The 115,343-nt window shown below is 29.7% G+C and carries 98 protein-coding genes, 11 tRNA genes, 1 pseudogene and 1 CRISPR repeat array (1 of these 111 running past the window's edge); of the genes and pseudogenes, 68 read left to right on the top strand and 42 right to left on the bottom strand.

Features of this window, described 5'->3' with window-relative positions; translation table 11 throughout:
- The 18 genes and pseudogenes from HNP65_RS06320 to HNP65_RS06230 form a co-directional block, all read left to right on the top strand.
- Positions 1–371, top strand: the 3' end of a protein-coding gene (locus tag HNP65_RS06320) for a glycosyltransferase (RefSeq protein ID WP_184619443.1). It extends 1,036 nt beyond the left edge of the window; the window shows 371 of its 1,407 coding nt (coding positions 1,037–1,407); the start codon falls outside the window, past its left edge; it ends in the stop codon at positions 369–371.
- Between the two features lie 4 nt (positions 372–375).
- Positions 376–1,518, top strand: coding sequence for a polysaccharide pyruvyl transferase family protein (locus tag HNP65_RS06315; RefSeq protein ID WP_184619442.1), 1,143 nt, complete (start codon positions 376–378; stop codon positions 1,516–1,518).
- Complete coding sequence (locus HNP65_RS06310) at positions 1,508–2,638, top strand: Coenzyme F420 hydrogenase/dehydrogenase, beta subunit C-terminal domain (protein ID WP_184619441.1); 1,131 nt, start codon at positions 1,508–1,510, stop codon at positions 2,636–2,638. Before HNP65_RS06315 ends, HNP65_RS06310 begins: the two co-directional genes overlap by 11 nt.
- Positions 2,639–2,642: 4 nt before the next feature.
- On the top strand, positions 2,643–4,058 hold the full coding sequence (locus tag HNP65_RS06305; protein ID WP_184619440.1) for an oligosaccharide flippase family protein: 1,416 nt from the start codon (positions 2,643–2,645) through the stop codon (positions 4,056–4,058).
- Positions 4,059–4,455: 397 nt separating this feature from the next.
- Positions 4,456–4,941: a metallophosphoesterase gene (locus tag HNP65_RS06300; RefSeq protein ID WP_246348209.1), complete on the top strand. Its 486-nt coding sequence runs from the start codon at positions 4,456–4,458 to the stop codon at positions 4,939–4,941.
- 26 nt (positions 4,942–4,967) lie between these two features.
- Positions 4,968–6,725 carry an ATP-dependent nuclease gene (locus tag HNP65_RS06295; protein WP_184619439.1) on the top strand — a complete coding sequence of 586 codons (1,758 nt, stop codon included), beginning with the start codon at positions 4,968–4,970 and terminating at the stop codon, positions 6,723–6,725.
- 269 nt (positions 6,726–6,994) lie between these two features.
- A pseudogene (locus HNP65_RS09960) lies at positions 6,995–7,450 on the top strand (DUF3644 domain-containing protein).
- On the top strand, positions 7,426–7,950 hold the full coding sequence (locus HNP65_RS06280; protein WP_184619436.1) for a hypothetical protein: 525 nt from the start codon (positions 7,426–7,428) through the stop codon (positions 7,948–7,950). The pseudogene HNP65_RS09960 and the gene HNP65_RS06280 overlap by 25 nt, the downstream one beginning before the upstream one ends.
- Positions 7,951–7,985: 35 nt before the next feature.
- Complete coding sequence (locus HNP65_RS06275) at positions 7,986–8,723, top strand: TIGR02391 family protein (RefSeq protein ID WP_184619435.1); 738 nt, start codon at positions 7,986–7,988, stop codon at positions 8,721–8,723.
- Positions 8,724–8,782: 59 nt separating this feature from the next.
- A complete protein-coding gene (locus HNP65_RS06270) occupies positions 8,783–9,415 on the top strand; it encodes a biosynthetic peptidoglycan transglycosylase (RefSeq protein WP_184619434.1) in 633 nt (210 codons plus the stop codon).
- Positions 9,402–10,121, top strand: a complete 720-nt coding sequence (locus tag HNP65_RS06265; RefSeq protein WP_184619433.1) for a hypothetical protein — start codon at positions 9,402–9,404, stop codon at positions 10,119–10,121. Before HNP65_RS06270 ends, HNP65_RS06265 begins: the two co-directional genes overlap by 14 nt.
- Positions 10,122–10,904: 783 nt before the next feature.
- The gene (locus HNP65_RS06260) at positions 10,905–15,029 is read left to right on the top strand and encodes a reverse transcriptase domain-containing protein (RefSeq protein WP_184619432.1); all 4,125 of its coding nucleotides are present in this window, start codon (positions 10,905–10,907) and stop codon (positions 15,027–15,029) included.
- Positions 15,030–15,308: 279 nt separating this feature from the next.
- Entirely contained in the window at positions 15,309–17,819 is a 2,511-nt protein-coding gene (locus HNP65_RS06255) for a polysaccharide biosynthesis/export family protein (RefSeq protein WP_184619431.1), read from the top strand.
- A gap of 23 nt (positions 17,820–17,842) precedes the next feature.
- On the top strand, positions 17,843–19,807 hold the full coding sequence (locus HNP65_RS06250; protein WP_184619430.1) for a GumC family protein: 1,965 nt from the start codon (positions 17,843–17,845) through the stop codon (positions 19,805–19,807).
- A 92-nt stretch (positions 19,808–19,899) separates the two neighbouring features.
- Positions 19,900–20,484 carry an acyltransferase gene (locus HNP65_RS06245; RefSeq protein WP_184619429.1) on the top strand — a complete coding sequence of 195 codons (585 nt, stop codon included), beginning with the start codon at positions 19,900–19,902 and terminating at the stop codon, positions 20,482–20,484.
- Positions 20,485–21,930, top strand: a complete 1,446-nt coding sequence (locus HNP65_RS09955) for an oligosaccharide flippase family protein (RefSeq protein ID WP_184619428.1) — start codon at positions 20,485–20,487, stop codon at positions 21,928–21,930.
- An 18-nt stretch (positions 21,931–21,948) separates the two neighbouring features.
- Positions 21,949–23,058 carry a glycosyltransferase gene (locus HNP65_RS06235; RefSeq protein ID WP_184619427.1) on the top strand — a complete coding sequence of 370 codons (1,110 nt, stop codon included), beginning with the start codon at positions 21,949–21,951 and terminating at the stop codon, positions 23,056–23,058.
- Positions 23,059–23,075: 17 nt separating this feature from the next.
- Positions 23,076–24,242: a glycosyltransferase gene (locus HNP65_RS06230; RefSeq protein WP_184619426.1), complete on the top strand. Its 1,167-nt coding sequence runs from the start codon at positions 23,076–23,078 to the stop codon at positions 24,240–24,242.
- Position 24,243: 1 nt separating this feature from the next.
- On the opposite strand, the gene HNP65_RS06225 is transcribed toward HNP65_RS06230, so the two are convergent.
- The gene (locus HNP65_RS06225) at positions 24,244–25,440 is read right to left on the bottom strand and encodes a glycosyltransferase family 4 protein (RefSeq protein ID WP_184619425.1); all 1,197 of its coding nucleotides are present in this window, start codon (positions 25,438–25,440) and stop codon (positions 24,244–24,246) included.
- A gap of 205 nt (positions 25,441–25,645) precedes the next feature.
- On the opposite strand from HNP65_RS06225, the gene wecB reads away from it, so the two are divergent.
- From wecB to HNP65_RS06170, 10 genes are all read left to right on the top strand, one after another.
- The gene (gene wecB, locus HNP65_RS06220; RefSeq protein ID WP_184619424.1) at positions 25,646–26,716 is read left to right on the top strand and encodes a non-hydrolyzing UDP-N-acetylglucosamine 2-epimerase; all 1,071 of its coding nucleotides are present in this window, start codon (positions 25,646–25,648) and stop codon (positions 26,714–26,716) included.
- A complete protein-coding gene (locus tag HNP65_RS06215; RefSeq protein WP_184619423.1) occupies positions 26,713–27,936 on the top strand; it encodes a glycosyltransferase family 4 protein in 1,224 nt (407 codons plus the stop codon). The genes wecB and HNP65_RS06215 overlap by 4 nt, the downstream gene beginning before the upstream one ends.
- Before the next feature lie 45 nt (positions 27,937–27,981).
- Positions 27,982–28,734, top strand: coding sequence for an acyltransferase (locus HNP65_RS06210; protein ID WP_184619422.1), 753 nt, complete (start codon positions 27,982–27,984; stop codon positions 28,732–28,734).
- A 937-nt stretch (positions 28,735–29,671) separates the two neighbouring features.
- Positions 29,672–30,241: direct repeats of the CRISPR family, unit length 30 nt; unit sequence GTTTGTACCTTACCTTGTAGGAATTGAAAC.
- 94 nt (positions 30,242–30,335) lie between these two features.
- Complete coding sequence (locus HNP65_RS06200) at positions 30,336–31,292, top strand: RAMP superfamily CRISPR-associated protein (protein WP_184619421.1); 957 nt, start codon at positions 30,336–30,338, stop codon at positions 31,290–31,292.
- Entirely contained in the window at positions 31,285–32,304 is a 1,020-nt protein-coding gene (locus HNP65_RS06195) for an RAMP superfamily CRISPR-associated protein (RefSeq protein WP_184619420.1), read from the top strand. The genes HNP65_RS06200 and HNP65_RS06195 overlap by 8 nt, the downstream gene beginning before the upstream one ends.
- 1 nt (position 32,305) lies before the next feature.
- Positions 32,306–35,494 carry a CRISPR-associated protein Csx11 gene (locus HNP65_RS06190; protein ID WP_184619419.1) on the top strand — a complete coding sequence of 1,063 codons (3,189 nt, stop codon included), beginning with the start codon at positions 32,306–32,308 and terminating at the stop codon, positions 35,492–35,494.
- A gap of 14 nt (positions 35,495–35,508) precedes the next feature.
- Entirely contained in the window at positions 35,509–36,609 is a 1,101-nt protein-coding gene (locus HNP65_RS06185) for an RAMP superfamily CRISPR-associated protein (RefSeq protein WP_184619418.1), read from the top strand.
- Positions 36,596–36,973, top strand: coding sequence for a hypothetical protein (locus tag HNP65_RS06180; RefSeq protein WP_184619417.1), 378 nt, complete (start codon positions 36,596–36,598; stop codon positions 36,971–36,973). The genes HNP65_RS06185 and HNP65_RS06180 overlap by 14 nt, the downstream gene beginning before the upstream one ends.
- Position 36,974: 1 nt before the next feature.
- Positions 36,975–37,802 carry a hypothetical protein gene (locus HNP65_RS06175; RefSeq protein ID WP_184619416.1) on the top strand — a complete coding sequence of 276 codons (828 nt, stop codon included), beginning with the start codon at positions 36,975–36,977 and terminating at the stop codon, positions 37,800–37,802.
- 655 nt (positions 37,803–38,457) lie between these two features.
- Positions 38,458–39,867 (top strand): AlbA family DNA-binding domain-containing protein, encoded by a 1,410-nt coding sequence (locus HNP65_RS06170; RefSeq protein ID WP_184619415.1) that lies wholly within the window; start codon positions 38,458–38,460, stop codon positions 39,865–39,867.
- A 134-nt stretch (positions 39,868–40,001) separates the two neighbouring features.
- Here HNP65_RS06170 and HNP65_RS06165 read toward each other — a convergent pair whose 3' ends face one another.
- Together HNP65_RS06165 and HNP65_RS06160 are read right to left on the bottom strand one after the other, a co-directional pair.
- The gene (locus HNP65_RS06165; RefSeq protein ID WP_184619414.1) at positions 40,002–41,165 is read right to left on the bottom strand and encodes a P-loop NTPase fold protein; all 1,164 of its coding nucleotides are present in this window, start codon (positions 41,163–41,165) and stop codon (positions 40,002–40,004) included.
- 220 nt (positions 41,166–41,385) lie between these two features.
- Positions 41,386–42,774 (bottom strand): ATP-binding protein, encoded by a 1,389-nt coding sequence (locus tag HNP65_RS06160; protein ID WP_184619413.1) that lies wholly within the window; start codon positions 42,772–42,774, stop codon positions 41,386–41,388.
- A 224-nt stretch (positions 42,775–42,998) separates the two neighbouring features.
- On the opposite strand from HNP65_RS06160, the gene HNP65_RS09795 reads away from it, so the two are divergent.
- Together HNP65_RS09795 and HNP65_RS09790 are read left to right on the top strand one after the other, a co-directional pair.
- Entirely contained in the window at positions 42,999–43,181 is a 183-nt protein-coding gene (locus tag HNP65_RS09795) for a hypothetical protein (protein WP_246348208.1), read from the top strand.
- A gap of 54 nt (positions 43,182–43,235) precedes the next feature.
- Positions 43,236–43,409, top strand: a complete 174-nt coding sequence (locus tag HNP65_RS09790) for a hypothetical protein (protein WP_246348207.1) — start codon at positions 43,236–43,238, stop codon at positions 43,407–43,409.
- Positions 43,410–43,447: 38 nt separating this feature from the next.
- Here HNP65_RS09790 and HNP65_RS06150 read toward each other — a convergent pair whose 3' ends face one another.
- Both HNP65_RS06150 and HNP65_RS06145 read right to left on the bottom strand, forming a co-directional pair.
- Positions 43,448–44,851: an ATP-binding protein gene (locus tag HNP65_RS06150; RefSeq protein WP_184619412.1), complete on the bottom strand. Its 1,404-nt coding sequence runs from the start codon at positions 44,849–44,851 to the stop codon at positions 43,448–43,450.
- Positions 44,852–44,952: 101 nt separating this feature from the next.
- The gene (locus tag HNP65_RS06145; RefSeq protein WP_184619411.1) at positions 44,953–46,329 is read right to left on the bottom strand and encodes an ATP-binding protein; all 1,377 of its coding nucleotides are present in this window, start codon (positions 46,327–46,329) and stop codon (positions 44,953–44,955) included.
- Between the two features lie 407 nt (positions 46,330–46,736).
- Between HNP65_RS06145 and HNP65_RS06140 the strand changes: the two genes are divergently transcribed.
- From HNP65_RS06140 to HNP65_RS06130, 3 genes are all read left to right on the top strand, one after another.
- Entirely contained in the window at positions 46,737–47,906 is a 1,170-nt protein-coding gene (locus tag HNP65_RS06140; protein WP_184619410.1) for an ATP-binding protein, read from the top strand.
- 384 nt (positions 47,907–48,290) lie between these two features.
- Positions 48,291–48,443 (top strand): hypothetical protein, encoded by a 153-nt coding sequence (locus tag HNP65_RS09785; protein WP_246348206.1) that lies wholly within the window; start codon positions 48,291–48,293, stop codon positions 48,441–48,443.
- 120 nt (positions 48,444–48,563) lie between these two features.
- Positions 48,564–48,725 carry a putative toxin-antitoxin system toxin component, PIN family gene (locus HNP65_RS06130; RefSeq protein ID WP_184619409.1) on the top strand — a complete coding sequence of 54 codons (162 nt, stop codon included), beginning with the start codon at positions 48,564–48,566 and terminating at the stop codon, positions 48,723–48,725.
- A 140-nt stretch (positions 48,726–48,865) separates the two neighbouring features.
- Here the strand turns inward: HNP65_RS06130 and HNP65_RS06125 are convergent, their stop codons facing one another.
- From HNP65_RS06125 to HNP65_RS06105, 5 genes are all read right to left on the bottom strand, one after another.
- Positions 48,866–50,248, bottom strand: a complete 1,383-nt coding sequence (locus HNP65_RS06125) for an ATP-binding protein (RefSeq protein WP_184619408.1) — start codon at positions 50,246–50,248, stop codon at positions 48,866–48,868.
- Between the two features lie 259 nt (positions 50,249–50,507).
- Positions 50,508–50,939 carry a DUF4855 domain-containing protein gene (locus HNP65_RS06120; RefSeq protein WP_184619407.1) on the bottom strand — a complete coding sequence of 144 codons (432 nt, stop codon included), beginning with the start codon at positions 50,937–50,939 and terminating at the stop codon, positions 50,508–50,510.
- 121 nt (positions 50,940–51,060) lie between these two features.
- The gene (locus HNP65_RS06115) at positions 51,061–51,369 is read right to left on the bottom strand and encodes a hypothetical protein (RefSeq protein ID WP_184619406.1); all 309 of its coding nucleotides are present in this window, start codon (positions 51,367–51,369) and stop codon (positions 51,061–51,063) included.
- Between the two features lie 18 nt (positions 51,370–51,387).
- Positions 51,388–52,608, bottom strand: a complete 1,221-nt coding sequence (locus tag HNP65_RS06110) for an RES family NAD+ phosphorylase (protein WP_184619405.1) — start codon at positions 52,606–52,608, stop codon at positions 51,388–51,390.
- Complete coding sequence (locus HNP65_RS06105; RefSeq protein WP_246348205.1) at positions 52,608–52,988, bottom strand: metallophosphoesterase; 381 nt, start codon at positions 52,986–52,988, stop codon at positions 52,608–52,610. The genes HNP65_RS06110 and HNP65_RS06105 overlap by 1 nt, the downstream gene beginning before the upstream one ends.
- A gap of 578 nt (positions 52,989–53,566) precedes the next feature.
- Here HNP65_RS06105 and HNP65_RS09695 point away from each other — a divergent pair.
- A complete protein-coding gene (locus tag HNP65_RS09695) occupies positions 53,567–53,992 on the top strand; it encodes an AAA family ATPase (RefSeq protein ID WP_221236869.1) in 426 nt (141 codons plus the stop codon).
- A 107-nt stretch (positions 53,993–54,099) separates the two neighbouring features.
- A complete protein-coding gene (locus HNP65_RS09690; RefSeq protein WP_221236868.1) occupies positions 54,100–54,831 on the top strand; it encodes an ATP-binding protein in 732 nt (243 codons plus the stop codon).
- Positions 54,832–54,993: 162 nt separating this feature from the next.
- On the opposite strand, the gene HNP65_RS06095 is transcribed toward HNP65_RS09690, so the two are convergent.
- From HNP65_RS06095 to HNP65_RS06055, 9 genes are all read right to left on the bottom strand, one after another.
- A complete protein-coding gene (locus tag HNP65_RS06095) occupies positions 54,994–56,376 on the bottom strand; it encodes an ATP-binding protein (protein ID WP_184619404.1) in 1,383 nt (460 codons plus the stop codon).
- 73 nt (positions 56,377–56,449) lie between these two features.
- Positions 56,450–56,881 carry a hypothetical protein gene (locus HNP65_RS06090; RefSeq protein WP_184619403.1) on the bottom strand — a complete coding sequence of 144 codons (432 nt, stop codon included), beginning with the start codon at positions 56,879–56,881 and terminating at the stop codon, positions 56,450–56,452.
- Between the two features lie 147 nt (positions 56,882–57,028).
- Positions 57,029–58,714: a carbon starvation CstA family protein gene (locus tag HNP65_RS06085; RefSeq protein ID WP_184619402.1), complete on the bottom strand. Its 1,686-nt coding sequence runs from the start codon at positions 58,712–58,714 to the stop codon at positions 57,029–57,031.
- Positions 58,715–58,851: 137 nt separating this feature from the next.
- Complete coding sequence (locus HNP65_RS06080; RefSeq protein ID WP_184619401.1) at positions 58,852–59,532, bottom strand: LytR/AlgR family response regulator transcription factor; 681 nt, start codon at positions 59,530–59,532, stop codon at positions 58,852–58,854.
- Positions 59,529–61,193 (bottom strand): LytS/YhcK type 5TM receptor domain-containing protein, encoded by a 1,665-nt coding sequence (locus HNP65_RS06075; protein WP_184619400.1) that lies wholly within the window; start codon positions 61,191–61,193, stop codon positions 59,529–59,531. Before HNP65_RS06075 ends, HNP65_RS06080 begins: the two co-directional genes overlap by 4 nt.
- The gene (locus HNP65_RS06070; protein ID WP_184619399.1) at positions 61,187–61,390 is read right to left on the bottom strand and encodes a hypothetical protein; all 204 of its coding nucleotides are present in this window, start codon (positions 61,388–61,390) and stop codon (positions 61,187–61,189) included. The genes HNP65_RS06075 and HNP65_RS06070 overlap by 7 nt, the downstream gene beginning before the upstream one ends.
- A 193-nt stretch (positions 61,391–61,583) precedes the next feature.
- Entirely contained in the window at positions 61,584–62,417 is an 834-nt protein-coding gene (locus tag HNP65_RS06065) for an ABC transporter permease subunit (RefSeq protein ID WP_184619398.1), read from the bottom strand.
- Positions 62,418–62,427: 10 nt separating this feature from the next.
- Positions 62,428–63,294: a carbohydrate ABC transporter permease gene (locus tag HNP65_RS06060; RefSeq protein WP_184619397.1), complete on the bottom strand. Its 867-nt coding sequence runs from the start codon at positions 63,292–63,294 to the stop codon at positions 62,428–62,430.
- Between the two features lie 71 nt (positions 63,295–63,365).
- Positions 63,366–64,679, bottom strand: coding sequence for an ABC transporter substrate-binding protein (locus tag HNP65_RS06055; protein ID WP_184619396.1), 1,314 nt, complete (start codon positions 64,677–64,679; stop codon positions 63,366–63,368).
- Positions 64,680–65,014: 335 nt separating this feature from the next.
- Here HNP65_RS06055 and HNP65_RS06050 point away from each other — a divergent pair, with 335 nt between their 5' ends.
- Genes HNP65_RS06050 through HNP65_RS06040 form a run of 3 tightly spaced genes read left to right on the top strand, consistent with a single transcriptional unit; the run spans position 65,015 to position 69,909 of the window.
- Positions 65,015–68,929, top strand: coding sequence for an MG2 domain-containing protein (locus HNP65_RS06050; RefSeq protein ID WP_184619395.1), 3,915 nt, complete (start codon positions 65,015–65,017; stop codon positions 68,927–68,929).
- A gap of 7 nt (positions 68,930–68,936) precedes the next feature.
- Positions 68,937–69,335: a hypothetical protein gene (locus HNP65_RS06045; protein WP_184619394.1), complete on the top strand. Its 399-nt coding sequence runs from the start codon at positions 68,937–68,939 to the stop codon at positions 69,333–69,335.
- Entirely contained in the window at positions 69,253–69,909 is a 657-nt protein-coding gene (locus HNP65_RS06040; protein WP_246348204.1) for a DUF1175 domain-containing protein, read from the top strand. Before HNP65_RS06045 ends, HNP65_RS06040 begins: the two co-directional genes overlap by 83 nt.
- A 25-nt stretch (positions 69,910–69,934) precedes the next feature.
- Here HNP65_RS06040 and HNP65_RS06035 read toward each other — a convergent pair whose 3' ends face one another.
- The 5 genes from HNP65_RS06035 to HNP65_RS06015 form a co-directional block, all read right to left on the bottom strand.
- Positions 69,935–71,875, bottom strand: a complete 1,941-nt coding sequence (locus HNP65_RS06035) for a S9 family peptidase (protein ID WP_184619393.1) — start codon at positions 71,873–71,875, stop codon at positions 69,935–69,937.
- Positions 71,876–71,983: 108 nt separating this feature from the next.
- Positions 71,984–72,085 carry a MetS family NSS transporter small subunit gene (locus tag HNP65_RS06030; RefSeq protein WP_126993638.1) on the bottom strand — a complete coding sequence of 34 codons (102 nt, stop codon included), beginning with the start codon at positions 72,083–72,085 and terminating at the stop codon, positions 71,984–71,986.
- A gap of 2 nt (positions 72,086–72,087) precedes the next feature.
- On the bottom strand, positions 72,088–73,608 hold the full coding sequence (locus tag HNP65_RS06025) for a sodium-dependent transporter (RefSeq protein ID WP_221236866.1): 1,521 nt from the start codon (positions 73,606–73,608) through the stop codon (positions 72,088–72,090).
- A 138-nt stretch (positions 73,609–73,746) separates the two neighbouring features.
- The gene (locus tag HNP65_RS06020; protein ID WP_184619391.1) at positions 73,747–75,198 is read right to left on the bottom strand and encodes a GGDEF domain-containing protein; all 1,452 of its coding nucleotides are present in this window, start codon (positions 75,196–75,198) and stop codon (positions 73,747–73,749) included.
- An 89-nt stretch (positions 75,199–75,287) separates the two neighbouring features.
- The gene (locus HNP65_RS06015; protein WP_184619390.1) at positions 75,288–75,773 is read right to left on the bottom strand and encodes a dihydrofolate reductase; all 486 of its coding nucleotides are present in this window, start codon (positions 75,771–75,773) and stop codon (positions 75,288–75,290) included.
- Positions 75,774–75,852: 79 nt separating this feature from the next.
- Here HNP65_RS06015 and HNP65_RS06010 point away from each other — a divergent pair, with 79 nt between their 5' ends.
- From HNP65_RS06010 to HNP65_RS05990, 5 genes are all read left to right on the top strand, one after another.
- On the top strand, positions 75,853–76,317 hold the full coding sequence (locus HNP65_RS06010) for a GNAT family N-acetyltransferase (RefSeq protein ID WP_184619389.1): 465 nt from the start codon (positions 75,853–75,855) through the stop codon (positions 76,315–76,317).
- 14 nt (positions 76,318–76,331) lie between these two features.
- A complete protein-coding gene (locus tag HNP65_RS06005) occupies positions 76,332–77,384 on the top strand; it encodes a sensor domain-containing diguanylate cyclase (protein ID WP_184619388.1) in 1,053 nt (350 codons plus the stop codon).
- A gap of 82 nt (positions 77,385–77,466) precedes the next feature.
- A tRNA-Lys gene (locus HNP65_RS06000) sits at positions 77,467–77,542 on the top strand.
- Positions 77,543–77,547: 5 nt separating this feature from the next.
- A tRNA-Leu gene (locus HNP65_RS05995) sits at positions 77,548–77,634 on the top strand.
- Between the two features lie 12 nt (positions 77,635–77,646).
- Positions 77,647–77,721, top strand: a tRNA-Gly gene (locus HNP65_RS05990).
- A 161-nt stretch (positions 77,722–77,882) separates the two neighbouring features.
- On the opposite strand, the gene rplA is transcribed toward HNP65_RS05990, so the two are convergent.
- The 13 genes from rplA to HNP65_RS05925 form a co-directional block, all read right to left on the bottom strand.
- Complete coding sequence (gene rplA / locus HNP65_RS05985) at positions 77,883–78,581, bottom strand: 50S ribosomal protein L1 (protein ID WP_126993626.1); 699 nt, start codon at positions 78,579–78,581, stop codon at positions 77,883–77,885.
- A 25-nt stretch (positions 78,582–78,606) separates the two neighbouring features.
- A complete protein-coding gene (gene rplK / locus HNP65_RS05980; RefSeq protein WP_184619387.1) occupies positions 78,607–79,032 on the bottom strand; it encodes a 50S ribosomal protein L11 in 426 nt (141 codons plus the stop codon).
- A gap of 57 nt (positions 79,033–79,089) precedes the next feature.
- The gene (locus HNP65_RS05975; RefSeq protein WP_184619386.1) at positions 79,090–80,154 is read right to left on the bottom strand and encodes a transcription termination/antitermination NusG family protein; all 1,065 of its coding nucleotides are present in this window, start codon (positions 80,152–80,154) and stop codon (positions 79,090–79,092) included.
- A 17-nt stretch (positions 80,155–80,171) separates the two neighbouring features.
- On the bottom strand, positions 80,172–80,360 hold the full coding sequence (secE, locus tag HNP65_RS05970; protein WP_126993620.1) for a preprotein translocase subunit SecE: 189 nt from the start codon (positions 80,358–80,360) through the stop codon (positions 80,172–80,174).
- Between the two features lie 25 nt (positions 80,361–80,385).
- Positions 80,386–80,461, bottom strand: a tRNA-Trp gene (locus HNP65_RS05965).
- A gap of 6 nt (positions 80,462–80,467) precedes the next feature.
- Positions 80,468–80,617, bottom strand: a complete 150-nt coding sequence (rpmG, locus tag HNP65_RS05960; RefSeq protein WP_004104464.1) for a 50S ribosomal protein L33 — start codon at positions 80,615–80,617, stop codon at positions 80,468–80,470.
- A 25-nt stretch (positions 80,618–80,642) separates the two neighbouring features.
- Positions 80,643–80,729: transfer RNA gene (locus HNP65_RS05955), tRNA-Tyr, on the bottom strand.
- 9 nt (positions 80,730–80,738) lie between these two features.
- Positions 80,739–80,814: transfer RNA gene (locus tag HNP65_RS05950), tRNA-Thr, on the bottom strand.
- A 39-nt stretch (positions 80,815–80,853) separates the two neighbouring features.
- Positions 80,854–81,078, bottom strand: a complete 225-nt coding sequence (gene rpsR / locus HNP65_RS05945) for a 30S ribosomal protein S18 (protein ID WP_114702926.1) — start codon at positions 81,076–81,078, stop codon at positions 80,854–80,856.
- Between the two features lie 25 nt (positions 81,079–81,103).
- Positions 81,104–81,508: a single-stranded DNA-binding protein gene (locus HNP65_RS05940; protein WP_184619385.1), complete on the bottom strand. Its 405-nt coding sequence runs from the start codon at positions 81,506–81,508 to the stop codon at positions 81,104–81,106.
- A complete protein-coding gene (gene rpsF / locus HNP65_RS05935) occupies positions 81,505–81,864 on the bottom strand; it encodes a 30S ribosomal protein S6 (RefSeq protein ID WP_126993616.1) in 360 nt (119 codons plus the stop codon). Before rpsF ends, HNP65_RS05940 begins: the two co-directional genes overlap by 4 nt.
- Before the next feature lie 88 nt (positions 81,865–81,952).
- Positions 81,953–82,028 (bottom strand) — tRNA-Met (locus HNP65_RS05930).
- A gap of 9 nt (positions 82,029–82,037) precedes the next feature.
- Positions 82,038–82,114 (bottom strand) — tRNA-Cys (locus HNP65_RS05925).
- Positions 82,115–82,226: 112 nt separating this feature from the next.
- On the opposite strand from HNP65_RS05925, the gene rodA reads away from it, so the two are divergent.
- From rodA to HNP65_RS05885, 8 genes are all read left to right on the top strand, one after another.
- The gene (rodA, locus tag HNP65_RS05920) at positions 82,227–83,294 is read left to right on the top strand and encodes a rod shape-determining protein RodA (RefSeq protein WP_184619384.1); all 1,068 of its coding nucleotides are present in this window, start codon (positions 82,227–82,229) and stop codon (positions 83,292–83,294) included.
- Positions 83,291–83,926 carry a hypothetical protein gene (locus HNP65_RS05915; RefSeq protein WP_184619383.1) on the top strand — a complete coding sequence of 212 codons (636 nt, stop codon included), beginning with the start codon at positions 83,291–83,293 and terminating at the stop codon, positions 83,924–83,926. Before rodA ends, HNP65_RS05915 begins: the two co-directional genes overlap by 4 nt.
- A gap of 15 nt (positions 83,927–83,941) precedes the next feature.
- The gene (locus HNP65_RS05910) at positions 83,942–84,793 is read left to right on the top strand and encodes a glycine--tRNA ligase subunit alpha (protein ID WP_184619382.1); all 852 of its coding nucleotides are present in this window, start codon (positions 83,942–83,944) and stop codon (positions 84,791–84,793) included.
- Positions 84,793–86,784: a glycine--tRNA ligase subunit beta gene (gene glyS / locus HNP65_RS05905; RefSeq protein WP_184619381.1), complete on the top strand. Its 1,992-nt coding sequence runs from the start codon at positions 84,793–84,795 to the stop codon at positions 86,782–86,784. The genes HNP65_RS05910 and glyS overlap by 1 nt, the downstream gene beginning before the upstream one ends.
- A 28-nt stretch (positions 86,785–86,812) precedes the next feature.
- Positions 86,813–87,319, top strand: a complete 507-nt coding sequence (locus HNP65_RS05900; protein ID WP_184619380.1) for a rubrerythrin family protein — start codon at positions 86,813–86,815, stop codon at positions 87,317–87,319.
- Between the two features lie 63 nt (positions 87,320–87,382).
- Entirely contained in the window at positions 87,383–88,312 is a 930-nt protein-coding gene (gene hflK, locus HNP65_RS05895; RefSeq protein WP_184619379.1) for an FtsH protease activity modulator HflK, read from the top strand.
- On the top strand, positions 88,309–89,163 hold the full coding sequence (gene hflC / locus HNP65_RS05890) for a protease modulator HflC (protein ID WP_184619378.1): 855 nt from the start codon (positions 88,309–88,311) through the stop codon (positions 89,161–89,163). Before hflK ends, hflC begins: the two co-directional genes overlap by 4 nt.
- Before the next feature lie 53 nt (positions 89,164–89,216).
- Positions 89,217–90,137 carry a CBS domain-containing protein gene (locus HNP65_RS05885; RefSeq protein WP_184619377.1) on the top strand — a complete coding sequence of 307 codons (921 nt, stop codon included), beginning with the start codon at positions 89,217–89,219 and terminating at the stop codon, positions 90,135–90,137.
- On the opposite strand, the gene tsaD is transcribed toward HNP65_RS05885, so the two are convergent.
- Both tsaD and clpX read right to left on the bottom strand, forming a co-directional pair.
- Positions 90,127–91,119, bottom strand: coding sequence for a tRNA (adenosine(37)-N6)-threonylcarbamoyltransferase complex transferase subunit TsaD (gene tsaD / locus HNP65_RS05880; RefSeq protein WP_184619376.1), 993 nt, complete (start codon positions 91,117–91,119; stop codon positions 90,127–90,129). The genes HNP65_RS05885 and tsaD overlap by 11 nt on opposite strands.
- Complete coding sequence (clpX, locus tag HNP65_RS05875; RefSeq protein ID WP_184619375.1) at positions 91,120–92,343, bottom strand: ATP-dependent Clp protease ATP-binding subunit ClpX; 1,224 nt, start codon at positions 92,341–92,343, stop codon at positions 91,120–91,122. It lies immediately after the preceding gene.
- Positions 92,344–92,499: 156 nt separating this feature from the next.
- On the opposite strand from clpX, the gene HNP65_RS05870 reads away from it, so the two are divergent.
- The 17 genes from HNP65_RS05870 to rbsK all read left to right on the top strand — a co-directional run bounded on the left by HNP65_RS05870 (position 92,500) and on the right by rbsK (position 109,990).
- Positions 92,500–92,588 (top strand) — tRNA-Leu (locus HNP65_RS05870).
- A 104-nt stretch (positions 92,589–92,692) separates the two neighbouring features.
- Positions 92,693–94,180 (top strand): GGDEF domain-containing protein, encoded by a 1,488-nt coding sequence (locus HNP65_RS05865; RefSeq protein ID WP_184619374.1) that lies wholly within the window; start codon positions 92,693–92,695, stop codon positions 94,178–94,180.
- Positions 94,181–94,309: 129 nt separating this feature from the next.
- Entirely contained in the window at positions 94,310–95,746 is a 1,437-nt protein-coding gene (locus HNP65_RS05860; RefSeq protein ID WP_184619373.1) for an NAD(P)/FAD-dependent oxidoreductase, read from the top strand.
- Positions 95,743–96,969: an NAD(P)/FAD-dependent oxidoreductase gene (locus HNP65_RS05855; RefSeq protein WP_184619372.1), complete on the top strand. Its 1,227-nt coding sequence runs from the start codon at positions 95,743–95,745 to the stop codon at positions 96,967–96,969. The genes HNP65_RS05860 and HNP65_RS05855 overlap by 4 nt, the downstream gene beginning before the upstream one ends.
- A complete protein-coding gene (locus tag HNP65_RS05850) occupies positions 96,962–97,321 on the top strand; it encodes a DUF1667 domain-containing protein (protein WP_184619371.1) in 360 nt (119 codons plus the stop codon). The genes HNP65_RS05855 and HNP65_RS05850 overlap by 8 nt, the downstream gene beginning before the upstream one ends.
- Positions 97,322–97,346: 25 nt before the next feature.
- Entirely contained in the window at positions 97,347–98,816 is a 1,470-nt protein-coding gene (gene glpK, locus HNP65_RS05845; RefSeq protein ID WP_425506711.1) for a glycerol kinase GlpK, read from the top strand.
- Positions 98,816–99,367, top strand: a complete 552-nt coding sequence (locus HNP65_RS05840; protein ID WP_184619369.1) for a glycerol-3-phosphate responsive antiterminator — start codon at positions 98,816–98,818, stop codon at positions 99,365–99,367. Before glpK ends, HNP65_RS05840 begins: the two co-directional genes overlap by 1 nt.
- A gap of 142 nt (positions 99,368–99,509) precedes the next feature.
- A complete protein-coding gene (locus HNP65_RS05835) occupies positions 99,510–100,232 on the top strand; it encodes a hypothetical protein (protein ID WP_184619368.1) in 723 nt (240 codons plus the stop codon).
- A 66-nt stretch (positions 100,233–100,298) separates the two neighbouring features.
- Positions 100,299–101,891 (top strand): DNA-binding protein, encoded by a 1,593-nt coding sequence (locus tag HNP65_RS05830; protein ID WP_184619367.1) that lies wholly within the window; start codon positions 100,299–100,301, stop codon positions 101,889–101,891.
- A gap of 56 nt (positions 101,892–101,947) precedes the next feature.
- Positions 101,948–102,781: a thermonuclease family protein gene (locus HNP65_RS05825; RefSeq protein ID WP_184619366.1), complete on the top strand. Its 834-nt coding sequence runs from the start codon at positions 101,948–101,950 to the stop codon at positions 102,779–102,781.
- Between the two features lie 133 nt (positions 102,782–102,914).
- Positions 102,915–104,825: a hypothetical protein gene (locus tag HNP65_RS05820; RefSeq protein ID WP_184619365.1), complete on the top strand. Its 1,911-nt coding sequence runs from the start codon at positions 102,915–102,917 to the stop codon at positions 104,823–104,825.
- A gap of 73 nt (positions 104,826–104,898) precedes the next feature.
- Positions 104,899–105,579 carry a hypothetical protein gene (locus tag HNP65_RS05815; protein WP_184619364.1) on the top strand — a complete coding sequence of 227 codons (681 nt, stop codon included), beginning with the start codon at positions 104,899–104,901 and terminating at the stop codon, positions 105,577–105,579.
- Positions 105,580–105,592: 13 nt separating this feature from the next.
- Positions 105,593–106,768 carry a hypothetical protein gene (locus HNP65_RS05810; RefSeq protein WP_184619363.1) on the top strand — a complete coding sequence of 392 codons (1,176 nt, stop codon included), beginning with the start codon at positions 105,593–105,595 and terminating at the stop codon, positions 106,766–106,768.
- Between the two features lie 15 nt (positions 106,769–106,783).
- Positions 106,784–108,682, top strand: a complete 1,899-nt coding sequence (locus HNP65_RS05805) for an isoamylase early set domain-containing protein (protein ID WP_184619362.1) — start codon at positions 106,784–106,786, stop codon at positions 108,680–108,682.
- A 99-nt stretch (positions 108,683–108,781) separates the two neighbouring features.
- A tRNA-Ser gene (locus HNP65_RS05800) sits at positions 108,782–108,871 on the top strand.
- A 42-nt stretch (positions 108,872–108,913) separates the two neighbouring features.
- A tRNA-Arg gene (locus HNP65_RS05795) sits at positions 108,914–108,990 on the top strand.
- Between the two features lie 91 nt (positions 108,991–109,081).
- Complete coding sequence (gene rbsK, locus HNP65_RS05790) at positions 109,082–109,990, top strand: ribokinase (protein WP_184619361.1); 909 nt, start codon at positions 109,082–109,084, stop codon at positions 109,988–109,990.
- A gap of 25 nt (positions 109,991–110,015) precedes the next feature.
- Here the strand turns inward: rbsK and HNP65_RS05785 are convergent, their stop codons facing one another.
- From HNP65_RS05785 to HNP65_RS05775, 3 genes are read right to left on the bottom strand one after another with little or no spacing between them, the layout of a single operon-like run.
- A complete protein-coding gene (locus tag HNP65_RS05785; protein ID WP_184619360.1) occupies positions 110,016–112,532 on the bottom strand; it encodes an adenosylcobalamin-dependent ribonucleoside-diphosphate reductase in 2,517 nt (838 codons plus the stop codon).
- 17 nt (positions 112,533–112,549) lie between these two features.
- Complete coding sequence (locus HNP65_RS05780; protein ID WP_184619359.1) at positions 112,550–113,068, bottom strand: 4Fe-4S cluster-binding domain-containing protein; 519 nt, start codon at positions 113,066–113,068, stop codon at positions 112,550–112,552.
- A gap of 1 nt (position 113,069) precedes the next feature.
- Positions 113,070–115,025, bottom strand: coding sequence for an anaerobic ribonucleoside-triphosphate reductase (locus tag HNP65_RS05775; protein WP_184619358.1), 1,956 nt, complete (start codon positions 115,023–115,025; stop codon positions 113,070–113,072).
- Positions 115,026–115,343: the final 318 nt, after the last annotated feature.

Below are 115,343 nucleotides of genomic sequence, written 5' to 3'. Positions count from 1 at the left end.
TTAAGTTTAAAGGTACGTATACTCATGAGGATTTAATGAATATTATGTTGAACTCCAGCATTGTATTATTACCAAGCAAATCTCACGAAACGTTTGGCTTTGTTGGATTAGAAGGTATTTCTTACGGAATTCCAGTATTAATATCTGACAAGGTTGGGTTAAAAGATATTATAATACATAATTATAATGGATTTATTGTGAAAGATACTAAAGATGATAAATACTTAAAAGATCAAATAATTAGGATTTTGGAAAATCCAAATATTTTAGAAAATATTCATAATAATATTTTAAAGATGAATTTTAATTTTGATATGGCAACACATGTAGATAGAATACTTAATGTTTATAAAAAGCTTTTGGAGGTATAATTTTATGAAAAAAATTGGGATTTTAACTTTTAATTGGGCTGTTAATTATGGAGCTATACTTCAAATGTTTGCAGAATACACATTTATAAAAAAACATTCTAATTCTGATGTAAGTATTATTAATTATGTACCTGATAAGTTAAAAAAAATTTATGAATTAAAAATTTTTAAAGGTTCTCTTCATCCTAAATCCATTATAAGAAATTTTCTCACTTTAATATCTAAAAAAGAAGTTGTGTTGAAATTTAGTGATTTTATAAACAACAATTTTAAATTAACAAAAGAATTAAAAAATACATCTGAATTAATAAAAGAACTCTATAATTTTGATATTGTTATTGTTGGGAGTGATCAAGTTTGGAATTATTATATAGTAGGTGAATATTTGAATGATTATTTATTAAATTTTGATATTCCAAATTTGATAAAAATATCTTATGCTGCTAGTTTGGGGAAAAACGAAGTTCCAGGAGAAGTAATTAATTTATTCGAAAATGCAGTACCAAAGTTTGATGCAATTTCTTTAAGAGAAGAGAAAAGTAAAGAACTCTTAAGCAATATTTCCAAAAGGAATGATATTTATGTTGTTTTAGATCCGGTTTTTTTACTTTCAAAAAATGAATGGTTAGAAGTTGCAGATCAATCTAAGTTTGAAACAAAACATAAAAACTATATTTTGATTTACATGTTAGAATATAATGAAAATCTAGTTCAATTTGCTTTAAATTTATCAAAGCGAACAAAACTTCCGGTTTATTCTATTGAAATTCCTTTTTTTAGAGTTTATAAAGATAAAAACAAATTCATTAATATTAATAATGCTGGTCCTGAAGATTTTGTTAAATTATTTTCGAATGCTTCATATGTTTTAACGAATTCTTTTCATGGAACTTCTTTTTCTTTAATTTTTGAAAGACCCTTTTTGACTTTTGCACATTCAAAATACAATTTGAGAATTGAAAATATTCTAAAATTTTATAATTTAGAAAATAACATTATTTATGATAAATATCATGAATACTTTAAATTGAACAAAATTCAGATGAATATAACTGGAAATAGCAAAAAGATCGAAACTTTGATTGGTCGTTCAAAAAGCTTTATATTAAATGCGATTAACAAAGAGGGTGCAAAAGATGAAAAATAATGTTATGGATAAAATAGGAATAAATTGTATTGGTTGTGGCTTATGCGAAAATGTGTGTCCTAAGAAATGCATAAATATTACTGAAAAATCAAATATTGGTATAATTCCAAAGGTTGATGAAAAGCTTTGTGTCAATTGTGGTGCTTGCTTGGATACATGTCCAACTAATGAAATCGCTAAGAGTGAGAATTTAAATTTAGTAAAAAAAGTCATAATTGCTTCATCAAAAAATAAAAATATATTAATGAACTCTTCTAGTGGAGGAATTGTATCAACAATTCTCTATAGTTTATTTGAAAATTCTAAAATTGACGCCGCGCTAGTAGCTCATTTTGATAAAAACTTGAATGTTTATGGTGATTTTATAACATCTAAGAATGAAATTCTACTTCATTCTGGTTCTTATTACCAAACTTCTAGAATGCTTGTAAATATTGATAGAATAAAAAAGTTTAAATCTGTTGCTTTTGTTGGACTTCCATGTCATAATGTTGCTTTGAAAAAATTTATAAAAAAATATAACTTGGAAAATATATATTTATCAATTTCTCTAGTTTGTACTATTGGAAGAATGAAAAATGGTTTAATAGATTTTATAAATAGAAAATATCCACACTTTGTAATTGATAATATTGTAAGTTATAGATCTAGATACGGGGAAAAAAGGCCTGGCGTTATCAAAATTAAAAATAATGTTGAGAGTATAGAGTTAGATGCAAACAACTTTTTTTTCGAAAATGATTATTTTTTTGTTCCAGAAGGATGTTTAAATTGTAAAAAACTATTTGGAATTGAGTATTCTGATATTTCAGTTGGGGACAATTGGGGAGTAAAATCTGAAAATAAAATTGCTATAGTTTCTATTAATTCACAAAAAGGATTAGAAATGTTTAGTGATATTAAAAAAGATATTCTTTTTAAAGAAGCAAAAATAGAAGATTTAGTTAAATCACAACCTATAGGATATGGCTTAAAGTATTCTAATCGAGAAATTTTTAATAAAAGAATAAGATTATTAAAGTTTTTCTATAGAATGTTGCCTAAAAATAAGTTTATAAAAAAGCTATTAATAAAAATAAGAGGATTTATTTTCTATATTTATTTGTCTAATAAAAGGTGATTGAATGAATAATAAATACAAACATCTTGCCAAAAACACGTTATGGATATCATTAGGTACATTTGGTTCAAAAACAATATCATTTTTTTTGCTTCCAATCTTTACAAGAGTTTTAAATAAAACTTCGTATGGAAAGATAGATTTTTTTTCTACTACGATTAGCTTGCTAACGATATTTCTTTCATTTGAAATCGCAGCAGCAGTTTTTAGATTTGCTGCAGAATCTAATTTAGAAAAGAATAAAAAAATACTTACCTCCGCTTATTCGGTGGTATTTTTTTCAGCCATATTTTTTCTTTTACTATTTCCACTGCTTGAAAGAATAAACAGCTTTTTTCAACAAACAAAATATTACCTATTTTTTTCAATAGTTTTTTCAATATTAAGTGTAATTAATAAAAATTACTTAAGAGCAAAAGAAAAAATGCTTGTATATGCAACAAGTGATATAATAAATACTTTTAGTTTTGCAACATTTGGAATACTTTTGGTTGCAGTTTATAAAAAAGATGTAATAGGATATATACAAGCTTATCTATTGGCCCAATTAATTACAAACATTTATTTGATAATAGCCGGGAATTTATACAAAGAAATTTCTTTTAAATATGTATCAAAAAGTATGCTGAAAGAAATGATAAAATATTCTTTGCCATTTGTACCAAACGATTTATCATGGTGGATAATGAATGTTTCAGACAGATATTTGCTAATTTATTTTCTAGGTTTTGCTGCATCTGGGTTGTATGCAGTATCGTACAAATTTATGGCATTGTTAAGTGTTTTAAATGGAATATTTTATCAAGCCTGGCAGGTATCTGCAGTAAAGCAGTATGACAAAGATGATAGAGATAAATTTTATTCTACAGTCTTTTATTATTTAAGTTCGAGTTTGATAATAGTATTATTGCTATTTTCAATAATTATGAGACCTTTTGTAAAAATAATGGTAGGAAATGAATTTGAAAAAGCATGGATGTTTTTACCATTTTTGATGCTTGGAGCATTATTTTCATCATTTTCATCATTTTATGGGGTTGGATATATTGCAAGCAAAGAATCAAAAGGAGCATTTACAACATCCGTATATGGAGCACTTACAAATATTGGAATTAACATAGCTTTTATACCAATGATAGGTGCACAAGCAGCGGCAATTTCAACGATGGTAGCATTTTTTGTAATGTGGGTTTTAAGATTGAGGCAAACAAGAAGGTATTTTAAAATAAAAGTTAATTGGAAAGTTTTGAATATCAACATATTGTTGGTTGTAGTAAGTCTTTTTTCAAATTATATTGAGAGCTATGGAATTTATATCCAAGTTTTGTCAATAATATTGTTTATACTTTTTAATATTGACTACATTAAAAGCATATTTAGAATGATTTTTAATTATTTAAAAAATGTGGGACTTAGATAACCTCCGATATGAAATAGCTTGTATTTTTCTATTTTTATCACAAGTTTTGAATATGTTATTTCTTTGTTACCCTATTTTTTTGTATATTCTGAAGTATTTTTTCTGTAATTGTATTACCTTTTGTATTATTGTAACTTGTAAAATTTGTCGTCTTTCTAATATTTTATATTCTTCCATGACTCTTCTCTTGTAAATTTTTCCTTGTTAGTATTTGCAAAGGTTACTCTTTTATAGAAAATTAATACTTTTTCTTTTTAATTTTTGTATATAAGCAAATATGAATAATCTTAAGAAAATATTAGTTAATAATGTGTGAAATTAAGGTTATGAGAACTTGACTTTCAAAACGTATTTGTGATAGTATTAAGCTGAGGTTATTTTTTATGGGGGGATAGGGATGAGTAAATCGGTTATTGTGAGCGATTTACACATCGGTGACATGTCTGATGCTGATGATTTTTATACCTCCGGTAATTTTGAAAAATTTATAGCCTTTCTTGAATATATTGAAAAAGATGAGGAAATGGAAAAGATAATTATAGCAGGCGATTTATTTGAACTATGGCAATGTAAAGTTGAAAAAATTCTACAAATGTATGTTGATTTATGGAAAGTTTTACTTAAATTAAAAGAAACAGGAAAAAAGATAATTTATATCCCCGGCAATCATGATTCCCTTCCTTTTGCAAAGTTAGTCTACAAAGCTGCTCCATTTCCTTTTGGCCCAATCCAATTAACAGATAAATACGACATTGATGAAAAAAGAAAATTAATATTTCCCTATTATTGTGAGGGTAATCTATGGGTTGAACATGGTCATAGATTTGATATATATAACAGAGATGTTTCCACACTTGCGGGAGGTTCAAAAGGTGTGCATTAGGTAATTAATAGGAAAAGGGGTTGAATATGAAAATAAGAAGGATCCATATTCATAACTTTCGTTCAATAAAAGATGTAAGTATAGAATTGAAGAATTATTCATTGCTTATAGGAGAAAACAATGTTGGAAAAACAAACATTATTAGTGCGTTAAGAATATTTTATGATGATTTTAAATATGATCCAAACAGGGATTTTCCTAAATTTGACACAGATGATCAAGAAAGTTGGATAGAGATAGAATATTTAACTACGAAAGAAGAACAGTCCATGTTGAAAGAGGAATACCAAAGTGATGATAGAATTTTAAAAGTAAGAAAGATTTTAAAAACTAAAGATAATAAGTTTAGTTCAAAAATAAAAACTAATCAAAGTAATATTTTCGCTTATGAAAATGGAATGTTATCATCTAATTTTTTCTATGGAGCGAGAAATATTTCTCAGGCAAAATTGGGTACAGTTATTTATATTCCAGCGATTAGCAAGATAGATGAATCTCTTAAAACAAGTGGACCTTCTCCTTTTAGAAAAGTTTTGAATTTTGTTATTAATAAAATAATTCAAAAAAGTCGTAGCTATGATACCTTAGGAGAAGCTTTTGAAAAGTTTAATAAAAACTTTAAAAATGAGACTGTTGATGGAATTTCTATTTCAAAATTAATTGAGGAAATTAATAAAGAAATTGATGGATGGGGAGTAAAATTTGGAATAAATGTTAAACCTATAGAAATAGACGAAATTGTCAAAACTTTAATTTCGCACTATATGGAAGACGAAAATTTAGGTGAAGAACTTAGTATTAATTTATTTGGTCAAGGATTACAAAGGCATTTAATTTATACAATAATAAAATTATCATCAAAATATACTTCAAAAACATTTGAAAAAACAAATAAAAAAGATTTTTCTCCAGATTTTACTTTGCTCCTTTTTGAAGAGCCAGAAGTATTTTTGCATCCTTCACAACAAGAGAGATTGAATGTAGAATTGGATAAACTTTCCGAATTGGAAGATACCCAGGTTATAATAACAACACATTCTCCAATATTTGTTAGCAAAAATATAAATAAATTATCTACTCTTATAAGAGTTAAGAAAGATAAAGAAACAAAAGTTTATCAAATCAATGAATCTAAAATAGAAACCTTGTTAGGTGAGAACACATCGATGTTCAAATTCTTTTCTAAGATATTGCATGATGATAAGACACCTGAATCTCTGAAAAGAAAAATAGAAAGTAGAAAACTTGCCCAGAAAGATGATGATATGGAATATAAGCTAAAAGAAGAATCCTTTAAATATTTTTTGTGGATTGACAGTGAAAGAGCAAAATTGTTTTTTGCTAAACACGTGATTATTTGTGAAGGCGCAACCGAGAAAGTATTTTTTGATTTTTTACTAAATACAAAATGGATTGATTTAAAGCAAAAACACATATATTTTTTGGATTCAATGGGAAAATATAACATTCATAGATATATGAATTTATTTAAATTATTAGGAATAGAACATTCTATAATAATGGACAAAGACAGAGATTCTGAAATTCATGAATTGATCAATTCTTTTATAGAAAAGAGTAAAAATGAATTTACCAATGAGATATATTATTTTGATCCTGATATAGAGGGATACTTAAGCATTGAAAAACCTAATGAAAATAGGCAAAAACCTTTGAATATAATGGTTAAATATTCGGAAAAAATGATAAATGGGGATAAAATAAATAAGTTACGCGATATTATAGAAAAGTTATTAAATAAGCAAGACGATTATGGAAGATAAAATCCTTCTATATCTTCAGTAATTAAAAAATAAGAAAGTCTTATACAGAGATATTTCATTGTTTACTAGTAAATCAATACTAATAAATTGAATAGAGCAAAATTTTTAGATGTTTTGGTTTTTGAAAAACATATGAAATGGTTATAAGTTAATTTATAGAAAGAAGGTGTCTAAAATTGGGAAAAAGGTTATCAAAAAAAGTAAAATTCTTACTTCAAAAGTCGAGAGAATCAGCACTTTTGGCAGTAGAAATATACAATAAACCGAATATGACTTTTCGTTCTGGTGGGTACATAGTTTTAATGATTATTGCCTGGACTTCTCTTTTTCATGCAATTTTTGAAAGACAAAAAGTAAAGTATTTTTACAAAAACAAAGGTGGAAGGTATATAAGAGTTGATAGTGAGAAAAAAGCATGGGAATTAAAAAAATGTTTAAATAAATATTTTAAAAATAACAATCCACCTGAACGCAAGAATTTATAGTTTTTTGTAAAATTAAGAAACAAAATAGAACATCGCTTTCTACCAGAGCTTGATATGGATATTTTCGGTGAATGTCAAGCTATGTTAATTAATTACGAAAATCTCATAGAAAAAGAATTTGGAGAAAAATATGCCTTAAAAGAAAATCTGGTATTTGCTTTACAATTTTCATCATATTACAAAGAAAAGCAAAAACAGGCCTTGAGAGAAAAAAAGTGGCAAAGGAATATGAAGGTGTAAAAAAATATATTGATAAATACCATAGCGCTTTGCCATCGAATATATTTTCAGATCCAAAATTTAGTTTTAGAGTTTTTTTAATACCTAAAGTTGGAAATAGAGAAAAAACATCAGATGTAGCTATAGAATTTATTAAATACGATCCATCCAAACCTAAAGAAATGAAACTGTACAAGAAATTCTTGATAGCAATTAAAGAAAAAAGAAGTAATGGTGAATTTAGGCCCAGTAAAGTTGCTAAAAAAGTCTATGAAGCACTTAAAAATAAAATGCCAAAAGATTGGAAATTTACAGCAAGCTATCATCATTCAAAATGTTGGAAATATTACAAGATAAGGCCTAAAAATGGAGCAAAGGACCCATTTAGAACCAATGAAAAATATTGCTACTATGATGAAGCTTTCGGGCAGTATGTTTATACACAAGAATGGATAGATTTTTTAATAGACAAATTAGCTAACAAAGAGGAATATAAAAAGATTTTTGGTAAAAATCTATAAATGTTTCCTGAATTTATGGAAAGTGAGGTGAAAATTTGAAATTAAATTACAAGATTATTGCTGTAGAAGTTGGTGACTTATTAAAGTATGATACAACTATAAATGAAATAAACAGAATAGCCGAAGCTATTTTTAACTTTGAACGTGAAGAATTTCCTAATGAAAATATTACTTCATCAAGAGCAAAACTTATTTATGATTGGATTATGACTTTAGGAAAGCAAAGTGGATTGTCTATAGATGCAAAAAACAAATTATTGGTTGATTTTTGTATGAAATTAGTTTCCAATGAACAACTTAAAGAAGGAGTAATAAGTATATTGAAAGAAAATGGTATTAGTGATTTTTCTTTAAAAGAGCAAGATTTAAACGAGTTTAATGCAAGAAATTTTCATTCAGAAGTGGTAAAACATGCTAGAAAACTTTTTTTACAAAAAAATTATTTTCATGCGGTTTTTGAAGCAAGTAAGGCATACAATAAAGCAGTTAAAGAAAAAGCATGTAGTAATAAAGAAGGGGCTAGTCTAATGATGGAAGTTTGGGGTTGTAAAGGAGTACTCAAAATAACTCGTTGTGAAACTGATACCGATGAAAACGTTCAGGATGGAGTGAAGTTTTTATCTAGTGGGTTAATGAGAGCTATTAGGAATCCAACTGCTCATGAACCAGCTTTGGATTGGCCTATAGATAAACAAGAATGTCTTGAGATTTTAAGTCTTATATCATTTTTATTTAGACAATTGGATAAAGCAGTTTATTATTCTGGAGAATAAAAAAGTTGTTTGTATAGGTGTTAAAAAATGCAAAAACAAAAATTAAAGAGGTAATTTTTATGCTGGAGAATAAATATTTGAATATATGTAATTTATGGATAGAAAATTTTTCAAAAAAATATCAAATAAGTAGTGATTTTCTAAGATTTGTTTTTCTTATCGAAGATAAGAGATTTTTGAGTCATAAAGGAATTGACTATTTAGGGTTTATAAGAGCTTTTCTCGTTAATGCTAGATATTTGAGTATAAAACAAGGAGCAAGTACTATTTCGCAGCAATTATTTGTACTTGAGAATAGTAATTTAAATTTATGCTTTGGAAAAGTGATAGACAAGTTAAAAAAAGTTTATGGTGCTATTGTATTTGAGAAAAAATATTCAAAAGAAGAAATTATGTATAGGTATTTAAATAAAGTATATTTTGGAAAATCATATTTTGGCGTTTATGAAGCTGCATTAGGATATTTTAATAAACAACCCATAACTCTTAGTAAAGCTCAAAGTTTCTTCTTAGTAGAAAGAATTGCGTTACCAAATAAAGTTAGGATTGATAGAATACAGAGAATATTAAAGCGACCTGAAATAAAAAAACTACTTACTCAAGAAGATTTAGAAGAACTATATAGTATATATAAGATGTTTTTTAGAGTGAAAATTCAAGTTATGGGGGGAAGGGTCTATGAATTTTTATGAAATTGAAAGAGAGTTATTGGATTTAAAACATCCATATCCAGAGCATAAATCTTTAAAAAATACTTTTGTGTGTATATTAAAAGATGAAAGTATAAAGCCGTATAAATTGAAAGAGTTTATACGCTTGTGGCTGACTGAAGGAGTCCCTTATGTTTTTAAAGATGTACCATACTTGTATGAGAGAATAAGGAGTTATTTAGCAAGCAAGCTAGGTATTTTTCCTAAAAACATGTTTATTATAGGAAGTGCGAGAATAGGTTATTCGTTAGACCCTAATTGTTTTCCAAAAAATTTTGGCAAGAATTCTGATATTGATTTTACTATAGTTGATGATAATCTTTTTAAAAAGTTATGTAAAGATTTTTGGGGGTGGAAAGATGATTTTGAAAATAAAAAATGTATTCCCAAAAACTATCGAGAAAAGACATATTGGAAGAAAAATGCTAAATGTGTCCCAAAAAATATAAAAAGAGGTTTCATAGATATTTATAAAATACCAGCATGTCCCTGCTACAAGAAAAGGTATGAATTTACACGGATTGTGCCAGGTTTGAGAGAATTAATAAAAAAGTATATTGGAAAAGAGTATTCTGACAAAGATTTAAGTTTTAGAATTTATAAAAATTGGGATTCATTCTTTAAACAAACGGAATTAAATTTAAGATATTTAGGGAATAAATTTATTGAAGTAAGTTCGAATGAATAGTTAGTAGGTAAATTTCGAAAGTAATATGTTGTCAATTAAGTTTTATTTAAAGTAATGACTGAAAGATAAATAAAGAGAAATCTAAATACTCTGGATTTTCAAAAAGACTAATTAAAGTGGTAAAAACTCCTTTTAGGAAGAAAACATAAAGTTGTTTTTGAAATAATTCTGTTAATGTTAATTGGGGAGAGTAAATATTTTGCAAAAAATAGAAAGATTTTATTATTAGTAATTCTAATTATAATAGGATCTTTTTTGGAATGTAATAATGTTTCCTAAGTATGCAGAAGTAGAATTTATTTATATCAAAATTGTTGTCTTTTTCTCAAGCTTTAAAAAGAGGTGAAAAGTTGATTTGAAAGCTTTTTTTATCTTGAGATTTGAAAGGGTTGAATTGTTTAAAATCACTACTTTAAATGAACTTTATAAAAGAAAGAGAGAATATATCCGTATTGTAATGTCTCCCAAGAAATTAGACAAAAATCAAGAAATTTTTGTATAACTTAGATATTTTTTGTATACCTCCCGGAGACTTCTGTGTTTCAACGCGCTGTGTGGATATTTTTTGTTGTAAAATTCTTCATTTTCTTTTTTGACGATCTTTCCAATCTATACAGTATTAAATAGTTTGAAGAGTATTTTTGTAGTAAAATAAAATTGAAGAGAACACTTTCATGGGTTACACCTTCATATTGATGTTTTATATATGTAACAGGTGTAGCCTTTTTTATTATTTTCCTATTGAAAGTTATTGATGATACTTTTAATTGGAGGGGTTGAAAAGTGGGTTTCTTAGAAGATTGGAAAAATGATTCAAACATACTAAGAGCATATTTAAAGGTAAGGAATGCACTTAACGGAAGTTTGGTTGAAAGTGAAGCATTTGAATGGGAATGGAATTTAGAAGGAAAAATTAAAGAAATTAAAAGCATGATTGATATTATTGCGGCTACTGATTCTAAAGAAGATTTTTTTATTCCACTCTATTACTATAAAATACCAAAATCATCTGGGAAAACTAGAGATTATTATTACATACCATTTGATTTTCAAGTCCTTTGGATAAGCTTTTTGAACATTTTTGGACCTCCAATAGACAAAATTATGCCAAGATATTCTTTTGGAAATAGAATGTGGAGATTTTTAGGGAAAAATTTAAAGACTGGAAAATGGGAATATAGTGATTACAATGTGCCAAGCAAAGAAATATATAGATCATTTAATATGTCATATAAACCATTTAGAAGATACCAAAAGATTTTTTTAGGAAATATTCTTAGACTAGAACTTACAGATATTGAAAAAGAATTACTGAATATGGAAGAAAATTTGGATGGAGAAGCTATTTGGGTTCATAAAAAGATTAAAAACAAAGAGAAGGACTTTGATGTATGGAAGAGTAAATTTCCACTATTTTGCTACAAAAATATTGATAATTGTACTTCTAAAATAGATAAATTATTCTATATGAAAATTGATATTAAAAGATTTTTTCCTTCCATAAATATCAAAAATTTATTGAACAATGTTAAAAAAATACTTGAGTTTACTAGTTTGAGTGAAGACAAAAATAAAATTAAGAATTACTTAGAAAAACTATTGAATTTTCAAATAAAAGGAGCTTTTGGAAACCACGACAGTCCAACAAACGTAGGTCTCCCAGTTGGATTGTTGGCATCTGGCTTTATGTCCAATATCTATCTTTTCAATCTCGATGTTAAGATGGATGAATTGATCAATGAGAAATTCGATAATAGAGAAATATTTGGCTATTTTAGATATGTAGACGATATTGTGCTTATTTCAAGTAATTTTCAAACCTTAATTAATACTGCAAAAGATATTGAAAAAGACTTGAAAGAGCTAGGGCTTAGTATAAATTTAGATAAACTAAAGCCTAGTATTTTGAACGATTACTACAAATATTGCAAAGCTTTTTTGGATAAGAATACAAATGATAATAATTCCTTTTTTAATCGAGTATTAAACTTACTAAAATTAAATGATTCAAATAAAATTAATGATGATGAGGAAAAATTTAACGAAAACTTCTTAAGAATAATTTTTAATGAAGATGATTTAGTAGAAATAGATAGTTTAAGAAAAATGTTTTTAGAAAATTTTACTTTAACTAGAGAAAATTATCAAGACTTTCAAACAACAGTTTTTAACGAAATGTCTATTCTGTCCGAAAAAATATTTGGTTTATCTACAATGAAAGAGCTTTTAGAAAGTTTTGATCGTACAAGAAATTTGATTAGATCATATTTTGATGAAGATAAAATCGCACCACAAACCCGTAGATCATTTTCTGCGCATTTAATTACAAAAATTGTTGAAAATGCATTAAAACACCCTTTAATCTTTAAGTCAGAACAATGGTGTAATTTAGAAAAAGAATTAAAATTGGAAGGTTTCTCAAATGTTATAAAATTAAATGAAGAAAGAGAAAACAAAGTAAAAATTAGAACTTTAATAGAGAACGCACTTTTAGACCTAGAATATGCTATTATCAATACTCCTTCTAAAACGAAACTTTATAAAAGATATATAGAACTTATATTTCTAATATATTCTAATGGAGATAAATTTTCAGATCCTTGTAAAAATAAAATTAAAAAAAATTACCTAGTCAAAATTTTAGATTTTATTGAGGAAAAGGTAATGATAGAAAATGATGGGAAGGCATATCTTTACTTGGAATTTTTAAAGTATATAAATCAAGTATTAAGAAAAAATTTGTACGAAAACGTTTATATTCCTGAAGAATTTATAAGGGATATTAATAATGTAATTAAAAAAATTTTAGATGGAAAAAAAATGAGTTTGTTTGAAAACAATCCTATGCTAGTATCTGAATTATTAGATTTAATAACACTATTGGATTTTAAAAATAAGAAGTTCAAGGAGAAAATTCTGAAAGGAGCAGAACGTATCAGCAACGAAAATGAATATAAAAAGATAATTAATTCAAAAGTTTCTGTCTATAATTTGTCAACTGAAACTAAAGATGATGAAAGTCTATGTTACAAATTACTGATTAACATGTTTCGAGCAAAACGAGATGATTTGGAATCTTCTAAGCTTATTCTTGAAAGTGTAGAAAATAATAAAAATATTTCAGAAAAATTAAAGGCTTACATGTTTTTTAGAATGTATTCATCTTTAGAAAATAAAAAACTAAAAGAAGAAATTTTAATAAAATCTTTAAAAGTGCTTGAAGAAATAAAAGATAATGATGGCATTAATAAATTAGTCCAATTATTAGTAAAAGGAACATATGACAATATTCTTCCCGACACAGCCAGTGTCAAGAAGACGCTTAAAGATTTAATTGATAAAACGAAGGAGGAACCAAATCGTGAATTAATTTTAAATAATATTAACGAATATCTGCAGGTAAAATGTCAAAGAGATAAGTCTGACATGGGAGAAATATCTTTGACAAATTTTGTGAAAATTGCTAAGTTATCCTATTTTCAAAAATTACTATTAATATATTTACTTTTTGAAATTCAAGATTTTTTAGAAGATGATTTGGATGGTATCTTTAAAATAAAAATTGATACAAAATCTTTCAACAAACTAAGCCAAGAAATTTTAGGTGGTAAAAAAGAATTAGATAAATTAGATAAAAAAGAAGAAGAAAAGGAAAAAGATGAAAAAGAGAGAGAAGAAGATATTAAAAAAGTTATTAAAGTTACTTCTCACGAAGATAGTTTAACTAAAAAAGATAAAAAACGTGGACTATATTGGATTATAATTCAAATTTTAAAACAAGAATTTTTATTAGAAAGTTTTTCTTCTCAAATTGAACTTGAAAAAAGAAATCTTTTCAGGGATGTATGGAAGGAACTTACAGAAAATCTTATTGCTAGCAGTTCTATAATAAACAAATTGTCAGATGCTATAGGTAAATATAGCTATGTTGATCTCAAACCTTATGAAAGTTCGAAGAAAGAATTAAAAGAAATAATACGTTTAGAATTGGAAAACATAATTTCTCAAAAGCAATATACTATGAATATTAGATTACCATTAATAATTTATGGGAAGGCTTCTTTAAAACCTTTTTTACGTATAGGAATTTTCCAACCTACTATAAATTATTTTGCAGGTAATTACAAATATATTAATAATGATATGTCTTACAAAGAACCAATTGTAAGTATGTTGAGAAAAGAAATTATAGTAGCATTAAAGGTTTTTCAAGAAAAAGATATAGATCTATTAATTGCACCAGAGCTTTCTATTCCAAAAGATATTGAAAAGGATATAATAGAATGGTCTAAAAAAACTGGTAAAATTGCCATATATGGTACGGAATATTATTTAAATAATGATGAAGTTAGTAATAGATATGTTTTACTTTGGCCTTACAATGACATATATCTTTTAAAAGTTCATGGTTTAAAAAAATATTTCAATAATGTAGAAAGAAAGTACTTCAAAGAAAGAAATATAACAATAGTTGAAGATGATAAAATTGTTATTTACTCGTCTGAAAACATTGGTGTATTTTCAATTTTGATATGTTATGATGCCCTTTCATTAGAAACCCTTTCATTCTTAAAAGGTTATGTCGATACTATATTTGTCCCTGCTTATAACAAAGATGTAAATACATACATAGGATTAGCGGATGCTATGAGTAAATTAGTATTTTGTAACTTTGTTATTGCCAACACTGGGGTGTATGGTGGTTCAGTTGTTAGAATTCCATATTATGATATTCACAAAAGAGAAGCATTAACACTTGAAGGAAATAGGATATTTGGTGCACAAGTAGTAGATATTCCAATAAAACATTTGCAAAATTACAGAAAAGAAATTTCAAAAATGGGCGAAGAGCCTAATGATAGAAAATTCAAAGCTTTTCCTCCGGGATATGAATATAGAGAAATTTAATGTTTTTAGTTTACTTTGATCAATGAGTTTTTTTACTTTTTAATATAAAATATTAAAATCCTATACTATTTTTTTAAAAAATGAAAAATTGGAATTGATAAAAAGTTATTATTTTGGATCATGTGGATTGATATACATACTAGTGTGAATTATTCAAAAATGAATTTTTTGCAAAAAAGCAAATATCTTCTATTATAGCATGCCATATGCTATAATAAAAGTTGGTTTAAGTAAGTTTTAAAATAATGAAAAATAGTATAGAACTGGGAGGTTTTTAGAATGAAAAAAGTTATTCTTTTATTCTTGGTTATCTTAGCTGTAAGTCTATTTTCATACACTGTAAGAGTAGGAGATACTTTAACAATTGAGGTTTTAAATCAACCACAGCTTTCAAGAACAGTTAAAGTAGCATTTGATGGAACTATTCCTTATCCATATGCTGGGAATATAATGGTTGTTGGAAAAACAGTTGAAGAAATAGCCCAAATACTAAAACCATACGCAGAGAAAGTTGTAAAAGATCCCCAAATTACAGTTTATGTCGTTGAATATGCACCAATGTTAGTCTTTATACAGGGCGCGGTTAACAAAGTATTTGATATTTCTGTTTATCCGAGCATAACTTTAACGAAGTTATTTTCTTTTGTTGGTATTTCAAAAGATTCAAACGTTGACTTTGAAAGTATTCAAATAAAACGTGGGAATAATATAATTTCAGTTAATCTTTTGCCATATTTTTATCAAGGAAAATTTGATAAAGATATAGTTTTAAAAGAGGGAGACATAATTTATATTCCACCACTTCTAGATAGTAAAACAATAAAGGTAATGGGTGCATATACTCTTGAAATTCCATATGAACCTGATATTAAATTGAGTAATGTCCTTTTAAAACTTGGACCACTAGATGAAAAATATGCAGATATTGAAAATGCAAAAGTATTTGTAGATGGAAAAGTTGTTGAAATCAATCTAAAAGAAGTTATTTCAAACAAAAAAGATATAGAACTTTCTGCTGGTTCAAGGATTTACATTCCAAAGTTCCCAGAATTCTATGTATACATTCAAGGATATGTAAAAAATAAGGGAGAGATAAAGTTTTTACCTGATGAGAAAAAGACTTTAAAAACGTTACTTGCTAAAGCGGGTCTTTTGGATGAAGAAGTTGAAAATGAAGGTATAGTAGTAATTAACAATGAGACAAAATTAAATGTTAAAGATGTAATCTTTGGAAGCCAAGATTACGATCTAAATAAAGGAGATATTGTTCAGGTATTATACGAACCATTCATTGTAAATGTAGTTGGTTTAAACGGCGGAAGTGTTACTTTGCTTCATAATGAACCAAGGACTTTATCATATTTGATTAAGAAGATAGGAATAAGTCAGCCTGAATCAATTGAATCTGTTCAAATAGTAAGAAATGGGAAGATACAAGATTTTGATATAGACAGCCTTATATATGAAAATCCTTCTATATCGCTTGAAAAGTATGACACAGTTGTAATTAAAAACTCTGAAGAAAATGCAGTTTATTTAACAGGAGATGTTGCTTCATATGTGAGTTTTTCTTTGAATGAAAAAATAACACTTCAAAGAATACTAGCAAAAGTTGGACTTTCAGACTATAGAAAAATTGATAGCATTACATTAAACGGAAAAATATTAGATTTTAATAAAGATATGGAAATAGAAAAAGGATCAATACTTAATGTAACTTTAAAAAAACCCATTTATGTAACTGCAATGGGTTATATAAAAAACACTGGAACAGTCGAATTTGATTATGATGAAAGCACTGACCTTAAAACGCTCTTTGGAAAACTTGGAGGATTAATTATTGGTCCAGATTTATATTATACTTCTGATAAGGTATATGTTATAAGAAACGGCCAGATTGTAAACACATTGGATGCAAAAAAGGTGTATGAAGGAAAAGAAAATGCAAAGCTTGAAAATAACGACTTTGTATTTGTGACTGAAAAGAATCCAAATTACGTTTATGTATTTGGAAAAGGTATGCCAAATTCAATGGTTGAATTTACAAATTCTGAACCATTTGATTTTAAAACACTTATTTCAAAAATTGGTGGAATACAGGAAGGAATAAGCAAAACTGTTACGATTTTAAATGGTTCTACAAAGACGACATTTACCTGGGATGAGCATTCAAATATTAAACTTGAAAATGGTAGCACCATTATATTTAATGTTGATACGGAAAACTATGTGTTTGTAGTAGATGAAACAGGAAAAGCTAATATGTTTTATCTTGATAAAGAAAACACAACACTTTATGAAATTATCAGTAAAACAGAGATTGACAAAGGGTATAAATTTGTGAAACTTACAAGAGATGCAACGGAAAAAATAATTGATATTTCAAATATCGAGTACACCCTATCTTTTAATGTAAAACCTGGAGATATTATTAAAGTGATTGATGCTCCACAAAATATAGCATATGTACTTGGCGAGGTTAATAATCCTGGAGTTATTTCAGTCAATGATGGGACAACCGTTCTTGAAGCGATAATTTCTGCTGGATACTTTAGCGAAAAAGCAGCACCTTCAGCAGTTTACCTGTACAAGGGTGGAATTGATGGAGAAGCAATAAAGGTTAACCTGAGTGGAGCAATTAAAGGTGGAAATATTGAAGAAAATCCAAGAGTTGAACCAGGAGACATAGTTTATGTACCAGCCGATGCATTTAAAACAGCACTTGACTGGATACCTATAATAAATAATTTAGTAACACTTTATAATAACATTTATCAAATAGGTAAATAATAAAGTTAAAGGAGGACAAAAATATGGATAACAACCAAATAGACGAATTAACATTATCAGATATTCTAAAAATTTTTAAAAAGAGAAAATTCTGGTTCTGGAGTATCTTTATACTAACAGTTCTTGCAACAGGAGTTTATTTATTCTTTTTTGCAACTCCTATATACGAGGTATCTACTAAAGTTAAAATACCTGCCAAAAGCAATGCGCCATCACTTTCAGGAGCGGCTTCATTAATATTGGGAGGAACAAGTCAGCCAGGACTTTCAGATGAGATAGAGATTATAAAGAGTAGAAAGACTCTTACCAAGGTTATTGAGCAATTAAATTTACTTGATTATTTTAAAAATAAAGCAAAGGATGAAGAAGCAAGGAAAAATATAACCATAAATTCTGTTATTTCAACTCTTCAGGAAAAGATAATATCAGTTCAACCATTAAAAGATACATCATTCATTGAGATAAAAGTTAGTATGGATGATAAAGAACTTGCTTACAAAATTTCCAAAGCACTTATAGACGCATATACTCAAGTTTCAAAAGAGTTAAATAAAGACGAAAATTCCTATATGATAGAGTTTATTCAAAAACAACTCCCTATAACAGAAAAAGAACTAACTGAGATAGAAGAAAAGATAACTAATTTTAAAAAGACAAAATCAGTTCTTCCTTCAAAAGAAGCAGAGATTTTACTGGACAGATTTTCTGATATTGATAAACAATATTTATCTGCTCAGATAGAATACAAGCAATTAAAAGCAAAACTTGAAGAATTAAAAAATAATGTCAGCTATGTAAAAGGTCTTATAGAAAAACTTGAGTATATTCCAAACAGTCCTATAATTTCAACTCTTAGAAGTAAATTAACTGATTATCAGATAGAGTATAATGCGCTTCTTCAAAAATACTCAGAAGATTCACCGGAAGTTGCTGAGTATAAAGCAAGAATAGAGGAGACTCAAAAAAAGATACAGGAAGAAATAAAAAATATTCTTTTAAGTCAATTAAACACAGATGACCCTATTTTGAGTTCTATTTCATCTGACCTTGTTTCTACTCAATCGTCTGTTGAAATTTATAAATCATACCTAAATGCTCTTTTAAGTGTAAGAGAAAACTTGGAAAAACAGATAAAGAATTTACCAGAGCTAGAACAAGAATATTTGTCTTTACAGAGAGATTATCAGTTAAAACAGAATGCGTATATTCTTTTAAAATCAAAGCTTGAAGAGGCAAAACTTACCAAGGCTGGTCTTAATTTAAATGTTCCTATAATTGTTGATGAGCCATTTATTCCTGAAAAGCCTGCAAAGCCTAACAAAAAACTTACTTTGGCAATTGGTGGAGTTCTTGGAATTTTCCTTGGAATTTTGGCTGTATTTTTGTCAGAAGCTAGTGATAAAAAGATTAGAGACTCATTTGATATAGAAAAACTTGTTGAAAAAGAACCAATAGTTCTTACAGGCAATAGTGATTTTACAAACTTGGAATTTTTAAACGAAATTAAAACTATTGCGTTGAACTTACTTAAAAATGAAACACCAAAAACTATTGGTGTTACAAGTGTTGGAAAAGTTGAAGAAAAAGATGATATTACTTTAAGGCTTGCAGAATTTTTCTCTTCAACAGGAAGAACTATTTTGATTGATTTTGAGGGGAAATATATTTCACGAGGCTTGAAGGGAACAGATAAAGGTAATATCTATAATTTTAAGGAAAATTTATATGTTTTTTCTATTGCTAAAACATCTGAAACATCTGAATTTTTGAAATTGATTAGTAATTTTGAAAAAGATTTTGAGAATATTATGCAAAATTATGACTATATAATCTTTAACTTGCCAAACTATGAAAATCCTGATGTTTTGGCATTTGTAAAATACTGTGAAAAGTTCGTTTTGATTGCAAAAAAAGATGTTAGCGAAAAAGAAAGTTTCTTAAAGGCATATACTGAATTAGTTGATTCGGTTGTAGTTTTGAAAGAGTAGTATTGTGTATTTAATTTGGTACAAAATATAATTGGGACAATTTATTGATTTTCTTTTTAAAGAAATTGTTGAATAAGGGTATTGGAGGGGTTATGAAAAAGATATTAAAAAAGCTTTTTGTTTTGTTTTCAAAAGCTATACTTTCTCTTTTTTTCGATAGGAAATATTTAAAAGGGAAATGGTTTGAAGATAAAATAGATGGATGGTTTTGGGCCTGGAGAAGTGTTTGGTTTCAGAAAATATTAGGATTTAATAGAAGAGTTCCTTGGCCGGTGTCTCATCAAATAATTGTTGGGAATCCTAATGATATTATTTTTGATGTGGACGATTTAAATAATTTTCAAGGATTTGGTAAATATTTTCAATCTGGTTATGGAAAAATAGTTATTGGTAAAGGGACGTTAATAGCTTCAAATGTAGGAATAATTACTGGCAATCATAATCCTTGTAAATTGGAAGAACATTTGCCCGGTAAAGATGTAATAATAGGTGAAAATTGCTGGATAGGTATGAATGTAGTAATACTTCCAGGCGTGATTTTAGGTCCTAGAACTATTATAGGTGCTGGAAGTGTTGTAACACATAGTTTTCCCGAAGGGAATTGTATAATTGCAGGTAATCCTGCAAGGATTATAAAAAAATTAGAATGTAAAGATAATAACCTTGGAGGCGAATAAGTGTCAATAAAAAAATCGGGTTCTATTTTATTTGCTTCAAAAGTTATAAAAACTATATTTGATATAGCATCCATAATGCTTTTATCAAGATTTTTGTTTATATCTGACTATGGTATATATAGACAAGTTTTGATATCTCAACAATTGGTAATAAGTATACTGACTTTGGGAATACCAAATTCAGCATTATTTTATTTGTCTACTGAAAGAAAAAAAGAGTATTTGACAAATTTATATGTTAGTCTGACTTCTTTTTCAGTTTTGGTATTGATTATTTCACCGTTTTTGGCAGATTTGTTTGATGCAAATTTTAAAGTAAATTTTTTTAAGAACAATGTTCTTATAATTTCTCTGATATATTCACTAGGTATTTTTTCCTCTGCAACAGAAAATATTTTAGTTGCTTTAAATAGAACAAAAAAACTAATTTCTTATACGTTAATTCCCACTTTTTTTTGGTTTTTAGGACTGTTGTTTTATTTAATTTTCGAAAAATATACTATATTGAATATTTTGGTTCTATTAATTTTAAGATATATTATTGGAATTTTACTTTTGATTAGCTTTACTCGTAAAGATATTAATTTTAGATATCTTAATTTAAAAATGGTAAGAGAAATTGTTATTTTTGGTGTTCCAATAGGTTTATCAACGATTTTAGGAATGTTGAATAAAAATGTGGATAAGTTGGTAGTTGGATATTTTGTTGACAGTGTTGATTTTGCAATTTTTTCAAATGGAGCATATGAAATACCATTTCTTTCTCTTTTAACATCTTCTCTTTTTACAGTTTTAATTCCCGAATTGAAAAAGTTAAAAGACTTAGATAATGTTCAAAAATTAAAGGAATTGTGGATTCGTTCTGGAAATATAATGGTTACATTAATGATTCCAATTGCTAGTTCACTAATATTTTTTGCAAAGCCATTTATAGTCTTTATTTTCTCAGAAAAATATTTAGCATCGATCCCTTATTTTAGAATTTATCAAATCATGTTGTACTTTAGAATTTATGTTTATGGCTCCATATTTGTGGCAACAAAAAACAACAGGCTTTTCTTAATTAATGCAGTCTATTCTTTAATATTTAATCTAATTTTGGACATTCTTTTAGTGATAAAATTAGGTCCTATTGGAGCAGTTATTGCTACTGTTTTAACTACAGTATTTTTAGTATTTTTACAATTGTTTAATATAAAAAATATTTTGAATATAAAATTTTCTGAAACCTTTCCATGGATAAATTGGTTTAAATCAATTGTTGTTACTGTCGGTATTAACTCTGGATTTTATATTTTTTATAGCTTGTTTTCTAGTAATTTATTGGGATTGTTATTTATGTTTTTATCTTTTGTTGTTTCATTTCTTGTTTTGTCAAAATTGGTGAATAATGAAATTTTAAAATACGTTTTTTCCGTTTTAAAAATAATTAATTTAAAGAAATAGATTCTGTGAGGTGCTTTTATGAAAATTCTTATAATTGGTCATATGCATACAAAAAGAGATAAAAGAGTTTTTAAAACGGTAGAAATGCTTTCTAGAGAACATAAAGTTATTTATCAATACTATTCAACAGAAGAACATAAAAGTTATCAAGAAGGTAATATAACATATATTCCTTTGAGATATTCAGATCCCATTTCTTTGCCAAATAAAATAAATTTTAAAGTGAAATTAAAAAATATAAAAAATTTGGCAAAAATAGAAGAAAAAATATTAATGTTAATTAAAGAAATGGATTATGACATTTTATACTTTCATTATTTTTTAACTAGATTTCCTTTAAAATCATTTAAAATAGCCAAAAAAAGGAATAAAAAAATAATTTATGATATTCATGAATACCATCCTGAGAATTACTATAAGCACTTAAGTGGAATAAAAAAAGCTTTAAAAGAGAAAATAATGTGGTATATCTTAAAAAAACAGTTTATTATGTCAGATAAATTGATTTTTGTTTCTAAAGAAATGAAAGAGGATATGTATAAGATATTAAAAATAAAAAAGCCTTATTTAATAGTTCCAAATTATGCTAATGTCACTTTGAAAACTAGTAAAAAAGAAAAGGAAATTGTATTTGTAGGAAAAACCCCAAGAAATATTGATTATGAAAAGGAGATTATAAATAAATTAATTTTGTTTGGTTTCAAATTTAAGATTATTGGTATGGATTCAGAATATTTCAAAGATATTCCTCATGAGTTTACTTCATTTTTACCGTATGAGGAAATGATGAAAGAATTATCAAAAGCTTCATTTTCACTTGTTTCATATGAATCATTTGGAAATGAACAAAAAAATTATTTTTATTCTTTTCCGCATAAATTTTTTGACTCGATTGCTGCTGGGACACCTGTTATTATTAATAAGAATTTTATTTCAATGGCAAATGAGGTAAAAAAACACAATATTGGGGTTGTAATAGATCCAAAAGATGTTAATGGTTCTGTTCAGCAAGTAATGAAAGCATATGAAAATTACAGCAGTATTTTGGAGAATATTGAAAAATTCAAAAATTTGTATGTATGGGACAAAGAAAAAGAAAAAGCATTTATAAATTTTATATTAAATTAACTTTTTAGGAGGTAAAGATGAATTTAATTTTTGTAGCTCTTGATAATCGCGATGATCCAACTTCAATAGGGCCTTCTTTAAAAATAAAACAGCAGTGTGAAGCCTTAGAATTTAATGGAATTAATGTATATGAGCTTATAGTGAAAAATAAGGCTATATATATTAGAAATGGAGAAGAAATAAAAAAAATTTATGATTTTAAAAATAAAAGTGTTATTGAAGGAAATGAAAGTATATTTTTGAGAAAATTGAAAATTTTACGCAGAATGAAAGAGATTTTTGACATTTTGATAGATTATATAAAAAGTGAAAAAATTGAAACTGCTTATGTTAGAAATTTACTACCTTGGAATTATTTTGCTGTAAAATTTATTAAAAAATTGAGAAAAATAGAAAAAGTTGTGATTTTAGATGTACCTACATACCCATACGATAAAGAACTATCTAAAATTAATTTAATTTTAGATAGTTTTTATAATAAACATCTAAAAGGGAAAATTGATTTTATTGTTACCACTTCCGATGAAAGTAAAATCTATGGAATAAAAGCTATAAAAATTACAAATGGCATTGATGTTAAAAGATATAAGCTTAAACGAAAAATAGAAAAAGAAGATGAAATTAATTTAATAGGTGTTGCCAATGTATCTCCCTGGCACGGGTATGATAGGGTAATTAGAGGGCTTAAGGAATATTACAAAGATAGTCCTAATGTAAAAGTATTCTTTCATATAGTTGGAGAAGGGAGGGGACTTAATAATTTAAAAGCTTTAACTAAAAATCTAGGCCTTACAGAATATGTTATATTTCATGGATATAAAACTGGTGAAAGATTAGACGAGATATTTGATATTAGCAATATTGCGATTGGCTCACTTGGTTTGCATAGAATAGGTCTTTTAAAATCAAGCACCTTAAAGTTAAGAGAATATTGTGCAAGAGGTATACCATTTATATTTTCTTCCACTGATGAAGATTTTGAAGAAAGTTTTGAATTTATGTTTAGGGTTCCTTCCGATGAAAGCCCAATAAACATAAAAGAAATATTAAATTTTTACAAACATATAAAAAATAAAAATTATCCTTCTCTGATGAGAAGTTATGCAGAAAGAAAATTAAGCTGGAATAATAAAATGAAAAAGATTGTGGATGAGCTCAAAAAAGTATTGGATAATATGAACTAGTTTATAGTCTTTGTAAAAACTCGTATTTTTCAGTGATGTTTTTTTCGAGTATATAATTGTTGAGATACAAATTTTCTGAATTTTCTTTCATTTCCTTGATTTTGTTTTCATCGAGCTTCAAAAACTCTTCAATAGCTTTACTTAAACTTTTTGGAGAAAGCTCTTTCGCTAAAATTGCGTTGAAATTTTCAATAGCAATTTCGCTGACCCCGCCGACGTTTGTTGCGACAATTGGAAGAGAAGCTGCAGTTGCTTCCATTAGAACTACTGGTAGGCCTTCACTTCTACTTGAAAGAACAAAACAATCACTTTTTAATAGTTCTACGATTAGCTTGTCTTTTTCAATCCACTGATTCAACTTAACATAGTTATTTAACTTATGTTTTTTTACAAAAGACATATATTTTCTATATAGCTTTCCACCGCCGAAAATTTCAAAGCGGATATTTTTAATGTTTTTGTTGTATACAAGATCATAAACAGCTTTTAGAAGAATGTCAACACCTTTCACTGGAATGTATCTAGATACACTTAAGAATCTTATAAAACTTTCTTTTTTGTTATTAACCAAGGATTTTTTAGCTTTTAATTTATTGTAAAACTCTAGAGAAACTCCTAACCTAAACACTTTTATTTTCTCAGGAGGTATTTGATATTTTTTAGCAAGGTAATTTTTGTTTGTTTGAGATATTGTAATAACTGCTTTAGCTTTTTTAAGTATTTTATTCAAGTTTTTCGGGGGATGTATATATATATCTGAACCGTGACCTTGGCAAACAAATTCAGTATTAGTTATTATACTGATATAGTAAGCAATGATGGTAGCTCTTGATAACCAATAGGAAAATATGATATCATTAGGCTTAAGTTTTATTTTCCTTAGAATTGCAAGAGCTAGAAGATATGAGTATATGTTTCTAATGAATTCTTTAGGATTTTTTACAAAAACAAATTTTAGAACTTTTAAATATTTAAGATAATTAGATTTATTTTTGGGAAATAAAAGTTCTAGAATACCTTGGAACAAATTAAAATGACTAACTTTGCTGTTGCTGTTATTGCAAGGCTTGTGCCTAGAAAAGCTTAAAATTTTTACATTATTAAAATTTTTAATTGCGAATTCCATTTCTTGGGAATTAAAAGTTTCAAATTTTTCAGGGTAAGAATTTGTAATAATGTATATATTTCTACCTTCCATTTCATCCTCCACGATTGGTGTTTTATTACTTATTGATTAGAAATAATTAATACTTTATGCAAATTTCTATAAGTATTTTATCATAATAGTAAAAAGAAAGGGTATAATGTTTTTGATGATTTAAATCTGTTAAGGTCTATTTTTAGTAATAGTGCTATAATTTTATTGAAGATTATTAAAATGATTGATTTTGCGAGGTGAAAATATGAAAGTATTAAGTTTGGTAGGTGCAAGACCACAGTTTATAAAAGAGGCAGTCATACATAAAGAATTCGAAAGAAATGGGATAAAAGAAATTTTAGTTCACTCAGGTCAACATTATGATAAGAATATGTCTGGTATATTCTTTGAAACATTAAAAATAAAAGTGCCAGATTATTATTTAAATGTTGGGTCAGGGAATCATGGTGAAATGACTGGTAAAATAATGATAGAGTTTGAAAAGGTAGTAATAAAGGAAAAGCCAGATGTAATTTTAGTGTATGGGGATACAAATACAACACTTGCGGGGGCACTGGTAGCAAGTAAACTGAAAATACCTGTAGCTCATATTGAGGCTGGTATTAGGCAAGAGCCAAAGGATATGCCAGAAGAAATAAATAGAGTATTAACAGATAGAATTTCGAAGTATCTTTTTTGCCCAAGTGAGCTTGCAGTAAAAAATTTAAAAGCTGAAGGAATTACAAAAGGTGTCTACTTTGTTGGAGATGTGATGTATGACTTATATAAAATAATGGAGCCTAAATTTAACTATGATGTCTTTAACGATTTAAAATTAAAGGAAAATGAATATATAGTTATGACATTACACAGAGACTTTAATGTTGATAATAATGAAAAATTAGAAAAAATACTTCAGCAAGTAGAAAAAATATCTAAAGAAACAACAATAGTATTTACAGTGCATCCAAGAACTAAAAAAAGAATAAAAGAATTTAATTTAGAAAAGTATTTAGAAAAAGTTATAGTATTAGAACCGATAGATTATTTGAATTTAATGGGATTAGTTAAAAGATGTTGGAAAATAATAACAGATAGTGGCGGTTTACAAAAAGAAGCGTATTTTTCTAAAAAACAGGCAATAGTAATTATGCCAGATACTGGTTGGAGGGAATTAATAGAATTAAAATGGAATAAATTAGCAAATGAAAACAATATTTATGAAAAAATATTTGAAGATAACAATTCAGACTATCCAAATAATGTATATGGGAATGGTGAAGCTAACAAAAAAATTATTAAGATTATCTTAAATAATCAGGAGTTGAAATTTTGAAAGTAGTAATTCTAAATCATTATGCAAGTATACCTTCTTTTGGCTCAGCAGAAACCAGGCATTATGAAATAGGAAAAAGATTAGTTGAAAAAGGGCATGAAGTTTCTATTGTTGTAGGTAATTATTCGCATTTATTACAAAGAAGATGGACAGAATTAAAAGATAATTATTTTGTAGAAAATGGTGTGGAATATTTTGTTGTAGATACAAGGGAGTATAAAAGTAACGGGGTAAGTAGATTTTTCTCTTCGTATGATTATTATAAAAATGGGAAAAAACTGCTATTAAAAAAACCAGATATAATTGTAGCATCTTCACCTCATCCTTTTGCTTGGAAGCTTGGAAGTTATTATTCTAAAAAGTATAAAGTACCGTATGTAGTGGAAATTAGAGATATATGGCCAGATGATTTAATTGAAGCTGGAATATTACCAGTAAAACATATAGTTGTTAAGGTTTTTGATTATATGTGCAAAAAGTATTATTCTAAATCTTCTGGTATAATAAGTCTTGTGCCAGATATTTCAGAACATTTAAAAAGATTAAAGATTATTTTTGAAAAACCAATATATTTTATACCTAATGGTATTGATACCAAAATATTTAACAATGTTATGAGAGAAGATATTGTTGATGAGTTATTTAATAAGATTCCAGAAAATACAATTAAGATTGTATATACGGGTTCACTAGGCCCTTCTAACGGGTTGGATTATATAGTTAAAGAAATAAAAAAATTACCTGATAATTTAAAAAATAAATTTTCATTTGTTTTTATAGGTGCTGGTTCGAAAAAAGATGAATTAAAAAAGATAGCTCAAAGTGAAAAAAATGTGTATTTTTTTGATCCAATACCTAAAAAGTATATTCCATATTTAATTAAGGAAAAAAGTGATATATTGTTGTTTTCTCTTAGTGACTTTAACAATACAAAATATCCAGCATATAGCTCTTTCAAATTAATGGATTATATGGCATCTGGTAAACCTATCTTGAGTATTTATCATCCTGGCTTACTACTATCTGAAACAGAAGACGCAATTTTTTATATTCCAAAAAAAGAAGGATCATTTGAAAAAGCAATTTTTTATATTTTTAATAACTTAGATGATGTCTTAAAAATGGGTAAAAAAAATAAAGAATATATAGAAAAATATAGAAAATGGGATGTATTAGTAGAAGAATTTGAAGATATTTTGATTAGCATGTTGAAGAAATGAATTTTAAATATTAAAGTAAATTGGTTTAACAGAGGGGTGATTTACATGTATATTTCTGAAACAGCAAAAGTAGGTAAAAATGTAAAATTTGGACATAACGTTGTTATTGAAGATAATGTAATAATAGACGATGAAGTGGTTATAGGACACAATGTAGTAGTTAAAGAAGGCACAGTTATTGGGAAAGGCTGTGTTATAGCAGATAATACTGTTTTAGGTAAAAAGCCTTTTAAGGCAAGTGCTTCAGCTACAACAGAAGAGAAAACTTTACCACCTCTTGTTTTAGGGGAATATGTAACAATAGGTGCTAACTGTGTTATATATAGAGGAGCGATTTTGAAAGACTTTGTTTTTGTTGGGGACCTTGCAAGTATTAGAGAAGATGTAGAAATAGATGAATATACAATTATTGGTAGGGGTGTTACTGTTGAAAATAAAACAAGGATTGGAAAGTATGTAAAAATAGAGACAGAAGCATATATAACGGCAATTTCTACCATAGAAGATTACTGTTTTGTAGCACCAGAAGTTACATTTACTAACGATAACTTTCTTGGGAGGACAGAAGAAAGAAAGAAATACTTTAAGGGGCCAACTTTGAGGAAAGGTGCAAGAATAGGTGCAAATGCAACTATTTTACCTGGGATTGAAATAGGGGAAGATGCATTAATTGCTGCAGGCGCTGTTGTTACAAAAAATGTGCCACCTAAAAAAATATTTGCGGGAGTTCCCGCAAAAGAATTTAGAGATGTACCAGAAGAGCAGCTTTTGAAAAATCAAAAGTATTATAAAGAATGAGATTAGTTATATAGTTTAAATGATATAAAGTTTATAAATTAGTCATTCAAAAACATTTCCCGCCTTTTAACAAGTGTAAAGGTGGGATTTTTTATTTTTAGTAAAAATGATGTTTTGAACAGATTGAGAGCATTAAGTTAAAGATAAATAGAAACCCTGGTCAATGTAAAAATTATTTTTCAATCAATCTAATCATCTTAGGATGATCAAAAAGTATGTCTATTAACATTGTTAACTGCTGCCCTAGTACCATTTATGTAATTTGTGCCTTTAGTGTTCTTTCATTCATTCCCTTCATCTTTATCCACTGCTTCAGCCTTTCTATATACCATTCTATTTCCCCATTTTCTTTCATTTTTTTCAATAAACTCCCATTGCCAGTATCCTCTAGCATAACTTCTGCATGGTCTACCTCTTTATTATTCCCTATCTCAAAATCTAATAACACTTTTACCTTTGATTCGTATAAAAAGGGTTAAAATTAAAACAAGTATATGATCAGGATACTTTCTTAGATACATTCTTTTAGATTTGTCAAAGACAAGAATAGGTATTTTATTGAGTAATTTTTGTAGTAAAATAATATTGAGATGAATATTGATGGGCTACATCTCCTTGTTAGGGATTGTTTTTGTTACAAAAATAATTTTAGCAGGTGTAGTCCTTTTCTTATATCCAAATTTAACTTTGCTTTAACCAGGGGCAAGTTTTAATGGATAAATTTTAGAAAAAAGATAAAAAAGAAGAAACAAAATTTTTATAGTTAAATTCAGTCGATGTGCAGTAGTGTAAAAAGTCCTGGAGATCGACTGAAAAAAATAAAAAAACTATGTAACTTCAAAATATTTCATGTTAATATTGTTTATTTTTTGTTATGATTTTTTCAACAAGGTTGCACAAAGTAATAAAATGTAATATAATTACAATGTAATCTATGGTTTGTACCTTACCTTGTAGGAATTGAAACATAGAAGTATCACTTTGTCTGTCTGATGAATATCTTGCGTTTGTACCTTACCTTGTAGGAATTGAAACCTCCAATTAGCTTTTTCCCCAAGCTTATCAATTATTGTTTGTACCTTACCTTGTAGGAATTGAAACTTGCGACTGTAAATTTATTTCAGCTAGTTCGGCTTGTAGTTTGTACCTTACCTTGTAGGAATTGAAACTTGTCAAACGTATTGACAATTATTCCATATTTATCGTTTGTACCTTACCTTGTAGGAATTGAAACAATGTTATTCCATTTTGTTCTAAAAAATCTAATTTTTGTTTGTACCTTACCTTGTAGGAATTGAAACTATATATATCCTGAGGCACAAAAAGGAACAGTAATAGAACGTTTGTACCTTACCTTGTAGGAATTAAAACAGTCTTCCATTTTTTCTAACCTTTAGTTGTTTTACTTGTTTGTACCTTACCTTGTAGGAATTGAAACTTTTATCTCCTTCGCGCAGTGAACGCGAAGCGAAGGATCGTTTGTACCTTACCTTATAAGAATTGAAATTCTATTTTACAATCATAGCCAGTTTATGTTCGTAAATTTAGATTTATTTCAAAGAGTTTAAAATTATATATAAATAAAGAACGGGGGACGCTTCATGAATAAAGAGCTAAAGATTAAATTTAAAACTCTCAGTCCTTTGTGGACAGGAAACTATAAAGGAATAACTAATGAAATAAGACCTTCAAGCTTAATTGGCTCTTTAAGGTTTTGGTTGGATGTTGTTTGTTATTTTTCAGGTTTACAAATCAATGATTTGGGGAATTTTGATTCAAAAAATTTTCAAAACTTTATTTTAAAAGAGGGGATTGATTTTGAATCTTTGAATAAAATTTTTTCTGAATTTAAACTGAGCTTATCTTCCAAAATTTTTGGTTGTAATGATTGGAAAGGATGGATTAGGATAAAAAAAATAAAACCAGTCGGGAAATATTGTTTTGGTAACTATTTAAATTTAGATAATAGTTATAGAAACCCTTATTTTTGGGGAACGTTTGAAGTTGCTTTTGAAATAGAAGAAAAGATAATTAATCCAATATTTTATCCCTTGTTGTACTTTATGGAATTATATGGTTTTTGGGGAGGAAAATGGTCATTAGGATATGGAAGGTTACAAGTTGTGAATATAAAAATGGACGGAAAGGTATTGAACAAATGGCAATGGAGAGAAAATGAGTTTAAATTTAAATTATTTGAAGATGAGAATAAATTTTTTTCAGAAAATAGTGAAAAAAGTGACATTGTTAAAGTTGAAGAGGGCGAAGAAGAAGATTTTGAAACTTTATTATCTAAAAATAAAAAGATTAACGTTTTATTTTTGGAAAATATTGACGGCAAAGGATATAGTGAATTAATAAAGAAACTTAAAGAGATTAAATCTAATAAACGAAATGGATATAAAATTAGTAAGTATTTGTTTGGAAGTAAGAAAGAGGGAAGTAAAATATTTCCTTTAGTTACGTATCAAATTCAAAAAGATAAATATGAGGGGGGGTTAAAAGTTGGTTTTATCTCAATTGTGAATTTTTTGAAAGGAAGTGAAAAGAATGAATAAGTCACTTAAGTTTGAAACATACATAAATATGGAAAAAGATAAAAAAAATAAAATGCTTGAATATAACGGTTTAATGATAGGTAATAATACCTTGAATATAATAGAAAAAGTAAAAAGTCTAAGTGGGATTTTAAAAGAGGATGAGTTGGAAAATTATATAAGTAGGTTAATGCCTTATTCGTTTATTTTTTGGGCAGAAATCGAGCTAATTAATCCATATTTTTCAAAGGATGATGAAGATTATAACTTAACTAAGAAAAATTTATGTTTAAAGGATAAGGCTTTTAAAATACCTATGATTAGAGGCTCTGCATGGAAAGGAGCATTTGCTAATGCTTTTAAAATATTAATTAACGAATCATTGTTTTCATCAAATACAGAAGAAAAAGCAATCGATTATATACAATCTTTTGCAAGAATATTTGGAACAGGTTCTATGGAATTTACGAAATTTACGAAAATGTTGAGTGAATTACTTGAGAATAAATTAAAAGAAAAATCTATGGATGAGATAATTAAGTATTTAATATTTGAATTAGGTCTGAGATTGAAAAAAGATGATATAGACAATTTGAGAAAAAAAGAAAATTTCAAAAATTGGGTAAGAAATAACATATGGGAAAAGTATGGAGAAACGTCAAAAAAGAATCTTCCTTTTTTCTTAAAAACACACAAAGGGCGTGCAATATTTTATCCTACGTTTTTAAGTAGTCTGTCAACGGAAGTCATTAATCCTCACAGCAGAAAAGAAAGAAAAGGAAAAAGACCTATTTTTTTTGAAGTTGTCTCTAAAGATTCAAGAGGTATTGTTCAAATTGTTTATATACCATTTGATGGTATAAGGCTAGAGAGAGAAGTTTTAAAAGATCAAGTAGAAAAAGATGTGAAATTTATAAAATCATCTTTTAAAAAGATTTCCGACATAGGAATTGGTGCGAAAAGCAAACTAGGTTGGGGAAGATTTACGATAGAAAAACAAAAAATTGAAATTTGCTGTAATGAGGTGAAGTAATATGGATTCATGTGCTATTGAGAAAATTTTGAACCATAAAGAAGATATATTAAAGGCTGAAATTGGAGCGTTACTTTTTAACATTGGAAAAACTCATATTGGGCTTAATAATTGGATAAAATATTTTCCTAATGCAAAGCAAAAAATTAGAAGATATGAAGATTATTATGATAAATTATTTAAAGATGAGATTGACGAAGTAGATCAAGTATTTAAAAACTTTTTTAATCAAAAAATTAGGTTACCTAATTCATCAGAAGTTGAATGGATAAAAGTTTTTGATAAAGATTTTGAGGGAATTTTCTTTAGAGGATGTGAAAATCTAAACTCGGGAATAGATAAAGGATTTCCTAAAGAAATACTTAAAAGATTATATATTTCAAATGCTTTTGGAGGTTTTGTGGAAAGTGTAGAAGAAAAGAATTTTGACGAAAAAAGAAAGCAATTTTTTAAAAATTTACATAACTATTTAAAAGATAATAATGGTATTGAAAATTCTGATTGGCGAAAAGTGCGGAGCTGGATTTTATTAGAAATAAAAAAATGGTACACGCATTTATTGAGTGATAATAGATTTCCTGTTAACGATGTTACTTTATATGATCAAGTTTATATGGTGGCTTCTCTTTATAAAGCAGCTTTATCAGGATTATACTTATACAAAGAAAAAGTTGATGAGTACATTAATAAGCCTAGTAATATAAAATGGTGTATTCTTGGTATTCAATATGATAAATTAGGTCTTTCAGAAAAAGCATTAAAGATATCAAATATACAATGGTATAGAAAAAATATAAAAAAGGTAGATAGTGAGGTAAAACAACTTTTAGAAGAAGAATGTCCGATTGGGAATGAAATCTACAGAGATGAAACGGGAATATATTTTGTTGTTTCTGAACTTTTAAAAGGTGAAAAAGAAGGTGAATTTTATAAATTAAAAGAAGATCTAAAAAAACTAGAAGAAAAAATAATTGAAAAATTTAGAGAGGTTTTTAATGATGAAATATATCCTGCTATTTTTCTTTCAGAATCATCAAGAGGGCTAATGAATTTGGGGAAATTAATTGAAAAAGCACCAGAAAATTTTTTAAAAGCTAAGGTGTTGTATAAAAATAATGAAAATAACAATAACAACAGCTTGAAAATAGGTGTTTGTCAAATATGTGGAGTAAGAACAGTTGAAAAGAAAAGTAAATTAAACGAATTAATATGCGATACCTGCTTAAAAAGGCAAGGGGAAAGAATGAAAAACTGGTTAGATAATAGAAATGGTGAGACTATTTGGCTGGATGAACTACAAGACAAAAATGGAAGAATAGCACTTATAACTTTAAAATTTGAACCAAATGAATGGATTAATGGTAATTTTTTTAATTCATTACTTGTTAGAGTTGAAAGGCAATCTGAATATGAAAATGTTATTAAATCACTATTAATATTTATAGAGAATCAGATAAACAGTTCTGAAGTAAGAAAATTGCAGTTAGACCAATTTGATGAAAAAAATATAGAAAAATTTCTTTCATTGTTTGATGAGGGAGGAATAAAAAAACCGTATGAGAACATCTTTGAAAATTTGAAAAAAAATAAATCATTTGATAATGTAGAAGAAAAAAACAGAAAAATTGCTGTAACTCTTATCAAAGAAAAAGCATGGCTAGAACATTTTTCATTTTATGATAGTTCGACTAACGAAATTATAGCGAACACGAAAAAGAAGAAAAAATATCCTATAGAAGAATATTATAATAAAAAGAATGTAAAAGATCATCTTTATAAAATTTTTGCTATTAACTATTTGATATTACAAATTAAAAATTTAATTTTGGAACGAGCTATTGGATCTAGATGGGAAAGTTTAATATTGAAAAATTTATCGGATGATGTGATTAATTTTGAACAAAGAGAAATAAATTGGAGAAAATTAGATGAAAGTACTGATATTGAATTTTTGAGCAAAATAATATTACAATTCCTCCTCAGAAAAAATCCTTCTCCTGCAAGACTTAGAAGAATTTGGGAAACAACAAAAAGTTTCTTTGAGAATTTAGAAAAGAAAAAATCAAAATTATTGGGTTTTCCCAAGAGTAGATGTCAAAGATTGTATTGGGAAAGAGTAAATATTCCAGATGGCGAGTATGCTGATGGAGATATTCTTTTCTGGGCTAAAAGAAATACAGTATATTTAATTTCATCGATAGAGAAAGTTGGAAACAAGGATTCATTTGAAATTAAAAAAATTGATGATGATACACACTTTGTTGAAAAGCTTTATATAAAAGATGCAAATAAAGAAGAGTACGAACCATTTTTTACAATACTTTCTCCAACACCAGTAAGTTGGCAGCTTATTATTCCTGCAGAATATGTTCCGAATTTGATTGAAAGCGTAAAAAATGAATATTATAAGTATTTCAAATGGGTTTATGGGAAACTCCCTTTACATATTGGCATTGTTGTTCAAAATTATAAGAAACCTTTGTATGTTGGATTAAAAGCGCTAAGAAGAATTAGAAGAGATTTTCAAAAATGGGAGGATTTAAAGAAAAAAATTACTGTGGGCGATTTTAAGAGTAGACAAAAGCATGCTGGTTGTTGCTGCAGCTGTGATGAAAATAATAGTGAACAATATTATTCTTTATTCGAGAGAGCAGATGCTGTTCAAAGAGGATATGCTTTTTATCTATATCCTAGCAATGATGCGAAAGTATGGATTGATACAACACAAAATTCAAATGATAAAGATATTTTTTGGTTTTATCCTAATACATTTGATTTTGAGTTTTTAGATTCAAATGCAAGAAGAAATGAAATATATTATGAAAAAGGAAAAAGGAAAATATTTATTAAGAAAAATAGACCATACGATGTAGAAGATTGGCAATATTTTAGTAAGTTTAATGAGTTTTTCAAGAACGATATTAATTCTGAATCAAAGCTTCAAAAATTAGTTACACTTATATATTCAAAATTGCTTGACTGGGATGATCTATATTCTCTAAAAATCTTCATACTTTCTTCTTTTGTGAATGTTTTAGAGTTAATGGGAACTAAAAAAGACGAGTTTGCAAAAGTTTTCGGAGTGGAAAACTGGGAAAGTTTGGAAAAAATGCCAGAAGATAAATTTGAAGAAAAATTATATATGTTTATCGATATGTTTGAATTTTGGTATAAGATTTTGAAGGTATAAAAGGGGGTAAAAAAATGGTAGATCATATGCTTGTTACAAATAAAAGGATTTTTACGCAAGCCATGGATCCTATTTATATAGGTACTGGAGGATATAACATTGGAAGAGTTGATAATACAATAGTTAGAGATCCTATAACAAAGATACCAAAAATCCCGGGAAGTAGTATAGCAGGTACATGGAGATATTATTCTGCTTTAGAATTAGTAAGTAGAGTAAAAGACTATCAACCAAGTTTTAAGGATATAAAAAGTGTAAATGGAGAAAATTTTAGCAGTAAATTAAAAAACGTCAAATGGAAAGATGATTTTCCATTTGGTGAACAGGATTGGGAAAGTTATCCAGGAAATAAAGTTGCAAGAATAAAATGCGCTGGTCAGGATGATTTGCCAAATAAGAGTATTGATGATATTGAAGAAGAAACTGGGCATTGTGGACATTGTATAGTCTGTAAGTCATTTGGTTTTTCAAAAAAAGATATATCAATGCAAGGCTTACTTTTCTTTTCGGATTTAAAAATATTATTTTACCCGGTTTTTACCATGCTAGGTACAAAATGGATAACATCGGAAAAGTTGTTAAAAGAAGCTGGGATTTTAGATGAAAGCAGGGGAAATAATGTTAACGAACTTGTTTGTTATGCAGTTACTGATGAAGGTGATAAGGAAGGTCATATCAATCTTGGATGGTTATATTTTCCGTACAAAAAAGTGGGAACTAATATAGATCTATCTTTATTGGAAGGAGCCATTTCTCTAAGTGATATAGTAATCGTTCCTGACTATCTTATTTCACAGATAATAAACTCTAATTTAGAAGTAAGAACATCGGTATCTATTAATCCAATAACAGGAGCAGCCAAAGAAGGTGCACTTTTTACTTCTGAAGCAATTCCAAGAGGTACCATTTTTTATGGTGAGATAAGATTTTTTGATCGCAGTAAGTTAAATGAAGACTTGCCATCAAAAGAATTTGTTTTTAAAATGTTGGAAGATTCTAAAAAGTATTACGAAACACTCGGTGTAGGAGGCATGACAACTAGAGGATTTGGGAGGATGAAAGTTTTAACAAAACTTAATAAAAGTAACGGGGGAGATAGCAATGAAAAATCTTGAAGCAAGTATAAACAAAACTAGTTTTGAAATTGTTAAATATTTAAAAAATGAGAATAATGTTAATAAAATGCTTGGAGTTTTGTCAAATTATGGCGTGTATGCTCTTTGGATATTTTCAAGAAACATATTAAAAGATGAAAAGAATAAAGAATTTTGGGATAAAATTTTTAATGGTTTAAAAGAGTTAATAATATCATTTGGAATTTTAGATAAAAATGATAAAGGCTTATCTGAAAAGTTTTTTGAGAAATTGTCGGAAGATCTGGAAAAACTTTTATTTTTCAAGGATGTACTTGAAAAAGTTCTTGTATATTCAAGATATCATGTGAAGGCAATGGGTAAAGGTAAAAATGGTGGTGAATAATATGGAAAGTGCTAGTAAAGGTACTTGGTATAAATTGGTATTTAAACAAGTTCAGCCAATTCATATTGGCTATAAAAGATATGGGGTTATTAATGAGACAAGAGTATTTATTCCTGGATGGACAATGTGGGGTGCTTTAACAAACATATATGGTTTGTATACAGGAAGCTATGAAGATATAGACAAGGTTTTTGAAGAAATTTCGTGTTTTTGGCCTTCTTTTGATAAAAGAGGAAATAATGTTTTATTTTTAAGTTTAAGGGATGGAAAACTTTATTTGGGAAATTTTTCAGAAGAAAAATTTAGAACAATGTTTGTTGATACGATTATTTCAACGGCAATATCGCCGGTACTTAGATCTGCCAAGGATGAATCTCTTCACGAGATCGATGTGATTTTGCCAAGGCCAAGGGAAGAATTTGTAAGAGAGTTAGATGATAATATTTCACTTTATTGGGTTGGAATTTTAAATGTTAAAGATCAAAAATTATTAAGTTTTTTAAAGAGTGGGCTTGAAATATTTGTTGGTGGGGATATAAAATATGGCTTAGGACTTTTGAAATTAGAGTACATAAATGAATGTGAAGAAATTTCAAAATTCAAAAAATATAATTTTTTGGAAATTAATGAAGAAGAATTTAATAGTGAAAACTTAGATAAAATGGGTGAATTAATTGTAGATATAGAAAATATGATAAATGGAGCTACGTTGAAAATAAAAGAAGAAAAATTACTCTTTTTGTGGGATACAAATAATAAGGAAAAAATAGTGGAGCTTGAAAATTATAAGTTAGAAAAAGGAAAATTGTTAAAAAATTTTAAAGATTAGTGCATTTAACATTGTTCATTAATATTTTTATAAAAATCATTTTAACTTATAGCTAAAAACTAATAAAAAGCACAAAATTTTTATAAACTAAAAACTACTTTTTGAATTAAAAATTGAAATTTAACTTTTCTGGTGTTTTGAGCATTTTTTTCACGTAATATTTTTCTAATAAATTATTTGATATAATGAAAATAATAGGTTGAACTAATTAAGATAAAAATATGGTGAAGTTCTAAATATGCTTAAAATCTACAAACTTTGAATTCATTTTGTTAAGGAATTATATATTAAGGAGTAATTAAATTTGTGGACAATAGTTTAGATTCTAAAGTCAAAAGGTTTAACATTTTTCATGGGTTAAAGTAGCAGATACATTTTTTTATTTGTGACTTTTTTATAATATAAAATTTTCCAGCAAAATTAGTTGATTGTTAGTTTTAGTTTTTAATTAATAAAGTTAGATTAATACTTTAAGATATATTTCAGATGGTATTACAAATTACAAATAATAGAGTTTTTAAGATAAGAATAAATAAAAATCCTAGTTTTTTGATGTTTCTTTTCCAAAGTGTTATTAACCCATATGTAATATTTGTATTTGAATATAATATGGTTAATCAAAGGGTTTATCTAATTTTTTGATTGAGGTGGAAGTATGATACTTTCTGAAATTAGAAAAGGTGAAGGTAAAAATTTAGAATTTAAAGAAAGGCTTTCTGCTAAGAATAAGGAATCTTTTTTGAAAACTGTTGTAGCATTTGCTAATGGTTCAGGTGGAAAAATAATTTTTGGAATAAAAGATAAAACAAGAGAGATAGTTGGAATTTTGGAAGATGAAATTTTTTCTTTAATGGATAGTATAACAAACATGATACATGATAAATGCTTTCCGACGATTATACCTGAAATATATATTGAAAATGTTGGGAATAAAAAACTACTTGTGGTTGAAATTTATCCTGGACCACAAAAACCGTATTATTTGAAAAGTAAAACTAAGGAAGTATATATTAGAATTGGAGCCACAACAAGAAAAGCAAGTGAAGAGATAATACGGTCGCTTGAGAGGCAAAAATTTAACATGTCTTATGATGAAGATATAATCTATGATGCAAGCTATAATGAAAAGGAAATTTCTAATCTAAAAAAAGATTTTCTAAACTTAACGGGTAAAAAATTGACAAAGTCTGATTTATATAATCTAAAAATATTGAAGAATATAAGGCAAAGAGATTATTTAACAGTGGGTGGGGCACTGTTAATTGGTAAAAATAATCTTTTTGATTATGCCAAAATTAGCTGTGCAAGATTTAAAGGAATTAGCTTATCCACAAAAGAATTTATTGATCAAAAAGAGTATTCTGGACCTCTTTATAAGCAAGTTGAAAGTGCATTCAACTTTGCCATGGAACACATTGAAAAAAGAGGAGAGATAAAAGGATTAAAAAGGGAAGATAGTTATATTGTTCCAATTGAAGCAATCAGAGAAGCTTTAGTGAATGCTGTTGTTCATAGGGACTATTCGATTAAAGGATCAGATATCAAACTTGCAATTTTTGATGATAGAGTTGAAATAACTTCTCCGGGTGGACTTCCGGGGAATCTAAGTGTTGATCTTATTCTGCAAGGTCGCTCAGAAATTAGAAATAGAGTTATTGCAAGATTTTTTAAAGAAATAGGTTATGTTGAACAGTGGGGAACGGGAATAAAGAGAATTGTGGAATTATGTAAGGCAAGAAATTTAAAAGAACCAGAATTTATTGATGACGGAGCATTTTTTAAAGTAATAATTTACAAAGTGCCGGATAGTGCCGGGGGAGTGCCGGATAGTGCCGGGGGAGTGCCGGATAGTGCCGGGTATGAAAATAAAATATTGGATTTTCTTTATAAGAATGATAAGATTACTAGAGTTGATGTTGAACAACTTTTTAATGTAAAAGAAAGAAGAGCAAGAGATATTTTGAAAAATATGGTAGATAAAGGTATTTTAAAAAGAAAAGGTAAAGGCTCAAAAGTTTATTATGAATTAAATAAAGCCAGAGACTTTTTCATTCAAGATGAATAATTTATTTTTTAAACTCTCCTTATCATGTGCTAACTTAATATTTTTAGCGTTAAATGACTTTTATGCAAGAGGATTCTAAAGTTTATTTGTGACTGTGTGACAATCGAATAATTTTGTCTAAAGCTGTGACAAATTTAAAGAATTTCTACATAATATTTTATCTTTGATGGTAAATACAGTATTCCAGATTTTTCAAGTATAATACCTTCATCTTTCATTCTGTTAATGTATGTATAAACAGTCTGGCGTTTTACCTTTTTTTCGAGCCTTTTGACAAGTGTAGTTCTATCTACCGGTTCTTTTGCAAGCTCTTTTAATATTGTTTTTTGTATATCTGTAAAAGACAGTGAATTGTTAAGGTTTTGAGAGATTATTCTTCTTATTCCTTTTTTAACTAACTCTTTGGTAATTTTATTTTTATCGGTATTAAAGAGTACTACTTGCTGTGCTATCCACAGAGCATCTCTTGGATTTCCATCGCTGAAAGTTGCTATTTCATCTAGTGCGTCCATTTCAAAGTAATCAGGGTATTCTTTTATTCTTTTTAGAATCATCTTTTTAATATCTTCTGATGTTAATGGTTCAAGAAAGACCATATCTTTAAATATATTTTCTAAATTACCGCTTTCATTCCACCTCATTCTATCATTTGAATATTCTCTATATATAGAAAATGGTAATGAAACAATTGTTATTATATTTTCTTTAAACAAAACACTTTTTAGAGAATCTAAAATATTTAAAACTTCTTCTTTTTTTTCCTTATCTAGTTCATCTATTATGATCAATACTTTGCCATATTCTTCTATTAGCAAAGATAAGAGATTGTCGATGTATTCTTTAACTGAATAAATATTAAATCTCTTTTTATTGTTTATTGATTTTTCATATGAAACATTTGCAGCAAAACTAACTCCACCACCGTATGAGGTATTGTAACTCATTTCGTTCAGTATAAAATCTCTTGCCTCAGTTGCTAATTTTCTAACCTTTTTATTTTTTGAATTTATTTCTAAAAGAGAAAGTTTGTATAGAAAATCACCTATTATTACTTCCTTAGAGTCTTTTTCAGTAATTAGTATATATAGTCTTTTTGCATTTTCTGCATTGATAAAGTTTAGTGTAGTTGTTTTTCCAACGCCTGTTTCACCGCATACCCCAAAGATGCCCATTGGCTGAAAATATGCAATTTTATTTAAGTGTTCCAGTTGCTTTTTTCTGTTTACTAAAAGCTCTTTGTCATCAATCGGTTTGTCAAATAAGGCTTCAACTATATATTTAAGCTTTTTATTTTCCACATTGATCACCCCTAAAGTCATTATAACATATTTTGTGACAATGTGACTATTGTAGAAAATATGTATATAGATGTGACAAAAGAAAAGATTGTTTTGAAAAATTCAGGTTTAAAGATAAGTAAAAGTCGCTAATAAAAGCTACTTATGCTGGCTATGCCTTGCTCAAAGATTAATCTTGTCAACCTTGTAAAATACTATGTAAAAAATTCCAAAGTTATTTTTATTCTTTAACAGCAAAAAATAACCATGCAGGAATTCCAACTATATTTTCATCTTTAAAAGCTGTATCTTTAGTTATTAAAATCCCTTTTTTAAAAACTTTTTTCATGCCAAAATAATCAAATTTATTTATCTTATTTTGGTATTTTACTTCAATGGGAATTAATTTTCCTTTGTAATCAAAAACAAAATCAATTTCGTTACCGCGATCGGAATACCAAAAAAAGGGACCGTGGTATAAGTTTAAACCATTATCAACTACGTCTTCATTTTTTAAAATGTGGTTAAGGGTTAACATTTCAATGCGTTGAGGCAGTCCTATTTCTTTTCCAGTTAAGTCGTAAATTACTAAATTTACGATATTATCCACTGGATAAATTTTCTTTTGTTTTTTTGGCTTTATTGTTTTTTTGGAAATGTCCACAAAGAAAAGAGTTGAAAAGATAAAGCTGTATCCAAAATATCCAAAGTATTTTTGTACGGTATCAACACTTTCAAAAACACCACTTAAATGTTCTTTTAAAGAATTCCAAGAAAATCGCTGGCCTATTATATCTGGAATCTTTTTGAAGATTTCTATAATACTCGTCCTTGATTTTATGTATTTTTCTGCATCTCCCAAGATAAAATCTTTGTAAATTTTTCTTGTTAATTCACTGATTGTTCCAGTATTAAGAAATTCATCAATAATTGTAGGAAAACCACCACAATTTATATATTTTAAGAAATATTCTTGAATATATGAATATTTAAATTGTAATGATTTTAATTCTTCTTCAGACAGAGATAAAATTTCTTCAATTTCTTTTTTCTCAATTTCAACCTTTAAGTTTTTTAAAAATTCTCTGAAAGTTATTGGAAGATAAACTAAATCTTTTCCATACCCTTTTCTTCCAGGAAGTCTTTCACTTGAGCTTTTTAAATCGTATGCCGATGAACCTGTAAGAATTAGCAAAGAATTATCTAAAAGTCCAATATCTGCCAAATATTTTATTGAATATTGCCAGTCTTCTATTGAAGTTACTTCGTCTAGAAAAATATATTTCATTTCTTCTTTTGGTGTGTTGTATGTTTGAAAATAAACTTTGAGAATTTCTGTTAATTCATGTCTGTCTTTTAAACCGTCACATGTTAGATAGAATATATTTAATGGGTTTGCGTTATTTTTAATGAGTTTTTTTGTTAAAAGCTTTAGAAATGTAGTTTTTCCTATTTGTCTGGGGCCTCTTAAGGTGTATATACCAGGATTTGATAAATCTATTTCTCTAAATAATTTTTCTGGATAATACTTGAATTTACTATTTTCAAATGAAACTATGTGTTTATCGTTATAAACTTCATTTTTAAATTTCCACCAGGGGTTCATTATGTATAAATCATCAAAATTCATTTTATTCATCCCCTTTTTGTATTGTATTTCAATAAAATTATAACACAAACTGTTCTTTTTTTTCGACCACATTCGATAAAAGCGCACGCTTTTGTCTAATCTATTCGATAAATAACGACACTTTTGTTTAATATTTTTAAATTTTTAGATGTTTCAACTATTTCCAGATAAAGATTTTTCAAATGTATATGAAAATACAATATACAGGAAACTGAACGTAGAAATTGTTAGAACCTCAGGCGCTTATATTTGAGTTAGACGATATTAAGGTTTCCTTATTTGAATATAAATACCCGCTTTTAAAGCAACCTGATAAAGTTGGAAAGCTTTATTTGGCAAGTGATGAAGATATTGCATGTATGAAAATGAGTGCTATAGCTCAAAGAGGACTAAAAAAAGATTTCTAGGATCTTTGGTTTTTAATTAATATTCATAGATGGACTATCAAGGAGCTAGTTTCGATGCTTGAGACTAAATATAAAGGATATAATCCTCTTATTTTTCTTAAAGCTTTAGTTTATTTTGAAGATGCAGAAAAAAATAAAGATTTTAGAGAAGTTGAAGAAAAGTGGAGTGCTATAAAGAAATTTTTTAATGATTTTGTTAGGTTTTTTAGAGAATATATTAAGTTTTAGATTTCAAAAAATCGCTAGCTTTTTTACCTTGCTAAATCTTAATAATTTTCGGATAAATCTCCTTCAAAAATAAGTATATTTTTTTCCTTTTTTGCTTTATCTATAAAATTTTTTGTATATCCATTATACGAAAAGAAAACAAAATACAAATTATTATGATTGTTATCTTTTAAAAGCTTTTTTGATTTCTCTACCAAAACATAATACACATCTAAATCTACTGGTTTTTTTGTATATTTACACTCTCCAAAAAGAATTGGTTTATTTTCTTTGTCTACTCCTACAATATCAATTTCCAAGTTTTTGTCCCACCATCTTCCAATTTTTGATAATTTCACTGGTAATTTATCATTTAAATTTAAATCTATCAATTCTTCTCTACTGATATCTTCGAATATAAAGCTTACATGTCTTTCAATAAAGGATTTTTTTATTATGTTCATAACAAAATCAATGTTTCCAATTTCTATATAACTTTTATACGGATATATAAACTTAAACCAAAAATTTAAAAAATTATCTTTTATTTTATATATTCCTTTTTTACTTGTTTGTGGATTTTTTTCTAAAATCGGAACTTCTCTTTCCAATATATCAAGCTCGATTAGATTGTTTAGATAATAGCTTAGAGATGTTTGCTTTATGCCAAGGCTTGCTGAAATTTTTGAGAGTTTATTATTTCCGTTCGCGATGACCTTTATTATTGAAAAATATGATCCTATATCTTTCAACTCTTTTTCCAGTAAAAGATAGGGCTCTTCGAATAGATAAGAATTAACGTTTAAAAAATTTTCTTTAATAGTGTCGTATATATTCTCTTTTAATTCTAATATTTCTATATATTTTGGAATTCCCCCAGTTAAAGAATAGAGTTTTATTAAGTCAATATTTTTATTTTCAAAAAACTCTTTGAAATATTTAAATTTAATTGGCTTAAGATTTATTTGACCAGTTCTTCTTCCATATAGTGGACTTGAATATGAAAGAACTTCTCTTTTTATCATAGAAAGTGCCGATCCAGAAATAATTAGCATTATATTTTTATCTTTCAAATATTCATCCCATGCTTTTTGCAAAATAGATGAAAAGCCTTTATTAGACTTTAATAAATATTGGAATTCATCTATCACTATAATTAGTTTTTTCTCAAATTTTAAGGTTGAAATTATATAAAAAAGGTCATTCCAGCTTAATAATTTGTTATTATCAAGCAGTGGGATTTTATATTTTGAATAGAGGATATTTTGGAATGTTTTAATATTTTCTGTTTCACTTTCCTCGGTTGCCAAAAAATATACACTATCTTTGTTTTTGATGAATTCTTTTATAAGTCTTGTCTTTCCCACTCTTCTTCTGCCATACAATACTATAAAGGAAGAAGTTTTTTTATTGTACTCTTTTTCTAAAAATTTTATTTCGTCAATTCTATCAACAAATTTCATAATATCGCCTCGAAAAGATTATACCATATTATTGTCAAAAATATTATAGTTTGAACTATAATAGTTTAAACTATAATTATAAAAAATCCGGTTTTGAAATTTTACGTAATAAGTAAAAATGATTCAATTGGAAGTGCTACTATATTATCCTTTTTAAATACACTATTTTTTGTTATTAAAATACCTTTTTGAAATACTTTTTTCATTGTTAAGTAATCAGAAGGAGAAATGTTGTTTTGAAATTTAACTTCTATTGGAATAATGTCACTTTTTAGATTAATTAAGAAATCAATTTCCTTTCCTTTCTGAGAGTACCAAAAATATGGTCCGTTATATAACATTAATCCCTCAGGTAAATCTTTTGAGTATTTTAAAAGGTGGGTAAAGACAATTTGCTCAATTTTTACAGGTAATTTAATTTGGGTGTTAGTAATTTTTTCTATAACAAATGTTATAATTAAATCTATTGGGTAAATCTTTTTTTGCTTTTTAGGTTTAATTGTTTTTTTAGGAAAGTCATAGAAAAATAAAATTCCAAAAAGAAAATTCATGCTTAATAAGGTAAAGTAATCCTCAATTGTATTTTTCGAACCAGTTCCTTCAATTTCATTATAAAGAGAATTCCAGGAAAAACGTTGACCTATTAAATCTGGAATCTTAAAAAGTAATTGATTTAATATTAACCTTGAACGATTAAACCGTTCAATATCACCATACAAGTAGTTTGTATATGTATTTAAAGTTTCTTCAGATATAGAGTTATTTTCAAAGAAATCGTTAATTACTTTTGGAAACCCTCCAGTATTAATGTATGTTTTAAAATCTTCTTTAAACCTTGTAAGTTTTAGATTTAATGTTTTTAACTCTTTTTCACTAATTTCGAATAAATCTTCCAATTTGTACTGAAAGTCGATCTTGTGATTTTGAGTAATATACTCTTTAAAAGAAACTGGTAAATACACTATATCTTTCCCAAATTCCCTTCTTCCAGGAAGTCTTTCAGAAGATTTTTTTAAATCATATGAAGAAGAGCCAGTTAATACTACAAATGCATTTTCTAGTCTTCCTGTATCATATAGATATTTAATAGATTTCTGCCAATTATTTACACTTGAAATTTCATCAAGGAACAAATACTTTTTTTCTTTTATGTTGTTTTTAATGGAAAAATAATCAATTAGAATTTGCGTAAGGTCGTTCTCGTTGCTTATTAAATCAAGGGTTACATAAAGGATATTTGATGGATTAACATTTTTTTCAATAAGATCTTTGATGAGAAGTTTTAATACTGTTGTTTTTCCAATCTGCCTTGGACCTTTTAATATGTAAATACCATTCTTGTAATTTTTTAAATTTTTCATAAAACAAGGTATGTACTTAAATTTACTTTTTTCAAATTTTCTTATATGCATATCAAGATATATTGATTTGCTATCTTCCCACCATGGATTTTGGCTATAGACATATGAAAAATCCATATTTTCACCTCCTGGATAAGTTATATTATAACATATAGTCATTACACTGACCAAATTGGGCCTAATTTAGTCAGTGTATTGACTAAAAATGAAAAGTTAGTTGTTATTCTCTAATTTAATGGATTAATATGATGATAAAAAAACATAGAGGGAAAGCTTCAAGAAATAAATTCTTGGATCGGTGTGAAAATTGCTATTTTATTACTCTTTGACAATACAACACTCTTTTATACAATTTTCAAAAGTTTTGTTTATAAATAAATGATCGTTCTGTTTTAAAACATTTTTTGCCTAATATCGTTTTATTATAAAGCGATATTTAATATTAAACCTATATAACGTTTTATTATAAAACGATAATATGGTATAATAGTTTTGTGATAGAACGAATTAATGGGGGTAAAAATATGAAAAAAGTAGAAATACTTGAAAAATTTGAAGAGAAAAAAGAAAGAATGATTAATTTTCTTCCTAATAAAAAAAGACTTTATTTTGAAAATATTGAAAAATTTGAAAATGAAAGAGGTTTGTTAATATATGGTCCAAGGGGAGTAGGTAAGACAACTTATTTGTTAATGAGTGCAAAAAAGAATAATCTATTTTATGTTTCAGGAGACGATCCACTGTTTTCACAAATTTCACTTTATGATCTTGGAGAAAGTGTTTTTCAAGAAGGTTTTAATGGATTAATTGTTGATGAAGTCCATTATTTGAACAACTGGAGCATTCAAATAAAATCGTTGTATGATTCTTTCCCAAATAAAAAAATCTGGATAAGTGATAGCAGTAGCATTATTTTAAGGAAAGGAATTTCTGACCTTTCAAGAAGATTTGTTAAAGTAAAACTACCGTTATTATCTTTTAGAGAGTATTTATACTTTGAAACTGGAAAAAAATTTAATAAAATTTCTTCACCATTTGATTTTGACAGAGAATATATTATTTCGATAACAAAGGATGTAGATATTTTGAAATATTTTAAAAATTATTCAATTTCAGGAACTCGTCCTTTTTATATTGAAGGAAATTTTTCAGAAAAAATGAAAAATGTTCTTGAAAAGACAATTTATAGTGATATTCCATATTTTCTAGAAACTATTAGAGATAACCATTTAAGATTAATATGGGCTATTGTTAGCTATTTAATTTATTCAAAAATTCCAACTGTTAATGTTGAATCAATGTGCAGAGAATGGAACGTTGGAAAGCAAAAATTATACGAAATACTATATGTGTTACAAGAATCAGGACTAATAAATATAGTGAACAAAAAAGAGAACTTTAAAGTTAATACAAAAGGTGATAAAATATTTCTTTCTGATCCATCATTTTACCATATTTTTGATGGTGAAATTGGTAATTTCAGAGAAGCATTTGTGGTTTTTGCTTTGAAAGAAATTGGAAAAGTATATTCAATTAAAAATGAAAAAGATGGGGATTTTGTGTTTGATAGTTATAAAATAGAAGTTGGAGGTAAAAACAAAAAGATAAAAAATTCAGATTTTGTGATAAGAGATGATCTTGACATTCCAATCAAAAATAAAATTCCATTGTGGGTACTTGGTTTTTTGTGGTAAGATTAATCATTTTAATTTAAGTATATGATAAATCTTAAGATTTGTATCTTCAAAGATCAATATTTACATTTTCATGCATTTAAAACTAATATTCATCTTCTTACGCCTAAATCTTATTCAATTCTCTTTCATGATTTTCAAAAAGTAAAATCATATATAGTTTTTGTATAATCTTTAAAAAACTATTTTTATAACTTAAGATTGATACACGTGCGTTTTTCATTGCACAAAATTGTTAATAAATGCATTTTATTTTCTATTAGTTGATTAAATTTTATTTTATGCAAAATTTATTTTGAACTTTAAAAAAACAAGAAATTACTCATATTTTGATTAAAATATAAAATATGGTATGACCTAAAGTAAGATATTGGAGGTGATATTATGAGTAAAATACGCTATGTAAGAAGCAAAGAAATACGTTCTAACCCGCTATTTTATGGAAAGAAAATGAAACAATTATTACTTCAAATGGGAAGCCAAAAGCAATTGTTATCCGTATCGAAAATGATATTGAAGATATTGAAAGTACTTTAGCAGCATTTAGACAGGTAAAAGCTATGAGAGCCGTTGAAAAAATGAAACTTATTTCAAAACAAAAAGGGTTAGATAAAATCAGTGACGAGGAAATAGACAAAGTAATTGATGAGGAGCGAGGTGAAGGTAGTTGTTGATACTAATGTAATAGTTTCTGGAATATTAAAACCTGAAAGCCCCCTTGCTAAAATTTTGAATTTAGTTCTTTCAGAAAAACTATTAATATGTGCTGACAGTAGGATAATTAGCGAGTATAGAAATGTGTTGTTGAGAGAAAAGTAAAGATTTAATAATTTATACTCCTAATGACTTTTTGAAATTATACCAAGTGCAAATAAAAAGTACTTACTTGAGGAAAATAAGAGAGCATTTAGAAAATCTAAATTACAGCTATTAGATGCTCCTGGTAAAACAAGAATTTGTTATCTTTTTACACCGTGCCAATCTTGCCAACCTTTTTCTTTGCTAAATTCAATAAAGTATATATTATCATCTATTTCAGAAAGATTTTCTTCAAAACCACTTTTTGAAACTAAAATAAAATAGTCTACATTCAATTCTATTTTCTCGACTTTGTTTTTCAAATTATAAAAATCCTTCATATTCATCTTTTTATTTCTCCATTTTATTTCAGCAGCATATATTTTCCCTTCTTTGTCTTTCCCTAACATATCTATCTCAACGTCTTTTTTCCAGAAATTTCCCGCTTCAATTAAATTAAAACGCCTTTTTAAGTAATTTACACTTTGCTTTTCAAATTCAAATGAAACATATTGTGAAAAATCATTTTCAATTAAATCCAAAACATTTCCATATTCATTTAAATCTACGCTTTCTTTGTATGGGAAAATATATCTATACCAGAATCTAAACAGCTGATCGTCAATAACGTACAAGAAATTTTTGGTTCTGTGTGGATTTTTTAAAAGCGCGGGAGTAATTCTTTTTATCAGTTTTAAGTTAATGAGTGATTTCAAATACGGTTGTATTTTTCGAGAATCATTTTCTCCAATAAATGATGTAATTTCATTGATTTTATTTCTACCACTTGCAAGGGCTTCAAGTATAGATTGATAGATTGCAGGCTCTCTTAACTCTTGATACAAAATAAAATATGGTTCTTCTTTTAACGGTGCACCAAGTTTTAAAAATAAATTTTCAATGTTTGAAAACAAATCTGTTTTTCCATTCCATAAAGTTAGATAATATGGAATACCTCCAATTATTGAATAGGTTTCAATTAATTGGTGATAATTATACTCTGGTATGAAAAGCTTTAAATTTTCAAAAGAAATAGGATTTAATTTTAAACTCCCAGTTTTTCTTCCGTATAATGGATTTTTATAAGCTAATATACCTTCCATAAAACTTATACTTGAACCGCAAAGAATGAGTTTAATTTTAGAGTCATCAAACTCATCTAGTAAGATTTGAAGAATAGAAATTATCTCTTCATTTTTTTCTGCAAGATATTGAAATTCATCAAGAATGATAACTATATTTTCTCTTTTTGAATAATTAAATAAGGTTCTAAAAGCATCTTCCCAATTTTCAAATCTTATATTTCCCATATTTAAAAAATTTCCAACACTTTTAGAAAAACTATTTAATTGTTCAGTTTTTGATATTTTTCTAGCGGTATAAAATAGAGTTTTTTTATTTTTAGAAACTTCTTTTAACAAAGCACTTTTTCCGACACGCCTTCTTCCGTATAATATAAAAACTTCTTTTTTGGAAGAGGTAAGTATTTCATCGAGTAATTTCTTTTCTTCAAATCGATTTATAAAAATAATATCACCACCCATTTAATATAACTAAATACAATTATACTAATCATAAATATACTAATTATAATTAGTATTATAACAAAAAACATTAAAATTACCAAACATTCCAGTTATATTAATATTTTTTGATTTGATTTTTTTGAATATTCAAGAAAAGTTCAAAAAAAGCCTTTTAAAAATTATCTGCTTGAAGAAGATAGTTGGATTTTTTTGTTAAAAAAGTGTGCGAACAAAAGCTTTCTAATTTATTTATATATTTCTTCAAAATTTTGTTGTTCTAAAATGATTGGTTGTCTTTTAAAAAAAGAATTTTCAGCAGGTACATTTTCATCATATGTATTTTTAGGAAAAAAGATACATCAAAATTTTTAAAATAAGCTTTTTTGTTAAAAATCTGCCATAATATTATATTTATTTTTGAAGCCATATTTTTTCTAGCTTCTATCTTCTGAGAGTTTACTTTATTAAAATCGTGCTTACAATCATATGAAAAAGAAACTACTCCCAAAATCAAATCAATTAATTCTATAAAATATGAATAGTTTTTATAATCTTTTTCCTTATTTGGATTAGAGTTTACAAATTTTATTTCTTTATCTAATATTTTCAAAGTATTATCTTCTTCAAATGCTTTTTTTAATTGTCTTTTAAAATGTGGTTGTTGTGTTTCAAGAACTCCTTCCGCATCATGAAATACTTGTTTTATCACATAATTAGTATTTTGATTTTTTAAAAAGTGACTCCAAGAACTTTTTATTACTGTTCTGAAAAAACGGTTGTAAGAATGATAATACTTTTCACTTTCACTTTCTGCTCCAAAAAATGAATAATTAAGTTTTTGGCTGTCTATTCCTAAAAATATTTATAAAAAACTTACATTCTGGATGTGGCAAAAAATTTTCTTGAATAAGATCAAGCCACTTCATTGCTACTTTGTATCTTCCGCTTTTAATTTTTATATCTTTATATTTCATTTCATTTATTTTTTCCTCTTCTTGCGTTTTCTTCAGAAAACTTATAATTTCTTTTTCGAATGGTTCTTTCACAAGCAACATTCCAATATAATTCCATTTATTATTTACCTTCTTTTTTTCATCTACAAATATATTGATATTAATATCATCTAAGTCAAAAAGCATAAAATCACTCTCCATAATTTAGTTTTTCTTTTTATAAGTTATTTTAATCTTAGTTATTTCAACATTGAATAAATTTTTAAGTTCTAAATAGTTTTCAAAGTACTCAATATATTCGTTATTATCATCTTCTGGTCCAAAGAAGAGAACATAATTATAACTATCTTTATTCAATGAGCTTTTATACATTATTCCTTTATATCCAAGCTTTCTAACATATTCTGATAAAACTTGCGTAGGTACATATTCAATTTCTTTGTTATCGCTTATTTTCATTGGTTTACTGACTTCTTCAGCAAATTTAATTATAAAATTTTTGAAAATCATTCTTACTTTGTGGTCATAATCATTACAAAATATACTTTTAACTGGACTATCTGTTAAATTTAATATATTTATTTTCTTTTTCAATTTAAATTCCCCGACGAGTACATTATCTTTTATTTGTGGGTTTACTTCATTAATACAAGTTTCCATATCTTCTGATAAATACATGTAAGATATACCAGCTGGGCTAAACCTATTATTTTTTGTATTATTAATCGGTGCTGGTCCTATATCACAAGGTATTTTTAAATTTTCGAGAGGATTGTTGTAAATCCTTGATCGATAAAGTGTTTTACCTTCTGGAAGTTCTTTTTCCATTTTATTAAATATGTTTTTAAGTTCCCTAAGTAATTCTATTCTTTTTTTACATTTGGATACGTCAAAGAATCTAAAATTATATTTTGTAACTTTTTTGAACTCATTCCAAGAATAAAATAATTTTTTCTTTTTTTCCTCATCCTCAGAATAATAAAACTCACCTATAAACATCCAATTTGGACTTTCTATATCAGAGTACAAATCGTTATCACCTTTTGCTATATCTCTTTTAGTTGGTTTAATAGAATTCATTAACTTTTGCAAAAATTCTTTTGCAGCTTTTTCATCAAAATCGTTAGAAAAGATCTTTTCTTCAGAAAAGAGTATTTTAAATATTGATTTCCCTATATTGTTATCATTTACAGGGTTTTTAAAGCATTTTGCCTCTGGATCCCAGAATCCTTCATTTTCAACGATATCGTATGCTTTTCTCAAACCTTCTATAATAAAATTAGCAACATCAGAAAATTTTGAAATATGAACGTTCTCCTTTTGGCATATACTACATTTTCCTATTGTTCCTTTGCTTTTTATGTAATCTTTTATATGGTTATCTTCAAAACACTTTGTACAACAATAATTTTCATCATTTTTCATCAAAATCTCTCCAATCTTTTCGAAGTATTAAATAATTTAAGTATAAGCGAAATCAAAAGGTAGGAATAAAAATATTTGTAAACTAACTTTGCAAAAGGAAGGGAATCATGATTGCCGGGGATATAAATTATCTTTTTTCCTGTTTCTTTTAATTTAAGTAAAACTTTCCATAAATCAACATACATTTGTAGAATTTTTTCAACTTTACATTGCCATAGTTCAAATAAATCGCCTGCTATAATTATTTTTTCTATTTCCTCATCTTTTTCAATATATTCAAGAAAGGCTATAAATTTTTCAAAATTACCGGAGGTATAAAAATCATCAGCATCAGACATGTCACCGATGTGTAAATCACTCACAATAACCGATTTACTCATCCCTATCCTCCCTAAAAATAAAGAAATCAACCTAACAAAATACTACCATACTTTTTTTGTAAAAGTCAAGTTGTAATAACTAAAATTTCATATATTGTTAAAAAATAGTTTGTATATTATCAAATAAACAAAGTAACTACTATTTGCTTTACTTTACCATATAATTCATTTTCAAACCCTGCTTTTGGAAAGAGAATATATTTTTTCTCTCTCTACAATCCACATAGCTGCTTCTAATCAACAACTTTTTATAATCCTCCAAATCAATTTTTTGTCAGTCCAATTGCATTTACCAAAAGCAACATTTTCTGGCTGTATGCAACAAATAGAAAAAGTAATTAGTAGGGTGCGAAATGGAGATAATCGTTAATAGTTTTTGGAATATTAAAATCGGAAAGACTTCCTCCTAAAATTTTGAATTTATTGCTTTTTATTTTATTTTTTTCTAAACTACTTCATAAAATATCGGGCTATTTATAAAGTATATTTCTCAAAATATCGTACTAAATTAGAAGTATACTTCCTAAATTTTCGTGATATAAATTAAATGAATATATTTTCAAAAAGAGGATGAAAATATGAATCTAATAAAAAGAGAGCTGCTTAAAGAGATAAAAGAACATTTAAACAAACCTGAAATTACAGTTATTACCGGCCCACGACAAAGTGGAAAAACTACATTAATGAAAATTATTGAAAATGAACTTATTTCATCTGGAGAAAAAACTTTGTTTTTGAATCTTGATATAGAAGAAGAAATGAAGTATTTTAAATCTCAAGCAGATTTATTAAAAAAAATTGAATTAGAAATAGGCGATTCTAAAGGTTATGTATTTATAGATGAAATACAGAGAAAAGAAAATGCTGGATTATTTTTAAAGGGAATATATGATATGAATTTACCATATAAGTTCATAGTTTCAGGTTCAGGAAGTATTGAGCTTAAAGAAAAAATTCAAGAATCACTGCTGGAAGAAAAAGAATTTTTGAACTTCCAACTATAACTTTTGAAGAATTTGTAAATTACAAAACAGATTATAAATACGAAAATAAACTAGAAAAATTTTTTAGTTTAGAAGAAACTAAAACTCTATCTTTTTTAGAAGAATATATGAATTTTGGAGGTTATCCTCGAGTTATACTTGAAACAAGTTTAAAAGAAAAAAATGAGATAATCAAAGAAATTTATCAAAGTTACATAGAAAAGGATATTGTTAGTCTTTTAAGAGTTGCCAAAATCAGTGAGTTTAATTTATTAGTTAGAATACTATCACATTTAACTGGTAAAACTCTTAATTTTTCGAATCTTTCATCAGAAACAGGAATATCTACAAAAACTTTAAAAAATTATATCTGGTATCTTCAAAAAACTTATGTAATTGACTCAATCCAACCATTTTTCACAAATAAGGCAAAGGAATTAACGAAATCCCCGGTTTGTTATTTTAAAGATTTGGGTTTAAAAAATTATGCATCTGGTGAATTTGGGAATGTAAATGACTTCAGTTTTTTATTTCAGAATTTTGTTTATATAAATCTGTATTATTTATCAAAAAAATACGATTTTTCTATTCATTATTGGAGAACAAAAGACAAAGCTGAAGTTGATTTTATTTTAAGAAAAGGTATAAATTATATTCCTATAGAAGTTAAATATACAAATCTAAAAAAATTTAAAATTACAAGAGCTTTAAGAAGTTTCATTAAAAAGTATCAACCAAAAGAAGCCATAGTTGTAAATTTGCTATCTAAGCATGAAGAAAAATTGGATAAAACAAAGGTCAAAATAATACCTTTTTATGAAATGAAAAAAGTTGTTTCTGATAATTTTAAAAGTATTTAAAAAGCTAAATCTCGATCCTTAAGGAAAATATTGGGTTCTATTTCAAATGTTATGAGTAACTCATGTTATTCGTGCTTAATAATGATTTACAAAAACAAATTCAAATAAATATTACTCTGATGGTGAAATGACGTAGAAATTGTATCAAAAAATATGAGAATTTTATGGTACGTTTGATTTAATTTTTTCTACCATATCTTCAGGGGTTAATAAAATTAAGTCTTTGATACCTAGTAATTCTTTTTCAAACCCTTCTTTTGAAAAGAGAATATATTTTTTCTTTCTCTCTCCACAATTTACATAGCTGCTTCTAATCAACAATTTTTTATAATCCTCCATACCAACTTTTTTGTTAGTCCATTTGCATTCACCAAAAACAACATTTTCTGAGTCATATGCAACTATGTCAATATCAAATGATTCATTTTTCTTTCCAGGAACTTTTCCCCACGTATTTCCAATTTTCTCTGGAATAAATCCTAAAACTTCTGGTGTTTCTTTCAAAAATCTTTGACAAATTGTTTCAAATTTTAATCCAAAATATTGTGGAAGATTTTTCCATATTAACTCTAGCGCTTTTTCAGGAGAAAATTCTATAGTTGAAATGTATTTTCGTATAAAATTAAAATAGAAGTCAAAATAAAAATCATTTATTTTGTATTTTTTCATTCTCTTTTTTTGAGGGAAAAGTGGTTCAATAGATTTTACAATTTCATATTCTTCTTCTAATTCTTTTAAATAACGTGGAAGTGAAGTTTTTTCAATCTTTGATAAGTCTGAAATCTCAGAAATAGTTTTTGGGCTACCTGAGATTGACTCTAGAATTGAAAAATAGCTTTTGTGCTCACTTCCAAATTCTAATACTAGGATATTTTCCCCTTCATTTTTTAAAGGAGCATAATCTTTTAAAAACAGGTCAAAAATATGACTTTTTAAAGATTTTTTTTCTTTAAAAAGCAAAAGATAATTTGGGATCCCACCAGTTAATGAATATATCTCGAATGCTTCTTTTGTTGAGAATCCAAAGTTTAAAAGTAATTTTATTGATTCACTTAATGGAAATTCAGAAATATTTACTAAATAATCTTTTCTACCAAAAAGTGGCATTTTGTTATCGTAAAATAGTTTTTTCATAAGTCCAACGTATGAACCTAGTACAATAAGCTTTGTGCTATGGTTTCTGTATTTAATTTCATCCCATGCTTTTTGAAGAGAAAAAAGTATGGACGGGGAAACTTTATTAAAATTTTGAAATTCATCGAAAATGACAAACTCAAATTTTTCAAAAAGTTCTAGAAACAAATCGTACCAATCTTTAAAAACAGCTTTTGAAAAAGAAAGACTAATTTTTTCAAGCAAGTTATTTGGATTTAAAACATCCACAAAATAGTAGAAAACATTTTCTTCTTTTTCGAAAGCTTTTCTTACGAGTGTAGTTTTTCCAATCCTTCTTCTTCCGTAAACAACTATAAAAAGATTTTTTTGCTTTTGAGATTTAATTTCATCAAAAAATTCCAGCTCTTTTTTTCTATTATAAAACTCCATTAAAATCACCTCTCGATACAACTATTATATGTTTTCGAACATTATGTTGGGCAACATTATGTTGAATAACATATTATTGGCATAATAATTTTATCATATCAGAAGCCATAAATTCAAAGGCTGATTGAAAATTATTAATCAAAGTTGATATAAAAACATTTTTTGTTGAACTTACTTCCATAAGTGAGACGAATAAAAAAGATAATAATTTACTTTTCAAACAGCATGGCTTTGAAACTTTTTCGAAGCCATGTTTTTTAATCTTGCTTGATATCTTTCTTAATTGTAGAATTGTGTATATTCTTTTTTTCTTTGGTCTGCCTTTTTTAAGTTCAGTACTATCATATGCTAAATAATTCTTTATCCACAATTGCATTCTACTTTCAGGAACACCTAAGAGAGAAACAATAATTTTCTTAGGAAGTTTTTCATCCATGTAAAGTCTAATGGCTTCTTTCTTTATATTCAAAGGATGTTTTCTAAACTTTTTCCCTTTCTTAGTCAAAGAAAAACACCCCCTTTGTTGGCATTATTGTACCACTTCGGGGGTGTTTTTCATTTCTTTTTTATCTTGAATCATTTCTTGAGTTCAGTGTATTTATAGCTTTTTGGGAGTGTTTGTTTATTGATTTTTGCATAGAGATAAATTTTTTTAAATTTCTTCTTCCACAGGTACAATTTCTTTGTTAGACTTAAAGATAGCTATAAATCCTTCTATCATTATCCATAGAGCAATTACAAGTGTTGAAATAGTTACGAATATTAATAGACCATTTCCTCCACTTATAAATTTTTTGAGATTTAATACTGTTGCATATAGTGTTATTATAAACATAAATATCATTGGTATTCCTGTAATCCATATTGGTTTTTTCTTTTTAGCTAAATAGACCGTACCAATTAATAGGGCTAGAGCAGCAAGTAATTGATTTAATGCACCAAATACTGGCCACAATGTTAAAGCACCTTTACCATCACCAGTTGATAGTGCTAGTGCTAGAGCTGCTAATATTACTATTGCAGTAGCGATAAACCTGTTTTTTAAAGGTTTAACTACTACTTCTCCTTTTTTATTGGAGAATAATTCTTGCAGTGCAAATCTTTGAATCCTTGTTGATGAGTCCATTGTTGTTCCTGCAAAAGAAACTATAAACACTGCCATTATTGTCTTTGCTAAATCTAGTGGTATGCCGTATGAATGCATTAAATTAGCGGATCCATTAATAACGGCTGCTAATTTTGCGCCTAAACCACTTGCTGTTGCCCATGATGCATAATGTGATGTAAATGCTTGTACTCCTCCACCATTCATTCCAAGTCCAGCGGTAACGGCAATAATTACTATTGTAGCCAAAACACCTTCAAGGATCATTCCACCATATCCTATCAAGTGTGCGTCGGTTTCCTTTTCCATTTGTTTGACTGTTGTACCGGAAGCTGCCAAACTATGAAATCCTGAAATAGCACCACATGCTATTGTAATGAATAAAATTGGGAATATAGGAGGTGCATCTGGGACTGTTTGGAATGCAGGAGCAACTATTTTAGGATGTCCAATTATAACGCCTAGTACTAATAGTGCCATAGCAATTAAAAGTTCGTGAGAGTTTATATAATCTCTTGGCTGTAGTAACTTATGAACAGGCATAGTAGAGGCTATAAATACATAAATCATTAAAATATATATCCAGCCAAGAAGTGATATACCACTAATTGGGAACACTACACCAATAGCAATTGTTACATACATTAATATTATTGCAATTATGGAATATAACGTATCATTTTTTCCTTTGTTATATACCATGTAACTTAACCACATTGCAATTGGGATTTCCATCCATACTGGAAATACAGCTTGTGGGTACATAATAAATAGCAAAGCAACTATCATAGCAAAGACAGCCAATACTATCCATAGCAAAAATTGTATAAGCACTAAAAATATTTTAGCTGTTCTTTCATTTATTAAGTTTCCCGTTAATTCACCAATGGTTTTACCCTGGTGTCTTGCTGAAATTACAAGTGAAGTAAAGTCATGGACTGCACCCATAAATATTGAGCCAAAAAACACCCATATGAATGCTGGGACCCATCCCCAGATGACGCCTATTGCGGGACCTACAATAGGGCCTGTACCTGCTATAGTAGTAAAGTGGTGACCAAGCAAAATATGTTTTTTTGTTGGAACAAAATCAACACCATCTTCAAATTCTTTTGCTGGGACAGGATTTTTGTCATTTAATCCAAAGATCTTCTTTGATATCCACTTTCCATATGTGTTATATGCCACCCAGTAACCAACGAATGCTAGGATAGCTAGTATCAAAGAATTCATAAAATATCCCTCCTCTCTAATGATTTTCCAAAATCTAATTTATCATTAGAATAGGCAACTTAATCTTATACGTTAAAAAAAATGGCCTAAACGGCCATTTTTTAGGAACAAAAGGTATTATTTTTTCTTGACAAAGGCTATATTTTTAAAATTTTCCTGACTTCTTTTAGGTGAGTTTTTCCTATGGGAAGTAATTTTTTATTTTTCATTTCAAGAGAGATAGGTTCTTTGATAAATTTCTCAATGAAGTTGAGGTTGATGATATATGATTTGTGGATTCTAACAAAGTTTTGTGGAAGATCTTTTTCTAAACTTCCAAGGCTTTTGTAATGCTTTATTACATATTCATCATTTTTTGTAATTGCAATGATATTTTTATCAAAATATTCAAAGTATAATATGTCATCAAAATTTAAGAAAATTATCTCGTTGTTATGTTCAACAGCAATTGTATTAATAACTTTTTTACTTAGTTTTTCTTCTATTCTTTTTATAGTCTCAAGAAACCTGATTTCTGACACAGGTTTTGTTAGATAATCAAGAGCATTTACCTCAAAAGCGTCAACGGCGTATTCCGAATAGGCAGTAACAAAAACTATTTCGTATTTATTAAGGTATTTTGAAGCTTTGATGCCATTTACAGATGGCATTTCTATGTCCAAGAAGATAACATCAGGTTCGTTGTTTTTTTTATTTTTCAAAAAATCTTGCACACTTTCAAAGCAACCTACTATTTCAAAGTTTGTCATTTCATTTATTAGATCTTTTAAACTTTCTCTTGCATAGTATTCATCATCTATAATAGCTACTTTTATCATACTACTTCACCAACTTTCATACTGCTTGTTTTAATTTTTATCTCAACCATTGTACCACCAAAGATACCATTTTTTATAGAAAAACTATAATTTCCCCCATATATTGAGCTTAATCTTTTTTGTATTAGCTCAAGCCCTTTTCCTTTTTTATTTAGAGATTTAAAGCCTTTACCATTATCTTCGACAGAAATTTTTACATAGTCATCTACACTTTCAACCTTTACTTTTATTATCAATTCATCTTCCTTCATTCCGTGCTTTATAGAGTTTTCAACAAGGGGTTGTAGTATAAACGGTGGAATTTTTATTGTATTTTCAACGTTCACCATTATTTCATAGTTTAATTTATCTTTGTACCTTAATTTCATTAATTCCAAATAGTTAGTTGTGAATTTTATTTCATCTTTTAAAGAGACAAATTTCTTGTTTTCGTATAGGGTATATCTTAATAATTCAGAGATGTTGTCAATAAAATAATTTACCTTATCAGGTTCCTTTTTTGAGATGTATTTTATAGCATTTAATGTGTTAAATAAAAAATGAGGGCTTAGGTTGGACATTAATTCTCTTAGTTTTTCTTCAGTTGCTAGCTTTAAACTCTCATTAATTCTAGTCAAAGAAATAATTAGTGATAATGTCTGAGCTAATTTTTTGCCAAAGATTATGTCAGAGTGTTTAATTTCTCCTCTTTTTGAATAGTATAGTTTTAACGTCCCAATCAGCTCACTATTTAAGTCTGTTAAAGGAATTATAATTCCAGAATAAAGCGGACAATTGTGGACAGAACAACTGATTCCTTTCTTCCCAACAACCTTTAAACCATGTCCACTTTCAATAACTTTTTTTGTTGCATTAGTTTGTATTGGCATTCCAGGAACGTGATGATCACTACCAATTCCTACGTGGGCCAATATTTTGTTTTTATCTGTAATGGCTACTGCATCAAAATTTGTGTTATTTAATATTGTCTCGGCTATTAAATTTGCGGTTTTTTCGTTAAAACCTTCTTCAATAGAGTTTAAACTTTTTTCCATGATGACAAATATTGAGTTTATTGTGTTTTCTGCTGTTTGTTCCAGTTGTTCTTCAATATTTTTAATCATGTAATTTAGAAAAGAAACCCCTAGAGAATTTGTTATTACCATGGGGAAAAGTATTTTAAATGTTATATCAAAGGCAAGGGAAAATGGTTTTACCATAACTAGAACGTATGTTAGATGTATGATTTCAATTAATACGGTATAAGAGAGTGTTCTAAAGAAGCTAAAGTGTTTTCTTCCATAGAGTTGGGATATGAGACCACTGATAAACCCAGCGGTTATGGTTCCAAGAAAACAAGGAACAACTGTTATGCCACCTAAAAAAAGTCTAAAAATTGAAGATATTAGAGCAGCAATCAAACCAGCAGGAATTCCTCCAAGCATTCCTGCAAAAATAACCCCAATATCTCTGTAATTAACTATGGCTCCATTATATCTGATCCCAAAAACTGTTCCTAAAACTCCTAGAAATCCTCCGATAATCCCTAAAATTAGTCTATTTTTGGCAACTAAAGTTTTACCAAAAATATTTTTAATGAAGTAACTTTGAAAAGTGATATAAGTGATTACTAAAATTAGAGAAACCCTTTCAAGTAAAATCAAACTTATGTTTTCTAACATGGATCTCTCATCATCGCCCTTTCACCAAAGTCTCCTAAATCTTTTAACTCGCAATTGTCAAGTTTTTTTGCTTTGACCTTTGCCTCTTTGTAAAAGTTTAAAGTTATAAATACTTCAACATTTTTAAGGTCTTTAAGCATTTCTTTAGCTTTACCTTGTGGTTCTTTAGCTGTGTATATTAAAACTTTTTCATACATGTTCAAAACTTTCTTAATGCCCCTTATATCAACAACTCCTAAAGCAGTACCGTATAAAATGAGAGTTTTAATGCTATCACATCCTTTTTATTTTACTTTCCAGTTTATATTGTATCAAATAAAAAAATTTAAAGGAAATTCCTGTATTTTCCAGGAATTTCCATTATTTGTAAATATTTTGCTTTTATGTAAATTAACCTTTTAGACCGCTGCTAACAAGGCTTTTAACGAATAGATTTTGAATGAGGAAGAATACTAAAAGTGTTGGTGCAAGAACAATCATAGTACCTGCCATAATTGTTCCCCAATTATTTGCAGCTTCTGCATCAATTAACATTTTTACTCCTATTTGTGCTGTCTTCATTTTATCATCCATTGTAACAACAAGAGGCCATAGATACATATTCCAGGCATATACAAAATTAATTAATGCAGCTCCTCCGATCATAGCTTTTGATAATGGAAGTAAAACCTTGAAAAGGTATTGCATTGGACTTGCACCGTCTATTCTTGCTGCATCGCTTAATTCCATGGGAATAGTTCTAAAATGTTGCCTCATTAAAAATGTATTTGTGGCACTTGCAGTGAAAGGGATTATTAATGCATAATAAGTATTTACCCATCCCAAAGATTTCATTAACAAGAAAAGAGGGACAATCATTACTGTTTCAGCTGGAAGAAATAGTGTGATAAACAAAGTGGCAAATGCGACTTTTTTGCCTTTAAAGTTAAAATTTGCAAAAGCATAACCTGCTAAAATACCAGTTATTAGCTTTCCAATGGTTATAAATATAGCGACTATAGCAGAGTTAATTATCATTCTGCCTAGTTGAACAAGCCCCAGTGCTTCTTTGTAGTTTTGCCAATACAAGCTCTTTGGTATTATTTTTGGAGGAAAGCTAAATACTTCAGCGGGGGTCATAAAACTCATCATAAAAGCAAGAAAAATTGGAGAAAACATAATAATTGTAACCAATATTAAAATGATTTCTGAAATAATAAAGGAAACTTTATTTTTTCTATTCACAATTATCACCTCACTGATAATGTACACCTTTTTCAACGAATCTAAAGTAAAGATATGTAATTACTGACATTACACCAAACATTACTACTGATTCAGCAGCCGCAAGACCGTTGTCTTGAAAAGCAAATCCATCTAGATATAACCTGTAAATCATTGTGGTTGTACTTCCTAGTGGACCTCCTCGAGTCATAATATCTATAATTCCAAATGAAGAAAACATAGTTGTGGTAAAGTTCATTATAAATAAATAGAAAGTAATAGGAGTTACAAGTGGAAATTTGATTTTCCACATTCTAGTCCAAGGATTTGCCCCATCAATGAGGGAAGATTCTAAAATTGAATCTGGAATATTTTGAAGAGCAGCAATATAAAAAATTAGATCAAATGGAAGCATTTTCCATACGGTTGCTGCTATTAGTGCGATCATAGCGTATGGAACGGTTGTTAACCAGTCAACGTCAATATGAAAAATAACTTGAAAAAGGTAGCTCAATAGACCTGCAGTTGGAGTAAACATCATGGACCAGAGGGTTGCAGAAATTGCTGGTGAAACAGCGTATGGTGAAAACATTAAAGTTCTAAAAATTCTAGTACCAGGTAAATTTTTAACTAAAAGTTGTGCGATTAGAAATGCAAGAAATATCGTAATACCAACACTAGAAAGTGAGTAAATAAAAGTTGTTTTTAAAACTTTATAATACTCACTATCGGTAAATAAATCAATATAATTGTCTAGCCCAACAAAAATAGATTTATCTCCAAAGAAAGATTCTTGAAAGAAGCTTAATTTAAAAGAATTAAAGGCTGGAAAATAGATAAAAAGAATGATTATTAAAAAGGTTGGAACTAACAAAAGATATGGTGTTAGTTTTCTCAAGACAACACCTCCTATTTCTATAAAAGCGCCCCCAAAAAGGAGGCGCATCTAAAGATTATTGAAAGAACTTATTATTCATATAGTCTATTGTATTTCTTCAATGCTCTTGTAACTTGATCTGCTGCCCAATCAAGAGCTTGATCAACTGTCATTTCACCGTTTATAACTTTTTCGTATGCTGTTTCTATAATTTCTCTTGTTTCTGGGAATACACCAATAATTGCACCATTTGTATTAGGTGTTTGTTTTGAAAGAAGGAGTTGGAATATGGCTGTTAAGTAATTTGGATGATCAGCGTAAAATCCTTCCATTAAAAGCTGTTCTAAAGCATCTTTTCTTACAGGGAAGTAACCAGTTTCAAGGTGCCACTTAATTTGTTGTGCTGGTTCTGTCATCCATTTTACAAATTCCCATGCAGCATCGATTTCTTCTTTTGGATGGTTCTTAAGAATCCAAAGTGAACCTCCACCTATTACAACACCACCTTGGACTGAAAGGCTTGGTTTTGGCAAGAATGCAGTTCCAACTTCCCACCCATTTTCCTTTGCGGTCTCAGTTATAAATTTGACATCTGAAGTTGAATAAAGTAACATAGCAGCTTTACCAGAAAGGAATATCTGTCTTGCCCCACTCCAATCTTCTCTCTTTGTGTTTATTAATAACCCTTCTTTAGTCATCTTTGCAAGCAGTTCAAAAATATTCTTACCTGCTTGACTGTTGAATACAGCCTCGGTAGGTCTTTTATCTCCTCTACCATTATCGTAATTAACAAGTGGTGCGTCCTGAACAGCCATAAGTTGTTCAAAGAACCAAGAGTGTGTTGGCCAAGTTAGTCCATATCTAATAATATTTCCATCTTTATCCTTTTTGACCAACTTTCTGCTATATTCGATTAATTCATCAAAGGTTCTAGGTGGTCTATTTGGATCTAATCCTGCTTCTTTAAAGAAAGTTTTGTTGTAGAATAAAATTGCATTTGAAGAATTAAATGGCATAGAATAGAGTTTTCCGTTAACTGTGTAATAATTTAGAACTTGAGGCAAGAAAGCTCCTAAATCAATACTTGGATCTTTGGCAATAAGGTCTCCTATTGGAACAGCTATGTTTCCATCGATCATAGCTCTTGTACCGATATCATATATTTGTACAACATGCGGAGCATTTCCAGCTTTTACAGCTGCAATTGTTTTGTTGAATGTATCCCTGTAAGAACCTGTGTACTGAACATTTACTTGAATATCTGGGTGAGTTGCCATAAATTCTTTAGCCATGTTTTCAAGAAGCTCAATTCTCCAGCCACTCATAGCATGCCAAAATTCAATAGTTACCTTAGAAAAACTGAGTATACTTATCACAACAAGAATTAAAACCAACAGCTTTTTCATTTTCAATCCCTCCTTTTTTTGAGTTGCGGATTAATTATACAATAATTTAAATTAATAAGAAAAAGTATGAATTTTACAGAAATTAAGAGTTTTAAAAATGATATTATTAATAATAAACTATAATTAAAGAGGAGTAACAATATCTAAATTACATGAAAATTAATTTGGTTTTAAATATGTAAAGAACAAAATTAAAATTCTCAAAAAGATTTTATTAAATGTGTATTTAATTTATTTTTGGAAATATTAAGATATATTAAGCTAGAAAAAATTAATTTTTCTATTAAAAAAGTTGTATAATGGTTTTGTGTTATCAAGTTAATGGAGGTAATAATATGAAAAAGCTTTTTGTATTTTTCTTATTAACAGTCGTAGCTCTTTTATTTTCTTATACCTACTTTAGAACACCAGATGTTTTACTTTATCCAAATCGAACTATATCGTTTTACTCAGATGAGCCTGTTTCAGTAAGAGTATATAAGTTTGATATAACAAAGGAGATATTTAAAAAGGATTTAAAAAATGGAAAATCAGTAAGGTTTTTGCTTGAAAAGTCTGATGAAAAAGTATTTTCGATAATTCTTCCACAAAATCCAGGGGCATATTATGTTGTTTTGGATGGAAAAGATAAATATATTTCCAATTTATTTTTTCTTACCAGCTATGAAGCTTTCATAGCTGGCAATGATAAAGAATTTTATTTTTCAGTGTACGATTTAAAAGAAGGAAAATTTGTAAATAAACTTTTTTACTTTGATGATGATTTTTTAAGGAGCATTACAGGACCTGTTTTTAAAGCTGATATAGAAAAATACAAAGGAAAAGTCTTTTTTTATGAAAACAACGTTGTGTTTATATCAAGGTATTCTAGCTATAATCCTTATTCAGAAAAAAAGGTTTTGGTGTTCTCAGATAAGCCTATTTATAAACCTGGTGATGTATTGAGGTTCAGGGTTAATTTATTTAAAAGAGAAGGTAGTAAATACGTTCCATATTCGTCGAAAGTTTACATACATTTAAGAGATCCATTTTCAAATGAGATTTTTTCTCAAGAGTTTAATACGGATGACTTTGGGGGAATATCGTTTGAATATAAGACAACAGATGAGATAATGACTGGAAATTATGTATTAACAATAGAAGAAAAAGAAAAAACTTTAGGTTATCACTACTTTCTATTGCAAGATTATGTAAAACCTACTTACACAATAAAGCTTACTCCTTCTGCCACACAATCTATTGTAGGACAAACTGTTAACGTAAAACTTTCTGCAAGATATTTAAATGGAGATCCAGTAAAAACGGCACAAGTTCTTTTTTATGCTTTTAGAGACGGAAGGTTAATTAATAAGACTAAAGCAGTAACAGATGAAAATGGTCAAGCATTGTATGGATTATATCTAAAAGAAGGTGGATATTATCGTATACAGTCTCTTGTAGTGGATGATTCAGGAAGACAATATGAAAAACAAGTTTTTATAGATGTAAAAAAAGACAATGTAAATATAGATGCAAATATAAATAACAATAAGTTGAATTTGTACATAACTGATCTTTCGGGCACACCACTAAATGGAGTTGCTTTGATTAAAGTAAATGAAAAGGAAGAATATATAAGAGTAATAGATGGGAAAGGTTTATTAAATTTACCGAAAGATACGTGGTATGTCGAAGTTCAATTTGGAAAAGAAAGCAAGTTAGTATTTAAAAGATACAGGGAAAGTAATACAGGAATATTAGTTGTTGATAAAAATAGTATAGAACCAGGTGGAAAAATAAAAATAACGGTGGATCCGAAAGGCGATGTTGGAGTACTTGTTGTCGGTGGCACAAATATTGATACTTTTAAGATCATAGACAAAAAGCAGGAAACTATAGAAATTAATATTCCAAAAGATGAAATATCGGATGGATATTTTATTTCTTTTTACGGTTTAAAATTTAATGATAATATCAAGATAAATATTTTACATGATAGAGTAAAAAAATTAGAAATAAAGACAAATAAAAATACTTATAAACCAGGAGAATTTGCTAAGGTTTCTTTTAAAGATTCAAAATCATTGAAAGTAGTAAGTATTGCCGATGAAGGTCTCTATCTTTTATCTGATAGGGGATCTATTATGAATGATTTATATCCAAAGCTTTACTATGCTACTTTTGAAGCCTATAGCTCTTCAAAATATATTTATTTAGACTATCTAAGCCGATTTGAAGATAAAAAAGAAAAGCATATATTTGCAAGTACAAAGGAATCAGAAGAGAAAAATATAAGAGAATATTTTCCAGAAACTTTGTACTGGAATCCTAATCTTTTTGAAGAAAATTTAGCTGTGAAAGTACCAGACAGCATAACAAAATGGAGAGTTCTGGCATATGAAATCTCGAGTGACTACATTGCAGAGGGAAGTGCAACATTTGTAGTTACAAAGCCATTTGAGGTAAAATTATTTGTTCCAGAGTTTTTAACAAACAATGATCAGCCAGATTGTGTAATTTATGTAAAAAATTATACGGGAAAACCAGGAAAAGTTAATGTAAGGTTGAGTGTCAAAAATGCAAATTCAACTTTTGAAAGAGGTATTTTTAATATAGAACGTGATTTAAGAATACCATTTTCGCTTAAGGGTGTTAGCGGGGAAAATGTAGAACTTATTTTGGAAGCAACTTTAAATGATGAGCATGATGCTATAAAGATTAAAGTGCCTGTGAATACATCTTATATTAAAAAAACATCTAGTAAAGTTTTAAAGGTAAAAAGTAAAATGGAATTTGAAAAAGATGTAGCTATAAAGGTTATAAGTAATTTAAAAGACTTACTTGCTGAATCTATTGAGAAGTTAATAACTTATCCTTACGGTTGTACTGAACAGACTATGAGTTCTTTTTATCCGGCTTTGGTTGCAAAGAAAATATTGGAAAGAAAAGACATTGATGACATAGTTTTAAAGGGACTTCAGAGAATTTTAAAATTGCAGCATAGAGATGGTGGTTGGGGTTGGTGGTCTAATGATAAAAGTGACGTTTATATGACTAGCTATGTTTTAGAAGGATTATATTATGCAAAACAAAATGGTTATTATTTTCCACAAGTTTCTTTGGACGAAGCAATAGATTATTTAAAAAAACAAGAGCTAAATGGCTATGCAGTGTTTGTATTAAAATTATACGGAGAAAAAGTAGACTTTAAAGCAAAAAATATTATTGATGAAATATTTACCACCCCAGAAAAGATATTAAAATATGCAAAAGTTGGGGAAAATTTTGCATATATAGAGTCGGACGGATTTTATTCTTCGGTATATCTTACAAGCTATGCGTTAAGACTTTTGTCTTTAGATGGTAAATATCCGGATTTAAGAGAAAAAATGGTAAATTATCTTCTTTCGAAAAAGAACGGCCCCTTCTGGTATTCGACGAAAGATACAGCTGCTTCTATTCTTGCAATTATTGAGAGTAATAGTTTTAAAGACATAAAGAGTGATATAAAAGTTAAAGGTGAAGGTGGGAAAATAATTGTAAGTGGTGAAGGGTTCATTGAAGTAAAACAAACTGAAAGAATTGAAAAAGAAGATCAATATCGTGGAATAGAGTTAAAAACGGAAATTTTTAAAAGGTATGAATTTTTATTCGATGGAGAGTATATCGATGCATTTTTACCAGTGAAAAGCAGTTGGATCCCAATTAGTATGGAATTAGTTGATTCAACACCTGTGCTGATTTCAAAAGTGCCTAGAGAAATCTCAATGTTGTTGAAAGAAGGTACACCACTTTCTTTTGAAAATGGGAAGTTGGTTGTAAAAGGACCGTTTAAATTTGTAGGAAATGAGTATAGTTTTGATAAAGGATACTATGAAATTCAATTTGTAGAAAATGATAATTTTGAAATTCAAAAAGGTAACTTTTTAAAGACGCAAATTACCATTGATGGCACCGGAGAATATTTAGTGGTTGAAGAATATCTTCCTGCATGTGCCCAGGTTAATAAATATTACTATGAAAAAACACCGGAGTATTACAGTAAATTTTCGTATAGATGGTATGAAGATAATAATATATGGTACAGCTATAGGGATGTAAGAAAAGATAGGGTAGCATTTTTTATTAGATACCTTACTCCTGGAAAACTTACATATTACTGGAGAGTGACTTCTAGTGGAAAATATATTAAAAAGCCTACATACGTTTACAATATGTACTACGAGGATACTTACGCTATCTCTCATATTGATACCTTTGTTATTAAATAGTCAAATTTTGTTTGAAAAACAAATTCCAGATACGGTATTAATAAAGTTAGATGAATTTTTAAGCGAGGCAAGTATTACTATTCCTAAAAGATCCGTAGCTATATTTGAAAGTAGGTCGTTGCAGGAATTTAACAAAGTTACAGGAATGCCCTATAGCGTAGGTGGAGTATATTTTGATTTTAAGATAATTTTGCAGCCGATAAATATCTTGAAGAAAAAAGGAGTATATGAGAAAGTTCTTCTTCATGAGTTACTGCATTGGGTATTATATGGTTTAGATGAAAAATACCAGGAAGGTTTGATATATTGGTGGTTGGAAGAATATGATAGAAAAGAAGTTGAAGATTTTCTTAATGTTTTTGATGGTAACTTGCACAACTTTATTATTTCCCATTGGAATGAATGAAGGTTTTTCAAAGCTTTCATTAGACTTAAGCGATAGTTTAAACTTTAGGCTCTGGTTTGTCTCGATAGCTCTTGATAACGTAGATAATGAGCATCCGTTATTCAAAACAAAAGATTGTGCAGGTTTTGTATTTTATTCATTAAAAGAGGCATTAAAAAAGCATGATATGAAATGGATAAAGAAAACAGGATACAGGGGACCGATTTTTGAGGATGTTAAAAAATACAACTATCCAAACACCCCACTTTCAGTTAATATCTTTTTTGATGGAAAAGATTTTGTGCCGTATGTTACAGCCTACAATCTTTTAATGCATAACGTTGAATTTGTTTCTTTTGAAAGAGAGCATGCAAAAGTTGGTGACCTAGTTTTCTTTTTTCACCCAGAAGATCCAGACTTTCCATTTCATGTAATGATTTATACAACAAATGGTTTTGTTTACCATACAGGACCTGGTGGAGAGATAAGATATGTAAGATTTGAGGATATGATGCTTGGAGATATGGCATGGAGGCCAATAAGGCTTAATAAGGCATTTTTGGGGTATTTTAGATTAAAATTTTTAACTGATTGATTATAAAAAGAGTGATGCGTTTGCATCACTCTTTTAGATATTTATTAAACCAATTTGTTATCTCTCTAAGGCGTGTAATCCTGTTTTTTGGTTTTCCACTTCTGCTGAGATCATGATTTTCACCATTTAAAATAACAAGACGACTTTCAACCCCAAAGTATTTGAGAGAAGTAAACATTTGAATTGCTTCTGCAATCCAGCATCTATAATCTTCATCTGAGTGAATGAAAAGTGTAGGAGTTTTAACTTTATCAGCATATTTCATGGGAGAATGCCACCAAAGCTTTTCAAAATTATCCCATGGGGTAGTTGATTGTTGGTCTGCTACAAAGTAATAACCTATGTCTGTTGTTGCAAATTTGGATATCCAATTTGAAATACTTCTTTGAGATACAGCGGCCTTGAATCTATCTGTATGACCTATTATCCAATTGGTCATAAATCCACCGTATGATCCACCAGTTACTCCTAACCTTTCTTTGTCGATAAATGGATATCTTTTTAGTGCTTCATCTACAAAGCTCATTAGATCTTCATAGTCTACTGTACCGTACTTACCTCTAATATCTGCAAATTTATTTCCCCTGCCGTCACTTCCTCTTGGGTTTGTAAACAGAACTACATAGCCTTCACTTGTCCATATTTGCATTTCGTGGAAGAAAACTTCCCCATATACAGTCTTTGGACCACCATGAATATCTAGTATTGCTGGATATTTTTGCCCTTCTTCAAAATCAACCGGTTTAATTATCCAACCTTCTAGTTCAATACCGTCTTTGTTAGTGAATGTAAACTTTTCTGGTTTTGAGATTTTTCTTTCGTTTGCAAGCCATTCGTTAAAAAATGTTATTTGTTTTTCTGCTTTTTCAAGTTTGTATATTTCTTGTAATTTAAATTTTTTTAAGCCAATAAAATAAATTTCCCCGTTTTTTACATCAAATCCATCGATTGAGCCACTGCTTACTGTAAGTTTTTCTATTTTGCCAGTTTTATCTATTCTATTTAAATATGAACTACTATATTCAGTAGTTACAAAATAGAGATAATTTTCGTCGATAGCAGCATTATTGTAACTACCATATCTGGAATCTGAACCAACACTATTTCTTATACTTGAATCAAAATTAGGAGTTAATAATGTGACTTTTTTTGATTTTGGATCAAGAAGATAAAACTTTGGGTTTTCATTTACTCCAAAACTTTTCATGTTGCTTCCAGCAAATATAATTGAATCATCTAAAAAGTAAGCGTATGTGTATCTAAATGGATCATCATGAGTTAACTTTTCTTTTTCTTGGGTTTCTAGGTAATATATAAACAAGTCTGAGCGTATCTCCATTTTATCTTTGTATTCGTTTGAAATGAATAATATATTTTTTCCATTTTGTGCAATATCAAAATGTGAAACATTTTCATACTCTCCAGATATTGGAACGATTTCTTTATTTTTTAAGTTGTAAAGATATAACCTAGTTCTTTTTTTGTTTGTAAACCCTGCACCGTTAGACCAAAATGGAATTTCATCTAATATTATGTAATCTTTGTCGTTATCGTATATGCTATATTCACCAAGAACTACAAAATTTTCACTGTCAAGTTTTTTTATTTTTTTGACAATTAGTGGTATCTCAAAATATTTTTCAGCTTCTCCTCCATCAACACTTATTTTATAAAATGAAGAAAATTTCTCATCATCTTGCTTTCTCTGTTTTTCATCATCTTTTCGAATACTTTGAAAGAGTATTGTTTTATTATCTAACCATATAAAATTGCTTTCGTTTCCGTATGTTGTTAGCTTTTTTAATTTGTGGCTTGTTGTATCAAGCAGCCAGATGTTCGATGTATAGTTGTTTTTTTCTTCATTTGCTTTACTTACTACAAAAGCAAGATACTTTCCATTGTCAGATAATGAAATGCTAGATAAAAAATTAAAATTGAATAAATCTTCAATTTTAATTTTTTCCATTTTTCCACCTCCATTTATATTATACATCTTTTTAGTTAGTTTTGCGAATTAATGTATATAAAAAATCCCCCATCCAAAAAAGGATGGGGGATACGAACTAATATTATATTACTTTTTTTGAGATTTTGCAGCAATACTAAGTGACCAGAAAAGACCACCAAACAAGACAACACCTGCTAAAATTAAGAATATTATAGCACTTACACTCATGATTAGTTTCCTCCTTCCGTAAGATCAATTTCCACTTTTTTGTAGTAGTTTTTGTCTTTTGGAGGAATCTTTGAAAGTATAATTGCTATGATTGGGTTTATAATAAGCATTGAAAATCCAGTCCACAGTGCCCATGATGGATAACCACCATATGGTTTTTTAAGTTCATCAAAGAAATTGAGACCTAAAATTATAATAAGTACAGTTGGTATAAGGAATTTTATAGAAAAGTTGAACCATTTTCCGATTTTAACTTCAGAAACTTCATTTATGTAATTTCTAAGTTTTTCTGCGTCAAACAACCAGCCTATTATTATTGATTCTAAAATTCCGGCAATTAAAAGACCATAAACGCTTACAAAGTGGTCAACAATATCTAGCCAGTAAAGCCCGCCTTGCGTTGAGAACAAGAGACCTGCGAGGAACCCAAAGATTGAAAAACCTATCAAAAATGCCTTTTTATTTACCTTAAATTTGTCTGATGCAGCAGCTTCTACAGCTTCGACAAGAGAGAATGCAGAGTCAATACCTAGTGTTAAAAGCATTAAGAAGAATAAAAGACCAATAATTGATTGTACAACAACTCCGCCTGGGAAGAGAGAAATAGCTTGTGGATAAACCACAAATGCAAGACCTATTCCACCACTTACTACTTTATCAACTGGAACGGATAACTGAGTTGCCATATAGCCAAGCACAGAAAATACTGCAATACCTGCAAGGTAAGATGTTGCACTATTTCCAAGGGCAGTTATAATAGCGTTGTTTGCAATATCGCTATCTTTTTTATTATAACTACCATATGCAATCATAATTCCAAATGCAAGACTTAATGTGAAGAATATCTGACCGAATGCGTTTGCCCAAACTCTTGGATCAGCAAGTTTTGCAAAGTTTGGCTCGAACAAGAAATTTAATCCTTTTGCAGCTCCGTCCAATGTAATTCCCCTTATTCCAAGGATTAAAAGAAGTACAACTGGAAGTGGAACTGTCCATGCAACCGTTTTTCCAACTGAAGTTGTACCTTTTCTTAGTATAAAGTATATCCATAGCCAGGTTAAAGCAAGCCCAATTACAATTGGCCATCTTATTGAACCTAGTTCACCAGGTCCACTTGAAACTTGTAAAAATTTTCCAAAGAAGAATCCATTTGGATCATCTTTCCAGGCAACTCCAAAAGAGTAGTAAAGATAGTTGAAGATATAAGCCATAATGACGTTATAGTAGAATGTAATGATTGCACCACCAATAACTGCAAACCAACCAATGAATTCTGCGTTCTTTTTTATGATTGCCATTGACTTTGGAGCACTACTTTGAAGCCCTTGACCGATTGCAAATTCGGCCATAAGCAGTGGAATACCTACCAGAAATAGAGCGATAAAATATGGAACGTAGAATGCTCCACCACCGTTTGAATATGCCATATAAGGAAATCTCCAAGCATTACCAAGACCAGCAGCTGACCCTACTGCTGCAAGAACAAAAGCCCATCTAGAACCCCACTTTTGCCTAGCCACCATATCCCTCCTCTCAAAAATGTAATGCTTATTTAATATTATATCAAAAATCATAAAAGTTAGTCAAATAAAATTTACTTTGTTAATTTTAAAAAAATATAAGAAATTTAAATGTAACAAGAGAAAAGAGATGAGAGGAGGTTACTTTTTTTTCTTCTTTTTTTCATTCTTCATTGTGTATAACCTTTTATCTGCAACACTATATGCTTTATCAAAGTTAAAATTGTTTGAAATACCATATGAAAAATCTAACTTTAGCTTATTAATTGAAATCTTTCTAATTCTATTAATCAATTCTTCTGGTTTTTTTGTGTCAGTAACTATAGCAAATTCATCGCCACCAAGTCTTATAACATAATCTGTTGATCTTGTGTTTTCTTTTAAAATATTTGCAAATTCCTTCAAAATTTTGTCTCCAAACTGGTGACCGAGAGTGTCATTTAATTTTTTAAAGTTATCTAAATCTATTAAAATTAGCTTTCCTTTGTTTGGAACATTTTCAATTATATTACGATTAAAAAGTTGAGTCATTGGATCTATGACCGTAAGTCCTTTTAGGTTTTCTTTTTCCTTTACAATTTCTTCAAACTTTTTTATTAAGATTAAGCTTATTCCAGTTCTAAAGATTACAATGCCATATGGAAGCATAATTTCATTGGATGTTTTTGAAAAAAGAAGATATATTGTCTGTATAATTGATAAAATAAGAAAGTTTGTGTTAAAATAAAACATTTTAAGTTTGTTTTTATATACCAAATAAAAAATAAAAGCAGACAGAATTATTATGTAAACATTTAAAATACTATTTAAAAGGTTGAATGAACTTAAAGAGTTAAACGTAAAGAAAATAGACAATGATATAAGTGATGGAAAAAGAAAGATTTTTTTATTTTTGTTTAAAAGTGAATTAAAACCTATAATGTTAAAACAGAGTGCAAGTACTCCAGAAGATATAAAGATTTTTCTAAAGAATATAAATGTTGAGATATCCCCTGAATAAGTTCTAAATTGAAAGTCGAATAGCATTAAAAATGTAAAAATTGAAGAAAGACCGGTATAGAAAATAGATTTTTCAATATTTTTTTCAAATTTTAAAGAGGACAAAATAAGAATTATTCCAACAATAAATGTTATTCCTTGGGAGAAGATATAAAAATCTTGTCTAAAGAGTTTAATTAATGTTGCATGGAGGTTAGCAGTTTTTTGATTGGTCAAAACTGGAGTATAATGTATACCAATATCGTAGGTTCCAAATAAAACGACTTTTAAAATTACCTTTTGATTGTTAAATTTTTCTGGAATCTTTACGATAATTGCTTTGGGCCATAAGTTTCCTGAAACTGACCCAAGCTCAAATATCTCATCGTTTTCTACAAAAATTTTAATCTTGCTTGCGGAAACCTTTCCAAAAAAGAGATAATTATAAAATTGATCAACTTTAATAGTAGTTGACAAAGTTATTGTTGAAGGTTTACTAAGTGTAGTATATGGAAAGTTAATATCATTTAATGGTATACCGTCTACTTTGATTATTTGGTTTAGAAATAGGAATAAAAGTATAAATGTAAAAATGGAAAAGACGAGTTTTTTCATTTTTTTCCCCACATATATTTTTAATATATTTATCAAAATTATGTTATCATTATTATAGAAAAATGGCAACTATGATGTAAAGATTTTCATTATAATTTTGAATATTCCAGGAGAATAGTTCCTTTTTCGTTTAAAATATTAGTTGAAATTAACTTAAATTGCTGATATGGAAAAGAAAGTTTTTCTGCATTTTCAAGAGTAATTGGTTCAATTGTAATATAAATTTTATCAATGTATGGAAAAAATTGCTTAAATACTGATTTACCACCAATAACTGCGGCTTCATTGATTTTATTTTTTTCTAAAAATCTTATCACTTGAACTGGTGATTCATTTAAAAAAATAAGATTTTCTGAATTTTTGTAATTTTTACTTGTAAGAACGATATTTAGGCGATCTTTTAGTGGAAAACCAATACTTTCGTATGTTTTTCGGCCCATTATTACTGTTCCAATCTTTGTTGTAAGTTCTCTAAAATGTGCTTTATCTTCTTTAGAACCCCACTCTATCCTATCGTATTCAGAAGTAGCAAAACCTCCAAACATGTCTGTAACAACAATCATAGATAAATGCATATTAATCCCCCTTTTTTATCATTTTTTTAATTTTAACATAATTTGTTATATAATATGAATATAGAAATGAGGTGAAAACATGTCGGATTTAATTGTCAAATTATATGATTTAGATTTTAGTTACGATTTACCAGAAAATATTCTTATAAAAAGACCTATTGGTCCTGAAAAGATTCATGTTTTAGAGTGGACTTTAAAAAACTTTGGAAAACTTTGGGCAAGTGAAGTTGATGTTGCATTTTCAAAAAATCCCATATCCGTTTTTGTTGCATATGAAAAGGAAAGTAAAGATATTGTTGGGTTTGCTTGTTATGATACGACATCAAGAGGTTTTTTTGGACCAACCGGGGTTTTAAAAGAATATAGAAAGAAAGGTATTGGCAAAGCTTTGCTTTTAAGAGCATTGCAGGATATGATGAATGTAGGATATGCATACGCTATAATTGGGGATGCGGGACCTGTTGAATATTATAAGAAAGCAGTTGGAGCAATTGAAATTCCAGATTCTAGTCCAGGAGTATATAAAGATTTGCTAGATAAATAAAAAGGAGTAAAAAAATGATATATTTTTTAGTTATATTAGCATTTTTATTGCTAATTCTATTTCTTTATTCTTGGCGAGTTTTAAGATTGATAAAGAAAGTTGGTTGTTTTGATTTTTCATGTCGAAAGATTTTTGAAAAAAATTTTTTGTATAGAGTGTATAAAATTTTTAATAAATATGATGATAAAAAGGATAACTTAAATACTTTAAGAGAAATATTTGATTATATAGCCGATGTATTAGAGGCTCAAGCTTGGTCGCTTCTTTTAACTCCGAAAGGAAAGAAATGGAGATTTATTGTATGGACTTATAACTTTGATGATAAGCCACTTGAGAGTTTAGGGGAGTATTTTCAAAATAATACACCATACAACCTTAATCAAATTATTTCCGAAAAGCGTTATTATTTCATTTCCAATATTTTGAAAATGCCGTATTGGAAAGAAGTTAAAGGAATAGACACAATTTCGTGGTGTGGTATTCCATTAATTTATAACGGAGAAGTCTATGCAATTTTAAATGTTGATTGGTATAGAAAAAAAAGGCCTAAAAAAGTTGACAGAATGCTTTTTGATATGATCACTGAAGAATTATCAAAACCAATTTTGAATTTTTTAAAGGTTAAGGAGAGATTAGAGGAAGAAAACATTGATTTACTAACAGGTTTATACAACAGAAGAGTTTTAGATTATGTAGATGTCAGTAAGTATAGCTATTTAATCTTTTTAGATTTGGATAAGTTTAAAGAAGTAAATGATAATTTTGGTCATCTTGTTGGGGATGAAGTATTAAGAATAATTTCAAGGAGAATAAAAAATACAGTAAAAGGTGACGATCTAATAATAAGGTACGGTGGGGATGAGTTTATCATTTTAATAAATTCAACTAAAGAAGGTCTTGAAAAATTGATACAAAGAATTAAACGCCATGTATCAAGAAATATTCATATTCAAGATAAAGATGTAAAGGTTGGAATATCAATTGGCTATTGTATGTTAGATAAAGGGCTTGAATATGCTATTAGAATAGCAGATGAAAGGATGTACAAAGATAAAAACAAAAATTAAAGAATAATTTACTTTTGTAGTTTTGTAGAAACTTGACAGAACATAAAGTATATGGTATTATTTTAATCGGCTTGTGACGGTTGACCTGGTAGCTCAGCAGGTAGAGCACCTGACTTTTAATCAGGGGGCCGCGGGTTCGAATCCCGCCCGGGTCACCAGAGGGGCGAGAGTGGCGGAATTGGCAGACGCGCTGGACTTAGAATCCAGTGGGCTCGCGCCCGTGTGGGTTCAAGTCCCACCTCTCGCACCAAGAAGGAAGTATGCGGGTGTAGCTCAGTGGTAGAGCGCCTGCTTGCCAAGCAGGAGGTCGCGGGTTCAAATCCCGTCGCCCGCTCCAAAATGAAAGTGAAAGTTAAATCAAAATTATATGAAAGATGCTCCATGGAATGGAGCATTTTTTTATTGAATAATTAAAAGTTATATAAATACTAAAACATTTATTTTTAGTAGATATAAGCAAAAAATCTCCCTTTCATTTGAAAGGGAGATTTTTAAATTTTATTGTGTTAATGTTGCAGGATCAACTTTTATACCAGGTCCCATTGTTGTTGAAAGAACAACTTTCTTTATAAAGTTACCTTTAACTCCTGCTGGTTTTAAATTCAATATTTGTTCGTATGCTGACTTTATATTTTCTTTTAACTTTTCGTTGTCAAAGGATGCTTTACCAACTGGAATATGTAAGTTTCCTGTTTTATCGGTTCTAACTTCCATTCTACCTTTTTTGAATTCTTTTACTGCTGAAGCAACGTCGTTTGTAACTGTACCAGCTTTTGGGTTTGGCATTAAGCCTCTTGGACCAAGAATTTTACCTAGTTTACCTATTACTCTCATCATATCTGGTGTTGCTATTGCAACGTCAAAATCCAAGAAGTTTTCTTTTTGTATCTTTTCAACTAAATCTTCTGCACCAACATAATCAGCACCTGCTGCTTTTGCTTCTTCAGCCTTTTCACCAGTTGCAAATACCAAAACCTTAACTTCTTTACCAGTACCATGTGGCAATGAAATAGTACTTCTAATTTGTTGGTCGGATTTTCTGTAATCGATGTTTGTTTTTATGTGGAGCTCAACTGTTTCATCAAATTTAGCTGTTGCAACTTTTTTAGCAAGATCGATTGCCTCGTTTAAGTCATAGTCTTTACTTCTGTCTACAAGTTTTCTTACCTCATTATACCTTTTGGAGTGCTTCGGCATTTTGCCTCCTCCTTCCTAAAATTTATTAGTCTACAACCTCAATTCCCATACTTTTTGCGGTTCCTTCAATTATCTTCATGGCCGCTTCAATATCATTTGCGTTTAAATCTTTCATCTTGATTTCTGCAATTTCTTTAATTTGATCTCTTGTTACTTTTCCTACCATTTTTCTCTTTGGTTCTTGAGAACCAGAGTTTACTTTTGCAGCTTTTTTCAACAAGAATGATGCTGGTGGTGTTTTTGTAATAAATGTAAATGATCTGTCTTCGTATACTGTAATAATTACTGGAATTATCATACCTGCTTTATCAGCAGTTGCTGCGTTAAACTTCTTACAGAATTCCATTAAATTTACACCACGTTGACCTAATGCAGGACCAACTGGTGGCGCAGGAGTAGCTTTTCCTGCTTCAAGTTGCAATCTTACTTGTGCAACTACCTTTTTTGCCATAATACAACCTCCTTCTTGTGGTTATAGGGTTAACCCTCCCACTTGGTAACAAATATATCAAACTTTTTCAACTTCACTGGTATGAACAGTGACTGGCGTTTCTCTACCAAAAATGGTAACAGAAACTTTCAATTCGTTATGCTCCGGATTAATTTCTTTGACACTTCCAACAAAACCTTCAAATGGACCTGAAACAATTTTTACAGAATCTCCAACTTCAAAATCGAACTCAATCTTTATTTCTTTTTCTTTTTCTACCTGTGGACTTTCTTCAGCGCCAGCAAGTCTTAGTAGAACTTTTGCTTCTTTATCATCAATTGGAATTGGTCTACCACCAGAAGAAACAAAATCTATAATTCCAGGAACGGTTCTAACAAAATGCCAAAACTCGTCATTCATGATCATTTCAACAAAGAGATAACCAGGGAAAAGCTTTCTAACCTTTACTTTTTGAACCTTTATTTCTTTTTTTGTTGGAAAATCTATAATTTCAATTCTCCCAGAACTTTTTGCGGTAACCTTTTTTGGCTCAGCTAATATCTGACCAGTTTTTACCTGCGTTCCTTTCTTAATTGTAGAGACAAAAGTTTCATTTGGAACAACATATACATCTATTTCACTAATAGAATTTCTTACAACAATTCTTTTCATATTTTCGGTTTGAATAATTTTTCCATCTATTTCACAAATAATTTCTTCATCACTAGAAAGTGGCATTCCTTGCTTTACATGTCCACCAATTTTAAGTCCCGTAATTGGTTTGTTTTTCTGAGGAATAACATATGTTTTTGTAAATTTCTTATCTTCTGTTTCTATAACAACCTTTTTGGCATTTCTTACATCAGTTACAATGCCATCTCTTCTTACCCTTATAGCTGGCTCTTCAGCTAAAACATCACCTTTTTTAACTAAAGTACCATTTGATACGAGAATTTTAGCATTTAAAGAGACGATGTGTCTTTCAGATGATTTTGAAGAGGCATCAATAACAACTTCTTCGGGTAAGAGTACCCTAGAAATAACGTGCTCAAGTCCTTGAGCTTTTATTTTTGCTTCCAAATTCTCCTTGGCGGTAGCTTCATACCCCGCCAATGTTTGTAAAATATACCATCTTTTTTTCATTTATACCACCTCAAAAATTAAAAAAGCTTAAATAGAGCACTCAATGCGCCTGAGAAGATCAAGTCAAGAGTAAAGAAGTAAACTCCGGTAACCAACAAAATAACAAGAACAACACCAGTTGCTCCCCAAAGCTCTTTTTTATTTGGCCAATGCGTCTTTTTAATTTCAGTCTTTACTTCTCTAAAAAATTTTCTTAATTTTTCCATCTGGCATCTCCCCCATAAAAAAATTTGGCAGGGGCGGCAGGACTTGAACCCGCAACACCCGATTTTGGAGACCGGTGCTCTGCCAGTTGAGCTACGCCCCTGTGTTTTTATGCTTTAGTTTCTACATGTTTCGTGTGTTTATTACATTTTGGACAATATTTTCTAAGTTCTAATTTTTCCTTCTTGTTTTTTTCGCGAGTCGTATAGTAATTTTTATTTCCACATTCGGAGCATTTCAAAGCAACTTGTATTCTCATCGTCTTCCCTCCTATTAAAAAAATCTGGTGGTGAGGGAAGGATTCGAACCTTCGAAGGCATTCTGCCAGCGGATTTACAGTCCGCCCCCTTTGGCCACTCGGGCACCTCACCACCTATACTTGGAGCCAGCGGAGGGACTCGAACCCTCAACCTATTGATTACAAATCAATCGCTCTGCCAATTGAGCTACGCTGGCTCGCTGCGGTTTCTATTATACCTTATATCAAAGAACCTGTCAATACTTTACATAGGGTAAAAGTGCCATTTGCCTTGCTCTCTTAATTGCTATTTTAACCATTCTTTGGTGCTTTGCACAATTTCCGGTAATTCTTCTTGGGATTATCTTTTCTTTTTCTGTTAAAAATTCTCTTAGAAGCTTGACATCTTTGTAGTCAACATATTCTACCTTTGATTGGCACAACTTACATACTTTTGGTTTCCTCTTTCTTCTATATCTCATTTATATTACCTCCTTTTTTCAAAGATCAAAACGGTGGTTCATCATTATCATTGTTATCAAACAACTCGTCATATTCGATTTCATTCTCAGCTTCCGGTACTATTGGAACATCATCTTTTTTGTCCATAAACGTAACTTGATCCGCCCAAATTTCAGGTGTAGTCCTATTTTGTCCGTCGCTTGTCTGCCATCTATTTATTCTTAGTTTTCCTTCAACGAGGACTAGTCTACCTTTGGTCAAGTAATTTTGAACAAATTCCGCTAATCTGCTAAATGTAACTATCCTTATAAAATCTACTTCATCATTGCCCCTCTTGTTACTTCTGTTTACTGCTATTGTAAATGTTGCAACTATTGTTCCGTTTATTGTTTGCTTGACTTCTGGATCTCTCGTCAGTCGCCCAACCAGGACGACCTTATTATAGTTCACTCTTCCACCTTCTCGGTATTTTCAACCGTCTCCTCTTTTTTTGCTGCTTTTCTTTCTTTCTTTTCTAGGTCGAATCTTCTGAATGTCTGCCATCTTAAAAATTCTGGTCTGACTTTGAAATACATCTCAAGCTCATTAAGTTTTTCTCCGTCTGCTCTGAAGTATACCACTGTATAATCTGCTTCGTTGTATTTCTTAAGTGGATATGCTGTTTTTCTTATTCCCCATCTGTCTACATTGTCAATTTGTGCGTTTAACTTTTCCTTCAAAAATTCTACAACACCGTTTGCAAGCTTTTCTCTTTCTTCTTCTGCAATATCTGGTTTGATGATAAACATTGTTTCGTATATTCTCATCCTTGCACCTCCTCCCTCGGTCTTCTGGTCCCACCTTTTTTTAGGTGGAACGGGTTTTTCAGAATAAAAGGGAGCAATTGCTCCCTTCTGGTGGGCTCGGGAGGAATCGAACCCCCGACCATCCGGTTATGAGCCGGACGCTCTGCCAACTGAGCTACGAGCCCACTTTGCTTTGGAGGCGACGGTGGGATTTGAACCCACGAATAGGGATTTTGCAGACCCCCGCCTTTGACCGCTTGGCCACGTCGCCTCGCATGTCAGATTTTAACATAATATATTTTTTCTGTCAATAAGTCTTTTATTAAAAGAATGTTAAATATATACATTTTATAATTTATGATATAATTTCTTTGGTGAATAAAATGAAAGAGAACAAAAAATTTGATTTTATAATTTTAATTTCGGTTATTTTTTTAATTGTTTTTGGACTTTTGAATTTATATAGTGTATCTAAATATTTGGTTGTTAAACAATTTTTCTGGGACTTGCTGGCAATAGGTGCAGCAATTTTTGTTTATTTTCTTAAAGAAAATTTGATTAAAAAATTAGTGATACCTTTATATATAATTTCTGTAGTTTTACTGGCCGCTGTGTTGATTTTTGGAACTAGGGTATATGGTTCTGTAAGATGGTTTAGATTTTTTGGACTTTCTTTTCAACCTTCAGAACTTTCAAAATTATCGTTAATACTTATGTTATCAATTATCTTTGTAAAAAAAGATTTAAGATCGTTTTTTTTCTCTATCTTTGTTTTGGTAGTTCCAGTATTTTTGATATTAAGGGAACCCGATTTAGGAATGTCAGTGTTACATATCTTTGTATGGTTTACAATGCTTTTGTTTTCAGGAATATCGTTTAAGTATATTCTACTCATAGTTGGAAGTGGAGTAGGTGCTATTCCGATAATATACTTTTTCTTTTTGAAAGACTATCAGCGAGCAAGAATATTATCGTTTTTAAACCCAGAAAAATACGCACAAGGAGCTGCCTACAATGTTATAATGTCGAAAAATGCAGTTGGTTCTGGCGGACTTCTTGGGAGAGGGTATTTAATTTCTCCGGCTGTAAATGGTAATTATGTTCCAAAAATGGAAACAGATTTTATTTTTTCAGCAATTGGTGAGCAATTTGGATTTTTAGGAAGTATACTTGTTCTTGCAGCATATCTAGTTATTATAATTAGAGTATTTAGTAAGATGAAAGATTTTAAAGATAATTTTTGGAGACTTGTCTCTGTAGGTATTATATCAGCATTTACATTTCATGTTTTTGAAAATATTGGAATGAATATAGGTATAATGCCAGTAACTGGAATTCCACTTCCATTTTTAAGCTATGGTGGAACATCGACATTTATATTTGGGATTATGATTGGTTTTCTTTTAAAGTCTTTAGCACTTGTCGATAAATCAAGGAAGGTGATTTTATGATTCACAAAAGAAGACGGGAGCGTATTTGGCCTTATGTTTTAGTATTTGGGTTAGTAATACTCTTTATAGTCACAGTCTTTTTTGCTTTTGGTAATTTTTTCAGGTATAGAAAAATTTTAGATGATTATAATGCTCTGAAAAAATTTGTTGAGAGCAAATTAAATGGATACGAAGCCAAGTTAAAGGATCTTGAAAGTAAATTTGGTCCAAATTCAGTTTTGGATAAATACATACTTTCGGTTAATTATTTAAAAAATTTTGGAGCTGATCTAGAATACATTTTAAATAATATTGAAGATGAGCCAGGAACTGGATATTTCATGGTATTTGTAGTTGGCAATGAACCTAGCTGGGTTACGGTTAAAGATGACAAAAAGACGTATTTTTCAAGAGAAATTTATCCCGGACTTTCAAAGTATAAATTCTATTACTTTAAAAGTCCAAAGATTATGACGGATTACGATATAATAGTTTCCCCGGATGCTGATATTGTTGTAGGAAAGGCTGGTAAGGTATATCTTTTATTTTATGGTGTAGGTTCATCATTTCACCCAACAAAAATTGTTCATATAGAAGATATGAAGGTGAATAATTTGATGAAAACATTTAGTTTATATGTTCCTGGAAGATAAAGGAGGAGATATGCGGTGTATTTGCAAGATGTGATAAAAAAATTAGATGAGTTTTGGGCTCAAAATGGCTGTTTTATAGACCTGCCATATGATATGGAAATGGGTGCAGGAACATTCCATACATCAACCTTTTTTGGAGTCTTAAGAAACAGAGATTGGAAAGTTGCATTTGTTCAACCAAGTAGAAGGCCAACAGATGGAAGGTATGGGGAAAATCCAAATAGAATGCAAAGATTTTTACAGTATCAGGTAATTATAAAACCAAACCCTGAAAATTCTCAGGAACTTTATTTAAAATCACTAGAAGCATTGGGAATTAATCCTAGAGAGCATGATATAAGATTTGTTGAAGATAACTGGGAATCACCTACACTTGGTGCGTGGGGTGTTGGTTGGGAAGTGTGGCTCGATGGAATGGAAATTACGCAATTTACTTATTTTCAACAGGTTGGAGGCATATCTTTGAAAAAGATACCGCTTGAAATTACATACGGTTTAGAGAGAATAGCCATGTATCTTCAAGGCGTAGATAATGTTTATGATGTTATGTGGAATAAGGATGTGAAATATGGAGAGCTCTTTTTAGAAAACGAAAAACAATTTTCAGTATATAACTTTGAAATGGCCGATGTTGAAAAGTTATTTAAATTATACGAATTATACAGGGAAGAGTTTAATAGATTAATAGAGAATAATCTATTTCTTCCAGCATATGAGCAATTAATCAAGTGTTCTCACACCTTTAACCTTCTTGATGCAAGGAATGCAATTAGTGTTGCACAGAGACAGAATTATATAAGAGATATAAGAAGTATGGCTATGCAATGTGCAAAAAGATTTTTAGAATTTGAGGAAGGTGAAAATTAATGGCAGAATACATCTTTGAAATAGGTGTTGAAGAACTCCCAACCACAGAAGTTGAGAACATATTGGTTCAATTGAATGAAAAGATTTCAAAACTTTTGGATGATGAAGGCTTATCATATGGTGCGTTGAAAGTTTTTTATGCTCCAAGACGATTTGGATTTTATATAAAAGATCTCGATGAAAAACAAGGTGATAAAATTGTTCAAAAGAGGGGGCCTTCTGTAAATATTGCATATGATGAAAACAAGCAGCCTACAAGAGCGCTTGAAGGCTTTTTAAAATCAAATGGGGCTTCATTGGAAGATGTTGTAATAAAAGATAACTATGTATATATAGAAAAAAAGATAGAAGGAAAAAGTTCAGACGTTATTTTGAAAGAAAATATTCCAAGTATTATTTCAAAATTAAGTTTTAGAAAACCGATGAGATGGGGTAATGGAACTTATTCTTTTGTTAGAATCCCTCACTGGATTTTGTCGTTATATAACGGAAAAGTTTTGGATTTTGAAATTTTTGATTTAAAGGCTGATAACAAGACGTTTGGTCATAGATTTGTTAAAGACGAATCTATAGAGACATCTGGAATAGATGATTATTTTAAAAAGCTCAAAGATACAAATGTTATTGCTCTGCATGATGAGAGAAAAAAAGTGGTAGAAGATATTCTTTCAAATTACAGTGTTTTAAAAGATGAAGATTTAATAGATGAAGTAGTAACACTTTGTGAATATCCTCAAGTAGTTGAGGGAAGTTTTTCTAAAGAGTATTTAAAATTGCCTGAGGAATTAATTACAACAACTATTAAACATCACCAAAGATCATTTACAGTATATGAAGGTGAAAAGATAACCAATAAATTTCTTTCATTTATTGACTCACCAACTGGTGATATAGATGTTATAAAGAAAGGTTACGAGAAAGTTGTAAATGCAAGATTGGAAGATGCAAGGTATTACTATGAAAAAGATTTGAAAATACCATTGGAGAAATTTAACGAATCTTTAAAGGATATAATTTTCCAGAAGGATCTTGGAACTTTAATGGATAAAGTTGAAAGAATTGAAAAAATTTCAGAAAAGTTGTGTGATGATTTAAGTGTTGGATATTCAGATAAGGTAAGGATTTTAAGAATAGCACATCTTTGTAAGGCAGATATTGCATCAAATGTTGTGTATGAATTTCCTGAGCTTCAAGGGACGATGGGAAGAATATATGCACTAAAAGATGGAGAAGATTATAAAGTTGCAATTGGAATCGAAGAGCACTATAAAGATGTTCCAGAAAGTTTAACAGGTGCAGTTGTTGCAATAGCAGATAGAATTGATACTATTGTTGGAAACTTTTTAGTAGGAAATATTCCAACTGGTTCAAAAGATCCATTTGGACTTAGGAAAAAAACCGATACCATATTTGAGATTATAGTCAAATATAGTCTCAATATTGACCTTGAAAATCTTTCAAAATTTACTGCAAGTTTGTTGTCAAAAGATATTCCAAATGAACTTGTTGAATTTTTTGAAACAAGGTATGAGTTATTTAATCAAAATACAAGGTACGATATAGCAAGAGCGGTAAAAAGATTTTGGAAAAAACCATTATATGGAAGACTTGTAGCAGAGTCATTGATTAACATTGTAGATCAAGAAGAATTTCAACACCTTCTAACTGGATTTGAACGTGTCCATAACATTTCTAGCAAATTTGATTCATATGAATTTGATAGTACCAAGTTCCTAGATGATGCAGAAAAAGAGTTATTTAATAAGTACATAGAGCAAAAGCCAAAGATACTTGAGGCAATAGATAATCTAAACATTGATATAGCATTAAAGTACTTGATTGAATTAAGACCATATATAGATAATTACTTCGATAATGTTTTTGTTATGACAAAGCAAGATGATATTAGAATGAATAGACTTGCATTTTTAAAGAATTTGGACAAACTCTTTTTAAAACTTGGAGATTTGAATCTAATAGAGAAAAAATGATATAATAACAAATGGGGAGGTGAAAAATATGCGTGAAATGACAAAACAATTTTTAGAAGCAGCTTTTGCTGGAGAATCTATGGCGCATATGAAATATTTAATATTTGCAGAAGAGGCAGAAAAAAAGGGGCTTATAAAACTTTCAAAGCTTTTTAAAGCAATTGCATATGCAGAGTATGTTCATGCAAAGAATCATTTTAAAGTTTTGAAAAAACTTTCTGATGATATGAAGGATAATGTTCAAAGTTGTATTGATGGAGAAACTTTTGAAATTGAAGAAATGTATCCAGTCTATAAAAATGCTGCAGAATTTCAAGATGAAAAAGATGCCGTTAGAAGTACGCACTTTGCATTGGAGGCAGAAAAAATACATGCGGATATGTACAAAAAAGCAAAAGAATTAGTTGAAAAAGGTGAGGATTATCCAGCAGAAAAAATTTATATCTGTCCAGTTTGTGGATATACAGTAGAAGATGAAGCACCAGAAAAATGTCCTGTATGTGGTGCCCCAAAAGATAAATTTGTTGAATTTTAATTATTAAGTTTTAAGATAAATGGGGGAAATAGATCCCCCATTTATTTATTTGGAGGTGGTTTGATGTGGAAGAAATTAATTGGTTGGCTTGTTCTAGTAATTATCATTTTAATTTATTTGTCAACAGGTATTTATCAAGTTGGCCCATCTGAAGTTGCACTTATTAAAACTTTTGGAAAATATACACATTCGACAGGTCCTGGTATGCATTTTCATCTTCCCTATCCATTCCAGTCTCACGTAATAGTAGATGTTGAGACTATTAGAAAGGAAGAGATAGGTTTTAGAACTATTGAAAGCTATGGAAAAATTTCATACAGAACTGTAAATGAAGAAGCGCTAATGTTAACAGGCGATGGAAATATCATTAGTGTTGAAGCAGCAGTTCAGTATAGAATAAAGGATCCTGTAAAATTTGCGTTTAATGTTATAAATGGAAAAGAGCTAGTAAGGTTTACAACAGAGTCTGTTTTAAGGGAAAGAATTGCAGTAAGAACTATTGACGATGTTTTAACTGTTGAGAGGGATAAAATAGCTCTTGAGACTGCAGAGAAAGTTCAGGAGATATTAGATAGCTACGATTCGGGTATACTAATTAACAAGGTATATTTGCAAGAGGTTGCACCACCTGATCAGGTTGTTGCTGCATTTGATGATGTAAACAATGCAAAGCAAGATAAGGAAAGGTTTATAAATGAGGCGACAAAGTATGCAAACGATGTTATTCCAAAAGCCCAAGGTCAAGCGGAAAAGATTTTGAGAGAAGCCGAAGCTTATGCTCAAAAGAAGATACTTGAAGCCCAAGGTGAAACACAGAGATTTTTAAGCGTTTTAAAAGAATATGAAATAGCACCTGAAATAACCAAAAAAAGATTGATTCTTGAGAAATTACAATCGGTATTTTCAAGTACAAAAAATATTTTTGTTCTTGATGATAGTGGTACAATAAAACTCTTGAATGTTAACGATTTGATTGGTGGTGATACAAAATGAAAGCCAAAATAATAACGATATCAGTAATTTTACTAATCGCTATTATATTTTTAACACTTTCAATGTTTGTTGTTGATCAAACTCAACAGGCTGTAGTCTTAAGGTTTGGACAGATAGTAAATACATATTCAACGCCAGGCATACATTTTAGAACTCCGTTTGTAGATAACGTTGTAAAGTTTGAAAAAAGAATACTTCTATATGATATCGAGCCGGAAAAAATTATCACGTTAGATAAAAAGACATTGATAGTTGATACATATGCTCTATGGAAAATAGTCGATGCAAAGAAATTTATTGAGACAATGAAAACAATTGGTCTTGCTGAATCAAGGATAGATGATATAGTATACTCGAATATCAGAAATGTCTTTGCAAAACACTCTTTTGATGAGATTATATCAGACAAAAGAGAAAGTTTTTTGAAAGAGGTAACAACTCTTTCAAGAGCTGATCTTGAAAACTTTGGAATAGAAATAGTAGATGTTAGGGTAAAACATGCAGATTTACCATCTGAGAATGTAAGTGCAGTATATGAGAGAATGAAAGCGGAAAGATATAGTATAGCAGCACAAATCAGAGCAGAAGGTCAAAAAGAAGCACAAAAAATAAGGGCTGAAGCTGATAAAAATGTTACCGTTATATTGGCACAGGCGCAAAGTCAAGCAGAAAAAATTAGAGGAGATGGGGAGGCAAGCGCTACTAGAATTTATGCACTTGCATATCAGACTAACCCAGAATTTTTTGAACTTTGGAGAAGTTTAAGTGCATATGATACAATACTAAACAATGGAACGGTGATTTTTGGAAAAGATCTAGAGATATTTAAGTATATTTTTGAGGTAAAATAATTCCTTAGGGGGAGTTTCCCCTAAGGAGTTTAACTAAAAGGAGTTTGATATAAATGGATTTATTTGACAAAGTAAAACATATATTTTCGGATATGAGAGTTTCAGAATTTATGAATAGTGATGTTATTTATGTATTGCCAAACAGAACTATTGCACAGGTCAAGGAAATTCTAAGACTCAAAAGAATTTCCGGTGTGCCAGTTGTTAATTACAAAAAGAGAGTTGTTGGAATAATAAGTATTGAAGATATAATAAAATGTCTTGAAGCAAATAGTTTAAATGCACTTGTAGAAGAAAAAATGACAAAAAACGTTGTGGTTGTAAATGTTAACGATACTCTTAGGGATGTAATGGAACTATTTGAAAAGTATGGATATGGAAGATTTCCGGTGGTAGATGATGAGCACAGATTGGTAGGAATAGTTACAAAAAATGATATATTAAAGAGTGTTGCAATGAAACTAGGGATAATGTACCTTCATGATGAAAGACGCGAAAGGGCGCTTCAAAATTCAGAAAAATCTCTAATTTTGGGAATGGACTTAAAAAAAGAAGAGAGCGATTTTTATTTTAAGATAAATTATTATGATATAAATCAGATAGGAATAGGTGCTGCAAGCTTGAAGAAGTTTTTACTTTCTAAAGGTGTAGATGAAAAACTCGTTAGAAAAATTGCTATTAGTGTTTATGAGGCTGAAGCAAATGTAGTAATTCATAGTGGAAGTGATGGAGAAATATATTGTTTTTTAAAAGATGATAGTATTGTGGTAAGGATTGAGGATAAGGGAAAAGGTATAGAAAACCTTGATCTTGCCATGAAGGAAGGTTTTTCTACAGCACCGGATCATGTTAGAGAATTAGGTTTTGGAGCAGGAATGGGGCTTCCAAATATGAAAAGATACTCTGACAAATTGGTTATACTTTCTGAGAAAGATAAAGGTGTTATAGTCGAAATGGTATTTTTTAAATCTTAAGATTCGGCACAGCTTCTAGTGTTAAATCTGAAGAAATACCTTTTTTATATAATTTGTATCCTGCCATGGCTATCATTGCTGCATTGTCTGTACAAAATTCAAGAGGTGGGATTAAAACTTTTATGTTTTGCTTTTCAGAGAGTTCCTGAGCTTTTTTTCTAAGATACGAATTTGCAGCAACACCGCCTGCAAGTACTATGGTATTTACATTTGAATTTTTTGCAGCTTTGAATGTTTTCTTTAAAAGTATATCAACGACAGCTTTTTGAAAAGATGCGGCAATATCTTCTTTTGGGACGTTGTCATTATCAAATTTTTGTACGGTGTATAACACAGCAGTTTTTAATCCAGAAAAACTAAAGTTATAGTTTTTAGAATCCAACATTGGCCTTGGGAAATTAAATTTATTTTCATCACCATTTTTGGATAATTTATCGATTTCTGGACCACCAGGATACCCAAGCCCAAGTATTCTAGCCACTTTATCAAATGCTTCTCCTGCAGCATCATCGACAGTTTTTCCCAGTACTTCTATTTTATCGTCTTCTTTAACTAATAAAATTTCAGTATGGCCTCCTGATACCATTAAAACAATGTACGGAGGTTTAAGATGTGGATATGTTATGTAGTTTGCAAATACATGTCCCACGATGTGATTTACACCAATTAATGGTTTGCCTAATCTTAAAGAAAGCCCCTTTGCAAAGGATATTCCAACAAGCAGTGCTCCAATTAAGCCAGGGCCATATGTTACAGAGATCAAATCAATTTGATCAAGGGATATATTCGCCATATCTATAGCTTTTTTAAATACTATTGGAAGATTAGAAAGGTGGTGTCTTGCCGCAATTTCTGGCACGACACCACCAAATTTTTTGTGAATATCTATTTGTGAAGAAACTACGTTACTTAAAATTTTTCCATCGCTGAGAATTGCAACTGATGTTTCATCACAAGAGGTTTCTATACCTAAAACTATCATCTATGCTGACTCCTTCATTACAAGCTGTGGTTTTTCTTTGTTAGTTACACATTCTTCAGTGACGATAACCTTTTCGATGTTATTTAAATCAGGAAGCTCAAACATTACGTCGATCATAACTTCCTCAAAAACGCTTTTTAGTGCCCTTGCGCCAGTTCCTCTCTCTAAAGCTTTTCTTGAGATTGCACGTAATGCTTCTTCAGTTACTTCAAGTTCTACGTTATCAAGAAGGAATAATTTTTTGTATTGTTTTAAAATTGCATTTTTAGGTTCAGTCAATATTCTTACCATATCATCTTCTGTTAAATCTTCCAATGCTCCAATTACAGGAAATCTTCCAACAAATTCTGGGATGAGGCCGTATTGTACTAAATCCTCAGGAGTTACGTGAGAAAGAATTTCCCCCAGCCTCATGTCCTTTTTACTTTTTACAGGGGCATTAAAACCAAGGGCACTGCTTTGAATTCTTCTTTTTATTATTTCTTCAATTCCATCAAATGCTCCTCCAACGATAAATAGAATGTTTGATGTATCAACTTTTAAGAATTCTTGATACGGATGTTTTCTTCCACCTTGTGGTGGAACATTTGCAATAGTTCCTTCAACTATTTTCAATAGTGCTTGTTGAACTCCTTCTCCTGAAACATCTCTTGTAATAGATGGATTTGGTGATTTCCTTGCAATTTTGTCGATTTCATCGATATATATGATACCGTATTGTGCGCGTTCTATATCAAAGTTTGTAACTTCGAGAAGCCTTAGTATAACATTTTCTACGTCTTCTCCAACATAGCCGGCCTCAGTAAGTGGGGTTGCATCTGCAATTGCAAACGGAACATCCAAGATTTTTGCAAGTGTTCTTGCAAGAAGAGTTTTACCACTGCCGGTTGGTCCTATTAGTATAACATTTGATTTTTCGATTTCAACATCGTCAAAATCAATATCAGAAAATACACGTTTGTAGTGGTTATAAACGGCAACTGACAGGATTTTTTTAACTCTTTCCTGCCCGATCACATACTTATCTAGTTCTGCCTTTATTTGAGACGGTTTTGGAAGATTTTTCTTGTCTTTTTTTGGAGAAAAATTTCTTTTTTCTTCACTTAGAATATCATGAAAGATATCAACACAATCGTTACATATATATACATTTCCGGGTCCGGCGATAAGTTTTTCTACTTTATCAGCCGATCTTCCACAGAATGAACAAAACTTTTGAGCCATCCTTTTGCCTCCTTAAATTAATTCATTCTAATTTTATCATATTAATAAAACTGAATTGTTTCTATTATGTTTAGTCTTTTTTTCACAGTAATTAACCTTCTGGTTATTGACATACTAGATTTATATGTTAAAATATTTAACGTGATATTAGTCTATGCCGAGGTGGCGGAATTGGGAGACGCGGTTGACTCAAAATCAACTGGGGTTGACGCCCCATGCGGGTTCGAGTCCCGCCCTCGGCACCAAAAAATGGGAGCCGATGTAGGCTCCCAAACTTTTATTTGAACGTGGCATTGTTTTCGTTTGTTTTGACTTTTAAAATTTAGAAAATGTTCACTGGTGTGGGGATATGAAAAAGATTGTTAAGAACCTTATTATTGCACTTTTTACGTTTGTAGTGTTAGGTATATTGATTAATGGTAATTTTGTAAAAGATAAATATGTTTTAAATAACTGGAATCAAAAGGTTCCAGATCAAATTTTGCTTGATAAGCCTAGTACGTGTGTTTATGTTACTGAGTTTGGTGATACTAATTTTGATACCCTTGTTATTCCAAAAGTTATTGGCAATTTGTTTAGAGTATATCTTAATGGAGAAGAAATATATTCTTATGGAACAAAGACAGGTAATATTTGGAGTTATGCGTATGTTGTTCCGCTAAAAAATTTAAGCTCAAATAAAAATATATTAAAAATTGAAATTTTTGGTTTATACGATGCAGGACTGCCAAGATTTCCCTTTTTGACAGATAGAATAAATGCTTTGAGATATCAAAACTTTCAAAATTTTCTAAGGCATGATTTTTACATCATTTCAATTGGAATTTCTTTTGTTGCAGGGATAATATCTTTCTTTTTAGGTTATTTGTTAAAAGCAAAACAGATAAGTCATTCTTACGATCTATTTGGCTTGTTTTTAATTTTAACAGCTATAGCGTTATTTGATTATCAAGTTAGAACTTTTCATTTTAATGAAATTACCTTTTTGATTTTTAAAAAGATATTTTTGATTTCTGCATATTTTTCTTCGCTATTTTATATAGCTGCTCTTGAAAAATATAAATTAAAAAGATTTAGAACAAAATGGCTTATTTGGTATGTGATTTTTGCTTCCATTTTTCCGATCTTTTCATTTAATTTAAATGATTATGCTAAGTTTTCGACAGTTTCAAATATGTTAATGCTTGTTGTTCTGTTTTATGTGATTTTTGATGTTTTGTATTTAAAAATAGACAAATTATATTTTGCTACATTTTTTATAGTATTTTCCTATATTCATATTATTCTTTATTTTTTGTACGTAAGATCTTACCATTTCCAAGAGTTTTTGACAGGTTATGGATCAGCTTTCTTATCAATTTCAGTTATTTTAATGTTAACTGATGAGTTTGAGAAGGTGCTTGTTGAAACAAACGAAATTTCCAATTCAAGATATATAGATCCATTGACAAAAGCTTATAACAGAAACATTCTGGAAAAGCTAGATAATTCAAATATTGAAGGCTTCTTTGTTCTGATTGATCTTAATGATTTTAAAAAATTAAATGATAAATTTGGGCATGATAAAGGTGATAAAGTTCTTGTTGAATTTTCAAAATTAATCAGAGAAAACATTAGAGAAGAAGATCTATTTATAAGGCTTGGTGGAGATGAGTTTGCTTTAATTGTTAATTTAGATGATCCTGAAAGTTTTGTTGAAAGACTTAGAAAACTTTTAATAAAGATTATTAATCTTGATTTTTCATACGGCATAGTTAAATTTAGCAATTTTTCAGAATCTTATAGATTGGCAGATAAACTACTCTATGATATGAAATCCAGAAACAAAAATAAGTAATTTAAAAAATTTTTCATGTTTGTGATATAATACTTTGTGAAAGTAAATAAAGCGCAGGCTTAAGAGATGATGGAGAAGCCATATGCCAGAAAGACCTGGCATATGGCTTTTTTGTTTGGAGGTGTTGGTATGAAAGTTTTTGTTATTGGTGCGGGGATTTCGGGTAGTCTTGTAGCGCGAGAACTTTCAAAATATGACTGTGAAGTTCATGTTTTGGAAAAAGCCCCAGATATTGGTTGGGGTGTGACAAAAGCAAATTCTGCAATAGTTCATGGTGGATATGATGATCCACCTCAAAGTGTTAGGGCAAAATTTGCTGCAAAAGGTAACCGTCTTTATGATGAACTTTCTAAAGAGCTTGACTTTGACTTTGAAAGAGTTGGATCTCTTGTTGTTGCTTTTAAAGAAGAAGATATAAATTATTTAAAAGAGTTGAAAGAGCGTGGCAAAAAAAACGGAGTTGATGATCTAGAAATTCTTGAAAAGAGTGAATTGAAAAAGGTTGAACCGAATATAAGCGACGAAGCAATTGCGGCACTTTATTGTAAAAGTGCAGGAATTACTGAACCTTGGGAGGTTGCAATAGCAGCTATTGAAAACGCTGTTGAAAATGGTGCAATTTTGCACCTTGAAGAAGAGGTTTTAGATATTCAAACAAAGAATCAAAAGGTGTCAAAAGTTATAACCAACAAAGGGGAATATGAAGCAGATGTTGTTATTAACGCAGCTGGTCTTTTTGCAGATGAAATAGCTAAGATGGCTGGTGTTGGTGATTTTGAAATTTTTCCGCGAAAAGGTGAATATATACTACTTGATAAAAAATTGAAAGGACTTGTGAATACGGTTGTATTTCCTACACCAACGAAAAAATCAAAAGGGATACTTGTTGTTCCAACAGTAGATGGTGGAATACTGTTAGGTCCAAATGCGAAAGACCTTCCAAAGAGTATGAAGTACGATCTTGGTACGACACCTGAAGGATTGCAAGAGGTATATGAAAAATCAAAAAGACTTATTCCAAAAGTGGAACTTTCATATACAGTAAAAACATTTGCTGGCCTTAGACCAGAAACCAAAGAAAAAGATTTTATAATATCTGCTACAAAAGTTTGGGGATTTGTTAATGTAGCAGGGATAAGATCACCAGGTCTTACTGCAGCACCTTCTTTTGCAAAATATGTGGTAGAAGATATTTTGCAGGATCAGCTAAAAATTAACCTTTCAAAAAAGAAAGATTTCAATCCTTATAGAAAGAGAATTACTAATATAAGGGATGTAAGTTTAAAAGAGTGGGAAGAACTTGTGAAGAAGGATCCAAAATATGGAAGAACGGTTTGTTTCTGTAATAATGTCTCAGAAGCTGAAATTGTTGAAGCTATAAGAAGGGGTGCTAGAACACTTGATGGAGTAAAATTTAGAACAAGAGCATCTTTTGGAAGGTGCCAAGGAGGTTTTTGTAGTTTGAAGATTGTGGAGATAATCTCTAGGGAGCTAAATATACCAATGGAAGAAGTTAAGCTTAATTCAAAAAATTCTTGGATCATGGATGGCAAGGTGAGAGCATGAGAAGGGAAAAAGTAGATGTTTTGATAGTAGGTGGAGGTGCAGCAGGGCTTGCTGCAGCAATTTCTGCAACCGAAAGTGGTGCAAAGACAGTTTTGCTAGAAAGAGATAGAAGTACTGGTGGCGTTTTAAACCAATGTATTCACAATGGTTTTGGGCTTCATGTATTTAAAGAGGAACTTACTGGACCTGAATTTATGGAACGACTCTGGGAAGAATTAAAAGAGGATGTAATAAGGTCTAATTTTACAGTTTTAGAGATTAAACCTGACACAAGAGAAGTAATTACCCTTTCAGAAGATGGGATAATTGTATTTGAACCAAAAGCTCTTGTTATGAGTACAGGAGCAAGAGAGAGACCTTTGAATTCCCTTAGAATACCAGGTTCCAGAGTTGCTGGTATTTATACAGCGGGAGTTGCACAAAAGATGGTAAATATATACAACAGGCTTCCAGGTAAAAAGGTTTTAATAGTTGGTTCTGGAGACATTGGCCTTATTATGGCAAGAAGGTTAAAGATAGAGGGCATGGATGTTGTGGGTGTTGTAGAAATAATGCCTGAGCCAGGTGGCCTTATTAGAAACGTTGTACAATGTCTTGAAGACTTTAATATACCGTTGTGGCTAAGCCATACAGTAATTGAAATCCATGGAAAAGAAAGACTATCTGAGGTGGTTATTGCAAAAGTAGATGAAAATAGAAAACCAATTGCTGGAACTGAAAAGGTTATTAAAGTTGATACGTTAGTAACATCTGTTGGCCTAATTCCACAAAATGAATTAATTGAAAACTTTGTTGAAATGGATCCAATAAATAGAGGACCAGTTGTAGATGATTATATGAGAACAAGTGTTGAATGGATTTTTGCGGCAGGTAATAACGTTGCAATACATGATTTGGTTGATTTTGTATACGACGAAGGAAAGATTGCTGGAATGCATGCAGCAAGATATGCATTAGGTGAGAAACTGCCGGAAGTAAAATACGAGTTTGTAAGAGGTAAAAATGTTGGAGTAATGCTTCCTCAAAAGTTTACTGGAACACAACCATTTAAGATGTATATAAGGCCTACAAAAAGCTTGGAAAAATCTGTCTTAAAATTTTCAGATAAAATAATTAGAAAATTCAATTGGAGGATTAGACCGAGTGAGATGATAGACTTGGTTGTAAAAAATTTTGAGGGCTTTGATAGTAAAATCACCGTGGAGGTGAGCAATCTTGACTAAAAAACTAACTTGTATATCATGTCCTATTGGTTGTGAGCTTACTGTTTATGTGGAAGGTGATGATATAAAGGTAGAAGGGAATAGATGCCCAAGAGGATTTGAATATGCAAAAAATGAGGTAACAAATCCTCAAAGGATGCTTACAATAAGTGTGAAGGTAGAAAATGGTGTTATGGATCTTGTTTCAACAAGGACTGATAGACCTATTCCTAAGAAAATGTTAGAAGAGGCTATTTCGTATATAAAAGGCTTAAAAGTTCAAGCACCTATTAAAAGGGGTGATATAATAGTAAAGGATCTTTTAAATACCGGTGCAAACCTTATTGCTACAAGAACCGTTCTTAAAAAATGATTAGAATAAGTCAAGGGGGGATATGGTGTATATACTGGCACTTGATCAAGGTACAACAAGTTCACGCGCTATCCTTTTCAATGAAAAGGGAGAATATGTATATGGTTTAAATAAAGAGTATAAACAAATTTATCCAAGACCTGGATGGGTGGAGCATGATCCATACGATATATTAAATTCACAAATTGAAGTAGCAAAAAAGGTAGTAGAAACAGTTGGAGCAGAAAATATAGCTGCGATAGGAATTACCAACCAGCGTGAAACAACTATACTTTGGGATAAAAAGACTGGAAAACCTGTGTATAACGCTATAGTTTGGCAGTGCAGAAGAACTGCGTCAATTTGTGATGATTTAAAGGAAAAAGGTTATGAAAAACTTATAAAAGAAAAAACTGGGCTTGTTGTTGACGCGTATTTTTCGGGAACAAAGATAAAGTGGATTTTGGATAATGTTGAAGGAGTAAGGGAAAAAGCAGAGCGTGGAGATATATTATTTGGAACAGTTGATAGCTGGCTTATTTGGAATCTTACCGGCGGAAAGGTACATGTGATTGATTATTCAAATGCTTCTCGTACTATGTTATTTAATTTAAAAACTTTGGACTGGGATGATGAAATTTTAGAGATCCTTAATATTCCAAGAACAATTTTACCTAAACCAATGCCATCAAGTTATGTATATGGATATACAGAAATTTTTGGAGGCGAAATTCCAATCGCAGGAGATGCTGGTGATCAACAGGCATCACTTTTTGGCCAAACCTGTTTTGAAAAAGGTATGGTGAAAAATACATATGGAACAGGTTGCTTTATACTTATGAATACAGGAGATACTCCTTATTATTCAAATTCGGGGCTTTTAACAACCATTGCTTGGGGTGTTGATGATAAAGTAGAATACGCATTGGAAGGAAGTATATTTGTTGCAGGTGCAGCAGTGCAATGGCTTAGAGATAATTTAAAATTGATTGAAAACGCTTCAGAAACAGAAGATTTAGCAAAATCCGTTCCTGATTCTGGAGATTTGTATTTTGTTCCTGCAATGGTTGGACTTGGTGCTCCATATTGGGATATGTATGCAAGAGGTCTTTTGATAGGTATAACGCGCGGTACAACAAAGGCACATATTGTTAGAGCTGTTCTTGAATCAATTGCCTATCAAACAAGAGATGTTTTAGAAGTAATGTCAAAAGAGGCAGGAATTAATATGGGAACATTAAGAGTAGATGGTGGAGCATCAAATAATAACTTTTTGATGCAATTTCAAGCTGATATATTAGGTGTTCCTGTAGAAAGACCTGAAGTTACAGAAACTACCGCTTTGGGTGCGGCATATCTTGCAGGTCTTGCAGTTGGTTTGTGGAAGAGTAAGGAAGAAATTGCATGGAATTTAAATAAACGTTTTGAACCTCAACTTTCAAAGGGCGAACGCGAAAGGTTGTATAGAAGGTGGAAAGAAGCTGTAAAGAGATCCATGAGATGGAGTGAAGAGTAATGCACCCGTTTATTTATCCTATTGTACCTGCTATACGTAATTTAAAAATGGTTGAAAAGATAATTAGTACGCAGGCAAGCTCTGTGTTTTTGCTTGAAGGAGATATATTTGAAATAAAAAGGGCGTGCAAGAAATTAAAAGAGCACGGAAAGTTTGTATTTGTTCACGTGGATCTTGTTGAAGGAATAGGAAAAGATAAGGCAAGTGTTAAGTTGGTTAAAGAATTTGTAGGCGCAGATGGGATAATAACTACACGTTCAAATTTGATTGATTTTGCAAGAAAATTAGATTTAATGGCTATTCAAAGGATTTTTTTAATAGATTCTAAAGCATTTCAAACTGGTATAGAGCAGGTGAAAAAGCACAAAGCTAATTTTGTTGAAGTTTTGCCTGGTTTAATACCAGAGCTTGTGAAAAAGATTAAAGAAGAAATAGTTCAACCGATTATTTCGGGTGGGCTTGTTACCACAAAAGAACAAGCAAAATTATTATTGGAAAATGGTGCTATAGGGATTTCAACAAGTTGCGAAAGTCTCTGGAATGAATTTTAAAAAACTTAAATAAACTTGAATATTGCTTAAATAAAAGAGGGTATATTAATTAGATGGAAGATGATAACCTTTTTTTTAATTTTCTTTTTAGGTAACTTTTTGATACAATTATATGCTAAAAACAAAACAGGAGGTGTGGGGTATGAAAAAAAGATTATTTTTACTTTTAGCAGGTTTGCTTGTGATATTTATAGTATTTTCAGGATGTCTTCAGCAGCTTCCTAATAACAATGATGGAGATGAAAATTCAGGAGGGACTAATTTAGGTTTTGATGGAATTATAGCTTCAAAATTGGATTATTTGTTTAATGAAACCTCTGATGCAACAGTTACAGGTGTGTTAGTTTATAAGTATATTGGTTCTACATATGGATATGGAATTATTGCTGATGCAACAGCTGGATTATATATCAAAGATATTTCATCTGCAAATTTAAACGTTGGAGATAAAGTGACCGTGAGAGGTGCTTTGTATAAAGATACATATCATGGAAATTTAAGAATGAAGAATGTAACAGTTGTTAGTACTGCTACAGAAGTAATGCCTGAACCAGTGGTATTAAACGTTGGATTAAAGAATGGTTGGTTGTTTAATGATGCTGGCGAAACAACAGATGCAACTTCTTTAGCTTTATGGAATTACAGATTTGTAACTGCAAAAGGTACATTAACATCGTTGGATAATGATGGGAAAAAGTTTGAATTAGAATATCCGGTAGAGTCTGGTAGTGCAACAGTTACAGTTTACACTTATACAGCAATTGCAACATGTACAGACAAACCTGCAACAATTACGGGATATCTGGCAGCATATTACGGAGAGTGGAGATTGTATCCAAGAGACTTAGATGATATTGAATTTTAATTACTAGTAAAGAGTTAAATAAAATAGGGCCATCCTATGGCCCTATTATTATCGGGAGGGAAAAATATGAAGAAGTTTTTAATAACATTGATGGTACTATTTTCTTTTATAGTATTTGCGGGGAATTTTTCCTTATCAGTTTTAAATCTTATGACAATTGGTTTAAATGATGGCTCTTTTGATAATTTTCCAATATTATATGCAACCTATAAACCATTTGATTTTCTTAAATTTAAAGTTAATGACTATTTGGCACTTTCACATGATGTTTGGAATATAGGGGATTTTTCTATAGCAAAGCCAAGGTATTACTACCTTGAAGGAAAATTTAACATTTTTGGAGTTGATTTAACGATTGATGCTTTAAAGGCCCGCTTAAAAAGCACACAAACTGAAAAATTGGATGGATTAAGAGTTGGAGGATTAAAATTTGATTATTATGGATTAGGTCTATTTGCAAGATATGGTGTGTTTAATTTAGGTGGTGCTTATAACCTTGATAATAATACCTTTGCTGCATTTTCAAAGATTGATCTTTTTGGTTATGACTTTGGAGTTTATTATGAAAATAGGTACAATCAATTATCGGCGGATATGAATAAGGAATTTAACTTTGGAAATATTTCTTTAGATATGTGGGGAGCACTTTCAGCAAAAACTGATAATTTAATGGAATTTTCATATTTAGTGGGTGCAAGAGCAAAATATAACAATTTTGAATTATCAACTCAGTTTTTAAAAATTGGTGCAAATGTATATGATGTAGATTTTCAAACGGGAGATCCTATAGACAAACTTCTTAATAGCAATGATTGGGCAATTTATGCCGATTTAGATTATCACCTTAATGATTATGTTCTTGGAATATTTGTAAGGTACAATAGTGTGTGGGTTGAATCAAACATGCTACCTTTATATGGTGCTAAGTTATCATATAAAGACTTTACTCTAAAGGTTGGAAATGGAGATTTGTTAAGTGGAGACAGCTTCGGTGGAAAACAGCTTATAGCTGTTGAGTTAAATTATTTCTACTCACTTGATTTTGAAAATCTTTTAAACTTTTCCTTTGGCAAAAAAGAAAACATTAGTGCCGAAAAAGTTGAAAAACAGATTGGTGAAAAAACATCCTATTCTTCTTTGATGGATGTTGCTTTTGGCCAGGAAGGAGCTATATATACTGTTAAAGGAATAGTGACTTCTCCAAAAGATTTACTTGGAAAAGGTAGCTTTTACATTCAGGATGAAGTTTCAGGACTCATGATTTATGCACCATCATTTACAGAAAGCTTAGAAACAGGTGACGTTGTTGTAGTAACTGGAAAAAGTAAATTGTGGAATGGAATAGTAGAACTTGTTGCTGATTCAATAGAAGTTGTTGGAAAAGATAAGCCAAAAGCAGATGTTTTAACAAGCCTTTCAGATGTCTTTTTGTCAAGCTTAGTTTACGTTGAAGGAGTAGTAAAAGAAAAAAGAAAATATGATTTTGTAGTGGATACAGGGGAATTTCTAATAAAAGTTTATTTAAAGAAAGGTACAAATATAGATATTTCTAATTTGTCGGTAGGTTCAAAGGTTAAAGTTACAGGAATCCTTACTTTGTATAAAGGTGAATATGAAATTTTGCCTAGAGGTCAATTTGATGTAGAGATTTTAAAATAATAATTGTGCCACCTTTAGGTGGCACATTTTAAAAAGTAAAAGAAGAAGGGAGCAGTATGGATTTGAAAAAGCTTTTGCCAATTTTGTTATTTAGTGTCTTAATTACGTTGTTTTCTTGTATAGATATTGATGCTATAGACTTTTTAAGTCCCATTAAAGATGATAGTGGATTTGTAAAGTTAGATGTGGTTCACATTGTTGATGGCGATACTTTCTATGGATATGTAAATGGAGAGTACAAAAAAGTGAGAATTGTTGGAATTGATACTCCAGAAACTCATGCAGGTAGTAAACCAGTTGGTGAGTACGGAGAGGATGCAAAAAGGTTTTTAGAAGATTTTGTCAGCAAATACGAGATATATTTAAAGGTTGTAGGAAATGATGGATATGGTAGAACTCTAGCTTATGTTTTTGGAAAAAATAGTGAAAATGGTTATATATTCTATGAAGAGTCAGTTTTAATGGAAGGATATGCAAGACCTTTAATATATTTTGATAATGATGATAGTGAATTAACTCCAAGGCTTGTTCAAGCTTATAACTATGCCTTTGAAAATAAAAAAGGAATATTTTCAAAATGGAATTCAGCAAAGATTTTAAGTAGTAAGGCTCAAATAACAAGCTCACTTGAAGGTAAGATCGTTTTTCTAGAAGGAACAGTGAAAGATATAAGAAAAAATTACCATAGTAATGGTGGATATCACTACTATATTGATTGTGATTGGTTTGAAATTTCCATTCGCGATGGTGAATATGAATATTTTTTCAAAGATTATAACTTATATTCCATTAAAGGTAAAAAAGTAAGATTCTATGGAGAACTTTGGTTTGATGATAATAAACCAGAAATATTGCTTAGAAGCCCGAATGAAATAGTTGTGTTAAATTAAACAAATGTAGGTAAAATTTTGTAAATCAACCTTGGAACGATTTTGGAACTCGTTCCAAGGTTTGTTTTTTTTTATATAGGCATAGTAATATAATATGAAATTGCGAAATTGTAATTTTGGGGAGGGATGTAAGATGAAAAAGTTTCTATTGTTGTCGTCAGTTGTTTTATTATTATTCTTACTATTTGGATGTTTTTTAGCACCTAAAAGTGCTGAATTAGAGCCAGGATATTACGTTGCATTTAATTTTCAATATAAGGCTTCTGATGGAGCAGAAGATATAACAGTTCTACCGGGTTTAAAGATGAGTGAAGTGGCAGAAAATGAATATAAGCTTTCTATTGCAAAATCTGATCTTTCAAATGTTTTAGAAGGAAAAGATAAAGATGGAGTGTATTGGTGGACTGTTGTAAAGGTAGTTGATCCTCAAGCAACTAAAACTTGGATCGTATATGGTGGTACAGGACCTTATGATCCTTCTGTGCCATTTTTAAAAGAAGATTTTGATGCTCTTTTAGATACAGACAAAGTGGAATTTTATGCAACTATTCCAGATTCAACCAATACAATTATTGGTTTTGGGGATAATTTAAAAGATAAGCGTGATTATTATTTTGTCGGAACAGTGACAGACTGGTCGCATATGAAGATGGAAAATATGGGCAATGGAGTTTTTGAAGCAACGGTTACAGCAAGTGATTATGTAAAAAATATTGAATACAAAATTTGGTCAGGAGATAATTGGGATATTACTGATACATTAAAGGTATTAGCATTTAATGGAAAAAATTATTATGCAACGGGTGATAATGGAACATTTAATTTTGATGAAAATGTAAAGGAATTTAAAGTAATTTTTGATGCACATCACAGTAAAGTAAGTTTTGAACCATTAAAGAGTACAACTATTGAAACAATAGCAAATGTCAAAGAAAGATTGCTTGCTGATGACAGTGCAACATTTACAACAACGGTTCGTGGTGTTGTGACTTATACATACCACAATTCAAGTCAACCATGGAAAGATTATGCTTTTATACAAGATGATACTGATGCAATAAAGGTATATAAATCTGGCATTGGTGATGTCTTTAGTCTTGGGGATCTAGTCTTAGTTTCAGGAGAAGCATCAGTTTATGGTCATGATTTTGAAATAGTTCCAGATGCTTCAGAACTTATTAGCACAGGAAATCCTGATCCAGCACCAATGGATATAACCGGAACATTTATTGATGATGCATCTCCATTGTATGGAAAGCTTGTGGTATTCACTGGTACTGTAGAATCTACGGATACGTATGATAATGTTACTTTCTTAAGTGATGGTACAGAAATTACTGTAAAAGATTATGTTGGATATGACTGGAAAACTGGTGTAGAATATACTGTTAAAGGTGTAATAATGTGGAATTACGATAGGTATAAAGTTGTTCCAAGAAGTGTAGATGATATTACTGAAGGAATTGATATTCCTTTAAATGGTGATTTGTCCGATTTTCCAGCTGATTCTGCAGTATTTAATGATGCAACGAACGATTCACAGTGGGGTGCTGATAATGAGCTAAAACAAATTAAAGTTTGGAACAATGATTCTTATCTTTATTTAGGAATTGATGTATCTGTATCAGGCAATGGATGGCTCTTAGTTATGGATTTAGGAAATGATACGCAAGGAGCAACAGATCTTTCACAAATGAGCGCATGGGCAAGAAAGATTACACTTCAAGGATTTGAAAATGACGCATTTGTTGCTTCTTGGAATAATGATGACGGGAATAGGCATTTCTATACAGTAGAAGGTAATACTTGTACAGAAAAGACACATGAAGGTAAGACTGTTGGTTCAGTAACTGAGGTAAAGATTCCATGGAGTGATTTGGGATTTGCTTCTGGAAAACCAACACAAATAAAAATTGCTGCCTTTGTTGTAGGTGGTGATGGTTCATCTGCACCAGATACAATGCCTGACATAGTTTATCCAGATGGATGGCAATGGGACACGCCAATTACAATTGATGGATTTTTAACTTATGATGTAAAATAAGCTAGTTATTATTGAATGAATATTTGATGGGGGCATATGCCCCCATTGTTATTGGGCTTTGGAGGTGAAAAGTGTGAAAAAATATCTTTTGTTCACTTCAATTTTTGTCTTATTTTTTATATTTTTTGGATGTATGACTTTATTTAATTTATCACTTGATTCAGGAATGTATGTTGCTGGTGATTGGAACAATTGGATGCCAACTGAAAAAGATAAGATGCAATTGAACAATGGGTTTTATATGTTTGAACTTCCTGTTTCTTCAATAACATTTACTGAGGGAAGTTCAGGGCATATTGGATGGTATAAAGTTATATATGTAGGGACTGGAGAATCAAAAATTCAATCCTCAGTTCCTGTATGGCAAGAAAATCTAGGCGATGCTACTTCAATTACAATATATGCTTCTCCTAATTTAATGCACGATGGTTATGCAGTTGGTGCAGGTGATAGTGAGAAAGAAATGGGAGATTGGTACTGTGCAGGTGAGTTTAACAGTTGGACTTTATCAAAGATGTCAAAAGTTGATGATAAATATGTTTATGAAATAGAAAGAGAAGTTTCAAAAGGAGAAGGTTTTTATTTTAAGATAGCGAGAAACTCTGATTGGAAGCCTTGGGAAGAACAATTTGATGGTAAAAATTACAACGCAGGTATGGGACAAGATGGATACTTTGTTGCTGATAAAGATGGAAGTTCAATTGTTGTTGAATACTACCCACAGTTAAGTATTTTAAAGGCATTTGTTAAATAAGTGAGGTGATAAAGTGAAGAAAATATTTATAGTATTTTCTATTTTAATAACTTGTATATATTTTGCCAGTGTTTCTCCTTCATATTCATTTAAGTTTACATTTGTGGCAGACTTTACTAATGACTTTCCAACATTTTTACCAAGTTATAATACCTACACAGAATTTTGGACAAATCTTTCGGGGTTGGGAAGTGATTTTTCGGCAACCTTTTCTTTAAAAGACGATAGGCTGGATTCAGCAGAAGTTAATTTTTACAAAGATAACTTTGGGATAAATGTTTATAAAAATAGGGTATTTGGAGAAACTGATGATTTGTTGGGATTATACAAGTTTGACATGGGCTCAGATGGATTTGTTGCAAGTTACTCAAATTTTTATTTTTACTCTTTTAACAGTTTGAAACTAAATTATTTTAAATATGCATCAAATAACTTTAAGCTTTTATACAGTTTAAGAGATAATGTTAAAGATTATATGTTAGAATTTACACTTCAAAAAGGCTTAAATTATTTATTTGAAGCGGTGTATACAGATTATAGTGACTATTCTTTTGAAAAAAGCATTTTACAAGTTGGTTTATCTGAGAAAGATTGGAAATGGGGTGTTAAAATAACATTTTCAGGCTCTAATGTTTTACTTGCGGATTATACTAACATAAGCCTTGAAAACAGATATGTTGTTAATATTTGGTATAACATGCAAAAAGGTACTATTTGGACAAATTTAAAAAGTGATAAAAATGGAGATAACTTTCTTAAATATAGTAATGCGGGGTTAAGCTATGATTTTTCAGCATTTTCTATATCCTTTTCAAAGGATGGATTTGATGAATTTGGACTAACGCCAGATAAATGGGGAGATTTTAATGTTTCAGTTAATGTACCATTCAATCTTTTTGATATAAATGGTAAGTTATCTTATTCATTTGGAAAGCCTGCGCATAATACTGTTGGAACACTAGGAGAAGTATATTATCTAGAGTTGTCAAAAAGAATTGGTATGTTTAACTTGTTTGGAAAAATTCAAAGAATAAATGGTGTTTATGAAAAACGTGCTACTGCATATTTTGAATTAAAGTCTAATGCTTTTTCAAATGGAGAGCTTAAGATAATGGTTGGAAATGGAGATTTTTACAATGTAAATACGTTTAAAAAGATAGTCTCAGTTGAATTTAATACCTGGTGGTAATGGAGGTGTTTTAAAATGGTGAAAAAATTATCTTTATTTCTTATAACCTTTCTATTTAGCTTTTTATTTGCTTCTATTTACGTTGAAAATGGAATGGTGGTATTTACATTTGAAGTTGAAGCACAACAGGTATATCTTGCAGGAAATTTCAATAATTGGTCTGTTAGTGCAAATCCTATGGTAAATGAAAATGGCGTCTGGAAAATTTCTTTAGAACTTTTACCAGGTGAATACCAATACAAATTTGTTGTTGATGGTTCTAGGTGGATTGAAGACCCAGATGCCCCCTCATATGTAGATGACGGCTTTGGTGGAAAGAATGGAGCTTTTCTTCTTGTGAATGAAAATGGAAAATTAGTTATAAAGCCGGTTGGTGGTACTGAAAATAATAGTAATACTGGAAACGAAAGCAAAGAATATGAAGTTAATACATCAAGAGAGGATACCATATTTGTTGATGAAGAAGGGTATGTTGTTATAAGGTACTATAATCCAGATGCAGAATATGTTATGATAGCAGGAGATTTTAACAATTGGGATGCAGATGACATTGAAATGTATGATATTGGAGATGGCTGGTGGGAAGCAGCTTTGGAACTTGATAATGGTGTGTATCAATATAAGTTTGTTGTAAATGGTGATACTTGGGTTGAGGATCCTAACGCTTTTGCATATTTACCTGATGGCTTTGGTGGCAAAAATTCTGTTTTGAAGGTATATGAAGAAAATGGTCAGCTTAAAGTGGGAAGTCCAGTTGAAAATACAGTTGAAAAAGTTGAGAAAAAAGAAGTGCCACTAGGTGTAAGTATAATTGATGGAAAAGTATATTTTAAAGTTGAAAAGCCACAAGCTTCTAAAGCATATCTTGCGGGTTCATTTAATAACTGGAATCCACAGGATATTGAAATGCAAAATGTAGATGGATATTGGCAAGTTTCTCTTGTACTTTCTCCTGGAAAGTATGAGTATAAATATGTATTTGAGATAAATAATAACCAAACTTGGCAGGAAGATCCTAATGCACCAGGTTATGTCCCAGATGGTTATGGCGGTAAAAATGGCGTTTTTGAAATTGTTGAAAAAGATGGAACTTTGGTTATTGAAAAGCCGGAGCAAGAAACTAAATCTTCAGTTGGTATAAGCGGTAGCTATAGCTTTAATCTATCTTACAAATATGACGAAAAAAATCTACTAAAAGGTCAAGGATTTAGTAATAGTTTAGAGCTTATATACCGACCGAATGATAATTTGGAATTTTCTTTGAAATATGATGGGGCAAGTATTAATTATGCCAAGTTGGAACTTGTTAATGAAAAGCTTGAATTTTTAGCGCATTACAATTATGCATTAGATTTTCCAATTGAGGGATTAAAGACTGGGATTTTTGTAAGTTATGATGAAAAATATTATTTAGGCTTTGGAGCAGATAGTAACCAGTTGTCATGGATTGTAGGGTTGAATGTTGTAGGCATTGAAGTAAACTATAGTGATAATTATTTTGTAGATGAAAGTGTAGTTATTGTAGGTTACAATTTGAAATTATTTGATTATTATACAAAATTGTATGGAGGCTATTTCATAAATTCAAACAGCTTTGCAGCAATAGCCAGTATAAATTTAGAAGGCTTTGAAACAGAGCTTAAATATGCCAAAGGTAGAGTAGAATTTTTGTTGAGTATGAATTATTTGGATTTAACCTCAAGCTATAATATTGAAAATGGAAGTTACAATGTTGATTCAATAATTTATATCTTTGATAAATATGGTTTGTTAGCAGGATATAATCATACAACATTATTGGATAAATGGTATTTAGGATACGGCATATATAAAGAAGATTACAATGTAGGATTTAAAATAAGAAGCGATTTTTCAGGATATTATTTTGATCTTTTTGGAAATATTTCGTTTTAAATTGTTTCCTTCAGGGGATTTCCCCTGGAGGAATATTTTAGTAAATTGTAATCCTTGACATTTTTCTTATTTTAAGTTAAAATTTTACATGTGATATTTGGAGAGGTGGCCGAGTGGTCGAAGGCGCTTGCCTGCTAAGCAAGTGTGGGGGTAACCCCACCGAGGGTTCGAATCCCTCCCTCTCCGCCAAAAAGTGGGGGATAGTTCCCCCTTTTTTAAATTAAATAGTATGTGCCCGTAGCTCAATTGGATAGAGCGTCAGACTGCGGATCTGAAGGTTGGGAGTTCGAATCTCCCCGGGCACGCCAAAAAAAAGGAGGCTAATGCCTCTTTTTTTGTTATCTTAAATTGCTATAATGTAAGTGTGAAAACTAGAAAGCTAAATAAGGGGCTGAAAAAATGATTGCAGTGGTTGGAAGTTCGAATATGGATGTTGTTTTAACAGTTGAGAGATTTACTTTACCTGGTGAAACTCAAAAGGCTCAAAAATTAGAGTTTTTTCCTGGTGGAAAAGGTTCTAACCAAGCAGTTAGTATAGCAAAACTTTCTAAGAAAAATTCTAATGTTTATTTTTTAACCTGTATTGGTAATGACTCTTATGGAAGAGCTTTAAAAGACCAATACGACAAATTAAACATTGAAGGATATTTGGAAGTTGATGATAATAATGGTTTAGCTTTTATTGAAGTTACAAGAAAAGGTGAAAATAGAATTGTAATATATCCTGGAGCAAATAGAAACTTAACTAAAGAAATTATAAAAAAGCATGAAGCAAAACTTTTAGAAGCTGATTACATTTTACTTCAAAATGAAATCCCATTTGAGTCAACTTTATATGCTGCCCAACTTTTTAGTAAAAATGGAAAAATTGTTATTTTCGACCCTGCTCCAATAAGTGGAATTGAAAAGGAAATTTTTCAATTTGTTGATTTTTTGACACCGAATGAAGAAGAAGTAAAGTTTTTGACGGAAAAATTCTTTGGAAAGTTTGTCTCATATGAAGATAGTTATTTTAAGCTTAAAAGTTTAGGAATAAAAAAACTCATTGTAAAACTTGGAAGCAAAGGAGTAATTTATTTTGAAGGAGATAAAAGGATGGAAATTCCATCTTTTAAAGTTAAGGCTGTTGATACAACGGCAGCGGGAGATGTTTTTAACGGAGCATTTGCTGTAGCTTTGCATGAAAATCTTGATATAAAAAAATCATTGGAGTTTGCCTCGGCAGCAGCTGCTTTGTCAGTTACTAAAAAAGGTGCACAAAATTCTATTCCTTCAAGAAAAGAAGTTGAAAACTTTTTAAATATATAAAAAAGGCGCAACTAGCGCGCCTTTTTTAACTACATTTACTCCAGCCACATTTTTTACAACTCATACAACCTTCCTGCTTTATTATACTATTTTTTGAAAGACAAGAAGGACAATATACATTTCCGTTTTCATCTACATAGTAGCCTTCACTCCATTCAAGGTCATTTGCCATTACAAATTTTTCTACTTCTTCTGCAGTTTTAACTGTTCCGTCTATTACAAATGTTTCATCGGTTTCAATTTCCGAGCTGCCCCATAGTTCAATAAAATCATCTATTGCTTTTTTGATTTCTTCAGCAAGGCCTCTTGTATATTCACCGTTAACCTTTTGAAGCTGTTCTAAAATTTCTTCTATTGACACACCAGCTCTTAGAGCTATAGAAGATAATCTTCCAATAGATTCTGCAAGTTCAGTACCATTTGAAAGGAATATTTCAACTGCTTCTCCATTGTCATCAAAAGATACAGTAATATAAGTTGTATTTTCGTTTGATTTATATTTCCTTGTAACGCTTCTTAATGTACTCTTTCTTGGTTTTGGCCTTAGTTTATGTTTTTCATCTAAGAGGAAAAATTGAACTTTTGGAGCGTCCTTAGTTTTAACGTGTTTTGCAGAAGTTAAAACTTGAGTTTGCAGTGAACCATCTCTATATATTGTCAGTCCTCTTACATTAAGTTTTAATGCTTCAAGATAGATATTTAAAACTTCTTCTTTTGTAGCACTTGATGGCATATTAATAGTTTTAGAGATATTATTGTCAACATATCTTTGGAAAGCATCTTGCATTAAAAGATGATCCGTTGGGGAAATATCCATTGCAGTTACAAATACTTTTTTAATTTTTTCTGGTACATCTAAATCTTGCAATGAACCTTTTTCTATTAATTTTTCTTTAATTTTCTCAAGAATTTTTGGTTCAAGCTTTTTTTCTAAAACTTTATTTACATAAAAGAGTGATTCTTTTGTACCATCATGTTTATTCATATATCTAACATAAGCAAGTAAGAAATTTGGTTCAAGACCGCTACTTGTATCTGCTATGTTAGAAATAGAGCCTGTCGGTGCAATAGTCAGCACTGCTACATTTCTCTTTCCTTTTTTAGATTCTCTCATTACTTTTTTGATATCTTCATCGTATTTGCTCATTCCCATTGCAAATGGGACAAATTCTTCGTCTTTAAAGAATTTGCTCTTTTCAAACAACGGGAAGCTTCCTTTTTCTCTTCCTAGTTTATTTGATTCGTCATGCCCATGTAATGCCATGAACCCCATAAGATCAGCTGCAAATTGTCTCCCCTCTTCAGAATTGTATGGAACATCAAGTTTGTATAAAAGATCAGCAAATCCCATTATACCTAATCCTAGTCTTCTACTATTTCTAACTGCGTTTGTAATTTTTTCAAGAGGAAAGACATTAACATCGATTACGTTATCTAGGAATCTTACAGCAAGTCTTACAGTATCTTCAAGTGCATCCCAATCAACTTGTCCGTCTTCTGTGGCAAATTTAGCAACATCAATTGATCCAAGATTACATGCTTCATATGGCGCAAGGCCTATTTCACCACATGGGTTGGTGGAGATTATTTCCATTTCTGGATACAACGGATAATATTTATTCATTTCATGTAGAAATGCAAGACCTGGATCACCTGTTTTCCATGCATTTTCTGCTATTTGTTTAATTATATCCCTTGCTTTTATATATCTTTTTTCTGTAAACTTTGGATGTGAAAGTTCTATTTCACCATCTTCTTCATATAATTTTAGAAGTTCCTTTTTATCAAATGGGATTCCTACAGAAATATTGAAATATTTTAGTACTTTTTCTCCATCATTGTTTTCTTTGGCAGTTATAAATTCTTCGATGTCCGGATGGTTTATATTTAATATCCCCATTAATGCTCCACGTCTTTTATACCCTTGTTCTACAACTCCAATTGCCGAGTTAAAAACATGCATGAATGATACAGGCCCAGATGCTTGACCGTGGGTTCCAGCCACAAAACTTCCCTTTGGTCTTAAACTTGAAAAGTTAGATCCGATTCCTCCTCCTGCTTTTGTAATTAATGCATATTCTTTTACTGCTTCAAATATTCCATTGATGCTGTCATCAACTGGAACTACAAAACAAGCAGATAACATGTGCAGGTGATTTCTGGTGTTGTATATTTCTTGGTAATCAGAAAGTGTCATATTTTCAATAGGTTTCCAGAGAAGCTCATACCTTACACCCATACCAGCATTAAATAGAGTAGGGCTATTTGGGATAAATATTCTAGCTTTTAGCATTTTAAAGAACGTTTCTTCTGTTTCCTTTATTATCTCTAATTTCTTTGCATCATCCATTTTTTTTACTTGTGGGTTGTTGACAAGTTCCGATGTTGCAACTACTCTGGCAACTCTTCTACATACGTCTTCCCACTTATTTTCTAAAAAGTTTCCACTTATATCTTTGGTAAAGTACCTTTCGGAAAGTATTTTGTAGGCGTTTTTTGAAGGTTCAACATCTAGCCAGTGTTTTATAATGTCTTCATACATAATGCTTCCTCCTCTTCTTATTTACTTAGTACTTTATTAAGCCTAATATATTTTTGATTTTTTGATGCCGGAAACAAAACATTGCCTTTTTCGTCAACGTTTCTTTGCGTATAATCATATGGCCCTAAAACTAATTCATCCATATATTCAATGTAATTTTCTAAATTTTGTCTTTCTATTTCCTCTAGTGTTCTCCAGGAATAAAGGGTATTTACAATTTTTTCCGAAAATTCTTCTTTTAATTCTTTTGAAATTTGAAAGACTGCATCTCTGTTATATGGGGCAAGGGGCTCACCACCTAAATATACCACAGCTATTTTGTCATATGATTCAAGAGCATAATTTATTTTATCTTTTAAAATTTGTATAAGGTCTTCTAAATCGTATTTAAATCCTTTGTAAGGTTCCCAAGTTTCTTTGTTGTGACATAACAGACATTTTGGAGACCTATCACAGCCTTGAAAATAAATAGAAAGACCTAATAATTTTGGATGATCATTTGTTGAAAAGAAAATTCTATTTACATAGACAGTCATGTTACATTACCTCCAGTGAATAGAATTTCCTTTTTGAGTATTCATAGTTTCTTCTTGTTTTATTAAAGGAATTAATTGGAACGAGGTAACCTACTATTCTAATGTATTCTTCTGCTTTTTCTTTTCCGCATATCGGGCATCTTTTTCCGATAAATGCATGACCTTCATTACAAACTGAAATTTTTTGGTTGAATGCAAAGTACATAACACCCTTTTTAGCTATAAGATTAACCATCTTCCATGAGTCTTCTTCAGACTTAAAAGGTGCACCTATGTTAATGTGTAATATAGCACCGCCTGATACCTTTTTGTCAAATTTTCCTGAGTATTTTATTCTATTCATCATATCAGTTTCAGCTGTTAGTGGCACCCATTGATTTGAATAAAGTTCATATGGTTGCCTTTCTTTTCCAAATATGATTGCATCTTTTTTTGCAAGAGTAACTGCTGCTTTTTCTGCAGGCACTTGTTCAATGTTAAATGTAAAACCATATTTTTTAAAACCTTCCTCGGCTTTAGACTTAATAAAGTCAAGAGTCTGAGATACAAACATTTCCCCATCTTTTGAATATTTTAAGCCTTCTGCAGAAAGTTCGGTAAGTCCCATAAAATCTGATGATTCCCATACTCCCGTAATTCCAATTGTTCCATATTGTCTTTCAAGCTTCATAAGTCCTACTTTATAAAGTGGTAATACATCTTGTTCAATTCTTTCTTGAATAATGGTTCTTACTACATGAAGGATTTTTTGTACTAGATCTACCCTTTCATTCAGAATTTCAAAGAATTTATCCTTATCTCCATTTGCTTCAAGAGCAATTCTCGGAAGGTTAATTGTTACAACCTTAAATGAACCTATATTGAGGTCTGAACCCCCGATAGAATTTGCCATGCCTTTTAATTTGGTATCTTCAGGATCCGCTGATAGTGAGAGTTTTATTTCTTTAGTAGAGCTTGTGAGCCTGCAACATGATGCAACTGCATCAATTGAATCAGAGATATACCAGTTTGTATCTTGCCATTTTAAATTAATTTTGTTGATAAACCTTGCGCTATCTTCGTCTACAAATTTTCCATCTTTATAGAGAAGTGAAGCTGTAAGAACAGGGAATGTAAACATCTGCCTTTCTCTTTCTTTTGCGACCCATTCCCAATAGTGTTTTTGCAATTTAATTATGTTCTCTAGTTCATTTACAATAGGTGTACCATCTGGATATTTTTCCCCTTCAAATATCGCTTTGATGTAATTTCTGTCTAAATATGTAAAATTTGTATATGGTGATTGATGTGTTCTAATTGGTTGATTAAATGAATAAGTTAGAATTTGAAAATGTTGTTCAATATACCAGTCAATTTTGTCTTTTGGTATAATGCCTTCTTCTAAGTCTTTCTTTACGTAATACCACATCCATACAAAAAAGTCGGGAAGTCCAACTGCACCACTTGATTGATTGGAAGCAAACATTACAAATTGAATTACATGTTGAATGAATGTAGATAAATGTTGTGCTGGAATTGATTGAATTGTGTCGATAAACGGTAAACCTTTCTCCACTATTGGTTGGAGAGTATAGGCAAAACAATATGGCATAAATGCTGCATGATGTGCATCATGTAAATAAATTGCTCCATTGATTTGTGCTTCTAAAAATTTGTTTGCATCTTCTTTTCCATAGAGTTTTTTCATTTTTTTCCAGATAACATAAATAGAATTTAATTTTGTAAATGGTTTATTTACTTCAGCAAAGTATGTTCCAATGTGCTTTGAGCGGACGTTAGCGTTTGTGTCAATTGATAAATCACCTATTTTTTCATTAGCAAAGAACTTCTTATTAAAATAATCAATATCAAGATTTTTACCAAAACCTTCTAATTCAAAAATTTCAGAACCATATTTTTCTTCTAGTTTTTTAAATTGCAAATCAAAATCTTCAGAGTAGCCGAATTTAACGAACATAAAATACCCCCCAATTAAAAGAATTGAATATAATTTTTATATAACCACAATATATTGTATATCATAAAAGCAAAATATACAATATATAGTTTGTGTTAACATTCTAAATAAGTGGAAATTAAAAAGTAAACTTATTATGAAAATTATGCAAGCTTTGAAAAATTCCAAAAATTGTAACAATACGCCTGTGTAAGTGAAGATAATTAAAGAAAGAGAAAAGAATAGTAAAGGTGACTGTAACTTGACTAAGAGTTACAAACGTGGTAAATTAGAAGACGCGTTGGGCGAGGGGTCATTGAAAAATGGATAGCAGTCCTG

The sequence above is a fragment of the Thermosipho japonicus genome (assembly GCF_014201655.1).
GTDB lineage: Bacteria > Thermotogota > Thermotogae > Thermotogales > Fervidobacteriaceae > Thermosipho > Thermosipho japonicus.
Note: the sequence above shows the minus strand (reverse complement) of the source record. Positions and strands in the feature narration are given on the sequence as shown.

Coding starts and splice junctions, on each gene's coding strand:
- HNP65_RS06315 (WP_184619442.1), top strand. CDS start 376: ATGAAAAAAATTGGGATTTTAACTTTTAATTGGGCTGTTAATTATGGA.
- HNP65_RS06310 (WP_184619441.1), top strand. CDS start 1,508: ATGAAAAATAATGTTATGGATAAAATAGGAATAAATTGTATTGGTTGT.
- HNP65_RS06305 (WP_184619440.1), top strand. CDS start 2,643: ATGAATAATAAATACAAACATCTTGCCAAAAACACGTTATGGATATCA.
- HNP65_RS06300 (WP_246348209.1), top strand. CDS start 4,456: ATGAGTAAATCGGTTATTGTGAGCGATTTACACATCGGTGACATGTCT.
- HNP65_RS06295 (WP_184619439.1), top strand. CDS start 4,968: ATGAAAATAAGAAGGATCCATATTCATAACTTTCGTTCAATAAAAGAT.
- HNP65_RS06270 (WP_184619434.1), top strand. CDS start 8,783: ATGCTGGAGAATAAATATTTGAATATATGTAATTTATGGATAGAAAAT.
- HNP65_RS06265 (WP_184619433.1), top strand. CDS start 9,402: ATGAATTTTTATGAAATTGAAAGAGAGTTATTGGATTTAAAACATCCA.
- HNP65_RS06255 (WP_184619431.1), top strand. CDS start 15,309: ATGAAAAAAGTTATTCTTTTATTCTTGGTTATCTTAGCTGTAAGTCTA.
- HNP65_RS06250 (WP_184619430.1), top strand. CDS start 17,843: ATGGATAACAACCAAATAGACGAATTAACATTATCAGATATTCTAAAA.
- HNP65_RS06245 (WP_184619429.1), top strand. CDS start 19,900: ATGAAAAAGATATTAAAAAAGCTTTTTGTTTTGTTTTCAAAAGCTATA.
- HNP65_RS06235 (WP_184619427.1), top strand. CDS start 21,949: ATGAAAATTCTTATAATTGGTCATATGCATACAAAAAGAGATAAAAGA.
- HNP65_RS06230 (WP_184619426.1), top strand. CDS start 23,076: ATGAATTTAATTTTTGTAGCTCTTGATAATCGCGATGATCCAACTTCA.
- HNP65_RS06225 (WP_184619425.1), bottom strand. CDS start 25,440: ATGGAAGGTAGAAATATATACATTATTACAAATTCTTACCCTGAAAAA.
- wecB (WP_184619424.1), top strand. CDS start 25,646: ATGAAAGTATTAAGTTTGGTAGGTGCAAGACCACAGTTTATAAAAGAG.
- HNP65_RS06210 (WP_184619422.1), top strand. CDS start 27,982: ATGTATATTTCTGAAACAGCAAAAGTAGGTAAAAATGTAAAATTTGGA.
- HNP65_RS06200 (WP_184619421.1), top strand. CDS start 30,336: ATGAATAAAGAGCTAAAGATTAAATTTAAAACTCTCAGTCCTTTGTGG.
- HNP65_RS06195 (WP_184619420.1), top strand. CDS start 31,285: ATGAATAAGTCACTTAAGTTTGAAACATACATAAATATGGAAAAAGAT.
- HNP65_RS06190 (WP_184619419.1), top strand. CDS start 32,306: ATGGATTCATGTGCTATTGAGAAAATTTTGAACCATAAAGAAGATATA.
- HNP65_RS06185 (WP_184619418.1), top strand. CDS start 35,509: ATGGTAGATCATATGCTTGTTACAAATAAAAGGATTTTTACGCAAGCC.
- HNP65_RS06180 (WP_184619417.1), top strand. CDS start 36,596: ATGAAAAATCTTGAAGCAAGTATAAACAAAACTAGTTTTGAAATTGTT.
- HNP65_RS06175 (WP_184619416.1), top strand. CDS start 36,975: ATGGAAAGTGCTAGTAAAGGTACTTGGTATAAATTGGTATTTAAACAA.
- HNP65_RS06170 (WP_184619415.1), top strand. CDS start 38,458: ATGATACTTTCTGAAATTAGAAAAGGTGAAGGTAAAAATTTAGAATTT.
- HNP65_RS06160 (WP_184619413.1), bottom strand. CDS start 42,774: ATGAATTTTGATGATTTATACATAATGAACCCCTGGTGGAAATTTAAA.
- HNP65_RS09790 (WP_246348207.1), top strand. CDS start 43,236: ATGCTTGAGACTAAATATAAAGGATATAATCCTCTTATTTTTCTTAAA.
- HNP65_RS06150 (WP_184619412.1), bottom strand. CDS start 44,851: ATGAAATTTGTTGATAGAATTGACGAAATAAAATTTTTAGAAAAAGAG.
- HNP65_RS06145 (WP_184619411.1), bottom strand. CDS start 46,329: ATGGATTTTTCATATGTCTATAGCCAAAATCCATGGTGGGAAGATAGC.
- HNP65_RS06140 (WP_184619410.1), top strand. CDS start 46,737: ATGAAAAAAGTAGAAATACTTGAAAAATTTGAAGAGAAAAAAGAAAGA.
- HNP65_RS09785 (WP_246348206.1), top strand. CDS start 48,291: ATGAGTAAAATACGCTATGTAAGAAGCAAAGAAATACGTTCTAACCCG.
- HNP65_RS06125 (WP_184619408.1), bottom strand. CDS start 50,248: ATGGGTGGTGATATTATTTTTATAAATCGATTTGAAGAAAAGAAATTA.
- HNP65_RS06115 (WP_184619406.1), bottom strand. CDS start 51,369: ATGCTTTTTGACTTAGATGATATTAATATCAATATATTTGTAGATGAA.
- HNP65_RS06110 (WP_184619405.1), bottom strand. CDS start 52,608: ATGAAAAATGATGAAAATTATTGTTGTACAAAGTGTTTTGAAGATAAC.
- HNP65_RS06105 (WP_246348205.1), bottom strand. CDS start 52,988: ATGAGTAAATCGGTTATTGTGAGTGATTTACACATCGGTGACATGTCT.
- HNP65_RS09695 (WP_221236869.1), top strand. CDS start 53,567: ATGAATCTAATAAAAAGAGAGCTGCTTAAAGAGATAAAAGAACATTTA.
- HNP65_RS09690 (WP_221236868.1), top strand. CDS start 54,100: ATGAATTTTGGAGGTTATCCTCGAGTTATACTTGAAACAAGTTTAAAA.
- HNP65_RS06095 (WP_184619404.1), bottom strand. CDS start 56,376: ATGGAGTTTTATAATAGAAAAAAAGAGCTGGAATTTTTTGATGAAATT.
- HNP65_RS06085 (WP_184619402.1), bottom strand. CDS start 58,714: ATGAATTCTTTGATACTAGCTATCCTAGCATTCGTTGGTTACTGGGTG.
- HNP65_RS06080 (WP_184619401.1), bottom strand. CDS start 59,532: ATGATAAAAGTAGCTATTATAGATGATGAATACTATGCAAGAGAAAGT.
- HNP65_RS06075 (WP_184619400.1), bottom strand. CDS start 61,193: ATGTTAGAAAACATAAGTTTGATTTTACTTGAAAGGGTTTCTCTAATT.
- HNP65_RS06070 (WP_184619399.1), bottom strand. CDS start 61,390: ATGTATGAAAAAGTTTTAATATACACAGCTAAAGAACCACAAGGTAAA.
- HNP65_RS06055 (WP_184619396.1), bottom strand. CDS start 64,679: ATGAAAAAGCTGTTGGTTTTAATTCTTGTTGTGATAAGTATACTCAGT.
- HNP65_RS06050 (WP_184619395.1), top strand. CDS start 65,015: ATGAAAAAGCTTTTTGTATTTTTCTTATTAACAGTCGTAGCTCTTTTA.
- HNP65_RS06040 (WP_246348204.1), top strand. CDS start 69,253: ATGATAGAAAAGAAGTTGAAGATTTTCTTAATGTTTTTGATGGTAACT.
- HNP65_RS06035 (WP_184619393.1), bottom strand. CDS start 71,875: ATGGAAAAAATTAAAATTGAAGATTTATTCAATTTTAATTTTTTATCT.
- HNP65_RS06030 (WP_126993638.1), bottom strand. CDS start 72,085: ATGAGTGTAAGTGCTATAATATTCTTAATTTTAGCAGGTGTTGTCTTG.
- HNP65_RS06025 (WP_221236866.1), bottom strand. CDS start 73,608: ATGGTGGCTAGGCAAAAGTGGGGTTCTAGATGGGCTTTTGTTCTTGCA.
- HNP65_RS06020 (WP_184619391.1), bottom strand. CDS start 75,198: ATGAAAAAACTCGTCTTTTCCATTTTTACATTTATACTTTTATTCCTA.
- HNP65_RS06015 (WP_184619390.1), bottom strand. CDS start 75,773: ATGCATTTATCTATGATTGTTGTTACAGACATGTTTGGAGGTTTTGCT.
- HNP65_RS06010 (WP_184619389.1), top strand. CDS start 75,853: ATGTCGGATTTAATTGTCAAATTATATGATTTAGATTTTAGTTACGAT.
- HNP65_RS06005 (WP_184619388.1), top strand. CDS start 76,332: ATGATATATTTTTTAGTTATATTAGCATTTTTATTGCTAATTCTATTT.
- rplA (WP_126993626.1), bottom strand. CDS start 78,581: ATGCCGAAGCACTCCAAAAGGTATAATGAGGTAAGAAAACTTGTAGAC.
- rplK (WP_184619387.1), bottom strand. CDS start 79,032: ATGGCAAAAAAGGTAGTTGCACAAGTAAGATTGCAACTTGAAGCAGGA.
- HNP65_RS05975 (WP_184619386.1), bottom strand. CDS start 80,154: ATGAAAAAAAGATGGTATATTTTACAAACATTGGCGGGGTATGAAGCT.
- secE (WP_126993620.1), bottom strand. CDS start 80,360: ATGGAAAAATTAAGAAAATTTTTTAGAGAAGTAAAGACTGAAATTAAA.
- rpmG (WP_004104464.1), bottom strand. CDS start 80,617: ATGAGAATACAAGTTGCTTTGAAATGCTCCGAATGTGGAAATAAAAAT.
- rpsR (WP_114702926.1), bottom strand. CDS start 81,078: ATGAGATATAGAAGAAAGAGGAAACCAAAAGTATGTAAGTTGTGCCAA.
- rpsF (WP_126993616.1), bottom strand. CDS start 81,864: ATGAGAATATACGAAACAATGTTTATCATCAAACCAGATATTGCAGAA.
- rodA (WP_184619384.1), top strand. CDS start 82,227: ATGAAAGAGAACAAAAAATTTGATTTTATAATTTTAATTTCGGTTATT.
- HNP65_RS05915 (WP_184619383.1), top strand. CDS start 83,291: ATGATTCACAAAAGAAGACGGGAGCGTATTTGGCCTTATGTTTTAGTA.
- glyS (WP_184619381.1), top strand. CDS start 84,793: ATGGCAGAATACATCTTTGAAATAGGTGTTGAAGAACTCCCAACCACA.
- HNP65_RS05900 (WP_184619380.1), top strand. CDS start 86,813: ATGCGTGAAATGACAAAACAATTTTTAGAAGCAGCTTTTGCTGGAGAA.
- hflK (WP_184619379.1), top strand. CDS start 87,383: ATGTGGAAGAAATTAATTGGTTGGCTTGTTCTAGTAATTATCATTTTA.
- hflC (WP_184619378.1), top strand. CDS start 88,309: ATGAAAGCCAAAATAATAACGATATCAGTAATTTTACTAATCGCTATT.
- HNP65_RS05885 (WP_184619377.1), top strand. CDS start 89,217: ATGGATTTATTTGACAAAGTAAAACATATATTTTCGGATATGAGAGTT.
- tsaD (WP_184619376.1), bottom strand. CDS start 91,119: ATGATAGTTTTAGGTATAGAAACCTCTTGTGATGAAACATCAGTTGCA.
- clpX (WP_184619375.1), bottom strand. CDS start 92,343: ATGGCTCAAAAGTTTTGTTCATTCTGTGGAAGATCGGCTGATAAAGTA.
- HNP65_RS05865 (WP_184619374.1), top strand. CDS start 92,693: ATGAAAAAGATTGTTAAGAACCTTATTATTGCACTTTTTACGTTTGTA.
- HNP65_RS05860 (WP_184619373.1), top strand. CDS start 94,310: ATGAAAGTTTTTGTTATTGGTGCGGGGATTTCGGGTAGTCTTGTAGCG.
- HNP65_RS05855 (WP_184619372.1), top strand. CDS start 95,743: ATGAGAAGGGAAAAAGTAGATGTTTTGATAGTAGGTGGAGGTGCAGCA.
- HNP65_RS05840 (WP_184619369.1), top strand. CDS start 98,816: ATGCACCCGTTTATTTATCCTATTGTACCTGCTATACGTAATTTAAAA.
- HNP65_RS05835 (WP_184619368.1), top strand. CDS start 99,510: ATGAAAAAAAGATTATTTTTACTTTTAGCAGGTTTGCTTGTGATATTT.
- HNP65_RS05830 (WP_184619367.1), top strand. CDS start 100,299: ATGAAGAAGTTTTTAATAACATTGATGGTACTATTTTCTTTTATAGTA.
- HNP65_RS05825 (WP_184619366.1), top strand. CDS start 101,948: ATGGATTTGAAAAAGCTTTTGCCAATTTTGTTATTTAGTGTCTTAATT.
- HNP65_RS05820 (WP_184619365.1), top strand. CDS start 102,915: ATGAAAAAGTTTCTATTGTTGTCGTCAGTTGTTTTATTATTATTCTTA.
- HNP65_RS05805 (WP_184619362.1), top strand. CDS start 106,784: ATGGTGAAAAAATTATCTTTATTTCTTATAACCTTTCTATTTAGCTTT.
- rbsK (WP_184619361.1), top strand. CDS start 109,082: ATGATTGCAGTGGTTGGAAGTTCGAATATGGATGTTGTTTTAACAGTT.
- HNP65_RS05785 (WP_184619360.1), bottom strand. CDS start 112,532: ATGTATGAAGACATTATAAAACACTGGCTAGATGTTGAACCTTCAAAA.
- HNP65_RS05780 (WP_184619359.1), bottom strand. CDS start 113,068: ATGACTGTCTATGTAAATAGAATTTTCTTTTCAACAAATGATCATCCA.
- HNP65_RS05775 (WP_184619358.1), bottom strand. CDS start 115,025: ATGTTCGTTAAATTCGGCTACTCTGAAGATTTTGATTTGCAATTTAAA.